Source organism: Pseudoalteromonas sp. SR45-1 (genome assembly GCF_014163655.1).
Classification (GTDB): Bacteria; Pseudomonadota; Gammaproteobacteria; order Enterobacterales; family Alteromonadaceae; genus Pseudoalteromonas; species Pseudoalteromonas distincta.
The window spans coordinates 1-115,343 of record NZ_JACJDR010000013.1 but is presented as its reverse complement, the minus strand read 5'-3'; the positions used below and the strand labels follow the sequence as shown (position 1 = coordinate 115,343).

Genomic DNA, 115,343 nt, shown 5'->3' with positions numbered 1-115,343 from the left:
GCTAAAGATATTATTTCATAGATAGTGAATAACTATTTGCATAGCTATTTATGCTTATTTTTAGGCAACTAACCGCATGAGTACAGAGGCGCACACGCTTTAATCGGCAAATATGTAATATAACAATAAGATGAGAATGAATGGTTAGTCGCAAAAAAATTAACAAAAAATTCAGATTTTTAGTCAATTTGAATAGCTAAATTGGTAAAATTACTCGATTGGAGGGTTTTTAGTTCCGTTTTAGTGAACTTAAAGTGCGAAAACCAGCTTAGAGCTTCATCAGGTTCAATAAGTTGATGTTCTTTTAAATTAAGATATTGAGAATAGCACCGTGCCTTTAGCATTACTTCTGTTAATGGCAGTAATGTATCGCCCTTATCTACCCCATTTACTAGCTGCTGCATTACCCCTTTAAACGGTAAATATTTAAAAGCCATTTTGTCTATTACCTTAGCGCTTACTTCTATCGATTTATTGCTAAGTAGAGTGGTTAAAAATAGCGGGTCGGGCTGAAGCTCTAATAAAGCGGTGTGTAAATCTTTTTGGTTTTCATTTCGGGCTAGCTGTACTTTACGTTGCCATATTTGCTCAAACGTTTTTAAGTACAAGCGCACTAATGCAATTCGCCCTACATCTAAAAGCATACCTAGGGTAAATGCATGAACGTCATTTACATTATTAATTTGTGCAATTTTTTGCGCAGCAATGGCGTTTGCCATGGCACTGTCACGTAAACGACGCTTTAATAACGAAAATGGTTCGGTGCTATGTGGCATCCAATGGCGGGCAGCAAATGTAGGAATAACTAGCTGTAAGTTATCAAGGCCAATATAACGAAGGGCGAGCGATGGCTTATCTACTTTTACAGACGTGTTTTTACTACGTTGATTACGATAGTAAGGTAAATTAACGAGCGTTACTAACTCCCTACCCAACCAGCTTATATCATTAACCAATGGCTCTAAACGCCCTACCGACGCTGACTTTACCGCTAATATATCGAGTATATTGGCAATACCATCTTCAATACCTATGGTGCTATGAATTACGCCATCTATATCTTCGAGCTGCTTATATATAGCTGTTTCAATTGTTTTGTGCAGTTGCTCACTGGCTCGAGCGCGGTACTTATGATGTGCAGTACTGCTTTGCTGGCGTTTATTCTGTGCGGCCACTTCAACCTGCAGCAAGGTACGCTGCTTCATGGGTTCGCCGTAATCTATATCTAATGTATGAATGAAACCAATTTGCTGATGCGCAAAGCTGTGCCCAAGCAATAAGTCATGAGCTCGTTGGCTTAGTATTTTGGCAGTACGCTGCTGGGCTACAAGTTCAGTCATGACATCCATTAATAAAGTATAAAATGCTATGTGTATTATAACATTAGAAGCGAGTTAAAAAGTTATCAAGCAGTTCTAAGCCTTGAGCAGTTAAAATAGCTTCGGGATGAAACTGCACACCTTCGATAGCAAGTTCATTGTGTAACAACCCCATAATTTCGTCAAACTCGCCTTGCTCAGTTTGAGTCCATGCGGTTACTTCAAGCTCTTTAGGCAGAGTTTGCGCTTTAACCACTAAAGAATGATAACGACATACCGTTAACGGATTAGCTAAGCCTTTAAACACCCCTTTATTAGTATGAACTATGGGTGATGTTTTACCGTGCATTACTTTTTTAGCACGTATTACATCTCCACCTAAAGCTTGTGCGATAGTTTGATGCCCCAAGCAAATCCCTAAAATAGGATATTGCCCTTTTAGTTGCTCAACAACATTTAGTGAAATACCCGCTTCGTTAGGGGTGCATGGCCCTGGCGATAACACGATGTGCTGCGGGTTTAACTGTTTTATTTGTGCAATGCTTAGCTCATCATTACGTTTCACTAAAACGTCTTGATCTAAACGCTGAAAATATTGCACTAAGTTGTAAGTAAACGAATCGTAGTTGTCGATCATCAACAGCATTACACAACAGACCTTATAAATTATTGACCACTACTTTACACAAGTGGTACTAAGCGCTGCATTCTACCACTATTAATTAACCAACATAAATTAGCAAAAAGCGTTAAAAATTAACTCTTTTAGCTAAAATACTTAAAAGCCTTTAGCGGGTATTGGTTTACTAACTTGAACTCTGGTTAAGAGATTTACTAACGTATTGAATCATGATGATATTTAAATTTATTTTCTCTAGCCAGAGATTCCTTGCACCTTGAGCAATAATATCGAACCCTAAGCTTTTTACGACTAGTTAATACACCTACGTAGGCTGTATACCCCAACAATAAATTATTGACCTCTAAAGTACGTGCATTTATTGATCGCACTATTAAATACTTTGGTGAAATGCCTTACTGAGCAAAATAAACAGATTGTTTGTACTACATCAAATTAGCGGCTCGATGGTTGAATTATATCTATGTAAGCCCCAGTGTATTATATGAAAGGCAGTAATTCACTTATACAACTCACTTACTTGTGAGCTCATTTATATCCTACTAAGGAGCGAATATGTTAGGCGAAGACCACTCATTAACAAATGACTTTCCAGAATACTTAAAGACCATTGCCGAGTTAAATGAAAGCGATACTGAATTTGCAAAAAAAGCAGATAAGTACGACAAGCTAGATAAAGAGATTAGAGTGTTAGAGCTCAAAGATGCGCCCATAAGCGATCAACAAATGCATCTATTAAAACACGAACGTACAGAATTAAAAGATTGGTTATACGAGCGCTTGCAGCAAGAGCAGTAATGCCACTAAAAAAAGAGCTCACTGATGAGGTGAGCTCTTTAGATCAACAATGGGTATTTTCTCTAAAACTTTACAAAGCCACCCACAGGTTTCATAAATACACTGCTTGGGCCTGCAAAGGCTTGTGCAAACTCTTCTGATAATTGACTAAATACCGTTACTTTATCCATATCAACTACGCTTAAAAATAGTGGGCCACTTTCGCCCCAACCAGCAAGATGCGCTTTAGCAGCATCTTCATCTTGGTAACGCTCGTAAATATGTACATTGCGCTTGTCATCACTTACTGTCCACTCATACACTAAAGTGCCCGCTTCACTTTTAGCCAAAGTAACTAATTGTGCCATTACCAGTAAAAACTCATCGTATTTACCTTCTTTAATTTGGCCTTGTACTGTCCAGGTAACATGCTTTTTCATTATGCTTTACCTAATTTAAGCTGTGCTAAAATACTGTCTAACGTATCTACGAGTTGTTGATTTTTAGCATTATTAAGTGCATCAACATGAGGAGGCGCAAAGCGTCCTGTATCGTTATCAAAATACAGGCCTGCGGCATCTTTAAATTCATCACTAAGCGCTGCGCGACAAAAAATATCTGCGCCAATTTTTAAATCCCCACCATCTATACCGTAAGCGTCTTTTACCATTTTGCTTCCCAGTAACGATTTAGGGTTTACCGATACAACTAATGGCCCAATATCTTTAAGCTCAAGCCCTAAATGACGTGACCACATAGTAATAGCCAATTTACTTTGTGCATAAGCCGCACTATCAGAAAGTTCAGTGTTACCTATAAGTGCATTTAAGTTAACGCTTGATTGCGCAGCTGATGACACATTAACCACTCGCGAATCATGACCAAGGACAGGTAATAATAGTTTTGTAAGAAGATATGGCGCAATCGTGTTTACAACAAAGCGAGCATCAAGGCCGTCAATTGTTGTAGCATCAACTAATTGATAAACGCCTGCATTATTAATAAGTACGTCGAGCTGGTTATTATTTTCGGCCATATCGGCTAATACATTTTTTGCCAAAGTTTGAACTTGGCTCATATCGCTTAAATCAGCAATATAAGTATGTGTACTTGCATTTGGGTATTGCTCGGTTAAAGCTACTTGTAGCGCATTGAGCTTTGCTTGGCTGCGGCCATGTAATAATACGGTGTGACCTTGTGCTAATAACATCTTTGCAGTTTCTAGCCCAATGCCATCGGTTGCGCCGGTAAGTAAAATTGTTTTGTTCATGTTGATCTCTCCTTACTTTATTTTCGCTATATTAGCACCCCGACTTACTGCTGATAATTAGGCCAATAGTTGAATCAGTTTATAGAATTAATTGATAAAGCTAAGCCTATGTTAGTTAATATAAAAGTATTCCTTTAAAAGGCAGATGAGTGTTTAAGCTGAATATTTTTTATGCTTTTATTTGAATTACTCAGCAATCATAACTATTGTTTTTAAACCACCTTAATAGTAGTATTTATCATATAAATACACTTTTCGAGAAATAACATGAAAGTTTTAGTTACTGGCGGCATGGGTTACATAGGTAGCCACACATGTATTGCATTGCATGAAGCAGGTATTACGCCTGTTATTTATGATAACTTGTCTAATGCAAGTGCGCGGGTACTTGACCAACTCGAAAAGATTACGGGTACTCGGTTTGAGTTTATTTTGGGCGACATTCAAGACGAGCAACAGTTTAAGCTCGCTCTAAAACACACTAAAGCCGAAGCTGTTTTTCACTTTGCAGCTTTAAAAGCCGTTGGCGAATCTACCGAGCAACCGCTGCGTTATTATCAAAATAACGTGTCGGGCACATTAAGCATGCTACAAAACATGCAAGATGAAGGCGTTAACCATATTATATTTAGCTCATCGGCTACAGTATACGGCGAGCCAGACTACCTCCCTATTGACGAAAAGCACCCTATACGCGCAACGAACCCTTATGGTTGGACTAAAGTCATGGTTGAACAAGCCATGCAAGACGTATGTAATGCCAACAGTCAATTTATGGGTATTGCGCTTCGTTACTTTAACCCAGTAGGTGCACACCCAAGTGGTTTATTAGGTGAAAGTCCTAATGGTATTCCTAATAACTTAATGCCATTTATTGCCCAAACTGCAGTAGGTAAACGTGACGTGGTTAATATTTTTGGTGACGACTACGACACCGAAGATGGCACAGGTGTGCGCGACTATATTCATGTTTTAGATTTAGCTAAAGGTCATGTTGCGGCATTTATGCAGCATAAAACAGATACCGCATTTCATGCTTACAACTTAGGCACAGGGCAAGGTTATTCTGTGCTTGATATGATCAACGCATTTAGCGCATCAGCCAATAAAGATATTCCGTATAAGATTGCACCGCGCCGAGCAGGTGATATTGCCTGTAACTACGCCGATGCTACAAAAGCGCAAAACACACTTAACTGGTACGCAGAACTAACACTTAGCGACATGACAAACGACACATGGCGCTGGCAAACTAATTACCCAAGTGGGTTGGAGAGTTAACATGGCTTTATTAGAAAGTACTCACAGACGTAAAAACCCGCTAACGGGTCGTTGGGTATTAGTGTCACCACATCGTAATAACCGCCCATGGTTAGGCGCAACAGAAGCCGTTAACGAAAACGTATTACCAAAACACGATGAAAGCTGCCCACTTTGCCCAAGTAATACCCGTGCAAATGGCGACAGTAACCCAGATTATAAATACACACACGTATTTAGAAATGACTTTGGTGCATTAACGCCTAATGCCAGCGAGCAATTACAAAGCTTAGAGTCAGACAGTGATTTATTTATTGCCGACGAAGCCAGTGGCGAATGCCGCGTAATTTGTTTTTCTCCAGAGCATAATAAAACACTACCAGAGCTTAGCCAAAACGCATTGCACGAAGTAGTGAAAACCTGGAAACAAAATTACACAGAGCTTGCACAGCAGTACGAATGCGTACAAGTTTTTGAAAATAAAGGCGAGATAATGGGTTGTTCGCAACCTCATCCTCACGGCCAAGTATGGGCCCACTCGCATTTATCAACCGAAATAGAAGCCGAAGATACCCAGCAGCTTGCTTATTATAAAAAGCATGGTACAGCTATGCTTGCCGATTACGCACAAAAAGAGCAAGCAGATCAAACACGTGTTGTATTTGAAAACGAACATTGGCTTGTTGTTGTGCCATTTTGGGCTGCGTGGCCGTTTGAAACAATGCTAGTAACTAAAGATAATATTCAAAACTTTAGCCAGCTAAACGATGTCCAAACCGACTCTTTGGCACAGGCACTTAAAGTATTAACCACTAAGTACGACAACGTATTTAATTGCAGCTTCCCATACTCAATGGGGTGGCACAATGCACCGGCTAACAGAGGCTCTGATGAGCAACATTGGCGTTTGCATGCCCATTTTTATCCGCCGCTACTTCGCTCTGCTACTGTTAAAAAACACATGGTAGGCTACGAAATGCTAGGCGAAAGCCAGCGCGATTTAAGCGCAGAAACCGCTGCTTCTATTTTAAAAGCAGCCAGTACAACACACTATAAAGATACAGCAGGACACACAGATGAAGCTTAACGAATTCCAACAACAATTTTTGTCACTGTATGGCGCGCCTGCTCAAGGTATTGCAGCAGCACCGGGGCGTGTAAACCTTATTGGCGAATTTACCGACTACAACGACGGTTTTGTTTTACCGTGTTCGTTAGAGTTTCGTACCCAAGTGATGTTTAAAGAGCGCGACGACAATATTATTACTGTGCATTCTTTAAATTACCCAGGCGAAAAAGACAGCTTTAGTGTTGATGAAGAAATCACTGAAGGCCAGTCGCAATGGGGTAACTACATTCGTGCTGTTACTTATGTTCTTAAAAGAGCGGGCTACACACTGCGTGGTGCCGACGTACTAATTGACAGCAACTTACCGCAAGGTAGTGGCTTGTCGTCATCGGCCGCACTAGAAGTTGCTGTAGGCGGTATGTTTAACCATATTGCACAGCTTGGTTTACCGCCAGAGCAAATTGCGCTATTTGGCCAAGAAGCCGAAAACGACTTTATGCATTGCCAATGCGGCATTATGGATCAGCTTATTTCAGCTAAAGGCGAGAACGGTCATGCACTATTAATCGACTGTGAAAACCTCGCAACCAAATCAGTTAAAGTTCCTGATGATTTAAATATTGTTATTGTTAATTCAAACTACCCGCGTAAGTTGGTTGATAGCGAATACAACCAGCGCCGCATTGACTGCGAACAAGCTGCTGTAAAAATGGGTGTAGAAACACTTCGCCAAGCCACCATGGCTGGCCTGCAAGCAGTAAAAGCGACATTAAGCGAAAACGAATATAAACGTGCACACCACGTAATTAGCGAAAACGACCGTGTAATTGCAGCAACTACTGCACTACAAAATAACGATATGGATGCACTTCGTACGCTAATGGCTGCATCGCATCAATCACTTAAACACGACTTTGAAGTAACCGTACCTGCAACCGATGGCTTAGTAGAAATTTGTAAAGAAGCGATGGGCGAGCGTGGCGCAGTTCGTATGACAGGGGGTGGTTTTGGTGGCGCAATTGTATGTTTATGTCGTGATGCGGAAGTACCACTAATTAAAGCAGCGGTAGAAAAGCATTACTTTGAACGCTTTAATTTAAATGCTGATATTTACGTATGTTCAGCGGGTTCAGGATTACAAATTACGTCTTTTTAAATAAACTTAAGGAATAAGCATGGCAAAGGTTAATTGGGGAATTATTGGGTGTGGCAATATAGCTCACACCTTTGCTACAAGCATTGCGCATTGCAGTGATGCACAGCTTATTGGCGCGGCATCAACGAGTATACAGCGCGCTAAAGAATTTGCCACACCGTACAATATTCAAGGCTATGAAAGCTATCAAGCTCTTATGCAATGCCCAAATATAGATGCTATTTATATTGCCAATACCCACGATCAACACTTTAAAACGATAGCCCAATGCTTAAAACACAATAAGCACGTGCTAAGCGAAAAACCAATCACCGTTAATGCTAAGCAGTTGCAAAGTCTCACTGAGCTTGCCAAGCAACAAAACTGCTTTTTAATGGAAGGCGTTTGGATGCGGTTTTTACCAGCCATAGTAAAATTACAACAGCTCCTAAGTGAAGGTGTTATTGGTAATGTGCACAGTGTTAATGCCAACTTTAGTTTACCTGGCAGCTTTGCCGACACTCACCGATTAATGAACCCTGTAACAGCGGGTGGCGCCCTGCTCGATTTAGGTATTTACCCTATTTCGATTGCTGATGTGGTATTTAATAAAGCCCCTGAACACATCAAATCCTTTGTACATAAAAGCACAACCGGTATTGATGAGCGAAGCACTGCTTTAGTTGATTACGGTAACGGGCAATTTGCATCTCTTGCCAGCGCATTACAACAAAGTGGCCCAACAGAAGCATGTATTAATGGTGAGCTTGGCTATATTCGAATACCTCAGTTTGTAGGTGCACAAACGCTAGAGCTACACATAAAAGACCAAGACCCTCAGTACTTTGAATACAACTTTAGTGACGATGAAAACTTTAAGTTTGAAATTGCACATGTCACGCAGTGTATATTACAAAAACAAACTCAAAGCAGCGTGTTGCCCCTCAGTACTAGCTTACGAGTTATGAACATAATGGATACCTTGCGAGCACAGTGGCAGCTGCAATACAGCAATGCCGTCGAGTCGGCTGAACTGACTAATTAAAAAATAAAAATACACAACAAGGACACACAATGACACACACACTCAAGGCGCTTTCAAAAGCTATATTACTTGCAACGTGCAGTTTATCTGCCAGTGTAGCTGTTGCTGAATCTAATAAACCAGAGCAGCTATACCCGCCAATCACTAGCGAAGTACTGCCAGAGCTTGCAGCTAAAGGTAGCTACAATGTAGGTGTGCAAACACTTGATTTAGTTAACCCTGCGCAATTTGACCCCGCTACACAAGGTCAAAAAGATCGTCCTTTAAAAGTAGAGGTGTGGTATCCGGCTGCAAATACAGCAAAAGCGCCACTTAGCAGCTACACAGATGAAACTCGCTCAGGTAAAGAGTTTACTTTGCAAGCCGATGCAATGCGTGATGTCGCCATTAATAATAAAGAGCACTACCCTGTGATAGTGCTTTCGCACGGTTATACCGGTTACCGTACAATTATGTACTACCTTGGCGAGCATTTAGCGTCGCACGGTTACATTGTGGTAGCTATTGACCATACTGACTCAACCAATGCCGATGTTGATTTTAAAAACGCACCGTTCTCTGGCTTTTTTAGCACGCTTATAAATCGCTCACGCGATCAGCAGTTTGTAATTAATTACTTTAATGAGCAAAACAACTTTGCCAGCAAGCAGATAGATAACAAAAGCGCAGGTGTAATTGGTTACTCAATGGGTGGCTATGGCGCGGTAAATACGATAGGTGGTTGTTACGCTTTTAATGAGCAAACTACGGCTATGTTTACGGGTATGAAAGACCCAGCTCAAATTAAAAAAGTACAGCAATTACTAAACAGCTGCGCTGGTGGACAATACCAAAACCCAAAAATAGACCCTCGTATAAAAGCGATGGTGGCCTTTGCACCGTGGGGCGGACAGCACGCTATATTTGATGCCAAAGCAATGGCAAATATTAAAGTACCTTCGCTTTATGTAGCCGGTAACTTAGATGACATTTCAGGCTATGAAGGCATTAAAAGTCTTTATGAACAAACAGGCAGCAAATATAAGTACATGCTTACTTACAAAAATGCACGCCATAATATTGCACCACACCCAGCCCCTGCTATTGCACAAAGCAGCAGTGAGCTAGATATAGGCCATTACTACGAGCCTTCGTGGTCTATGCGCACACTAAACGAGACCAACAAACACTTTGTACTTGCCATGATGGATTGCCACGTAAAAGGCATAGCCAGCGAGTGTAAATACTTAGATTTACCACAAAACGGCGACCAAGCTGTTGTTGATGGTAAGCCGCTGCCACAGTGGCGCGGGTTTGATAATCGCTTTTCTACCGGTATGGATTGGCAACAAGCTAAACCTCACACCAAGTAATAATAAGCTTTAAGCGGTTATTTTAATCAATAGCCGCATACGCCCTTAAAATAATGCAAAAATAAAACGCCTTTTATATAAAAGAGTTACCAGCAAATATCAGCGTGTTTATTTTTTAATCTGCTATTTTAAGAAAAAACCATTGCCATTAACTTCGGTTAAAGGCAATCTAGTCATATATAAGATAAGATAAATAACACAAATATCATGTCCAAATACATACTCTCAATTGATCAAGGAACCACAAGCTCTCGGGCCATCTTGTTTACAAAAGATGCAGACGTTTTTGGTACAGCACAACAAGAATTTTCGCAGCATTTTCCACAAAATGGTTGGGTAGAACACGACCCTAACGATATTTGGCAAACAGTGCTTAGCACTAGTCGCGAAGTGTTAACTAAAAACGATGTAAAGCCTGAAGAAATTATTGCCATTGGTATCACCAATCAGCGCGAAACCACTTTGGTATGGAACAAAAAAACAGGCAAAACAATTTATAACGCTATTGTATGGCAAGACCGTCGCACCAGTGACTATTGCGAAAGCCTAACAACTGATGAGCTTTGCCAAACAATAAGCGATAAAACAGGCTTATTACTCGACCCTTATTTTTCGGCCACTAAAGTTCGTTGGATTTTAGATAACGTTGAAGGCGCACGCGAACAAGCCCTTGCAGGCGAACTCGCCTTCGGTACGGTTGACACTTACCTACTTTGGCAGCTAACTGGCGGTAAAGAGCACCGAACCGATGCAACCAATGCATCGCGCACCATGTTATTTAATATTCATACCCAGCAGTGGGATCAAGAGCTTTTAGAGTTATTCGATATTCCAGAATCTATGCTGCCAGAAGTAATGGATTCAGCTGACGAGTTTGGTTCAACCAGCGCTGACATTTTTGGCGCGCCAATTCGTGTTTGTGGTATTGCAGGCGATCAACAAGCTGCGCTTGTAGGACACGCATGTTTTGAACAAGGCATGGCTAAAAGTACTTACGGTACTGGCTGTTTTTTAATGCTTAACACTGGCGAAAAAGCACTGACCTCAGAAAACCGCTTACTGACCACTGTTGCTTATAGATTAAACGGCAAGCCAACTTACGCCATTGAAGGCAGTATATTTATGGCTGGCGCAACTATGCAGTGGATTGTTGAAGGCTTAAAACTACTTAGCCATGCTGGCGAAAGTGAGTCGATGGTTAAAGATGTACCGCTCGATCATGGTGTATTTTTAGTGCCTTCGTTTACTGGTTTAGGCGCTCCTTATTGGGACCCTAATGCACGTGGCGCTATTTTAGGGCTAACACGCGACTCTGGTATTAGCACTATTGTTGCTGCAGCGCTGCAATCAGTTGGCTACCAGACCAAAGATTTACAAAAAGCGATGGAGCGTGATGGCCTTCGCCCAAGTGTGCTTCGTGTAGATGGCGGTATGGTAAAAAATAATTGGGTTATGACCTTTTTATCAAATATTTTAGGTGCAACAGTTGAGCGACCAACAGTGACCGAAACCACCTCTTTAGGGGTCGCTTATTTAGCAGGCTTGCAAGCAGGTGTGTACGAGTCAACTGAACAGTTATCTAAAATGTGGACATGCGACCGTCGCTTTGAGCCCACCATGAGTGCCGACGAGCGTAACGATCTATACGCAAAATGGCAGCACTGCGTAGCTCAAGTGTGCTTAACGAATAAAAACTGCCCGCAGTAAATACTAAGTGGTTAAGGCCAGTACTTTAGCCACTTTGCTTTTTTAACTTAGCTAAATGCTAGATTTAAAAGGCATGTTTTACTGCTTTAAATTGAAAATGGATTGGCGTCAAAATTAACGAATAAAAAACTGGGTTTTCTATTGTCAAATGAAAACAGCAGCTTTATGATGTTTATGTCTTATTTATATTACAAATAAAAAGGTTAGCTCGGTGGAATTAGCAGATAACGAATATGACTTACTAGTCATCGGTGGCGGTGTAAACGGCACTGGAATAGCAGCTGATGCAGCTGGCAGAGGGTTAAAAGTTCTATTGTGCGAACAATCAGACCTTGCCTGTGCAACATCTTCAAACAGTTCTAAGCTGATCCACGGCGGTCTGCGCTACCTTGAGCATTACGAATTTAGATTAGTAAAAGAAGCGCTAGCAGAGCGTGAAGTGCTACTTAAAAACGCACCTCATATTATGTGGCCGCTAACCTTTAGATTGCCGCATCAAAAACACCTCCGCCCTGCGTGGATGATTCGTATTGGCTTGTTTATGTATGACAACCTAGCAAAACGCGAAACACTAGCGGGTTCTCGAAGCATTAAATTTGGTGAAAATAGCGTTTTAGAACCCTCTATTACTAAAGGTTTTGAATACTCAGATGGCTGGGTTGATGACTCTCGCCTAGTCGTTTTAAACGCCCTAGCAGCGCAGCAAAAAGGTGCTGTTATTACCACGCAAACTAAGTGTGTACATGCTAAACGTGAGCAAGGTAAATGGCAGGTAACGCTTGAGCAGCAAAAGAGTAAAGCTAAATACACCATTTCTGCCAAAGGGATTGTTAATGCTGCGGGTCCTTGGGTTGCTAAATTATTTGACGAAGCACTAACAGAAAAATCACCACAAAATATTCGCCTTGTAAAAGGTAGCCACATTGTAGTGCCTCGTATTCACGATGAAAAACAAGCTTATATTTTACAAAATAAAGATCAGCGTATTGTGTTTGTTATTCCGTTTGAAGATGACTTCTCACTTATTGGCACAACCGATGTAGAACACAAAGGTGAAGCACAAGACGTTAAAATTAGTGATGAAGAAATTGATTACTTAATTGATATTACTAATACCTACTTTAAACAACCGATTAAACGCGAAGACATAGTACATACCTTTTCTGGTGTACGCCCATTACTTGATGACGAATCAGTTAATGCACAAGCCGTTACTCGCGATTATAAATTAGAGCTTTCGAGTGACGCCAAGCAAACACCACTATTGAGTGTGTTTGGTGGAAAAATTACTACTTATCGTAAACTTGCCGAAGCTGCGGTTAATAAGCTTGAAGATTTTTATCCGCAAATGAGCAATGCGTGGACCAAACATAGTCCGCTCCCTGGTGGTGATTTTAGCTCTGTAGAAGCACTTAAATCAGAGTTAAAAACAAAATACGAATGGCTACCTGAAATAACACTTAAACGCTTTGTACGCACTTATGGTACTCGTGCTAAACATATTTTAGGTAGTGCAACTGGGCTGAGTGATTTAGGCCAGGATTTTGGCCATGGTTTATTTGCAGCAGAAGTAGATTACTTGCTAAATGAAGAGTGGGCAGAAAACGCATACAATATTTTATGGCGCCGCAGTAAATTAGGACTACGTTTTAATGAGGCGCAAGTTGCTGCGCTTAATGATTATATTGAGCATAACCAAGCAGCTAAAAGCGCTTAATTATTCAGTTATAATAGCTTCCTGTTAACCCCTTTATAATTTAACCGTTATAAAGGGGTTTATTTTTTTGACTCTAAATTAAATAAATAATTAAAGCCACTAAGCGTCGCTGTTTTAATATCAAACTCAACACACTTCACACCTATTTGGTTAAGCGCCGTAGTAAAACACTTATTCAGCTGCTTTGTGCCAATCACCACAACTTGTGTATCACTTAATAATTGCCATTCACTAGCGTGGCGAGCTGCTCGTACATCGCTGCCAATTAATACACCCGACAAATAGGCTTTAGCTTGTACTGGCGTTAACTCCTTTGAAAGCTGGCGGGTACGCACACTAAAAATACCATGTGCCAAGTTACCGCTATCACTACCTAAAGTTAGCTCACAGCCTTGCTCAAATGCTTTAAAGTCAAACTCACCTTCTGCACAGTCGTTAGGAATTAAAACACTTTGATGACATAACAAATCATATAACTCACCGGTCATGGCTGTTTTAAAGCAAATGATTTCGCCATTGTTTATAAGCACCCATTTGGTATGTGTGCCAGGCAAACAGAGTAATATTTTACCTTGTTGATACTCTGGGTTTTGCTTTAAAAACCCTAAAATTTGCAGCTCTTCACCGCGCATTACATCAAACAAGCCATTTTGCAGCGTACACTTTGTGCCAGGTAACGCTTTAATAATATGTCCATCGCAATCAAAGCTAACAGCAGCATTAAGTAACCCTTCGGGATTAATTGGGCATTCTAAATAAGGTGTTTCGTGCCAGCCGATGCTTGAGGTGATTTGTCCTGCAATATATATAGGTAAGCTGCCATATTCTTGCTTCCACACCTCAATGGTGTCGATTAGGGTTTGCTCAAAATTTTGATTTGCTTTAACAACGCCAGGGCCATCACGTTGTGCTAATAATTTAAGTGTTGATTGCGCTCGTACTTCGCACAAATAAGCGCGTAAATGGCTCGTGCCCCAGTCAACAGCAATAAAAAGAGATGAAGTAGCCAAGCTTTAAAGCCTCCCACCGTCAATTTTAATACTTTGCCCGGTGATCATACTGCTTTCATCGGCGGCTAAAAAGAGTGCCAAATTAGCAACATCTTCAGGAGTTACTAATTTTTTAAGCGCCATGGCTTCCATCCACTTAACTTGCTCTTCTTCGGTAAACCAGCTTGCTAGTTGACGGTCGGTAGCCACCCACCCTGGTAAAATAGCGTTAACGCGAATACCAAACTCGCCGTAATCGCGAGCCAGTGCCTTAGTCATACCAATTAGGCCTGCTTTTGCGGTTACATAGCCTGCCATTTGAGGTTGCCCCATAATAGCGTTAATAGAACTAAAGTTAATGATACTGCCCGCTCCATCGCCCTTCATAAAAGACATAGCAACTTGAGAGGCAAAAAATGCAGGGTTTAAGTTTATTTGTAAGCACTGATCCCAGTCTTGCACTGTAACGTCTTCGCTTGCTTGACGGCGATCGTTCGCTACATTATTAACTAGTACGTTAATGGCACCAAAAGCGGCGCATGCATCCACAAGTGATTGCTGAAGTGCATGAGAGTCAGTTACATCAACTTGCCTATACCATAGTTTTGCATTGGGTAAATCACGAATAAGCGATTGCGCTGCCTTATCATCAATATCTATAAATGCTACTTTTGCATTTTGGTTTACAAAGGATTTAACCATTGCTCTACCAATGCCTGATGCACCGCCTGTAATAAAAATAACTTTACCAGAAAGACTATGATATTGAGCTAGGGTGTTCAAATTCAACTCTCCATACAGCGCATTTTCAATTTTATTTAAACTCTTTATAAACTTACATTTACAGTATAAAGAGCCAAACTAAGTCGTTATTGCTGTGTTAAAATATTTAGCTAATTAAAAGTTTATATCATATCCTTGAGTACATTAATATGATATATGATATATAATAAAGCAATATATCAACTCGGAATCCTGCGCAATGAAAAGCCAACCCCGTCAAAATTTAACACAACAATTAACCCACGATTTGGGTTTTGCTATTGTGCGTGGTGTTTACCCTGTAAGCGAAGGCCTGCCTTCTGAAGCCGATTTATGTATAAAGTATGATGTAAGTCGCAGCGCTACCCGCGAAGCGGTAAAAATGCTCTCTGCTAAAGGGTTAATTTCATCGCGTCCTAAGCAAGGTATTCGTGTATTACCTGAAAGTAGCTGGAACATGTTTGATACCGACGTACTACGTTGGATTTTAAGCAGTAAGCCATCACTGTCGTTATTAAAAGAGTTTACTCAAGTACGCGTAGCCCTTGAACCACAAGCGGCCGCTCTTGCAGCACTAAATGCAACTGCTGAACAACTCGCTGATATAGATAGTGCCTTAGCCCGTATGGCTGAAGCAGACGAAGGCTTAGACGACCCATTAGAAGCCGACATTGCTTTTCATACCAGCATATTAGTGGCCAGTAACAATCGCTTTTTTGTGCAGTTAACTGAGTTTATTAGTACAGCTCTTAGAGTAAGTATTCGTTATACAAACCACATTAAAGGTGTACCGGGCGCAGATGTTGCTAAGCACGCTGATATTTTAGAGACTATAAAGTCACGCGATCCTGAGCGCGCTAAAAAAGCAGTAGAAACAATTTTAGAAGAAGCACTACAGTTAATTGAATCTAAATTAGTGTAATGTTAGTTCAACATATTATATAAATATTGAGTCCATCGAATTTACTCTTTGCAGTATATTTTATGGACTTTTTTATTGCCTATAAAACTTAAATTACAGGCATTAAAAAATCCGATATCAGTCTCCTGATATCGGATTTTCAATTATTTAAATCAGCTTAATAACTCGGGTTATTAACTAAGATAAAACGCCTTTTTACAGACTAGAATTACAATCCTAATTTCTTCTCAAGATAGTGGATGTTAGTACCACCATTTTGGAAGTTTTCATCTGCAAGAATTCTCTTATGCAAAGGAGTATTAGTTTTAATTCCGTCAATTACTAGCTCGTTAAGTGCATTGCGCGCGCGGGCAATAGCTACGTCACGGTTTTCACCGTAAGTAATTAACTTACCAATCATTGAATCGTAATGTGGTGGAACCGTATAGTCAGCGTAAATATGGCTGTCCCAACGAATACCTAAGCCACCAGCAGGATGGAAACGTGTAATTTTACCCGGTGAAGGGATAAACGTTTCAGGGTCTTCAGCATTAATACGACACTCAATGGCATGACCACGAATAACAACGTCGTCTTGCGTGAATGATAATGGTTGACCCGCAGCAATTTTTAACTGCTCTTTGATTAAATCAATACCAGTAACCATTTCAGTTACAGGGTGTTCAACCTGAATACGTGTATTCATTTCGATGAAGTAAAACTCGCCGTTTTCGTATAAAAACTCAAACGTACCTGCACCGCGGTAACCGATTTCGATACATGCACGTGTACAGCGTTCACCAATAAATTTACGTGTTTCTGCAGTAATACCTGGCGCTGGTGCTTCTTCAACTACTTTTTGGTGACGACGTTGCATAGAACAATCACGTTCACCTAAATGTACTGCATTACCTTGGCCATCTGCTAATACTTGAACTTCGATATGGCGTGGGTTTTCAAGGAATTTCTCCATGTAAACCATGCTATTACCAAAGAACTGCTTAGCTTCTTGCTGTGTTAATGCAATTGAATCAATAAGTTCAGATTCGCTACGAACAACACGCATACCACGACCACCACCGCCACCAGCGGCTTTGATGATTACCGGGTAACCGATTCGTTTAGCGATTTGCATGTTACGTTCTTTATCATCTGATACCGGACCATCAGACCCTGGTACACATGGAACGCCTGCTTTACGCATTGCTGAAATAGCAGAAACTTTATCACCCATAAGGCGAATAGTGTCACCTTTTGGACCAATAAATACAAAACCACTTTGCTCAACTTGGTCGGCAAAATCAGCGTTTTCTGCAAGGAAACCGTAACCTGGATGAATCGCTACAGCGTCAGTTATTTCAGCCGCAGCAATAATGCGCGGGATATCTAAATAACTTTCAGTTGCTGATGGTCTACCAATACAGATGGTTTCATCTGCAAGCAATACATGCTTAAGATCGCGATCCGCCGTTGAATGCACAGCAACCGTTTTGATCCCAAGCTCTTTGCAGGCGCGCAATATACGAAGTGCAATTTCACCTCGGTTTGCAATGACTACTTTATCTAACATTAGAGTTGGCCTTTTAGGTTACGCTATTATTCAATGATGAATAGAGGTTGATCAAATTCTATTGGCTCGCCATTTTCAGCTAAGATAGCTCTTACTGTACCGGCTTTATCTGACTCAATTTGGTTCATCATTTTCATAGCTTCGATAATACAAAGCGTATCGCCAACTTTAACTTGCTGACCAACTTCTACATACGCTGGAGCTTCAGGAGACGCTGCTGCATAAAAAGATCCAACCATTGGTGATTTAACTTGATGGCCAGTAGGTTCTGCTGGAGCTGCTGCTTCAACTGCTACAGGAGCTGCTGCAACTGGAGCAGGGGCTGCTGGCGCTGGTGCATATTGCTGTGGAGCAAATTGCGGGTAACCAGGGCCTGCGCTCATGTTGTTACGGTTAATACGTACTGATTCTTCACCTTCAGTGATTTCTAGCTCAGCAATACCTGATTCTTCTACTAATTCGATAAGCTTCTTTATCTTGCGAATATCCATTACACGACCCGCCTGTTTGTTTGTGTGTTAATTTAAAATTAAATCGAGTTTTTCAACCGGCTCACAGCGGCATTTAATGCTGCGTGGTAACCCATTGCACCTAATCCACATATCACGCCTTGGGCCACATCAGAAAAATACGAATGATGACGAAAGGCTTCACGTGCGTGCACATTACTTAAGTGCACTTCAAAAAACGGAATATCAACACTTAGCAATGCATCACGTAATGCAACGCTTGTATGCGTAAATGCAGCAGGGTTAATTATTATGTAATCAACCGCTTGCCAAGCACTGTGTATTCGCTCAATGAGGGCTTGCTCACTATTACTTTGAAAATGTGCTAACTCAACATCTAGACTATCAGCGGCACTGGTTAGTTCGCTCATAATTTCACTTAGCGTTTGAAAACCGTATTTATCCGGTTCACGCTTGCCAAGCATGTTCAAATTTGGACCATTTATAACTAAAAGGTTAAATTTTGCAGCCATAATACGCGATATATCCTATAAGTAATGAGTTAAGCAGTTGCTAAGTAGTTTTTCGCTTTTAAGTAAGCAGAAAAAAGTAATGTAGCAACAAATTCTCACGTTAACCAACTATTATAGTGATTTCGATGTAAATAGCAGCAAAATACTGGTCCAATCTCTATTTTGGGAACGAAGAACTAGGAGGGAGTCGTAAGCCACTTGGTATATCCAAGTGGCTCTATTGCACTATTATTGTGCGCTGGCGCGCACTGTAGCAAGGTGTTTAGCAAAATCTTCTGCGTTTAAAAAGCCGGTTACACGTTGTGTAGTTAGCTCTTTACCTTGGGTGTTAAAAAACAAAATACTAGGTAAACCAAACACGGTGTACTCTTCCATTAACTCAATTGTTTTATTGTCACTGTTTGTTAAATCAACTTGAATTAGCTGATAATGGCTAAATTCACTTTGCACTTTGGCATCTGGAAACGTGTAATGCTCAAACTCTTTACACGCCACACACCAGTCAGCATATAAGTCGACCATAACCATTCGACCTTCATTACTCGCTTGCGCTACGGCTTCTTTTAGCTCAGCTAAATCCGCCACCTTTTTAAACTCATTACTTTGTGAGCTAACTTGCACAGCTTGTACTGGCCAAAAGTAGTTTTTAGTTAACGTAAACCCTGTCATAACTAATAGCGTTGCAGCAAACCATAATGCAGTTTTTAACTTGCTTTGTGTTTGGCTACTTTGCCAGTGATGTAGGTAAAGTGCCGTTGCTAATGCAAGCACACCTGCTATTAATAATATAATGTCGGCGCTTACTAGTCGCTCAAGTAATATAAGCGGCACAACGAGCATCACAAAACCAAACAAGGTTTTAACTTGCTCCATCCAACCACCTGCTTTAGGCAGCAATTTACCGCCAGATGTACCAAGTAATAAAAGTGGTAACCCCATACCTAAACTAAGCACGTATAGTGTTAAACCACCTACTAAGTAATCACCACTTTGCGCAACAAATAAGAGCGCCGCCGACAGTGGCGCAGTAGTACACGGTGATGCTATTAATCCCGACAGTACGCCCATTAAAAATACGCCAACGTAGTTGCCGCCTTTTTGATTGTTACTTACTTGAGTTAGCTTGCTCATCATACTGCTTGGCAGTTTTATTTCGTACCAACCAAACATCGACATAGCCAATAATACAAATAGTAAACTAAAGCTAACTAGTACAAATGGATGCTGTAAATACCCCTGAACTTGCCCACCAAGCGCCGCAACAACTAAACCAAGCGCTGCATAGGTAACTGCCATACCTTGTATATATACAAACGACAACGCAAACGCTTTTTTAGTTGAAAGGTTTTGCTGACCCGCAATTAAGCTCGACAAAATAGGAAACATAGGGAATACGCAGGGCGTAAAAGCAAGGCCTACACCAACAACAAAAAATATGAGTAAATTAGTTATTAAGCCCTGACTTGCTAATTGCTCAGTAAAAGTAAGCTCTTTTTCGGCATCATCCGAATTTGTTGAAGGTTCAGTAGTTGGCTCGTTGAGTGCTGCAAGTGTACTTTGCGCAGTTGCCGCTTCATCGGTGGCGCTATTTTGATCTACATTTTTAACCTGTGCGCCACTAATAACACTAAGTGGGATGCTAATTACTTCTGGTGGATAGCAAAGCCCTGCTTTTGCACAGCCTTGGTAACGAACTTTAACCACGGCGCCTTCGGTTATATTACTTAGCTTACTAATAACACTCGCGGAATTAAAAAAAACCTCTGTTTTACCAAAAAATTCATCTTCAATAATTTCGCCACGGCCAGAGTCGCCTACTTGAATGTTTGCACCTTTGGCGATAATTTCTATTTTCTTTTTATATAAATAATAGTCTGGCGCTATATCCCAACCTACAAACAAGGTACTGCCTTGCTGGTCAAAATCAAAAACAAACGCTTGGTCTACAGGTAAAAAAGTCTGTTGCGGAGGCCCAAGTAGATCACCAAGCGCATTATTAGTCGCAGCCTTTACGGGTACAGTTAATAATGTAACCAACAATAAAAAGAAAAAACGCATTAATTCAGTACCTCGTCCATCCAATTAAAATACGCCAAATTACCGGTTGAAACTTCTACAACCTGAATCTCCGGCACTTCGTAGCTATGTAGCTCTTTTATTGTTAAAAACACATCGTTCATTTTATCTGCTTTTGTTTTTATAAGTAGCTTGGCTTCAGTTGCTTCTGCTACTTCGCCCTCCCACATATAAATAGAGCCCATGTTAGGTAAAATATTTACACAAGCTGCTAGCTTTTTTTCTACCAACGCCCTTGCTAGGCTGCGTGCTTCTGCTTCGTCTTTGCAAGTCGTAAAAATCATTTTAAAATGCGTAGTCATTATGAACCTATTCTTATTGGACAGTGTCTAGCTTCATAGTATCTGATAGCCGATACAATGTGTAGACGCTTAAATATCAGTAAAATGACTATACCTATGCCCTAACCTTGAAAAGAGACCTAGTCACCCTCATTTATATTTCATCAACTCTTTTGAGTGTCATTATTTAGAGAGCGCTATGTTTAGATTTTTATTTGTGTTGTTTATCATCATCCCTATTATCGAAATCGCCTTACTGATTCAAGTAAGCGATGTGATTGGCGGATTTGCAACAATTGCACTTGTTGTTATTACCGCGATTTTAGGTGCCAAAATGGTTAAAACACAAGGTATGGGTGCGCTGCAAAACGTACAAGCGCAAATGGCGCAAGGGCAAATGCCAGCCAAAGAATTATTTACCGGAATATGCGTTGTAATTGCAGGGGTATTATTACTTACCCCTGGCATTATGACCGACGTGTTTGGGTTACTATTATTAACGCCTGCAATTCGTAACAAACTGGCCGCAGGCCTTGCTAGCCAAGCAACTGTTAGAATGAGCGCAGGTAGGCAACAAGGGCCATCGCCGTTTGCTGGGCAGCAACATGCTGAACGAGAGCAAGGGCAAATGGAACGACCAACGACTATTGATGGCGAATATGAGCGAAAAGATTAAAAATTTATCATTTTTTCTCTTGGAATTTCACACTCTACCCCCATTAATGAATGCAAATTAGAAAAGCTTTTTTCTGTACTGTTCAGAAACTGTTAGGAGAACTAAAAAACATGAACATTCGTCCTTTACAAGATCGCGTAATCGTTAAACGTCTAGAAGAAGAAACAAAATCTGCTGGCGGTATTGTATTAACTGGCTCTGCAGCTGAAAAATCAACTCGCGGAGAAGTTGTAGCCGTAGGTAATGGTCGCGTTTTAGATAACGGTGACGTGAGAGCGTTAGAAGTTAAAGCCGGTGACACTGTGTTATTTGGCTCATATGTTGAAAAAGTTGAAAAGATCGAAGGTCAAGAGTACCTGATCATGCGTGAAGATAATATTTTAGGCATTGTAGGCTAAACCTACTTTTCGTTTATAAACATTTAAGAATTTAGAGGAATTTAAAACATGGCAGCAAAAGAAGTACTTTTTGCAGGTGACGCACGCGCTAAAATGCTAACTGGCGTAAACATCCTGGCAAACGCAGTAAAAGTTACATTAGGTCCTAAAGGCCGTAACGTTGTACTAGACAAATCATTTGGCTCTCCAGTTATCACTAAAGATGGTGTTTCTGTAGCAAAAGAAATCGAACTTGAAGACAAGTTTGAAAACATGGGCGCACAAATGGTTAAAGAAGTTGCATCTAAAGCCAATGATGCAGCCGGCGATGGTACAACTACCGCTACAGTACTTGCACAGTCTATTGTTAATGAAGGCCTTAAAGCTGTTGCAGCAGGCATGAATCCAATGGATCTTAAGCGCGGCATCGACAAAGCAGTTATTGCTGCTGTTGCAGAGCTTAAAGCGTTATCTGTTCCTTGTTCTGATACTAAAGCAATTGCACAAGTAGGTACTATTTCTGCTAACTCTGATCAAGAGATTGGTAATATCATTGCTCAAGCAATGGAAAAAGTAGGCCGCAACAGTGGTGTTATTACTGTAGAAGAAGGTCAATCACTTGAAAACGAACTAGATGTTGTTGAAGGCATGCAGTTTGACCGTGGTTACTTATCTCCTTACTTTATCAACAGCCCAGAAAAAGGCACTGTTGAACTAGATAACCCATTTATTCTACTTGTAGATAAAAAAATATCTAACATCCGTGAATTATTACCAACATTAGAAGCGGTTGCTAAAGCAAGTAAACCACTACTAATCATTGCAGAAGACCTTGAAGGCGAAGCACTAGCTACATTAGTAGTTAATAACATGCGCGGTATTGTTAAAGTATCAGCTGTTAAAGCACCTGGCTTTGGCGATCGTCGTAAAGCAATGCTACAAGATATTGCTGTATTAACTGGCGGTACTGTTATTTCTGAAGAAATCGGCTTAGAGCTTGAAAAAGCAACAGTTGAAGACCTAGGTACAGCTAAGCGCGTAATTATCACTAAAGATGATACAACTATCATTGACGGTGCTGGCGAAGAAGCGGGTATTACTGGTCGTGTTTCTCAAATTAAAGCACAAATTGAAGAAGCTACATCTGACTACGATAAAGAAAAACTTCAAGAGCGCATGGCTAAACTAGCTGGCGGTGTTGCAGTAATCAAAGTAGGTGCTGCTACTGAAATCGAAATGAAAGAGAAAAAAGACCGCGTTGAAGATGCATTAAATGCAACTCGTGCAGCGGTTGAAGAAGGCGTAGTACCTGGCGGCGGTGTTGCACTTGTACGTGCTGCTAGCAAGCTAGTTGATTTAGTTGGCGACAACGAAGATCAAAACCACGGTATTAAAGTTGCACTTCGTGCGATGGAAGCACCACTTCGTCAAATCGTAACTAACGCAGGCGACGAAGCATCAGTTGTAATTAACGCAGTTAAAGGCGGCGATGGTAACTACGGTTACAACGCAGCAACTGGCGAATACAACGACATGATTGAAATGGGTATCCTAGATCCAACTAAAGTAACACGCTCTGCGCTACAGTTTGCAGGGTCTATTGCGGGTCTAATGATCACTACTGAAGCAATGGTAGCTGAAATCCCTAAAGACGAATCTGCTGGTGCACCTGATATGGGTGGCATGGGCGGAATGGGTGGTATGGGCGGAATGATGTAGTGCGACGAGAGTCGTGTAGGTCACTAACCTAGCAGGCTACACCGTAAGCAAGCGTTAACTCGCTTGCTTCCATACCTGCAAACTTAGTAGTCGACACCGGTAATCGGTATACATAAACCGATTGCCGGAATCTTCCTTCGAAGATGTCGCGCAATTGTGTTTTCTATAAGTATACAATTGGAAAAGAAAAACGGCGGCCTAGGCCTGCCGACAATAGACAACTACAAACCAGCTGACAAGTTATGCTGTCAGGAAAAAAACCGGCGACTTTCAGTCTGCCGACAAGCCATTATGGCACCCCAGTAGTTAGTCTTCCAAGATATAAAATAACATGTTTACCATATTAGTAAGGTCATTTCCTTACCTGTATTGCTACGGTTATTTCTATACGATTATCGGTTTCATTCAACGACTACTGGAAGTGATCTTCCGGTGTAAGCTGTTGAAGTTATTGTTTCAGCATATTCATTTATATGTTAGTGAGACCAACCTTACGACAGGTTGTAGCCTAGGGATAGTGCATTACTGGTAACGGTTTTGTGCGAAGCTTCCTAACAATGTATCTCTGCGAAAGCAGTATTTTAACTCGTGAGAGTAAATATAGTCTGTTAATAATAAACGGACTGAGAGCTAGGCTAAACAATAGGGTTAACGTACGTGAACTGCTAATAAACACCGTCAACCGCAATAAGCGAAATGTTATTGATACGCTTAAACCAAAAGGTGCGCGGCTGGATATTTCTTTTACATCTGGAAATACGTCGTCATACAGTCGTCGGTGGATAGGCAGAGCCTAAGTTGTTTATGTAACTTTAATGGAACTCGGTAAGCCCAAATATTTGCTTTATTCATTCGTAGTTTGAATATTTAAAGCAGGGGAGTCGCAAGGCGAACTGTTGAATATGTGGGTAAAGGAGGTTGGAAAAAGCGAATGCTAGATTGTAATGATTTAGATAGGTGCGAAATGCGCTAACTGGAAACGGTGCTTACTTCCAACTGGTCTTTAATCGTGAGATAGACGTGTAAAGCCGTCTTTAATTTGATCCTAACGGGATGAGAAACAATTCTTCCCGTTAGGGGATAGTTGTGTCTTGTTCTTGTTAGGTCATAACTAACAGGAGAAAAGCAAGATGAGTACGGCATTTGTTGTACCTGCGTTCTCCCATCAGGCGCAAAGTTGGCATACCATTAATTGGTATTCAGTTGAGCTCCAGGTGAGAGGGCTACAAGTACGGATCGCGAAGGCGACTAAGCAGCAACAGTGGCGTAGGGTGAAAGCCTTACAACGGATGTTGGTGCGCTCGTTTGCGGCTAAATGTTTAGCGGTTAAACGGGTAACTGAGAATCGAGGCAAAAGGACTGCTGGTGTCGATAGGGAGTTATGGAGTACGCCAAATTGTAAATGGCAGGCTATTTCTCGATTAAAACGGCAAGGGTATAAGCCTAAGCCATTGCGGAGGATTTATATTCCAAAGAGCAACGGTAAACGTCGCCCTTTAGGAATACCGACCATGTTAGATAGGGCTATGCAGGCGTTATACCTGTTAGCACTTGAACCAGTGTCGGAAACCACCGCAGATCGTAATAGCTATGGCTTTCGACCAATGCGCTCTACGGCTGATGCGATAGAACAATGTTTTGTCAATTTAAGTCGTAAAAGCTCGGCAGAGTGGGTGTTAGAGGGAGATATCAAGGGCTGCTTTGATAACATCAGCCATGACTGGTTACTTGCCAATGTAGTGTTGGATAAACAAGTACTTGGAAAATGGTTGAAATCGGGATTCATTGAATTCGGTAAGTTAAACCCAACGAAAGCGGGTACACCACAAGGGGGAATTATTTCTCCTGTGTTGGCTAACTTAGCACTTGATGGTTTGGAAGATGTGTTATACGCCCATTTTGGGAAGAAAAACACGAAAGCCGCCTACAAGACTAAGATCAATTATGTGAGGTACGCCGATGACTTTATTATCACAGGTATCTCGAAAGAGTTGCTTGAAAATGAAGTTAAGCCCTTAGTTGAAGCCTTTATGGCAGAACGAGGGCTTACGTTGTCACCAGAGAAAACGGTGATAACGCATATAGACGATGGGTTTGATTTTCTTGGGCAAAACTTACGTAAATACAGCAATGGTAAGATGTTAATCAAGCCTAGCCGGAAAAGCGTAAAAAATGTGCTTGGGAAAGTTCGCGAACTTGTTAAAGGTCAAAAGACGACAACAGCAGGATTGCTGATTAGTCAGTTAAATCCAATTCTTCGGGGTTGGGCTAACTACCATCGTCATATAGTGGCGAAGGAAACCTTTAATTATGTGGACTATCGAGTGTGGAAACTATTGTGGCAGTGGTGCCGACGACGACATAACAATCGTCATAAACGCTGGATTAAAGCTAAATACTTTAAATCAATGGGGCCACGAAACTGGACGTTTTCAGGTGTTATTCCTGACGATAAAATTGTCAGGTTGTTATACACCAATGATATACCGATAAAGCGACACATTAAGGTGAAAGCAGAGGCAAATCCGTATGATTTAGCATTCGAGGAATACTTTGAAAAGCGCCAAGAGCGAATTTGGAGAGACTCAATGCAAGGTAAACGAATATTGTTAATGCTTTGGCTCAGACAACAACAATGTTGTGCCATGTGCCGCCATCCAATTACCAAAACAACAGAGTGGAATATTCACCATGTTGTTGAAAAGGTAAAAGGTGGTAGTGATGAACTGAGTAACTTAGTGTTGTTGCACCCTAATTGTCATAGGCAATTGCATGTTAATGTAAGTTAAATAAAAGGGGCGCCTCTGCCCCTAATAACCAACTTACAGCAACATTAAAGCGATTTTAAACGCGATAATGACTAACACTGGGTCTATCTTGACTTTCAGCTCAATTGTCATTTATTGATTCCTTTTAGTTTGGGGTTAAAGTTTGAGTTTCGCTCACGGTTAGTTCCGCGTTCGAACTCGGCGGGGATAGAGGTTCATACACGTAGTGTTCGAACCGATTACACCCATGGCTAAGAAACAGATATGGCCTGAGTCCGCCACTTTCTCCAAAATAAGGACAATGATTGTCAAAACGAGCTGATAATAATGTTAAGGGTAGGAATAGTCAATAACTCAGTAAGTTGCTGGTCTGTATTCTGGTATGGACTTATGAAGGCTTGAGCCGTATGCGGGGAAACTCGCACGTACGGTTCTTAGGGGAGGGGTGATCAGTAATGATTGCTCCTTACCCGACATAAACATCACCGTTTAAGCACCTCGCTTATATAAAAAACCAGCTTCGGCTGGTTTTTTGCTTTTTAGAATAAAAATCATTGATATTGTTTAATTTATACCCATACCTAAGTTACGTATAACTAAGATTTATATTAAATGGATTTATTAAATAATAACGAAATATTCATCTTCTTTGTTTTTGTTGCTCTTGTGACTGGGTTATTTTCATTCGTAGTTTGGGCTATGCTCAAAATGGTCACGTGGGGTAAAAGTATGTCTAAGGGGCTTATTTATTTTTAGCATTCTTTCCGCTTATTTCTATTATACCTATCCCACCGCCTACATACGAAAATGTACAAAAAGCAAAATAAGAACAAAGAAAACGCAAAGAAGACTCAGGTGATCCACCCGATGATGAAGACGAACTCGTAAGTTAATTCATATTACGTACTGCGGGCATATACCCTGCGTAATCGTTTACTAAATATGATAAAAAGCACATTTATTTAATAGTACGGAGTGAGCTAAACATGACTAACGTTCAACAGCATATCGGCAGCATTGCATTAGTTGTTAAGGACTACGACGATGCCATTGAGTTTTATACTCAAAAGCTAAATTTTGAATTAGTTGAGGATACTAACTTAGGTGAGGGTAAACGCTGGGTGTTAATTTCACCTCCAAATTCAAATGGGGCTAATTCAAACGAAACTAATTCGTGCAGGACTAATCTACTGCTTGCTAAAGCCACAACGCCCGAACAAATGAGTGCTATTGGTAATCAAACAGGTGGTCGCGTGTTTTTATTTTTGCATACCAATGACTTTTGGCGAGATTATAATTTAATGCTTTCTAAAGGCGTTACATTTAACGAAGAACCTCGAGTAGAACCCTATGGCACCGTAGTGGTTTTTGAAGATTTATATGGTACAAAATGGGATCTACTACAGCTTAATAATTAGCAAGATAAAGTGACGCTTAAACTCACGTCACTTTATTAATTAACTCTCTTACAACTGGGAATAAATCACTGGGTAGCATTCCCCTTTGCCCGTCTCGCTCACTTGCGATATCACCGGCTTTAGCGTGCAGTGTTACACCATAGCGTGCTGCTTCATCAACAGTTAAACCTTGAGCAAGTAAGGCACCAATAATACCAGTCAGTACATCGCCACTGCCGCCAACGGCCAATGCCGGGTTGCCATCTTCACATACCCACGTTTGCTCAGCATTATCTATTAATGTTCCAGCCCCTTTTAATACACAAGTCGCGGTATAGCGCTTGGCGCAAAGGCGGGCATAATTAAAACGATCTGATTCGATTTCGCTGATGCTAACACTTAGCAGTCTAGAGGCTTCGCCGGGATGTGGCGTAAGTACGCATTGCTCTAACGTGTATGATGAAGCTTGCTTAGCGAGTAAATTAAGGGCATCTGCATCTATAACCAATGGCATTTTATTGTTTTGGCAATATTGCATTACTTCATCGAATGTTTGCTGTGCCCATTCGTCTTGCCCAAGCCCTGGGCCAATAACAACGCAGCTTGCCCACTCTAGCGCTTGATGTAAGTTATTACTGCTCACCATAAGTTCTGGTCTGCCAATGCTAATAGGCGTTATTGAGCTTTCGTGTGTATACACTCTTACCATGCCAGCACCCGTCCTAAGAGCTGCTTCACTACTTAACCTAATTGCACCTGTAGTACCTTGATTGCCACCAACACATAAAAGTTTACCGTGGCTTCCTTTGTGACTATTAATTGCCCGCGTGGCTATTCCTTTAAAGCTATTAATATTTATCAAGGTTCCTGATGATTGCGCTATACAAGTAAATGCATCGCCAATTGCTAAATCATCAAATATTAACTTACCGCTATATTGTTTACCTGCTGTCGTTGTGAGCCCTTGCTTAATACCCACAAAAGTAACGGTTGAAGTAGCTTGTACTGCGCATCCTAAAGGCTGTCCTGTATTTGCTTCAATGCCTGATGGAATATCAATGCTTATTACTGGCTTACCACTGTTATTTACAGCGTTAATTATATTCGCAAAATTATCGCGCACTGCGCTTTTAAGCCCAGTACCAAGGAGCGCATCAATAACGATATCGCACTCATTAAGAGCATCTTTTGTAAAATGAGAAACCACCCCACCCGCTTCTCTCCATAGCTGCTGCGCTTTTGCAGCATCACCTTTTAATGTTTTTTCGGGTTCAGCAGCGCATACTGTTACCTTTTTACCTGATTGCATAATAAGCCTAGCTACAACGTAACCGTCTCCAGCGTTGTTACCATGGCCAACAATGACTAATGTATGCTGTACATCAAATAACTGCCATTGCTTATATACAGCCTCTCCTGCTCGCTGCATTAGGGTAAATAAATCGCAATGACTATTTTTAGCCGCTAAAGCTTCATTATCTCTTACTTGTTGTGCGGTAAATAAGGTTTTATTAAGCATAAAGACTCCTTTAATAGGTGATACTTCACCTTATCAAATAGTTATATCTAGCGGCTAGTTCTGTTGGCAATTTTAAACTGTAATTTTATTTAAAGTCTAACTTGGTAAAACATTGCCACTTCAATTTGAACATGGCTCACTTGAGCACGTCTAACTTGAGCAAGGTGAGCTAATTAAAGTACAATGCAGTTAATTAAAGGCTTGGTTTACTTGTAATCCAAGCCTGTTTATTTTTAGGTAGAGAAAAGCATGGCACAAACTCGCGGTAACTTATTTATTTTATCAGCCCCTTCAGGTGCTGGTAAATCAAGCTTAATCAATGCGTTATTAAAAAAACACGCTGATATGAAAGTATCTGTATCACATACAACTCGCGCCCCTCGCCCAGGCGAAGAAAATGGTGTGCATTATCACTTTGCATCTACAGATGAGTTTAAAGCGCTTATTGCCAAAGATGACTTTTTTGAATGGGCCCAAGTGTTTGACAATTACTACGGCACATCAAAGCAGGCTATTGAGTCGCAACTTGATGCGGGTATTGATGTGTTTTTAGATATTGATTGGCAAGGCGCGCAACAAGTGCGCGAAATAATGCCAAGCGTGAAAACTATTTTTATACTACCTCCTTCAAAAGAAGAGTTAGAGCAACGCTTAAATAATCGTGGCCAAGATTCGGCTGAGGTTATTGCCTCTCGTATGGCAAAAGCACAATCTGAAACATCACATTATAACGAATACGACTATGTAATTGTTAATGATGACTTTGAGAGCGCGCTTGGCGACATAGAAATGATTGTAATGGCTCAGCGCTTAACCCTAAAAGCGCAAGAAGAACGCCATCAAGTTTTACTAAATAGCCTGCTTAAATAATTTAAGTCTATTTAAATCAGGCTTAGACAAGTAAAACTGATAAAAATTGAACACTGGCTATTGGCGAAAGTGGCTGCTTGCAGTAAACTACGTCTTTGATTTAAATTATTTTTGGAGTGCTGTGATGGCCCGCGTAACAGTTGAAGATGCAGTAGATGCAGTTGGTAATCGTTTTGACTTAATTTTAGTTGCGGCTCGTCGTGCCCGCCAAATTGCTGTTGGTGGTAAAACTCCACTAGTAGACCCTGAAAACGATAAGCCAACGGTAGTTGCTTTACGTGAAATTGAATTAGGTTTAGTTGATAGCTCTTCAATGGACTTAATTGACCGTGAAGAACAACAACACCAAGAAGCAGCTGAATTAGCTGCTGTTGCCGCTATTGTTGGTGGCAACCAATAATCGACCTCCCGGTCTGATTTAGCCAACGGCGCAGTATTTCTACTATAGCCGTTGGCAATCCTCTCTTTTCATCGTATATTCGTAGCTTACCTAATTTACTTCACTAGGGCTGTTTATCTTTCGAGGTTAAATTTGCAGTAGTATGTTTGGTATTTAGGCAAGGCAGAGCCTATGTAGTGTGGTTATTCCCCATAAATAGGCGATAACGCAGCATAAATGCAAAACATGCGCTGCCTAAAGGGTTCTGCCTAGGGGCACTTTACTCTTTGTTGCTCGATTTTTACTTAGCCCGCTAGGCTAAAAACCTCGCGCCACAATTAAATCGCCCCTAGATTGAACAAATTTTAATCCTGAAAGGTCAACAGGCCCTAGAACATTGGAGTGTGAATGTATCTTTTTGAAGGTCTTAAAAAGAAAATCTCAGAATACTTGCCCGCTGCTGATGTAGAGCTGGTTCAAAAATCTTACGTGGTAGCCCGAGAGGCCCATGAAGGACAAACTCGCTCGAGTGGCGAACCTTACATAACGCACCCAGTAGAAGTAACCCAAATTCTTGCAGGCATGCATCTTGACCATGAAACGCTCATGGCCGCGCTAATGCATGATGTAATTGAAGATACTGATTTTAGTCAACAAGATTTAGCCGAGATATTTGGCGAAACTGTTGCAGAGCTAGTTGAAGGTGTGAGTAAGCTCGATAAGCTTAGCTTTAAAGATAAAAAAGAATTCCAAGCTGAAAACTACCGCAAAATGATTATGGCAATGACTCAGGATATTCGAGTCATTTTAATTAAGCTTGCTGATAGAACACACAATATGCGTACTTTAGGCGCATTGCGCCCAGATAAGCGCCGCAGAATAGCGCGTGAAACACTAGAAATTTACGCACCAATTGCAAACCGCTTAGGTATTCACGATATTAAAAATGAACTTGAAGACTTAGGTTTTCAAGCTTTATATCCTATGCGTCATCGCGCACTTAAATCGGAAGTTGCTAAAGCACGCGGTAATCGCAAAGAAGTTATTACTAATATCCAACATGAAATAGAAGCACGTCTTGAAGAATCAGGCATTAAAGCAACTGTGTCAGGCCGTGAAAAACATTTATATAGTATTTATAAAAAAATGCTTAATAAAGAACTGCTATTTAACGAAGTTATGGATATTTACGCGTTTAGAATTGCAGTTGACTCTATGGATACGTGTTATCGTGTATTAGGTGTAGCTCATAGTCTTTATAAACCTATTGAAACACGCTTTAAAGATTATATTGCAGTACCAAAAACAAATGGTTACCAATCGCTTCATACTTCATTAGTTGGTCCTCACGGTATACCTGTTGAAATTCAAATTCGTACTCATGATATGGATCATATGGCCGACAAAGGTGTAGCGGCGCATTGGATGTATAAAAAAGCAGGTGATGGCGCAGGTAATACTTCGCAGCAACGTGCTCGCCAGTGGATGCAGAGCTTATTAGAGCTTCAGCAAAGTGCGGGTTCATCATTTGAATTTATTGAAAATGTAAAAACTGAGCTATTCCCAGAAGAAATTTACGTATTTACACCAGATGGGCGTATTGTTGAGCTACCAATGGGTGCTACCGCAGTCGATTTTGCTTATGCCGTGCATACAGATGTAGGCAACACCTGCGTAGGCGCTCGCGTTAATCGCAAGCCGCACCCTTTAAGTAGGCCCTTAGATACAGGGCAAACTATAGAAATAATAACAAGCTCAGGCGCTCACCCTAATGCAACATGGCTAAACTTTATTGTTACTGGTAAAGCGCGTTTGGGCGTTCGTAACTACCTTAGAAGCCAGCATCATGAAGAAGCTATGCTTTTAGGGCGCCGCTTACTTGATTCAGCATTAGGTGAAAACAAACTAGATAGCATTGCTGATGAAAATATAGCGAGAGTACTTGAGGAGCACGAACTAACAACGCTTCTTGAATTACTTGTAGAAATTGGCTCTGGTAACCTAATGAGCATGTTAATTGCCAAACGCCTGTTACAAAATGACAGTGACGACTTAACTGATATTACCAGCCAAGCCAAAGCGACCATTATTGGTACTGAGGGCATGCTAGTTAATTACTCCAAGTGTTGCCGACCTGTACCTGGCGATGCTATTACAGCTCATGTAAGCCAAGGTAAGGGCCTGACCGTTCACCGCCAAGAATGTAAAAACATCCGTGGCTGGGAAAATGAGCGCTCTAAATACTTAGTTGTAAAATGGGACGATAACCCAGAGAAAGAATATATTGCAGCTCTGAGAGTTGAAATTATTAATCATCAGGGGGCTCTGGCTAAATTAACCAATGTTGTTACTACAACCCAAGCCAATATTGTAGAAATAACCACCGATGAAAAAGAAAGTAATTTATACGTGATAGATTTAGGGGTTACCGTTAAAAACCGTATCCACGTTGCTAACATTATGCGCCGCATTCGCGTTATGCCTGATGTACAAAAAGTCTATCGTAAAAAGTAAAATAGGAAACACATGAATAAAGCATTTATCTCTACCGACAAAGCACCTGCTGCCATTGGCACTTACAGCCAAGCAGTTAAAGTAGGCACCGCTGTTTATTTATCTGGTCAAATTCCATTAGTGCCAGAAACGATGGAAATGATTTCAGAAGACTTTAGTGAGCAAACGCATCAGGTATTTAAAAATATCACTGCGGTATGTGAAGAAGCTGGCGGGCAAATTCAAGATTTAGTGAAAATAAATATTTATCTAACTGATTTATCTAACTTCGCTACTGTAAATGAAGTGATGAGCCAATACTTTAAGCAACCTTACCCAGCGAGAGCTGCATTAGGTGTTCGTGCACTTCCAAAAGGTGCACAAGTTGAAATAGATGGAATAATGGAACTTCCTTCTACCAATTAAGTATTACAGGCTATAGAGCCTCTCTATAGCCTTTTTTTTCCTCTTAGCACTTCGTTCTCTGTGACTTCTTGACTCAAATGTAAATTTCTAGCAATCTGTAGTTGTGTTTTAAAAAACAAACTTAACTTAAGTAGTAAAAAAGGATTAACTCGTGTTTAAGCTTGCCAACAATGGAAATGTTTTACTTGATGTAAAAGAACATATTCCTCCCAGCGCTGCATTTATTTTAGAGGCTCTCGAAAAGTCAGCTTTTTGCGACTGCAAAATAGATCATGACGCTATTAATGATTTTTTTAAAAACGAAAACACACAACACACTCTGGTTGTAGCAACAAAACACAATGCCACTTTAAATGTAACAATTAGCGACGATAAAATGTTGGCCATTGGCGAGCTAACCCTTGCCCAAGGCGGAAAATTATTAAGTTTAGAAGATGCAAAAAAACAACTCGTTAAAGCAGGAATTGTGCGTGGCTATAAGCAAGCATTTTTAGAGTTGCTACTGCAAAAACAGTTTGAACATACAGCGGGTTCTGTCGTTAAGGGAGTATTAGCTAAAGGCAGACTACCAAGTGATGGTTTGGCCACTAAACTAATAACAACCGTAGAGACTTTAAAAGACCGTTTAAAAACCCCCAAGCTCAAAGAAGATGGCAGCGTGGATATGCGCGACTTTGGCAAGCTTGCAAGCGTAGAGCCAGGCTCTGTGCTTATTCGCCAACAACCAGCAACCCCTGGTAAAGAAGGCTTCACCGTAATAGGTGACATACTGCCCGCAAAACCCGGAGAAAATAAACAATTAGTAGCAGGCGAAGGCACCGAAATATCAAAGCTAAATCCGCTTGAACTAGTCTCTACTATTGCAGGTGTTCCGGTTGAAATTAATAATGGTATGCGTGTCGACGATATTTTTACCATTTCAGATGTAAACGTAAAAAGCGGCCACATTGACTTTCAAGGAAGTGTTATTGTTACCCGCAATATAGACCCTGGAATGAAAGTAACAGCCAAAGGCGATATTACTATATTTGGCACTGTTGAATCAGGAGAGCTTACCGCAGGCGGAAACATCACCGTTAAACAAGGCATTATTGGCCATCAAAAAGCCGACGAACAATCACTGTCTTGTAAGCTTATTGCGCAAGGTGATATTCACGTCTCTCATTCACAGTATTGCTACCTAGAAGCAAATAATATTTTTATTGATCGCCAAACAAGCCACTGTGTAATGAAAGCTAAACGCTTACTGCAAGTTGGTCAATCCGACTTACCTAAGGGTAAAATATTTGGTGGCGAAATACTCGATGCAACGACCCTCATTGCTGGCGAAATAGGGAATGAATCAGGCGCTAAAATGATTATTAACCTAGCGGCTTCTGGCGCCGAAATAACCGCTGATACTGATAATTGCTTTAAAGACTTAGCTAAAACAGATGCACAGCTAGACACGTTGCAAGCAGCACTAGAAAAAACTGATTTAGTGAAGGATGCCGAAAAGAAAAAACTATTAATTACTAAAATTGGTGCTACTCAAAAGCATTATTGTGAGCAGGCAGAGCAATTAGAAAAACGTCTTTCAAACTTAGATCACGACTTACACGATTTACTTAACGACGCTAATTTAGCGGTAAATTCTGTTTTACATTCAGGTGTAGAGATTCATATTTTTGATAAAGTACTCAAAACAATCCGCAATTACCCTCCGTGCAACGTTAAACTTTTGAATAACAAAATTGAAATAGAGTTCAAAACAAGCTAATAACTGAGTGCTCTATTGAGCACTCAAATTTATTCACATTTAAAGTAAACCGCTTACCTCAGCATGTGTTTGCTGCGGCCATACACCCACTTGTACTTGACCAATATGCTGCTTTTGTAGCAAGAGCATAGCTAAGCGCGACTGCCCTATTCCACCGCCAATTGTTTGCGGAAATTTACTTTGCAGTAGCGCTTTATGCCAATCAAACTCTAAGCGGTCTTCATCTCCAGTTGTACTTAACTGCGCTTTTAAAACTTCAGGACTTACGCGTATACCCATTGATGAAATTTCAAAAGCGTCTTCAAGTACTGGGTTCCATACTAAAATATCACCATTTAAACCCATGTATTGCTCGCATGTCGGCGTAGACCAATCATCGTAATCTGGGGCTCTTACATCATGGATTTTGCCATCACCAAGCGCGCCACCAATACCAATTAAAAATACAGCACCATATTCTTGTGCAATGGCTTTTTCGCGTTGTTTAGCGCTAAAGTCAGGGTACATTTTACGTAGCTCTTCACTGTGCACAAACTTAATGTCTTCCGGTAAAAAAGGCGTCAAACCATAAGACTCACTTACAAAAGCTTCCGTCTCTTTTATCCCTTTATAAATAGATTGAACAGTTTGCTTTAGTGTTGCCAGCGAACGCTCTGTGGTTTCGTTAATTACTTTTTCCCAATCCCATTGATCAACATATACAGAATGAATAGGACTTAATGAATCTTCATCTGGGCGCAAAGCTTTCATTTGAGTGTAAATACCCTCACCAACACCAAAGCCATAAGTTGCGAGTGTTTTACGTTTCCACTTAGCCAATGAATGCACCACTTCGTAGCGGCTATCTGTAATCGCTTTTACATTTACAGCAACTGCGTTTTCATGGCCGCTTAAGTTATCTTGCGTGCCGTCACCTACTTTAGCCAAAATAGGGGCTTGAATCTCAACCAGCCCAAGTTGGGTTTCTAGTTGCTGTGAAAAAAATTGTTTAACTTTACTTATTTGCTGCTGTTGCTGCACATAGTGTGAACTCATAATAATTGGCCTCATTCCCAGTTATTGTTACTTGCTTAATTTATAAAAAGCGCCCTAATGAGCGCCTTTAATGAGGTTAATGTAACGATTTGATGAATTAATTCAATATCCCATAATAAAAATAGCCTTAACATATTAAAACCATCAATTAAGTGGTATAAAAATCATATATTCGATAATTTTATGAGAAAAATATAATGGAAAATTATTTAATCGATAATCTCGATAAACAGATACTTCATGCATTAATGGAAAATGCCCGTACTGCGTACGCCGAATTAGCAAAAAGATTTAATGTAAGCGCTGGGACAATTCACGTAAGAATTGAAAAAATGAAGCAAGCAGGAATCATTACAGGCACCCAATTAACGATTAATACTAAACAGCTAGGCTACGATGTGTGTTGTTTTATAGGTATTAATTTAAATAACGCACGTGATTACCCACAAACACTTATAAAGCTAGAAGCATTGGAGGAAGTGGTAGAGGCTTATTACACAACAGGTAACTACAGTATATTTATAAAGGTAATGACAAAATCTATTGATCACTTACAAGATGTGCTGATTAATAAAATACAGGCAATAGAAGCCATTCAATCAACAGAAACACTGATTTCTCTACAAAATCCAATTAGCCGTACGGTAATGCCTTAACTGCAAAAATCTCGTATAATTGCCGAAAAAAGAGGATAACCATGCAGCAAACTCGCTATCAAAGAATCGAAGACGTACTTTCGCGCCGTCAAACAGACTTAACCGTGTGCTTAGAAGACGTGCACAAACACCATAACTTATCTGCAATAGTACGAAGTGCTGATGCGGTTGGTTGTCATCACGTACATGCTGTATGGCCTGAAAAGCAAAAATGGCTAACAAATAATACCTCAGGTGGCAGTAAAAACTGGCTAGAGACGCACTTACATAGAAATATTGATGATGCAGTTACTGCAATGCGTGAACGCAATCCAGAAATACAAATATTAGCGACTCACTTATCAGAAGATGCCGTTGATTTTAGAGAAGTAGATTACACCAAGCCAACGGCTATTATTGTTGGACAAGAAAAAACAGGGATATCAGAAAAAGCCCTAGAATATGCCGATCAAAATATTATTATTCCAATGCAAGGCATGGTGCAATCACTAAATGTTTCAGTTGCTGCTGCGCTAATATTGTTTGAAGCACAGCGCCAACGCGAGCTGGCTGGTTTATATAATAGAGATATGTTGAGCGCCGAAGTTAAACATCCACTTTACTTTGAAGGCTGCCACCCTATTATCGCAAGGCAGTGTAAACAAAAAAAATTACCTTATCCTGCACTTGATGAAAACGGCGAAATAGTCGCTGACGAGCAATTTTGGCAAGCTTTAAAACATACTTGATGGACTAAAGCTCTGTAAGTACACTTAACTTATTCACAAATAATAAGATTGATATAATTTGTCTAAACCTAGCTTAAATCAATACCCAATTACAGAGCTCAAAGGGGTCGGCCCAAAAATGGCTGAGCGTTTGTTAAAGCTAGGTATTTTAACTGTGCAAGATATGCTTTTTCATTTGCCACTTCGCTATGAAGATCGCACTCGCTTATACGCGATTAATGAGTTGTCACTACATAGCCACGTGAGTGTTGAAGCAACAATTGAAACAAGCCAAATCACGTTTGGAAAAAGGCGCATGCTTGTTTGCCAAATCAATGATGGTACTGGCAGGCTAACACTACGATTTTTTAATTTTACCGCTGCACAAAAAAACGCATTTAGCGCTGGTAAAATAATACGTTGTTTTGGTGAAGTGCGCCGTGGCCGTGTTGGCTTTGAAATGAGTCATCCTGAATACAGCATCAGCGATACCTCTAACGAGCAGCCGGTAGCGACAACATTAACGCCCGTTTATTCAACAACCGAAGGCTTAAAGCAACTATCGATTAGAGCTTTAAGCGAACAGGCTATTGATTTACTAAATAAATACTCAGTAGAAGAACTACTGCCTTCACAGTGGCAGCCATCAAATATGCCGCTAAGTGACGCCTTATTATTACTGCACCGCCCACCAAATAATGTTGATGTAGCTGCATTAGAGCAAGGTACTCACCCTGCTCAACAGCGCCTTGTATTTGAGGAGTTACTTGCTCAAAACCTCAGCTTATTAAAAGTGCGAGAGCAAGGGCAACAAGTGAAAGCCGTGGCATTAAATCCGGTAAACACATTAGAAAGCCAATTTTTAGAGCAACTTCCTTTTGCACCCACAAATGCGCAAAGCCGCGTAGTTGCTGAAATTAAAGGTGACATGCAACACGCGTATCCCATGATGCGTTTAGTACAAGGCGATGTAGGCTCTGGTAAAACCCTAGTAGCAGCACTTAGTGCACTAACAGCCATTGCGCAGGGCTTTCAAGTCGCTTTAATGGCTCCTACTGAAATTTTATCAGAGCAACATGGTGTTAATTTTACAACGTGGTTTAATCAACTAGGTATAACAGTTGCTTGGCTTGGCGGTAAAACAAAAGGCAAAGAGCGCGTAGCAACACTTGAAAAAATAGCCTCTGGTGAAGCGCAAATGATTGTAGGTACTCACGCTTTATTTCAAGATGAAGTTAAGTTTAATAACTTAGTGCTTATCGTTATTGATGAACAACACCGCTTTGGTGTCCACCAGCGTTTATCACTGCGTGAAAAAGGTAAGTTTGGTGATTGTTACCCTCATCAACTAGTCATGACCGCAACACCCATTCCACGTACACTCGCCATGACCGCCTATGCCGACTTAGAAACCTCTGTGATTGACGAGCTGCCACCTGGACGTACGCCAATCACAACAGTGGCACTTCCTGATACTCGCAGAGACGATATTATTGCCCGCGTTAAATTAGCGTGTAACGAGCAAGGCCGCCAAGTTTATTGGGTGTGTACACTTATTGATGAATCTGAAGTACTGCAATGCCAAGCAGCGGAGGACAGCGCACTGCAGTTAAAAGAAGCATTACCAGAGCTAAACGTAGGCTTAGTACATGGGCGAATGAAATCAGCTGAAAAACAAGCCATTATGAGCGAGTTTAAGGCAGGTAATATACATGTTTTAGTTGCCACGACGGTTATTGAAGTTGGTGTAGATGTCCCTAATGCGAGCTTAATCATTATAGAAAACCCTGAGCGCTTAGGCTTAGCACAGCTGCATCAGTTACGTGGGCGAGTTGGCCGTGGCGCTACTGCATCGCATTGCGTGCTTTTATACCACGCACCACTGTCTCATACCGCTCAAAAGCGATTAGGTGTACTACGCGATAGTAACGATGGCTTTGTGATAGCAGAGCGCGATTTAGAAATTCGTGGCCCTGGTGAAGTACTCGGTACAAAACAAACAGGGTTAGCCGAGTTTAAAATTGCCGATCTTACCCGCGATAAGCACATCCTCAACCAAGTTAGACCGATTGCACAGCAAATGCTTAAGCAACACCCAGAGGTTGTTGACCCGCTAATTCAACGTTGGTTGGGTAATAAGCAAAATTACGCGCAAGCGTAACCACTCTATTTTCGATATTTTTGAGTTTACTAAGTTAATTTACTAAATTAGCTTACTAAGGATATAAAAAAGTCAGCTCTAAACAATATAGAGCTGACTTCTGATATCTCAATAGAGCAGCATAAAAGCGATTTTCGCCCTTTACTGCTCTTAGTTAAATTTAAGCTTTATTAAGCTCAAATATAAGCGATGTTTGCGGGAATGAAATTGGCATTTGTAAACCAAACTGCATTAGCGCTTCACCTGTAAATGTTTGACCATTTACCGCAGCAATAGAAGATGGGCGATACTCTTCAAATTTTACCGGCCACACTAAATTAAGTGTGTACTGCGCATCGGCATCTAGGCCAACAAAACGAAGCTTATTAGGCGCTGTACGCGGTGTTTCGCGAACGCTGTTATAGGCAAATAACGCTTTTGTTTTTTGCGCATCAATTAAACCAAAGTTAATTGATAAATCGTCGCTATCTAGGCGGTATAAATCGGCAGCATGAATAAACTCACGATGCTCTTTGTGTAGTGCTATTGCCGCTTTAAGTGCATTGTATTCGTGATCGGTCAGTTCACGTGGGTCCATTTCGATTCCCATGTGGCCAAACATTGATACCGCAGCACGCATTTCAATACTTACATTACGCCCTGTGATATGACAATCGCGTGGGCCTACGTGTGCACCCATAACCGACGATGGGAAAAAGAAAGAACATCCACGCTGTATTTCAAGGCGATCTAGCGCATCGTTTGAATCTGACGTCCATACACGATCTGTGTGTGCAAGTACGCCGTAATCTACACGTGCACCACCTGACGAACAGCTTTCTATTTCAAGACCAGGGTGCGCCGCTTTAATACGGTCAATTAAACGATAAAGTGCCAATGTTTGCTGATGCACAGCAGGCTTGCCATCAAAATTACCCGCATGGTTAATATCGCGGTTCATATCCCATTTAATGTACTTAATAGTTGGGTATTCAACTAAAATATCGTCAATCGCTTTGTATAGGTACTCAACAACCTCAGAGCGCGTTAAATCAAGTACTAGCTGATTTCTAAAGCTTAACTGCTCGTTATTTTCTGAGCCTAAAACCCAATCAGGATGCGCGCGGTATAAATCACTATCTGGGTTAACCATTTCTGGTTCAAACCAAATACCAAACTCCATACCTAAGCTATTAACATGATCAATGACTGGCGATAAACCATCAGGGTAAATTTTGTAATCTACTGTCCAATCACCTAAGCCTGCATTGTCGCCACGGCGGCCTTTAAACCAGCCATCATCAAGTACAAAACGCTCAATACCTAACGGCGCTACTTTGTCGGCTAGTTGCTTAAGCGTGTCTACGTCGTGATCAAAGTAAATACCTTCCCACGTGTTGTAATGCACAGGGCGCGCTTTTTCACGTTGAGCTTGGCTAAGTAAATTAGCTTTAACAAAACGATGGAAATTACGAGAAAGCGCACTAAAACCTTCACTTGAAAACGAGCCATAAATGCTCGGGCTTTGATACGTTTGACCTTTAGCAAGCGTAAGCTCACCAGGAAGTAGTAGCTCACCCATTTGTACATAACGACGACCTTCAGCTAAAAGCTCTGCACGTAGTTTATTGTTGCCGCTCCAACCTAAATGAAAGCCGTAACATTCGCCGTGTTGCTCGCCTGCATTTTCGTTATGCACTAATAAACCAGGAAACACATCGTGTGATGTTTTGCCTTTACGGTTTTCGCGTACAAAACTCCCAAGCACTAAATCAACAGATTGACGCTGGAATTCGTTTGACCAACGACCTTCAAAGCTCACTATTTTGCTTACGCTATCTGGCAATTGAAATGTTGGCGCGGCGCAAAAATTAACGCTCAGTGGTGAGTCACCTAAATTAGTTAATACAGTATGTGCACTTAGTACGTCACTGTTGTTGTCAAGCGTAATGCTGTGCACGACTTCAATACCACGAAGCTTATCTACACTTACAAACTCAACAGTCGCACTTGAAGGCTGACGCACTTCTTGAAGCTCTGGCCCAACTGACCATGCGATTGAATCATTTACTAGCTCAAGCCCTGGCGCGCCAGTAAAGCCTTCGCCTAATAAAGGAGATAGAGAAATAGGCGCTTCTTCAACCACGGCACATTTTACCTCTTGACGGGTAGCAAGCTGAGTAAGCATTGTTTCTGTTGTTTGCTCAGATAGGCGTTTACCAAAGTACAGTAACGCCGGTGTTTTGCTCTGGCAGTCGAAAATAACGGTGCTGTTTACACTGTCTAATCGATAAAATGATTTAGTGTCGGCCATGATTTTCCTATCCTCTTGTTCATTGTGTGAGTTATAAATATAACGAAAATTAGTAAGCTACACTATTTACTAAATGTATCTCTTTGCTTGAGCCACAATCTATCAGATGGTGACACTCAATAATAATAGTATATATCATACAAATTAGGTTTTGATAGTCTTTACATCGCAAATAGTCAGATAAACTCACTGGAAGTACCACTGTAATAAAAGTTATTAAACTAACCTTTACTTTAAAATTCTGTTATTGCTTTTAATATATATAAAAAATCGGCCAGAGTTGCCCCATGACCGATTTTGTCAGCTTAAACTATTTACAATCTATTTTTGTACTTGTACTTGTCCTGCGTCATCAAGTGCCGGTGTTTTACCTGCCCACTGCGCATTCAAACCAAATACCACTTTATTTACTATCAATGCAAAAGCTACACATACAATCAGTGTAATTGGCATTAAATGAATGTAATGAATGTCAGTATGTAGTGGTGAGTTTGCAAACGTAAGCATGCCGTACATTACAACACCTAAAATTACTGCTGCAATACCTGCACGTGCATCAACATTTTTAAATAATAAGCCCACTACAAAAATTGAGAATATAGGCATACTTAATAAGCCGTTTAATTGCTGTAGCAAGTTAATAATACTGTCTGCTTGCTGGTAAATTGGTACAAGTACCAGTGTTAAGCTTGTTAGTAGCAATGTTACGTAACCGCTTAGCTTTACAACCCTTGGCTCTTTATTAAAGTAAGCTTCGTGAATGTCACACACGTATAGTGCTGTAGCTGAATTTAATAAGCTGTTGTAAGTAGACAGCACTGCTGCTGCCATTGCCGCTGCGAACACACCGGTTAACCATACTGGCATTACATCACCCACAATTCGACCATAAGCAGCGTCGCCAATATCACCATAAAGTTTAAACGAAATAATACCCGGTAATACCACAATGGCAGGGACGATTAAAAAGCGAATACCCGCTGCGGCAAATATACCTTTTTGCGCTTCTTTAACATTAGGAGCAGCCATGGCTCGTTGCGTAATTGTTTGGTTAGTACCCCAGTAATACATTTGAATAAAGATCATACCGGTTAAAAGTGTTGGCCATGGAATAGGTGAATCAGCATCGCCGATGAGTGTTAAGCGCTCCTCAGGAATACCCGTAAAGTCATAATCAATCGCATTTAGTGCTAAAAACACCACTAAAACAGCCATACTCAGTACCAGTAAGCCGTTATAAGTATCAGACACTGCAACTGCACGTAGACCACCAAAAAACGCATAAATAGCACCTACAATGGCAAATGCGGTGGCAATATACATTAGCGGAATATCAACCTTAAACATGGTTTGCATAAACAGCGCACCTGAGTAAATTACCGCTGGCATGTAAATAAGTGCATTACCTAAAAAGAATAATCCCCCAATAACAGCGCGAATATGTTTGTTGTTATAGCGCTTTTCTAAAAGCTCTGTGGTCGTTGTACAGTTGTATTTATAATAAACAGGAATAAACACTTTGGCTAAAATAATTAAGCCAATAATCGCCGCAAGCTCCCACCAAACAAGCAAAGCCATTTGGTTACCATTCATACCTACAAGCTGATCAGTACTTAAATTAGTTAATGTGATTGAACCTGCAACAAACATCCAAGTAAGGCCACCGCCCGCTAAAAAATACTCTTTGGTTTGGCTTTGTCCGTTATTGCGATTTTGGCCTCGGCATTTCCAATAAGTAAGGCCACCAATTAAAGCGGTGACAAAAACAAAAACCACCAGCTGTAAAATGTTATCTGACATGTGTGTGTCTCCTACGCGTTACGCGCAATGTCTGTGTAATAAAAAAGTGCACGCTACAGCGCATGCGCATCTCGACTTAGTTCTAACTTAATTTGCTTTAAAGGCATAAGTTCGGGACGTTGGTTGTGCAGCTTTACCAATGCATTTAACTGAAACAGTGAAATAAGCATACTGTTAAGCACACTTAGGTAACCTTGCTTGTGTAAGTTTGCAACGGTATCGCTATCTAAAGTTTGCAGTTTGTCTTCATCAACGGTGCTCAAACCTTGAATAGTTTGGATTTCGCCTTGTTCAAACTGCAATACAATATCTATGTTTTTAATAAGCCCTAAGCGCGCTACTTCTTGGGTAAATTGATACGTTTGATAATCATTTTTTAAATCGCTCTCAAGTAGCTTTTGCTGTGAATTTAAAAATAAGCTTGGCTTACCTTTAGCATCAAATAGTGCCTCGCCTTGCTGCGTATTTACGGCTGAGCTTTGATCATCAATCGCAATAAAGTAGTCGCTGCTATTTGCTTCACGGGTCATTAAATAAAGAGGGTGAGTTTGTATACATACCGGTGTGTAAAGTGCCTGCCATTGGTTGTTATTAACCAATAAACTTTGACCTGCACTAAAGCTGGTTAACGCTGATACGGTATAACTACCATTTTGTGTATTACGTGCTAAAAAAATAGGTAAGTCGCAGGCTGCTTTTGCCACTTCGTTAGCTCTTAAATTAACTAAATGCTGCGTTTTTGCATATTCAACACCTGCATTAGGGTTAATTTTTAATGTTTGGTGTTTGGTGTTTACTAGTTCACTAATAGCCATAGTTACACATCCTTAAACTGGGTTAGCCGCTAACCACTGCTCAATATAAGCGCGGTGTGGCGGCAAAGTTTGCAACATCTGCTGTGTAAGCTGGCTGTTACGTTCAATTATTTGTTTGGCTTGCGCGTCTTGTGAATACAAATAAGCCTGTTTAGTAAAGTCTGGTTTGAAGCCCATACCATATAAAACGTACTGGTAGCTGGCGGCTGGGAATAACTCTAATGCGCCATGAAAATCTTGAATTAGCGGGCCACGGCTTCCCCAAAGCAGTAAATCTTCTTGCAGGGTTTGTGGAATAGTATTGGGCTGTACATGTGCTTGCCAGTAAGGTTCTGGGCGCTTGGTTAGCATGTAATGCAGCTTTAAAAAGTCGATAATACGCTGCCAGCGGTAATCCATCTGCTCGTTAAAGCGTTTAGCTACTATAGGCATTACTTGTGTATCTGCTGGCATGTGCTCTGCTACAAAGCGTGCTGAAATTTCAACAAGCATAATAGCGGTTGCTTCAAGCGGCTCTACAAACCCTGCTGACATACCCACTGCAACACAGTTTTTATGCCAAAACTTCTCACGGTAGCCCGACTCAAAGCTAATTTTACGGGCAGTTAAACCGTTTGCAGCATCGCCTAAATAGTTTCGTAAGTTTTGCTCTGCTTCATCGTCTGATAAAAATTTGCTTGAATATACATGCCCTACACCACGGCGATGCGTTAAACCTATATCCCAAATCCATCCAGCGTTTTGCGCTGTTGCTATGGTATGGCTGGCTAAGGAGTCATCGTTTTCATCGTAAGGGACTTGCATCGCCAGTGCGCTGTCGTTAAATAGCACGTGGTCCATTTTTTTAAACGGTACGTTGAGCGCTTGGCCTAATAACAATGATGAAAAACCAGTACAGTCTATAAATAAATCGGCGCTTATAATGCGGGTTTGATCTTTTAGAGTAAGCTCATTTATTGCACCATCGTCATCAAGTTTTACCTGATCAACAGTACCAATAATATGCTCTACACCAAGCTTACTTTTACAATGTTGTTTAAGCATTTCTGCAAAAGCGCCGGCATCTAAGTGATAAGCGTAATTACAGTTACCTTGATATTCACCTTGCGCTATACCTCTTGGGGCTAAGCTTGCTTCGCAAATATCATGTTGAAAATTAGTTTGCTGTGCAAAGTCTTCAACATTATCTAAATAAGGGGCTAAATCTATGCGGCCGTAGCCTAGCGGTACAGTAAATGGATGGTAGTAAAAGTCGTTGTTGCCGTGCGTCCAATTTACAAATTTACCACCTTGCTTAAAGGTAGCGTTACAGGCTTTAAATACATCAACTTCACGCAAACCTATTTGCTGAAGTGTGTTTTTCATCGTGGGCCAGGTACCTTCACCTACACCAATTGTTGGAATATCTGACGATTCAACCAACATCACTTTTAAGCCATCACCATTTTTACCTTGGTGATACGAAGCTATAATTGCAGCGCTCAACCATCCTGCTGTGCCGCCACCAATTACTGCGATTGTTTTTATTGTTTTATTCATAATGGACTACTCTTTGAGTATCTTTGATAACGTTTTATACAACAAATGCCCGGTAGGGCATTTGGATTTAATGTGGCTTCATTTTAGCCAATTAGGTTAACTAATATACATTACTGTTAAATTAACCTAATTGGTATTAGCACTAATGTACTGCAATGAAACAAGAGGCGAGAAGTTCGCCTCAAACATTAATTAAAACGATCCGCGAATACCAAACGCGTAACGTGAGCCATTATCTTCCACTGAATAAATTTGGTTAGCAAAACGACCTGTTTGTACTAACTCTTCTTCAGTGATATTGATGCCTTCTGCAAAAATAGTGAAGTTTTCGTTAATATCGTAGCTTGCACTAATATCCCACTGGCCGTACGTTTCTACGTTCACTGGTTCACCATTGAAGCCGTTATCAACTAAGCGTAAAAAGCCTTCACGGTTGTTAAATGCAACACGTGCTTGCCAGTTGTCTTGCTCATAAAACAATACTAAGTTTTGTGAATCGCCCAAACCTTCAAGTGCAAATGTTTGAGTTGTATCATCACCTACACTAATGTCGCTATTCACTACAGTCGCATTGGCAATAAAGCCAAAGCCATTTTCAAACATGTGAGTAACACCCACTTCGAAGCCTGTTACGGTTGCAGACTCACCATTTTGAGGACGGCTTACAGTGTAAACTTCTGAGCTACCAATAAGTTCGTCATCTGTTTGGTCTGTACATGTAGTACACGCAAAATCAGGACCTGAACGGTCAGACATTTCGTATGTTTCTGCACCCGTTAACGTAACAATAAAGTCGTCAACTTCTTTACTAAATACTGCAAAGCTAAATAAGTTAGCATCGTTGTAGTACCACTCGTAAGAGATATCCCAGTTTTCTGATTGAAATGGTTTAAGTGCTGGATTGCCACCACTTGCCGTTAAGTTTTGACGACGTGGCTCGTTAAAGTTTGTCGCTGGAGATAACTGAGACATAGTTGGACGAGTAATACTATCGTACGCGGCAAAACGTAAAATCATATTATCTTGTAGCTCAAGCTTAACGTTGAAAGACGGCAGTAAGTTTGAGTAGCTAGTACCTTGTTCAATATTAGTCGCAGGGCCAAATACGTTAGCAAACAATGTCGCATCTGAAGTTGGAACTACATCGCTAATAAAGCTTTGTATTGCAGCAACTTCAATATCAGTTTCTGAGTAACGAGCACCCATATTAACGGTTACTGGCATATCAGCTAAATCAAAACCAAGCGTAAAGTCCATGTATAAACTAGTGATGTCTTCGTTAATTGTGTAACGGTTATTTTGTAGCGTTGGCTCTACTGGGAAACCTTGATCGGCTAAGTAATCAAGCATTTTATCGCCATCGTAGCTATAAAATGTATCGATCAAACCAGGGAAGTAATTACTCGCTGTGTATGCTTCAAAATCAATTTCATCAAGCGGTGCTTGTGTACCGTAACCACAAAATTGACATTGGCTACCAAAAATTTGGAAGCTAGATTTTTCACGCTCTTGGCGATAAGCACCAAAGTTAATACGCTCTACTGGGCCTTTATCTGGCACGTATTCAAAATCGGCTTTTACTTCAGTGATTTCATCTTCATCGGTAAATTGATTACCAATTTCGTTGTAGTGAAGACGCGCTAGGCTTGGATCTGGCAATGAACCATTTTCAAAGCCATCATGCTGTACGGTAGGAATGCTGCCTGTACCGTCAAAAGTATAGCTGTTAATAATACCCACTACGTTAAAACGATCATTACCTGCACGGTCGTTTTCAGCTGTTGAGCGAGATACATCAAATTTTGCTTTTAGTGACTCGTTTACTTGCCAATCTACATTAATACCAAATGCTTTATTAGTTACGTCACGTGAGTTACGTGTATGTGATACAAAGTCGCTTGCAGGGTCGCCACTTGGTGCGCCTAAGCCAACTTCTTGAGAGAAAGTTAAAAGCGTACCCGTTTCAGCATCAATTGTTGCGCTGCCTACACGGTCTGGTTCGAACCAAGATGCTAAATCACGCACTGACGAATCAACTTCAAATTTTGAAATCATTCCATCAACCGTAATCGTAACATCGTCAGATGGTGCATATTGAAGTACTAAACTTGCGTTTGTACGTTCACGGTCTTGCTCATCAACTACTTGGTCCCAGTTACGTGGAATGTAGGCATTTTCAAACAATACACCATCAGTTGGGTTAGATATTGTTTGGCCACCGCGCCAACCTGCCGTTAAAATTTGGTTATTTTGAAGTTTACGTTGTTGATTAGTGATGGCAAAAAGCACACCTAGCTTGTCATCGTTAAACGTATTACTTATTAAAAATGATGTTGATGGAGATACTTCTTCAGAAAGGCTTTCGTACATACCTTTAACTGAACCTAAAATATGTAAACCACCAAAATCAAAAGGGCGTGCTGTAGTTACGTTAACCGTACCACCAATGCCGCCTTCTTGAAGCGTTGCTGTATTACTTTTATAAATATCAGCACCGGTGATTTGATCTGCCGCTAATACATCAAAATTAAATTCACGACCTGCACTGTCTGTCGCAATTTGACGACCATTAACAAGTACAGTATTAAATTGTGGACCAAAACCACGAATAGTTACCGCTTGGCCTTCACCACCACTGCGGTCAATTGCTACACCTGTAATACGTTGCAGAGACTCTGCTACATTTAAATCAGGAAATTTACCAAGATCTTCTGCTTTAATCCCGTCTGTAACAACATTAGATGCTTTTTTATCTAACATTGATGAACGTAAGCTGCTGCGGATACCCGTTACTGCGATAACTTCAACATCTTCATTTACTACTGTAGGCGTATTGCCTTCAGCGCCTTGAGCTGCAACGCTTCCGCTTGCCAATATACCAGTGATAGCAATACTGAGCGCGGTTTTCTTGTTGAACGATAACTTATTGTTAATTACCATTTTTTAAAAACTCCTGATTGTGTGTAGTCGTTGTGTCGTTGTGGTAGTGCGTATAGTTTCAAATACTATTTATATTATAAATACTTTAAACCGGCAAAAAGTGCAACCTTTTCCTTAATTATGGATAGCATTCAATTACCGTATATTTTCTTTTGGTTTTCTTTTAATTAACATTAAAGAACTGTATTCACTCAGAAAAAGCGTAAATAATAACCTGTTCGTATTTCTCTGCTGGCAATAAATTAGCCTTTGGAAAATTTTCACGATTTGGCGCATCTGGCCAATTTTGCGCTTCAAAACACAAAGCTTGCCGTGCTTTAAAAGGCGAACCAACAAAGTTTGCGGTATAAAGCTGCATGCCTGGCTGCGTACTTTTAAGGGTTAAACTAACGTTCGTGTGTGGCGAAGTTAATGTAGCCATCGTCTTTAAACTGCTGTCATCATTAAAAATATAGCAGTGATCAAAGCCATTTCCAGCTTCTAGCTGAGGATGAACGGCGCTTAAGGCCTCACCAACTTGAGCTGGCTTAGTAAAGTCAAAGCAGGTACCGCAAACTAAAGCGGCTTCATTAAGTGGAATACTAGTTGTATCAATAGGAAGGTAACGATCGGTATTAATTTGAACAAGATGCTCATTAATTGATGAGCTGCCATCAAGATTAAAGTAGCAATGGTTAGTAAAGTTAACGAGCGTTTCTTTATTGGTTAGCGCTTTAAAGTGCAGAGTAAGCTCGCCGTTTTTAGCGCTAATAGTTTGCCAAACCTGCAACTCACCGGGGAAACCTTGTTCGCCGTCGGGCGAGCAATAATAAAGCTCAACTTCACTTTCAGTTTGTTTGGTTACTTGCCAAAGTACTTTATTAAAACCTTTAACACCGCCATGTAGGCTATTAGGACCGTTATTTGCCTCTAATTGATACTGCGTACCAGATAAGCTAAAACGCCCCTTTGCAATACGATTAGCGTATCGACCTACTGTAGCGCCTAAGTAAAATGGGTTTTCAAGATAGTATTTAGGGTCATCGACGCTAAGCGTCATTTCTTGTTTTTTAAATTTAATGCTTTTTATTATTGCGCCAAACGGTAAAATTTCAGCTGTTAAATTCTCACCATCACTGAGCTGAATAACTTGTAAAGGCTGGTTACTGGCAATAGATGTCACACGCATACTCCAATCAAATTACCGAATTAACATTTCCTGTTATAACGGCGCAACAATATATAATATAAATAGTATATAATTGGAGCCTGCAACTCAATCTAAATACGTTAAAATTTCTCGACAAAAATTTATACCTCTTCGCTTAATTAAGTGATCTATTTTGAGGAAAGAAAATCGTGTTGATAACAAGGCAAAAATTTCGTTATTTAGTTGTTCTATATCAGAAATTTTTAACGCAGTTATCGTCAGATTTAATCCCTCAAATTGATTAAGTATTATTGAGGATAGGTATTACAGCTGCCATTATTTATTTACACTAATCCAGCTCAGCATGAGCTTATATAAAATATAAGCTTTGTAAGGTTAACTCCCTTGGTAAATATGCTCGTTAAGCGCCGCTTTTTCGTCAATGCTAAGCGCTTGCTTTGATTTAGCAATAAAATCGTACCTCACCATCACAGCTTTTCCTATTGCGCAGCATTTATCGTGTTGCCATGCTTCTTGCCTAAGTGTAAAAGAGCTAGTGCCTATATGCTCTACAGAGGTTTTTACGGTCACTTCGTGGCCATAAAATAATTCGCCCACAAACGACACTTCAACTTTGGCGATAATCAATTTCCAATCATGTGGATTTAAGTCCGGTGTAAAAAACTTAAAAATAGGTCCACGCGCGACTTCAAACCATACAGGGAGTACGGTATTGTTGATGTGTCCGAGTGCATCTGTTTCGCTAAAGCGCGGCATCACTTTTTCAATAAACATAAAAATCCAATAATAATTATATAAAGGTAAACCATGACGGACTTTATACGCGTTATTGATAACGCATTAAGCGATGAGTTTTGCGATGAATTTATTTCCACATTCGCGCAAAGCCCGCATGTAAGACAAGGGGTAACATCGGGCGGTGTCGACTTAAAGAAAAAAGACAGCCACGACCTACACTTAAATAATCACCCCGAATATGCACAACAATTAAAACATATACAACAAACGACTGCACAGCATGTTTTTAAGTATGTTGAAGAGCATATTTTTATGATGATTGGGGCATTTGGCTTAAAGGTTTATCATCCAAAAACAGGCGAAGTAGTCGATTTAACCCAAGAGAATTTTGAAGAAGTGGGTAAACCGCAATTACCCGTTTTAGTTCAGCAAATTTTTAGACTCGGTAACATTCAAGCGCAAAAATACGAAGTAAACAAAGGTGGCTACCCTTACTGGCACAGTGAAGTTTATCCGCAGCTACAGCACAATGAAGCTTTGCATCGCGTGTTGTTATTTATGTTTTACTTAAACGATGTAGAAGAAGGTGGTGAAACAGAGTTTTATTATCAAAACCGTAAAATCGCCCCTCAAAAAGGCACTATGGTAATAGCACCTGGCTACTTTACACATACTCATAGAGGCAATAAGCCAGTATCAAACGATAAGTATATTTTAACCTCGTGGGTATTGTTTAACCGTGCAGAACAAATATATGGTGCGCCTAAGAGTTAGCGCACCAAAATCAGTATTATTTAACCGAGCAGTTCATCAAATAAATTAAACAACTGATCTAGCTCTTCAATGGTGTTGTAGTGCATACAACCAATGCGCACTACGCCGCCTTTATCAAGCACATCTAATTGCTTGCACAACCCTTGCGCGTAAAAATTACCATCCCACACACAAATATGCTGCTTACCTAGAAATTCTGAAACGGCGCGTGGCTCAAGCCCTTCAAAAATTAAAGCAAAAGTAGGTGTACGCTCATTAAGGCGATCAAAATCATCAATACCAAATAACTTAATACGTGGATAATTAACTAAGCGCGTTAAAAAGTGTTCGCTAAGCGCCATTTCGTGCTGCTTAGTTTTAGCAAAAGCAACGCTTAACTTTTCGCGGCGTGAATGGCTATCGTCAAGTTCGCTAATCGCCGCAATGTAATCAACAGCTGCGATAAAACCAGCCATTGCTTCAAAGCTTTGCGTGCCGGTTTCCCAGCGACCTGGTGCTACGTCTTTAGCTGGCTCAACCTTGTAAGGCGTAAACCCGTCTAAATGTTCTTTTTTACCGTAAACCATACCTAAATGCGGGCCAAAAAACTTATACGCAGAGCACGCTATGAAGTCGCAATCAAGTGCTTGCACGTCAACAAGTTCGTGCGGTGCATAATGTACGGCATCAACATAAACAAGTGCACCTACAGCGTGAGCAAGCTCAACAATACGTTTAATATTATTAATTGAACCTGTGGTATTTGAAGCGTAAGTGACCGCTACAAGCTTAGTGTTGCTGTTTAATAAGCTTTCAAATTGCGCCATATCTAAGCTGCAATCAGCTTCGTTAATTAAAGCCGTATTAACTTTAACGCCTTTATCTTCTGCAGCTTGTTGCCACGACGATACATTCGAGAAGTGATCGGCATTGGTTACAATTATTTCATCGCCAGCCTGCCAGTCGCGTGAAATTGCACGGCTAAAACTAAACGTAAGGCTGGTCATGTTTGGACCAAACACAATTTGTTGTGAGCTAGGTGCATTAAGTAAGTCTGCGGCGGCTTGGCGTGCATTCGCCATCAACTCAACCGTTTTATCACTTGAAAAAAACGCGCCACCTAAGTTCGAATTATAATGACCTAAATAAGCTGTCATCGCAGTAAGCACCGATGTTGGTACCTGCGAGCCACCTGGTCCGTCTAAAAATATTGGCGATTTACCATCAACGTTCTGCATTAATGCTGGAAACTGCTCACGTAATTGCGTTATGTTCATGCCTAACTTCCTTAAGACGTTAATACAAAACAATCCAGGTAACCTGGTTTGCTAGCATCAATTTTGTTCATAGGTGTTGCGTTATGCCACACTTGACGGTCGTTTATTAATGCAAACATGCCGTCTTTTATTTCCATTTTAAAACAAGGCTCAGCTTGCTTGTTTTCGTATACAAGCAGTTCGCCACCTTCTAAGTTCTCGTGAGAAACACCGCATATACATACATGGTCAAAACCATCTTGATGCACGCCTTCTGGCGCTGCAGGTGTATCGCTATCGATGGCAAGCATACGGAACTGATGAATTTCAATATCACGCTGCTCATCAATACCGGTAAGTTGGCGAAACTCATTTACAATGCTTTTCATGCCCTCTGACTCAAGTAAACTTTGCTCTAAATTTTCGTAAGTACGCTCTACATTGCCTTGAAAAGTATTAATTGAATCATCTTGAACAAATGCTTTGGCTTGCTGTAGCTTTATTTCACCATTTTGCATTTTTACTACTGAATAACGACGTTTACGAAAGGCACCATCTGCATAAAGGTTTGCAGGAAGGTTATCAAAAGAAGGTTTAACCAAATCAATATTTGCTTGGTTAACAAAACGTAGTTGCAATAAATTCTGGTTGTTTAATGCTGTCATAAAATCTCGCCTAAAATAATGAGAATATTGATAAGGATTTTAATGCATTTTGATAGGAATTTTTGCGCGATTAATTACTTTAAAAGCAATTTAAGACTAGAGTTAATACAATAATATAAAAAAAGAAGCATGAACTATCTAATATTTGTTTTAGCCAATAAAAAACCCGCCGAAGCGGGTTTTTAAACAAACTCTAAAAGTTATACAGCTTGTTGAATAATCACGTTGTCTGCTTTTTTAGTGTAAGCAGGCATACGGTGGAAGTTTAAGTAACGGTAAGTATCTGCAGCCGTTGCATTAATCTTCGCTGCGTATTCTTGGTACTCAGCTGGAGTAGGTAGTTTACCTAAAATAGCCGCTACTGCAGCAAGTTCTGCTGAAGCTAAGAATACGTTCGCGCCATTACCTAAACGGTTAGGGAAGTTACGTGTAGAGGTAGACACAACCGTTGCTTTGTCTGCAACGCGTGCTTGGTTACCCATACATAGTGAACAACCTGGAGTTTCGATACGTGCACCTACACGACCAAAGATACCGTAGTAACCTTCGTCTGTAAGCTGATCTTTATCCATCTTAGTTGGCGGGGCAACCCAAAGCTGAGTTGGGATACGACCTTTAAAGCCATCTAGTAACTTACCTGCTGCGCGGAAGTGACCGATGTTAGTCATACAAGAACCGATGAATACTTCGTCGATTTTCTCGCCAGTAACATCAGATAATAAACGTGCATCATCTGGGTCATTTGGAGCACAAAGGATTGGCTCTTTAATGTCTGCTAAATCGATTTCAAGTACATGTTTGTACTCTGCATCAGCGTCAGCTTCCATTAGTTCTGGGTTAGCTAACCAATCTTGCATTGCAGTAATACGACGCTCAATAGTACGTACATCGCCGTAACCTTCAGAGATCATCCATTTAAGCATAACAATGTTTGATTCTAGGTATTCTGCGATAGACTCTTTAGAAAGTTTAACCGCACAACCTGCTGCAGAACGCTCTGCAGATGCATCTGATAGTTCAAACGCTTGCTCAACAGTTAGGTGTTCAACGCCTTCAATTTCTAGTACACGACCAGAGAATTCGTTAATTTTACCTTTTTTCTCAACTGTTAATAAACCTTCTTTAATACCGAAGTAAGGGATTGCATGTACAAGGTCACGTAAAGTGATACCTGGTTGCATTTCACCTTTAAAGCGAACCAAAATTGACTCAGGCATATCAAGAGGCATAACACCTGTAGCTGCTGCGAATGCTACTGCACCCGAACCTGCTGGGAATGAAATACCTAATGGGAAACGTGTATGTGAATCACCACCAGTACCTACAGTATCTGGTAATAACATACGGTTTAACCATGAGTGAATTACACCATCACCTGGGCGAAGTGACACACCGCCACGGTTCATGATGAAATCAGGAAGCGTATGGTGAGTGTTTACATCGATTGGTTTAGGGTAAGCCGACGTATGACAGAAAGACTGCATTGTTAAATCTGCAGAAAAACCTAAACATGCTAAGTCTTTAAGTTCGTCACGTGTCATAGGACCTGTTGTATCTTGCGAGCCAACAGTTGTCATTTTAGGTTCACAGTATTGGCCTGGGCGAATACCTGGAACGTTACACGCTTTACCAACCATTTTTTGCGCTAGCGTGAAGCCTTTTTCAGAAACTTCTGTCACTGTTGGTACTTTAAATACATCAGTTGGACCTAGGCCAAGTGATGTACGTGCTTTATCAGTTAAACCACGACCAATGATAAGTGGTATACGACCACCAGCACGAACTTCATCTAAAATTACATCAGATTTAAGTTCAAAAGTTGAGATTACTTTGTCAGTACCGTGGCTCTTAACAACACCTTCGTACGGGTAAATATCGATTTGCTCACCCATGTTAAGCTCATCAACATTTAATTCGATTGGTAATGCACCTGAATCTTCCATTGTATTGAAGAAGATTGGAGCAATTTTATTACCTAGACATACACCGCCAACACGCTTGTTTGGTACGAATGGGATATCATCGCCCATGAACCAAAGTACAGAGTTAGTTGCAGACTTACGAGAAGAACCAGTACCAACAACATCACCTACATATGCAAGTGGTAAGCCTTTAGTTTTTAATTCTTCAAGCTGAGAGATTGGACCTACTTCGCCTGGCTTGTCTGGTGTAATTCCATCACGTTCAATTTTTAGCATTGCTAAAGCATGAAGTGGGATATCTGGACGAGACCATGCATCTGGTGCTGGTGATAAGTCATCAGTATTTGTCTCGCCAGTTACTTTAAATACAGTAACTGAGATCTTTTCAGCAACAGCTGGCTTATTAGTAAACCATTCTGCATTTGCCCAAGACTCAATAATTTGCTTAGCGAATGTATTACCCGCTTTTGCTTTTTCTTCAACATCGTAGAACGCATCAAACATAAGTAATGTATTTGAAAGGCCTTTAACTACGATTGGTGCAAGTGTTTCGTCATCAAGTAGGTCAATCATTGGCGCGATATTGTAACCGCCCAGCATTGTACCTAATAATTCTGCCGCTTTTTCTTTAGAAACAAGTGGAGAATTAGCTTCACCTTTAGCTACAGCTGCTAAAAATCCCGCTTTAATATAAGCAGCATCATCAACACCAGCTGGTATACGCTGAATGAACAAATCTAAAATGAATTCTTCTTCACCTGCAGGTGGGTTTTTTATTAATTCAATAAGATCAGCAGTTTGCTGAGCATCTAATGGCGCTGGTACGATACCTAACGCGGCACGTTCTTCTACGTGTTTACGATATTCTTGTAGCACAATATTGCCCTCTTGGTGACGTGAAAGTATCCGGTAGCGCTTTGGGCGCAAATAAGTTACCCAATACTTATAGTATTCTAACGCGTAATTATAAAGCTTTTATGGATAGATGAAAATCCATCCAGTTGCGCAACTGATTATACCGATTATAAATACTATGAATAGTGGTTGTGGTAAAAACTATTTTCATGAATACTTATTAAGTAAGAATCATTACCATTAACTAATATTAATTTATTACAGGCATAAAAAAACCCAGCACTTGGCTGGGTTTTTATTACAAACTATTTAATTAACGTAAAACTTTAACGTTTTTGATAGTTTTGATATGCGCTTCTACACGACGGTTTTCTGCGTTTGCAGCTTTAGTGTTTGCATCATTTTTAAGACGCTCTTCACCCAAACCAACTGTAGTAATACGGTCTTCAGCAATACCATCAGCAACAAGTTGCTTAGCTACAGCATCAGCACGTTTTTTAGATAACCATTTGTTGTAAGTTGCTTTACCTACAGCAGAAGTGTGACCTTCTAATAGTACTGTTGTATCTGGGTACTCTTTTAAGAATGCAGATACTTTTTCAATATCATCTAAATATTGAGTAGATACTGCTGAAGCATTGTTAGGGAAAGTCACTAATAAACTTACTGTTACTTCTTTATCTTCATATAAAGTACAACCAGTACCATCTACAGCATCAGTCATAGGTGTGTTAGGACACTTATCATCTGCGTCAAGAATGTTATCGTTGTCGCTGTCTACAGGAGCTACAGCTACTTCAACTACTTTAGGCTCTGGAGCTGGTTTTACTGGCTCTACAGGAGCAGAGTTTTGGCCAAATAAGTAGTTAATACCAATTTTAGCACCAACATCTGTGTAACCACGGTCAAGACCTTGGTATACAGCTGTTTCAGCATTTACAAATAAGCCATCTGTAATGAAATGTTGGTAACCAACACCTGCATTTAAGAATGTGTTGTCATCAACTACGTCAATTTCTTTAATACCGAAAAGACCATAGAAAGGACCGCCGTCTAAATGGTAAAGAGCATCAATACCGTAACGCTCGCCATCAATATTGTTACGGTTGCCAGCAACTTTATCAAAAGCATTAAAATCCATGTCTGCATATTCAAGACGTGCGCTCCAGTAATCACTGAAACGGTAACCAGCTTCAACACCCCAGCCAGTTGATTCGTTTACGTCAAGACCAGCTTGGTCACGCATGTTTTTCCAAGATGCGTCATAGTAGTCGCCAAATGCGCCAATGTAGAAACCTTCTTCTTTATCAGCAGCGAATGTAGATGCGCTAGTTGCAGCCAACGCGATTGCAATTGTAAGTGATTTTAATTTCATTGTTTTCTTCCCATTTGAACAATTGTAAATTGTAGCTAATCGATACTAGCTCAATCAGTTTTATATAGACTAACTGAGCCTTTGTTAATCAATACTTAACGAAAAATAAAGTTTATTACTTTTTTCTATGCCTTGTCGCAACACACATCCACTTACTATAGGCGAAATTAAAACTTTATTGAAAAATAAATATAGTAGTTTTTTGTAAATTAGTACTTAGCAAGGAATGTAAGAGCAATTAAATTAAATGCACTTATAAATGCAAAGAAATATTGCTTGGTTTTAATTGTGCGCATAATACCACCAGAATTAGCATTCCCCTAGGTATATGCGCATGTTTGATTAAAAAATGACTCTTTTTAATCATGCGGTTATATTTAAAGTTAAGTATTAAGTACCACAAAAAGTCTGGTAGTCATTATCATTCGTCGGTGGAGAGCAAAACTCTGATAACTCTTCACTGTTAGAATATGGATTCCCAGCTATTTTTATAAAGCGCTGTAGTAACTCACTAGACCCTGTAGCGTTATATTGTGCAATTATTTCTTCGATCACATGATTACGCGGTATTACACGAGGATTTGCAGCTCTCATTACTTCATAACTATTATCGTCAGTTAAACTTACCCACTTAGCTCTCCATTCAATTAGCGACTCAGGTACGCTTTTTTCTCCTTTTAAGGATTCAGTAAGCGCATCAAAGGTATTGGTGTAGTCGAGCTGATTATCTTTTAATAGCGTTAACAACTCTGCTATTAACTCGCCGCTACTATCGCTAGATTCATTTAAACCCAGTTTTTGTGCCCACATAGCCGTAAACTCAGTATTAAACTGCTCAGCAAAAATATTAATAAATGGCGTCATTAATGAAACAGCTTGCTCGTCATCATCGCTAATAAGCGGTATTAAACTCTCAGCTAAGCGTGCGCAGTTCCAGTTAGCTATATTAGGTTGATTACCGAATGCATAGCGGCCTTGTTTGTCTATAGAGCTAAATACGGTATCAAAATCAAAGCTATTCATCATGGCACACGGGCCGTAATCAATAGTCTCTCCGCTAACTAGCGTATTATCTGTATTCATTACTCCGTGAATAAAGCCAACACGCATCCAGCTCACAACTAGCTTAACTTGGTTTTTAATCACAGCGCCTAAAAATGCTAAGTATCGCTGCGAACCTGTATCGGTTATTTCTGGGTAGTGCCGCTCTATAGCTAAATCGGCTAAATTTTTAAGCCCTTCAACATCGCCTTGCGTCGCTAAATATTGAAACGAGCCAACACGAATATGACTCGTTGCTACACGCGTAACGATAGCCCCTGCTTGTGGCGGATTACGATAAACCGTTTCACCACTACCAACAACCGCTAAGCAGCGTGTGGTTTTAACTCCCAGTGCATGCATTGCTTCGCTCATTACGTATTCACGAATAGCAGGACCAAGAGCACAACGTCCATCCCCACCTCTTGAGTAAGGAGTAGCACCAGAGCCTTTTAATTGAATATCCCATAACTGGTTTTCATCATCACTAATAGCGCCCAGTAAGTGCGCTCGTCCATCGCCTAAGCGTGGTGAAAAATGTCCAAATTGGTGCCCAGAGTAACCAAGTGCTACTGCAGGAATCGCCTGTTTTTCGTTACCGCTAAAAGTGCTGGCACGTAAATCAGCCGCAACGTTAATATTAAACTCTTTTGCTAAACTCTCGTTCCACAGCAATAACTGAGGAGAGGCGACACTTGCAGGGAAATCTTCTATCGCGAAGTTTTCTGCAACATCTGTGTATCTTGGCACTAATTTCATTGTAATTCCTATTGTTGCTGACTTATACCAACACGGTTGTCACCTACGCCATAAGCAACAATTAAGCTTAACTCTTGCATACTTAAGCCACTTTGCTCTTGCATTTCGTTAAAAAAAGCTTGGGCTGCATTTAGTGACTTTTTAGTTTGTAAGCCGCCGTCTATAATTTTATGGGCACGCAAATAATTCTCTACATCGCGTGATAGTAAAAATGTATCTTTACCAAGTGCTCGCAGCGCATAAGGCCCTGTATTTCCGCCTAAACGCGAACCATGCTTTTTTAAATACGCCCACAAACCAATAATATCGTCTGTTGGCCAATTAGCGATAAACTGGCTAAAACTGCCATGTTCCCCTGCTATTTCGTGGATCATGTAAGCATTTTCGGTAATTGTTTTTACTTTTTTATAGTTACGAACAATGCGCTCATCCGTTGCTTTTTGCTCCAGCATATCGGGTGGCATCATTAATAACTTATCAACGCTAAAATCCCAAAAAACCTCTCTAAAGCCCGGCCACTTATTATTTATGACTGACCAATAAAAGCCGCTTTGAAATACTTTTCGAGTAAATTCTTCAAGCCAATCGTCGTCACTTAACGTGCTTAGTTGTTTTTTAGATAGCGGTTTTGCAAGTAATAACTTAAGCATTTTTTCAGAGCCTTTTCGCTCTACCGCTCGCTTATAAATATCGCTAAATTTTTCCATACTAATTAAATACCTCACTACTTATATTGCTAGTGTACGAGAAAAGCACCTAATACGTAACCACCCCTCTTTTCGATGAATTAATCTGTATTTAGTCGCTTGACACCTAGACGGCTAAAATGCTTTAATCGCCGTAATTACCCTATTTAAATTGCACAGGTTTGTAAGTTTTACTCTACAAACAGGTGCAAAGGGCTAGAAGAGGTGCGTTATTCAGGTAGCGTATGTTAGGAGCGCAAACTCCAGCAAGCATACGTGAGGGGAATTAACGCCGAGAAGTAACCACTTTTGCGAGGTGTTTATTTCGGGCGACTAGGTTGAACCCTAGCGACTGTCACCAATAGCTGCTTATAAAAAGCAGCTTGTTAGTTTGGTGGAGAGCTTCTGGTCTTAAATATTAAGGCCGTGCGCCCTATTATTTTAAGCCCATTCGCTCTTCGAATTATTAGTTCGAACGACGTTAATGCGGCTCCTTCCATAAAGCTTTTTGACTCTTCGAATAATACCAATTGCATTAAATTAGTTATCGCTTAAATGATCACGTTTTTAATAAAGTTGGTACAAATTATAAGTTCGTGAGAGATGATCAACAACTTCAATTTAAACGACTACTCACTGTGGACCGCGCTCGTAACGCCATTTGATCAACACGGCGATGTTGACTACAACACGTTAACTAAGTTGGTTAGCGATCAAGAAGCGGCACATAACGGTATTTTGCTACTTGGCAGTACGGGCGAAGGTTTAGCACTAACGCTAAAAGAGCAACAAGCCATTGTTGAGCACGTATGCCAGCTAAAACCAACAGTACCACTCATGGTAGCTGTGGGCGGTAGTAACTTAAAGCAACAAATTGAGTGGGTTAACTACTGTAATACACTCCCAATTCATAGCTTTTTACTTGGCTCACCGCTTTATGCAAAGCCTGGCGCTATAGGTCAAACTCATTGGTTTGAAAGCCTACTAAATGCAAGCGCTCATCCATGTATGCTTTATAACGTACCCGGTCGAAGCGCTGTTAGCATCCCAGCGGCAACAATTCAAAACTTACAAAACAATAAAAATTTATGGGCGTTAAAAGAAGCGAGCGGCAGTATTGCTCAGTTTGAAGCTTACCGCCAAGCGGCGCCTAATTTAGCTATTTTTAGTGGCGACGATGCGCTAATGCCTTATTTTGCTCAAGCTGGCGCAAGAGGTTTGGTGTCGGTAGCTGCAAACGCATGGCCTGAACAAACTCACGAGTTTGTTAAGCGCAGTTTAAGTGGTCAACACCCTAATTTATTTGCCCAGTGGTCAAGCGCTATTAATAGCCTATTTGCTGTCGCAAACCCTATTCCCGTAAAGGTACTGATGCATTTGCAAGGCCGCTTAAGCAGCCCGCAACTTCGTCCACCTTTAACACATCTTGAGTTAACTCAAACCGATTGCATCACAACTGCAAACAACACCATTTTATCTTGGCATTAAATACAGGTTTTTATAATGAGCTGGTTAGAACTATTAAATAATTTAGAATCGGGCGCAGTACGCGCAGCATCACAAAACGAAAGCGGCCAATGGCAAGCTAACGTAGAAGTAAAGCAAGGCATTTTAGAAGCCTTTAAAAATGGCACTAATACTGAGTTTGCAGGCGGCTTTGTTGATAAACATAACCTAGCTCCGCAAGAATTTAGTACTGATGATGGCGTTCGTATGGTACCAGGTGGCTCAAGTGTTCGCCGTGGTGCTTATGTTGCTAAAGGCACGATTATTATGCCACCAGCGTATGTAAACATTGGTGCATATATCGACGAAGGCACAATGGTAGATAGCCACGCATTGGTGGGTTCTTGTGCGCAAGTAGGTAAAAACGTACATTTAAGTGCTGCAGTTCAGCTTGGTGGTGTACTTGAGCCAATTGGTGCAAGCCCAGTAGTGGTTGAAGATGACGCATTTATTGGTGCAGGCTGTATTATTGTTGAAGGCGTAGTCATTAAAAAAGGCGCAGTACTTGCCCCTGGCGTGCGTTTATCAGCAACTATTCCAGTATACGACTGCGTAAACGAGCGCCAACTAGATAAAGGCGAGCCAATCCCAGAGTACGCGATTGTAATACCGGGCTCTCGCCCTGCATCAAACGAATGGGCGCGCGAGCAAGGCCTAAGCATGTCGTGTGCGTTAATAGTTAAATACCGCGACGAGAAAAGCGATGCATCGTTATTGCTTGAAGAGGTTTTACGATAATGAGCTTTTTGAGCACGCCTATCAAAACCGCTGTAAATACTATTACACAACAACTTGATACACCTTTTTTTGTTTACGACCTAGATCAACTAAACACGCATCTTGCGCGTTTAGTTGCGCAAACCGATGTAAAGCTGTGGTACGCGGTAAAAGCAAACCCACTGTCTAAAATTATTCAAAGCTTAGACAGTGCTGGCTTTAATTTTGACGTAGCAAGTAAAGGTGAGCTTGAGCAAGTACTAGCACAAGGTATTAGCTCGCAGCGCGTGCTCAACACAGGGCCTGCAAAAAGCCCTAAACAAATAAAACACTTTATTGAGCGCGGCGTGCGTATATTCGTAGCAGAAAGCCTCAATCAAGTACGTTGGTTAAACCAACAAGCGCAACTACAAAATACGCAGTTACAAGTATTACTGCGTGTACAATTACGCTGGCCTGAAGGTGAAAAAAACCCACTGGGCGGCGACAGCCTTACGCCGTTTGGTTTGGGTTGTGATGAGTGGCAAGCACTCAATGTAACCGACTACCCTGCACTTAAGTTTGACGGCTTACATATTTTTCAGTGGGGCAACATGCTTAGCACACAAAAGCTAAGCGAATTGTGGTCACAAATGATTGCACCTCTTAGCCAACTTGCCAGCGATTTAAATATTAGCCTTAAAATTCTCGATTTAGGCGGCGGTTTAGGTATTCCTTATACACAAAACGAAGCAACACTTGATTGGGATGACTTAATTGCTGCGCTAGCTAAAATTAAAAATGATGCGGGTGTAGAAGAATTATGGATGGAACTTGGTCGCTATGCCGTTGGCGAATGCGGTCATTACGCAAACCCAGTAGTAGAGCGCAAACAAAACTACAATCAAGAACAAGTAATTTTAAGCGGCGGTATAAATCACTTATTACGCCCTGCTGTTACCAGCCAGGACTTTCCTGCTGCATTACTGCGTGAATCCAGTGCTAAAACTCAAGCGGTCACTTTATATGGCCCACTTTGTACAGCGCTTGATTGCTTGGGTGAACATAACTTACCAAGCGATTTAGATGAGCACGACTGGCTAGTGTTTAGCCAATGCGGTGCTTACGGCTTTACCGAAAGTATGCCGTATTTTTTATGCCATGAGCTAGCTGCTGAGTACACCTTGCAAAACGGTACACTTACCTGTGTTCGCCAAGCCGAAAATGCCAGCCATTATTTAAGGTAACAAGTATGAGTAATACAACACACATTAGCCAAGAGAACATTGTAGTAGGGGAAGTTGCAAACGGCTTACCACTTACAATTCCTGTGTATCGTTTAAAAGGTGATGGCACAGGGCCAAGTGTTTACATTCAGGCCAATATGCATGGCGCTGAAGTGCAAGGTAACGCAGTTATTTTTCAGCTGCTTGAGCAATTAAAACACCTTAACCTTAGTGGCGATATTACCCTTGTACCTTATGCAAATCCGATTGGCTGTAATCAAAAATCTGGCGAGTTTACCCTTGGCAGGTTCGATCCGATTACGGGCACTAATTGGAATCGCATGTATCACTACAATAAAAATTTAGTGGCACAGTTTGCACAAAATCATACTCAGTATGACGACGCTACATTAAAAAGTAACTTCAAACAGGCACTTATTGACGAAGTAGACAGCAAACTTAACGGCCCTGCTTATTTACTCAATACGGGTAAACGCATTGCGCTTAACTTACAAAAGCTCGCTCATCAGGCTGATATAGTACTCGATTTACACACAGGCCCTATTTCAAGCAAGCATCTGTACTGCCCAACCTATGCAACCGACAGCGCACGTTACTTTAATATTGAACATGTATTGCTTATTCCTAGTGATTTTGACGGCGCTATGGATGAAGCTAACTTTTGCCCATGGTGGCATTTAAGTGATGCGCTTAGCGGACAAGGTCGCGAATTATCAATAGCTGTAGAAGCATTTACTGTAGAGCTAGGCAGCCAAGAAAAAATAGACTTAAAAGAAGCATTAAACGATGCAAACAGCATTTTAAGTTACTTAAATCACAAAGGCGTATTACAAAACGCACCGCATACGCCAGTTAATATGACTCGTTATGCATGTAATTTAGATGACTACTTTGCCTATTACGCCCCTATTGGCGGCATGGTTGAATACTTAGCCCCACTTGGCGGGCACATTAAAGCCGGTGAGCCTATTGCCAATATTTTACGCATGGAGCGCTACTTAAGTGAGCAACCATTGCAAACACTTACTCTTGATTGCGATGCAATTGCTATTTTGCACTTTGCCTCAGCGAGTGTTAATCAAGGTACCGAGCTTTATAAGTTTTTTACTAACATATTTGAGCTTTAGCTCACCCTTCTCATTGCGTGAGAGTAATACCAATTGCATTAAATTAGTGATCTATTATAGCGATAAGGAAATAGCTTAATAACAAGGCTAAAATTATGGTACATAGTTGTTCTATATAAATAATTTTTAACGTAGTTAGTGAGTTATTTAATACGCTAGAATGATCATGTTTTTAACAAAATTGGTATAAATTAACTAAAGTAGTTAATTTGCATTAGAAAAGCGGCTTAGGCCGCTTTTCTTTTGATCTATATTTACTTTGTATACGTATGGACCTTGTTATGAATACAAATTCAGTAAAAGTTCACCGTTACATATGTAAAAAGACGTTATAATTAAATTAACGCATACAACAACCCAAACTCACAAGGAATTACAATGAGCTGGCGCCACTGGATAACTCTTTCTGCTTTAATTAGTACCGCTACCTTCGCACAAGAAGAAGTTGCTACAAACGAGCAAGACAACGACATCGAGCTTGTAAAACAGTGTATTTTAAATGAAGTGATTGGTGGAGATGGCAAGCAAACTCTCGATGACTTGCGTAAAAAGTGCTCATCCCTTGAAGAAGACAAACAACTTACCGCGCTTGATAAACGCCAAGCTCGTGAAGAAGTCGGTAAAAAAAATAGAAATGTAATTACGCCACATAAGCGTAACTATATTTTACCGCTTTCGTATGTATCACACCCAAACGATCGCCCTTTTGATGGTTTTGACGAATTAACAGATGATAACGATGGTGAGCCACTAGACAACCTAGAAGCAAAATACCAGCTTTCAATCAAAGTGCCTCTATATGATGATTTTTCTGATGAAGACCAAGCCATATTTTTTGGCTTTACTCTGCAATCTTACTGGCAGCTTTATAACTCAGAAATCTCTTCTCCATTTCGTGAAACCAACTACGAACCAGAAATATTTTGGATAAACTACCTCGATCCAGAAAACGTATTATGGGGCGACGAAATGGCAATCGCATTAGGTATTTCGCACCAATCAAACGGTCGAAGCCAACCAAACTCGCGTTCGTGGAACCGTATTTACGCAGACTTTATTTGGGAAAATAGGGGCTTTGTTTTTAGCTTTAAACCTTGGTATCGCATAAGCGAAGATACTAAAGAAGACATACTTGATGCTAAAGGCGACGATAATCCAGACATATACAAATACATGGGCTATTTTGAATTTAGTGGTGCATACCGTCTTAACGATCATGAATTTAGCTTCATGACGCGTAACAACTTAAATTCAGAAAACCGTGGTGCAATTCAACTCGACTGGTCATTTCCATTATGGGGTCGCGTTCGTGGTTATGCACAATACTTTAACGGTTATGGCGAAAGCTTAATTGATTACAACGCGGATGTAGAACGTATTGGTGTCGGTATATTATTAACCGATTTGCTGTAATACTTCTCTAAGTTTTACGCACAAAAAAGCCAAGCATTGCTTGGCTTTTTTGTGTTTTGAACAGCTAAACAGTTATTTTTTTACTACAAACTGCCCTTCAAATTCTGCAACCACGTTATCACCATCGTAAATAGTTACTGGCACTACGTAACTTGCTTTACCGTCGGTTTCTAAATCGCTTAACTTGCCCTTACAGGTTTGTATATCAACACAACCACGTGGGTCGGTAGTAAGCGGTTTTAAGTACTTAATGTTAGCATCGGCTAATACAATATTACCTTCAAGCCCAGCTTCTTTAAGTGCTAAGTACGTAGCGCCCCAACCTGTTAGCGTGGCCAAGCTATAAATAGAACCTGCAAACATTGTGTTATGTAGGTTTAAGTTAGCGTCTAGGTCGGCGCTGGTTGTAAATTGCCAATCGGTATAGCTTTCTACCTTAATACCCATCGCGTCACTAATTGGAATAGACTCACGCCACGTATTTTGTAGTACTTGCGTCCAATTAGGGTGACGAAACCAACCTGGCTCAGACGGTTTTTGCTTTACCATTTTAAAGTGTTGAACATCGCCATACGCTAAGTGCGCTTTTTCTTTTAATTCGTAACCGTGGCGTTTATAAAACTCAAGCGCTCGTTCGCGTGCAAACAATACAAGCTCGCCTGCGTTTTGAACCCATGCAATTTTTTCAAGCTCGTGCAGTAAGCGACTACCAATATGCTGGTTACGATTACCCTCTGCAACCGCCATATAGCGCACTTGTGCTTGCTCATGATTGTTAAAGTGCAAACGTGCTACACCTAGCACTTCGCCTTCTTTATTTTTTATAAAGCGGTGCTCAGAGTCTTGTTCCATATCGTCTTGTTCAGAGCCACGAGGCTCGCCCCAAGGCGCGCGTAATACTTGCCAACGCAATTGGTAATACGCTTGCCAATCTTCGCTACTTTGTGGGGTGCTTACCTGAAACATACATACTCCTGTTGTTATATAAGCCGTAAATAAAAGTCAAAAAAGGCTACGGCGCTATACTAATAGTATTGATTATCTACCAAACTAAAAAGCTTAAATAATTAAGTCCGTTGGTATTATTTATGGCAAATACCATACTCCATCTTAAAAAAACTGCAAATACGACTTTGGTGATGGCTGTAAAATAACGTAAAAAATAATGGCAAAGGCCATTGCGCTTTAACGTTGCTAGTTTATGCTGAGAATATGATGGAAAAAATCAATTATATAAATTCACTGACGGGTTTGCTGGGCGATCAATTTATTGAAAATAGCCACAGCATTGGTCAGTTAATCTATTGGCATAAATGCAGTGGCGATCACATTCAAGTACGTGAGCACGAGCCGTTACGCTGGTTACTGATTAACGACACTCTTCAATCTGTTATTGATTTAAATAACCCGGATTTATTACTTTTTCCACATTTATTATGCCTAGGTAAGCATTGGCAGGCTCTTAAGCCGCCACAAAAAGTGTTAGAACTAGGCCTCGGCGGCGGAGCAATTCGTAATTATTTACAATACAAATACCCTAAAGCACAAATAACATCGGTTGAAAAAAACGCCGATATTATTGATTGCTATACCCAATTTTTTTCGTCAAATAAAAATGAGCAACTGCTTTGCGCCGATGCGCAACAGATTTTAAAAAGTGCGCAAAATATTGATTGGATTATTTTAGATTTGTTTAGCCAGATAGATGCACCTCGATTTTTATTTGAAGAGGCATTTTATAAAAAAATTTACTCGGCTTTAAATAACAACGGTGTGCTATTTATTAACTTTTTATCGCAGCATGAGTCGCAATTAAAGCAACTTCAGCAGCTATTACTCGATGTATTTGGTTGTAATGTTAGCCCGCAAAAAATTACGGGCTATGTAAATCATATTGTCGTGGTAACCAAAAACTTAAACAGATAAGTTAAACGTAACGGGCCCATCGTTACACAAGCTTACTTGCATATCGGCACCAAACTCACCGGTGGCTATTGTAAGCCCCAACTCTTTAGCTTGAGCAACAAAGTACTCGTAAAGCTCATTAGCTTGGCTTGGCGTTGCCGCAGATGAAAAGCTAGGGCGCATACCCTTTTTAGTATCAGCCGCTAGCGTAAATTGCGAAACCACCAGTAACTCACCTTTAATATCTTTAAGGCTTAAGTTCATTTTGTCGTTTTCGTCAGTAAAAATACGATAATTACTTACCTTATGTAAAAGCTTATCGGCCGTTTGCGTATCGTCGTGTTTTTCAACGCCCAGCAACAACAATATACCTTGGCTAATTTCACCTACTACTTGGTTGTTAATTTCTACTTTGGCATGCTTTACGCGTTGTATTAAACCTTGCATTTAAACTGTGTCCTTTACTGCTGGTTCATCATCTTCTAGTTCAAGTTCTGGTGTTTCTGGAATATCATTTGGGCTAATACACGCAGTAAATTCAGCGCCAAGCAAAACAACGACCCACGATAAATACACCCATACAAACAAAATAGGAATGGTTGCTACTGCGCCGTAAATAACTTCGTACGAAGGAAAATGGCTAATATAAAGTGCAAACCCTTTTTTAGTCAGCTCAAATAAAAGTGCCGCAAAAAAAGCGCCAGGTATTGCCGCTCTGAACGATACACGCGTATTAGGCACTAAGGTGTAGAGCATAATAAAGCCCACCATCGAAATCCCATACGGCAATAACTTTAACAAAAACCCGCTAAACCCAGGAATACCCTGATCAGCAAACGATACCAAAGATACAATATAAGAGGTAACACCAATACTCGCTCCGAGTAATACAGGCCCTAAGCTCAAAACCATCCAGTACACAGCAAATGAGATCATCATTGGGCGTTTTTTCTTAATTCGCCAAATTCGATTTAGTGTGGCATCTACATTACGTATTAACAGCAAGGCTATTGCAGCTAAAAAGCCAATACCTACCGCCGTCATTTGATTAGCGTTACCGGCAAAGGAGCTAATATGCTCTCTAATAACATCGGTAGAGGTAGGGACAAAGTTGGTAAACAAAAAGCTCTCAATTTCCATGCGAGTAGATTCAAAGCCCGGAAAAGCTGAAAATATAGCAACACCCACCGCAATTAATGGCACTAAAGAAAGAAGGGTTACGTAAGCAAGGTAACCTGCATTAACCGTTATCTGATCGTCTATACAACGATTAAAATACTGCATCCACCAACCAGGCTGCTGGCGTATAAAGGACTTAACTTGCTGTTTGTAATGTGAGAGCTTATCATTCATACAATTGACTTGTGCTTATATAGTTTTGATTATAATAACAATCAGCGCCATAATTTACAGCACTAACGCTCGTAAACAGGAATTCAAATGAAAAAACAAACATTACTCAGTGTTTCAATGCTTGTAGTAACACTTACTTTAACTGGCTGCCAATCAGCTTATTATTCTGCGATGGAAAAAGTGGGTGTTCACAAACGCGATATTCTTATTGACCGCGTAGAAGAAACCAAAGACTCGCAACAAGAGTCACAAGAAGAATTTAAATCGGCACTAGAGCGCTTAACGACTCTAATCGATTTTAATGGTGGCGAACTACAAGACACTTATAATCAGTTAAATGACGATTACGAGTCGAGCTTAAATGCCGCTAACGAAGTGTCAACTAACATCAATAAAGTAGAAGACGTGGCAGAAGCGCTATTTGATGAGTGGAGCGATGAGTTAGAGCAATACAAAAGCGCGTCACTTAAGCGTGAAAGCAGCAAAAAGCTAACCGCGACTAAGCGTCAATTTGATCAGCTATTACGCTCAATGCGCAGCGCAGAGAGTAAAATGGAGCCAGTATTAACCTCGCTTCATGATAACGTTTTATACTTAAAGCATAACTTAAATGCACAAGCGGTATCGGCTATTAAAGGTGAATTCACTAACCTTAAGCGCGATATTCAATTGTTGATGAACGACATGAACAAATCGATTGCCGATTCAAATAAATTTATTGAACAAATGAACAGCGCTGGCTAATCATTTGTTACTTTAAAAAGCCTGCTTAGCTGCAGGCTTTTTTATGTTAAAGGGAATACTAAAAGGGATTTACAATGAAACGCTTTTTAATCGCAACAATTCTCTTATGTATATTAACGGCCTGCGGTGCACCTAATAATATTAATCGTATTACCAGCTCTGACTCAGTTGTTGTTATTAATGATAAGAACGGCCGTTATAAAAATTTATACACAGGTGAAAAAACATATCCCACTACCTGTACTGAAAACTGCTACCCAGCTCACCCAGACTTACTATGCAAAACCGGCAGCGAAAACTGCCAGTACCAAGGCCAGCAAACTAAACCACAACTTAGCACTGGCTATACCGTACGCTGGCTTGGTCACGCTAGTTTTGTTATTAACACTCCAAATGGTCAAAGTGTGCTGTTTGATCCGGTAAAAAATCAGTTTGATTCTCCAGTGGCACTTGGCTTTAAACTCGGCGGTGGCATTTATCGTAAAGCAGGCGCTTGGCCTAGTGAGCAAGAACTCGAAAATATTGATGCGGTAATGTATTCGCATATTCATTACGATCATTTTAATAAAGCCGACATACAAAGCATTGGCAATAAACCTCGCTATTTAACACCACTCGGGATGGCCGACAACTTCCCTACCGGCGGTTTTAACATTAGCGAAATGCCGTGGTACTCAACAACCAACATTGACGACTTAGTTATTAACGCCGTGCCAGCTCATCATTTTAGCGCTCGCGTATTAGTGCCCTTTATTTACGAAGATAACAATAAAGACTTATGGAATGGCTGGCTGCTTGAACAAAACGGTAGCACCTTATTTTTTGCAGGCGATACAGGCTACTCAAAACATTTTAAAGACATACAGCAAAAATATGGCGATATAGATGTATGCTTAATCCCAATCGCTTCTTACTACAGTAAAGAAAGTGGTAAATTTTATCGTTACGTTCACACCACACCAGAAGACGCGCTCAACGCAGCACAAGAGCTTAACTGCAAAGTAATGATACCGTGGGGATACGGTAACTCAAGTTGGAAAATGGGCGACCACAGCAGTCATTCAGCCTTACTTCGCTTATTGCATATGTACAATAAAATGGATTCAAAAGTGCCGCTGTATATTTTAAACGAAGGCGAAAGTATTTCACTGTAACTATTTACTTGGCTGTTTTAAGATTGTTATTACATTAAGACAAATCGACAATAAAATTGAGAGATTAATGAAGAAATTAGCACTCGCCTTAAGCTTTTTATTAAGCACGCCAGCAATGGCTATTGATGTTGAACATACATCAACTCCAATTACTATTGATGGCGTATCAGAAAGCGCATGGGATAAAGCCGCTTGGCACGACATGCCTTATCTAATGGATGGCACACTGCCATCAAACGATGCCGACTTTAAAGGGCGTTATCGTTTATTGTGGGATCAAAACTATTTATACCTACAAGCCGATATTGTGGATGATGTTCTAATAGATACACACGCAGATCCAACCTATAAATATTGGGATGACGATGCGCTTGAAGTATTTATTGATAGCGATGCATCGGGTGGTAATCATCAATTTAATCACACCGCATTGGCGTACCATATTGGCCTTGATAACCAAGCTGCCGATTACGGACCTGATAAACAAGCCCATTTGTACACCGACCACCTAGTCAGTAACTGGAAGCGCAATACCACAGCACCTTTTAACATTACGTGGGAAGTAGCAATAAAACTCTACCCTAATGATTATAAAGAAGGGGCTAAAAACACCCCACTTACACTTAGCGAAAAGCAAGTAATCGGGTTTATGTTAGCGTATTGCGATAACGATGGCAGTGACGTGCGCGAGCACTTTATGGGCTCACACGAAGTACAACCAGTAAATGGCGACAGAAACCGTGGTTTTATAGATGCCGACGTATTTGGCAAAATAACCCTACTCCCTAAAAAGTAAGTAGCTACTAATAAAATAATTGAACACGTATGTTGGGTTGAGCGAAGCGAAACCCAACGCAAAAACATCCCACCAACAAACGCGGAGGCTTTGCATTATCAATCGCTTCTACCCTGAGAGTATGTAGCATGATCGGCTTGGACTTACCCTCGTTTACTTATATCGGCCAAGCTAATGAGTGATTGCTTCACGCTTATCAAGCTGAAAAATTTTAGCTAATTTTTAAATAGACCACTAGCTATCATTGACGCCTAACAGCTTAGAAAGTGTGTTTCCCGTGAGCTGATCTACTTTCTTAGCTGTAGATACTGTTCTATTTAGCCCCTCTAAAAGTTTTAAGTACTTTTTAAAGACACCACTAGAGTTATCTTTTTCTACAGATGCTTTAATTTTTTCTTTATTTAGAACTAGTGAGCCAAGATTAAGTTCTAGTTCTGTTTCAATACCGTCAATACCTTTGATCTTGTAAGCAATCAAAGCTTGTCGTAAACTTTCGATGTTTCTTAAAAGAAGTAGCTGTAATGAAGGCTCTAGAGAAGAACCTGTAATCATATCCGACAATTCGGTTAGAGATTTTTTTATTTGCTCTAACTCCATATCTTTAAGTGCTGTTATTTTTGTGCTCCTATTTAACTTATCAGAACAAAATTGAAGGCCATAAATTGTTGGTTCATCAATTTGATTCTTACAACCTTGCCAAGGTGCTTCCAAATTAATATTAGAGAACATACGTTCTATTTTCTGAAAAGGCTTCAAATATAATAAATGGTCAACATCATCTAGCGCTTCAATCTGAGACTTAGTCTTGTATATTAGCTGAATAAGATCAGCAATCATTCTTAAGATCGTCCCAGTATCATTTTCTTGTAAACCAAAAACTTCAGCCCAAACTTTTCTAACTTTATGTTGTTCAGGTTTGCTTCGTGCTTCTTGTAATATATCAAAAAGCCTTCCGGCTGGTTCAGTTTTAACTTCCATTTTTCAGCAGACTCCAAAATCTTTAATAGCAAAAAGCCCTGTTATCGATAGAAAATTTGTATTTTGTTATCAATTTAGTTATTAAAAACAGCTTTTTAATTTCGTTAAAAACTTACCAGCATATAATAATGAAAACAATAAATATTTCATGCTGATAGCTGAACGATGAAATAAACTGATAATCTACTTTTGCTGAACCCACCAAACACAAAAAAGCCGCTGTATTTTGCAATACAGCGGCTTTTAAAATCATTATTCTAAATTAATAGATTATGACTTAGGTGCACGACCCGCACGTTTACGTTCGTTTTCTGTAAGGTGTTTCTTACGGATACGAATGTTTAGTGGAGTAACTTCAACTAGCTCGTCATCATCGATGAACTCAAGCGCTTGCTCAAGTGAGTAGTTAAGGTGCGGAGAAAGCGTTTGCGCTTCATCAGTACCAGATGCACGTACGTTAGTTAACTGCTTGCCTTTAAGGGCGTTAACTGTAAGGTCGTTATCACGGTTATGAATACCGATAACCATACCTTCGTATACTTCAACACCGTGACCGATGAATAAACGGCCGCGCTCTTGTAAGTTAAATAATGCGTTAGTAAGTGCTTTACCAGTTGCGTTTGCAATCATTACGCCGTTCTTACGAACACCGATAGCGCCACCTTTATGAGGACCATAATGATCGAACGTATGGTACATAAGACCAGAACCCGAAGTAAGCGTCATGAAATCAGTTTGGAAACCAATTAAACCACGGCTTGGGATCATGAAGTCTAAACGCATACGGCCTTTGCCATCTGGAGTCATGTTAGTAAGTTCACCTTTACGTAGGCCAACTTGTTCCATAACAGAACCTTGATGCTCTTCTTGACAGTCAATAGTCACTGTTTCAAACGGTTCTTCTAGAACGCCATCTACAGTACGTAAGATAACTTCTGGACGAGAAACTGAAAGCTCGTAACCTTCACGACGCATGTTTTCAATTAAGATACCTAGGTGTAATTCACCACGACCAGAAACACGGAAGCTATCTGGGCTTGCAGTATCTTCAACGCGAAGTGCTACGTTGTGTACTAATTCTTTGTCTAAACGCTCACGGATATTACGTGACGTTACAAACTTACCTTCTTTACCACAGAAAGGTGAGTTATTTACAGAGAATGTCATTGTTACAGTTGGCTCATCAACACTTAGTGGTGGTAATGCTTCAACGTTTCCTGGGAAACAAACTGTGTCAGAAATCTTAAGCTCACCAATACCTGTTACAGTTACGATGTTACCAGCGTAAGCTCTATCAGTTTCGATACGCTCAAGACCTAGGTAGCTTTGTACTGCACCAATTTTACCATTACGTGTAGTGCCATCAGCACTGATAATAGTAACTTGTTGGTTAGGAGCAACAGAACCACGTTTAATACGACCAATACCAACTACACCAACATAAGAGTTGTAATCTAGTTGAGAAATTTGCATTTGGAAGTCACCTTCAGGATCTGCATCCGGTGGTGATACTTCTTCAACGATCATCTTGAACATAGGTTCCATGTTGTCTGATGGTTCGTCTAAATCTAGTGTTGCCCAACCGTTGATTGCTGAAGCGTAGATTACTTTAAAGTCTAACTGTTCGTCAGTCGCGCCAAGGTTGTCGAATAAATCAAAGATTTGATCCATAACCCAATCTGGACGAGCGCCTGGCTTATCAATTTTATTGATAACGACGATTGGCTTTAAGCCTTGCGCGAATGCTTTTTGCGTAACGAAACGCGTTTGCGGCATTGGACCTTCTTGAGCATCAACAAGTAATAATACTGAGTCAGCCATCGAAAGTACGCGTTCAACTTCACCACCGAAATCGGCGTGTCCCGGGGTATCTACGATATTGATATGGTAGTCATTCCAAGAAATGGCTGTGTTTTTAGCCAAAATGGTAATACCACGTTCTTTCTCAATGTCGTTTGAGTCCATCACGCGCTCTTCGTTACCGCCGCGTGTTTCTAATGTACCTGATTGCTCAAGTAGTTTGTCAACCAGTGTTGTTTTACCATGGTCAACGTGCGCGATAATCGCTATATTTCTTAACTGTTCGATGCTCATATATTTACTCAGAGAAATTAAATTCTCATTGATCCTGCAAGATCTACGCACTCATCCACGCTTTCGCGAGATGTCCCAGCATAGGATTTAAAAGGGCGCATATTATCCCTCATTAATGACATGGATGAAAGTTTATCCAATATAAATTTCAAAACTTTCTCAATACTTTTACTAAGTATCTGTTTTATATATGACAATTATATGAATTAAATTTCAAATTTTTTTTGAAAAACAGCCTTTTTGGCTATTTTGCTGATCTTTTTGGTACTCTTTTGCATTTAGGTTATGCTATTTCCGAGCGATTAAATTAGCAGCAAATTGTGCCCTGTAAATTTTGCACCAAAAAGGAAAATTTACGCACCAACATAGTGCGTTTGTACATTCCATTTTGATGCAACGATATTTTTTTAATTTATAAACAGCTAGTTATAAAAATGGCACAAAATCAGCTTAGTAAATCCCAAAGCAATTATGCAGCAATAACAAAACCCAATAGTTGGAGGACACATGTCACAATCGGTTTTAGATTTTATTAAAGAAAATGACGTTAAGTTCATTGATTTACGCTTTACTGACACTAAGGGTAAAGAACAACATGTATCTATTCCTCATCACCAAGTTGATGAAGACTTTTTTGAAGACGGTAAAATGTTTGACGGTTCTTCAATTGCAGGCTGGAAAGGCATAAACGAATCAGACATGGTATTAATGCCAGTTGCTGACTCAATCAAACTAGACCCTTTCACTGAAGAATCAACATTAATCGTACGTTGTGACGTAGTAGAGCCTTCAACGCTTCAAGGTTATGAGCGCGACCCGCGTTCTGTTGCTAAGCGTGCTGAAGATTACATGCGCTCTACAGGTATTGCAGATACAGTTTTATTTGGCCCTGAGCCAGAGTTTTTCGTATTTGACGACGTTAAATACAAATCAGATATGTCTGGTTCTATGTACAAAATTGATTCTAAGCAAGCTGCTTGGAACTCAGATAAAGAATATGCAGATGGCAACACAGGTCACCGTCCAGGTATTAAAGGCGGTTACTTCCCAGTTGCTCCTGTTGATGACTTCCAAGATTGGCGTTCAGCTACGTGTCTAGTCCTAGAAGAAATGGGCCAAGTAGTAGAAGCACATCACCACGAAGTTGCAACAGCAGGTCAAAACGAGATTGCTACTCGCTTTAATACAATGGTATTAAAAGCGGATGAAATCCAAGAAATGAAATATGTTATCCATAACATGGCTCACTTATACGGTAAAACAGCAACGTTTATGCCTAAGCCAGTTGTTGGTGATAACGGTTCTGGTATGCATTGTCACCAATCACTTGCTAAAGATGGTGTAAACCTTTTTGCTGGTGATAAGTACGGCGGCCTTTCTGAAGATGCGCTTTACTACATTGGCGGTATCATCAAGCATGCTAAAGCAATTAACGCTTTTGCAAATGCCTCTACTAACTCGTACAAACGTTTAGTACCAGGTTTTGAAGCACCAGTTATGCTTGCATACTCTGCACGTAACCGTTCTGCATCAATCCGTATCCCAGTGGTTCCATCTGAAAAAGGTCGTCGTATTGAAGTACGCTTCCCAGATCCAACTGCTAACCCATACCTTGCTTTCTCAGCAATGCTTATGGCTGGCCTTGATGGTATCAAAAACAAAATCCACCCTGGCGATGCTATGGATAAAGATTTATATGACCTACCAGCTGAAGAAGCAGCAGAAATCCCAACTGTTGCAGCATCACTTGACGAAGCACTATCTGCACTTAGCGCAGACCGTGAATTCTTAACTCAAGGTGGCGTATTCACTGACGACTTAATCGATGCTTACATCGAACTTAAATCTAAAGAAGTTGAAAAGCTTAACATGACAACTCACCCAGTTGAGTTTGAAATGTACTACAGCTGTTAATTTAGCTGTATAAAATATGTGTGTTCTCAAGCCCGCTTTGCGGGCTTTTTTAATGGTAAAATTAATCAATCTCCACTAAAGTTAAGTTACCGACAAAAATGCAGGGCTGCAGAGTGAACAACAAGATTTTATTACTATTAATTGCTTTAGGATTAAGCAATTATGGTTACGCTGGTGAAACAAAGATATACGCTTGGAAAGATAAAAATGGCGTATTAGTGTTCTCTGACACCCCTCATAAAGGTGCTAAAGAGGTAAAGCTTACCAGCCAAGATCTTAATATGCCTGCAACAAATACTGACATTTTTGACGAGCAACCCCAGCCCCAACAAGCGGCCTTTAGTATTGCCATTTCCTCACCTGATCATAACCAGACTATTCGTGAAAATACCGGCACTGTTTATGTTACTAGCCGAATAAAACCACGCTTTGAAACTGGTTTTACTATACAACTTTTTATTGATGGCAAAGCACATGGCCCAGCCAGTGACAGTTCAACCTTTGCAATAAGAGATGTAGAACGTGGTGAGCACACACTACAATTAAAGCTTTTTAATAGTAAAAACCAAGTTATTGCTATAAGTGAGCCCTGCATATTTTTTATGCACCGAAAAGGGCTAAACCTAAGTAACTAAATTGGGGCATTACTAAACGTGCAGCAGTGTATTTTACTATATAACTTGCTTGTAAATATTCACGCACTAAAATGGTGCAGCTATGATTAATAATAAAAACTTTAGCCCTGAGCTACTCGATGCTATTTGGCAAAATCAAACAACCGCTATCATGTTGCTTGATAAAAACTTCACCGTTGTCTATGCCAATACCAGTACTAGCGAACTGCTTGGCCTTGGTAACAAGCGCCTATTAGATCAGCCTTTCGATAGTCTTTTTAATTACCATTCAATCGATTTGCAGCGTATAGAACAATACTCATTAGTTGAAGGTGTAGATTGCCAGCAGCACAGAGCTGACGTGGTTTTTAGCGATTCTCGCCATGCAAAAGTAGCCGTAAGTACACGACAAATTAAGTTTGATGGCTCACTTTATATTTTATTTGAGTGGCGCCAAACCGATGACGAAATTAAGCACGACCAAGCGTCTAATCAAATGCATCAATACCAAGCAGCCCGAAATCTAATAAGAGGCTTAGCTCACGAAATTAAAAATCCTTTAGGTGGAATTCGCGGAGCGGCGCAGTTATTGCAGTATGAGGTTGATCAACAAGAAAGAGACCAATGTGCTGAACTTATCATTGAGCAAGCTGACCGATTACGCGAATTAGTAGATAGGCTTTTAGGGCCAAATCAGCTTCCGCAAAAATCGTATGGCAATATACATCAATCACTTGAATCAGTTGCACGACTAAGTACGTTAGATAATTGTTCTAACATTAGCTTGGTTAAGGATTACGACCCAAGCATTCCTGATGTATACATTGATCAAGGTAAAATTCAGCAAGTAGTATTAAACATTGTTCGAAATGCTCAGCAGGCGCTTGTAGATGGCGGTGAAATAACAATAAAAACCCGCATTAATCATCAACATCGTCGCCCAGGTAAAGCACCTAAAAAAGCCTTGTTGATCCAAATATCTGATAACGGACCAGGTATTGATCCCAGTGTACGTGAAACACTGTTCTACCCTATGATCACCAATAAAGAAGATGGCTCAGGGTTAGGACTCTCAATAGCGCAAACGCTGATAGATCAACATGATGGCTATATAGAATGTGATAGCTGGCCTGGACATACTGAATTTAATATCTATCTGCCCTTTGCAGATTAATGTTTGGAGTTTGCATGAAAACAGTTTGGCTTGTAGATGATGATGCTTCTATTCGATTTGTACTTGAAAAAGCACTAACCCGTGCAGGGTTTAACGCAGAAAGCTTTGCTAATGCGCAAGATGTATTAAGCGCATTAAAGTTTAGTCAACCTACTGTTTTAGTTTCGGACGTACGAATGCCTGGTATGGATGGCATGGCGTTGCTTGAGCTTATAGCAGAGCAAAACCCTGGGCTGCCAGTTATTATAATGACTGCCCACTCAGATTTGGACTCTGCAGTTAATGCATTCCAAAAAGGTGCTTTTGAATACCTAGCTAAGCCGTTTGATTTAAACGAAGCAGTGGCGCTAGTCGAGAGCGCATGCAGAGCAAATTCCACTAAAAAAACTAAGCGAAAGCAAGCTCCACCAAAAAGTGCCCACATTATTGGTGAAGCACCCGCTATGCAAGAAGTGTTTAGAGCGATAGGTAAACTATCGGCCTCTAGCATGAGCGTATTAATAAATGGTGAATCTGGCACAGGTAAAGAACTTGTCGCCAGCGCCCTGCACAACCATAGCCCACGTAAAGAAAATCAATTTATTGCACTTAACATGGCGGCCATTCCAAAAGAGCTTGTTGAGTCAGAGTTATTTGGCCACGAAAAAGGCGCGTTTACGGGCGCCGATAGCGTACGTAAAGGCCGCTTTGAGCAAGCCAATGGCGGTACACTATTTTTAGATGAAATTGGTGATATGCCACTTGATGTGCAAACACGTTTATTACGCGTTCTTGCCGATGGTGAGTTTTATCGCGTTGGTGGCCATCAAAGTATAAAAGTGGACGTACGCATTATTGCAGCTACGCACCAAAACCTTGAAGATTTAGTTAAACAAGGCAAGTTTAGGGATGATTTATTTCATCGTCTTAATGTTGTGCGCCTACGTTTACCTGCTCTTCGAGAGCGTACTGAAGATATAGAAAGCTTATCGCAACACTTTTTACATAAAAGCGCTAAAGAGCTACAAGTAGAAAGTAAAGTTCTGAGCCCTAAAGCGACTGAGCAATTACGTTTATTTAATTGGCCAGGTAATGTACGCCAATTAGAAAACACGTGTCGCTGGCTAACAGTTATGGCACCGGGTGAGCTTGTAAGCGAGCAAGATTTACCGCCGGAGATTCTGGATGCTTCACCAACCCAAGAAGAAGGTGATTGGCTCGATGCATTCCAACAATGGCTTAATCAAGAGCTAAAAAAAGGCAAAGAAAATATTTGGCCTGACATTCAAGCTCAACTAGAAACTCGCTTAATAAAAACAGCCCTGGCTAATTGCTCTGGTCATAAACAAGATGCTGCTATAAAAATTGGTTGGGGACGCAACACGTTGACCCGAAAATTAAAAGAGCGCAATATTAGCTGATTAAACGCTTTTAACACATTTGGTTATTGATGAAGCTAATCGAACATATTCCATTATTCAAACAAATGGAAATTATAAACAGGCTGCACTTTTTTAAAGAATTTACGCTCAGCGAGCGCCAAGTCTTATTGGAGTCGTTCGGCCTGTTATATTTAGTAAGTCAGCATCAATTTTTATTTAAGCAATACGATAACGACAAGCGCTTGTACATTGTACTTAGCGGCGCATTATTAGTATTTAAGCATAACCATTTACTAGAACTTGGCACTATAGAGCCCGGTGAATTTATAGGTGAAGGTGCCTTTATAAATAACCGAGAGCGCAGTACCAGTGCTCGCGCTAAAACCGACACCATAGTACTTGCCATTACCCCTGAAGCACTCACCCGCTTACCTAATGTTATCCGCGAAAAAATTAAAGACCGAATTATTGAAGGTATGAGCCTGCGCATTGCCAAATTAAGCGAGCATATAGAAATCCACGGTTAGAGACTGTTTATATCCCCAAGTTGATTCTAGCTGCTACCTTTGAGTTGCACTCAACGTTTATGTATAAATATATGCAGTCGGTTACTGACACGTACTTAATAAAATGGCTAAGCACACTAAAACTATATTTTTGATAAATAGCAAATCAGCTAATTTGGCTATCTAACCAAGCATCAACACTTTTGCGAGTATATAAAACTTCTTTAAATAAACGATGACGTTCAAATTCAAGTTTTGTTTTTCTCGTGGCATCACCACTAACTAAACGGCTATGGGTATCATTGAATTTTGAAATTACAGAAAAACCGCGCTCACCTTGATCAGCTTGCTTTTTTACAGAATTAGCAAGGTGCTCTCTAACATCGTCAGCAGTTAACATACCTGAATTATCTAATCCCATTAGCTCTTTTTTCATTGCTAATCTTACGCCCATTTCCTACTCCATTTAATGAAAAATATTTATTCCGCCAAAGTTTTAGCAATTAGCAGGCCATACGTAAAATTAACTGCTGCAAAGATTACTCTTCAATTGCTTCAGTTTTTTTAAAGACAGATAAAATACATAAAAACTTTCGTCGTTATTTCCCTATTACAATTAGCTAAAGTTACTTGCTTTGGTGCAAAAGTAGCTGCAAGCCTTTATACTACAGCTTGTGCGTTACCCCACCGAGAGCAAATATGAACGAAGAATACATAGAAATAGAATTAGAAGAAGAGCCGATTGAGCTCTGTAAATTATTAAAAGTACTAAACTTAGTTGAAGGTGGCGGCCAAGCTAAAAACCTAATTACTGAAGGCTATGTGGGTGTTAACCATGAAATTTGTACAATTAAACGGAAAAAATTATACAGTGGTGATGTACTAGAGTTTGATGGTGAGTTTTTTAAACTCTCACTAAGTGAAGATGCAATCCCTGTAGAAAAACCTGCGGTACAAACTCAAGCAGAGTCAAAGCAAGTTGCACCACAACCAACAAATCAACCAGCTAAAAGTAAGCGTAAGCGAACTAAAAAACCAAAAGTAGATGATAAAACAGGTCGTCGTCCTATTTCATTTGGTTAAGCATTTAAAAGCACTCTTTTTATATAAAAAGGCCAACTTGTATAGTTGGCCTTTTTACTCTTTAATAACCTAATTAATAATAAAAACAAGGTTATAAAATGTCTGTAAACACACCTAAAAATTGGTTTAAACCCGTTGTATGGGCGGCACTCGTATGGAACTTACTTGGCGTTATTGCATTTGCTATGCACATGATGATGACACCCGAAATGATAGGTAAACTTCCGTTAGATCAACAAGCTGCCTACTCTGACATCCCTCTTTGGTCAACCATTGCATTTGCTGTAGCTGTATTTGGAAGCACTTTGGGTTGTCTGTTTTTACTTGCTAAAAACGCGCTGGCAACACCTACTTTTTTGCTATCGCTCGGCGCTATTTTAATTCAGCAATATTATAATTTTGTGGTCATAAATAGTATTGAGCTACTTGGCGCAAGTGCGGTATTTATGCCTATTTTTGTAATCATTATTGCCATCGCTTTACTTTGCTTGAGTATTAAAGGTAAGCAACAAGGTTGGTTACAGTAATTAATAAGGGTCGAAATAACTTTTGACCCTATCTCTTCTTTTAAATCATCTCTTGAAATTAAATTTTTCAGCATCATCTCTACTATAATAACTGTATAAAATTCGTTCTCTAAACGCGATTTTTTACACTGGTATGTACTTTGCAACTCGAACACTACAGAGGTCACTCTTCAAAACATTTTTATAATTCATAAAGGGGCAAATAATGAATAATAGTTTCGATACCCAACATCAGCTCACAATAAACGGTGAGCAATATCATATTCATTCTCTAAAAGGACTTGGCGACAAAGCGAAACGATTGCCCTTTTCCTTAAAAGTACTACTTGAAAACCTTCTTCGTAACGAAGATGGCGTAAATATAAAAGAACAAGACATTCAAGCCCTTCTTAATTGGGATCCTCAAGCAAAGCCTGCATCTGAAGTTGCCTTTACTCCCGCCCGTGTTGTTATGCAAGATTTTACCGGCGTACCCGCTATTGTAGATTTAGCCGCGATGCGTGACGCAATGGAAAAGCTAGGTGGAGATCCTGCAAAAATAAACCCGTTATCGCCTGCTGAACTTGTGATTGACCATTCGGTACAAGTAGATGGCTACGGAAATGATGGTGCATTTGATTTAAATGCAAAACTTGAGTACGACCGAAATAAAGAACGTTACGAATTTTTACGTTGGGGACAAACCGCTTTTGATAATTTAAAAGTAGTGCCTCCAGCAACCGGCATTGTTCACCAAGTAAACCTAGAATACTTAGCGCGCGTTGTTTTTAATGAAGAGCGCGACGGCAAAAAATTCGCTTACCCAGATACGCTTGTAGGGACTGACTCTCACACCACCATGATTAATGGCTTAGGTGTGCTTGGTTGGGGTGTAGGCGGCATTGAAGCTGAAGCAGCCATGCTTGGTCAGCCAATTAGCTTACTCATTCCACAAGTAGTAGGTATGAAGCTAAGCGGACGTTTACCTGAAGGTACTACCGCAACCGATTTAGTGTTAACAGTAACCGAAATACTGCGTAATCATGGCGTAGTGGGTAAATTTGTAGAATTTTATGGTGACGGCCTTGCCGACCTACCACTTGCCGATAGAGCAACCATAGCCAATATGGCACCAGAATACGGCGCTACGTGTGGTATTTTCCCAATTGATGATGAGACCATCAACTACCTTCGCTTAACAAACCGCGACGAAAAACACTTAAAAGTAATTGAAGATTACGCTAAGCATCAAGGCTTATGGCGTAACGATGGCGACGAAGCTAATTATACCGATACACTTGAGCTTAAATTAGATGACGTTGTACCAAGCCTTGCAGGCCCTAAACGCCCACAAGATAGAATTGCCTTAAACGAAGCTGGCAAAGTTATTGGCGATCATTTAAAAGGCTTCCAAGACGAACGTATGGCTCGTCGCGATAAAAGCGATGAAGAACAAGCTCGTATTGAGAGTGAAGGGCCGACAACAAATCCAGATGAGCCAGTTAACGAAGCGCAGTTTATGGGTGCCGCTAAGGTTAAATTTAAAGGCCAAGAGTTTGAGCTAAACGATGGCGCTTGTGTTATTGCCGCAATTACCAGCTGTACCAACACCTCTAATCCAAGTGTTATTTTAGCTGCTGGTTTGGTTGCTAAAAAAGCGAAACAGTTAGGCATTAATGTAAAACCTTGGGTTAAAACATCACTTGCTCCAGGCTCAAAAGTAGTTACCGACTACCTAGAAAAAGCAGGCCTGATGGATGACCTAGAAAGCCTAGGCTTTAACTTAGTTGGCTACGGCTGTACTACGTGTATTGGTAATTCAGGGCCACTTGCAACTGAAATATCAGACGCGATTCAAAAACATAAATTAGTAGTGAGCTCTATTTTATCGGGTAACCGTAACTTTGAAGGGCGTATTCACCAAGATGTTAAAATGAACTTTTTAGCCTCTCCTCCGCTTGTCGTAGCTTATGCCATTGCAGGTAGAACCGATATTGACGTATACAACGAACCCCTTGCTCAAGATGCTAACGGTAACGATATTTACCTTAAAAACATTTGGCCAAGCGTTAAAGAAGTAAGTGACTTAGTTAAAGAAACCGTAACTAAAGAAATGTTTGAAAAAAGCTACGCTAACGTTTACGAAGGCGATAGCCGTTGGCAGCAAATTAAAATACCGGATGGCAAACTTTACGATTGGGATGATGCATCTACCTACATTAAAAAAGCACCCTTTTTTGATGGTATGAAAGTAGAACCACCGGGCATTCCTTCTATCGAAGGTGCACGTTGTTTAGCTAAACTTGGAGATTCAGTAACCACTGACCATATTTCTCCAGCGGGTGCTATTAAAGCAGAAGCGCCAGCAGGTTTATACTTGCAAGAGAAAGGTGTAGATAAAGCGCAATTTAACTCGTACGGCTCACGCCGTGGTAATCACGAAGTAATGATGCGTGGAACGTTCGCTAATGTGCGTCTTAAAAACTTACTAGCTCCTGGTACTGAAGGTGGCGTAACACGTACTCAGCCTGGCGATACGCTAGAGAGTATTTATGATGCAGCAATGGAGTATCAAAAAAATAATACTCCACTCATTATTTTAGCGGGCAAAGAATATGGCACGGGTTCATCTCGTGACTGGGCTGCTAAAGGCTCACTTTTATTAGGCGTTAAAGCCGTTGTAGCACAAAGCTATGAACGTATTCATCGCTCTAACTTAATTGGTATGGGTGTATTACCGCTGCAATTTAAAGAGGGTGAAAGCTACGAGACACATGGGTTAACAGGGCAAGAACAATTTGATATTGATGGCCTGTACGATAAAACCGATGAAGTTACCGTTATTGCTACAAATGCCGAAGGTAAAAAAGTAACCTTGAGTGCAGACGTACGTATTGATACCCCTAAAGAGTGGGATTACTATAAACACGGCGGCATTTTACAATATGTACTGCGTAATATGCTCGACTAACAAAGACAGTAGTTAATACATTTAAAAGCCCAACTTAGTAATAAGCTGGGCTTTTTTATATGTGTTGTTTGTTGTCTTAAATCAATGCTAAGCATTTAAAGCGTGCCTACTGAGGTAACTATGTCGCAAACAATGATAATTAGGCTGCTTAAAACATCAATAATGCTTGGGTTGTGCCTTATCGTGACTGGCCATACTTTAATTGTGTCGAACTACTTTACTGTCGAGCATGGTATTAAAGGAATAATTACAGCGGCGGCATGCATTGCTGTAGGCGTGCTGCTGTCGCTTCCCACTAAAATATATTCAACAGTATTATTGATGGAAGCCGAAAAACGTTATTTAAAAAACCATAAAAGCACTCACTCTAAATAATTAAAGTGCACTTAAATTATTAATTTCTTTATTACGTTTTTCTAGTTTGTCTTTTACATTTTCGGCGTCATTAAATAGCTTTTTAACCGAATCTGGGTTCAAAATACTGATCCCCTCTGGTGCAGCCGATATTGTGTTTGGAGTTGAAGAGGTATTTAAAATAGACGTGTCTTCTGCAGCAATAACTGTAATATCTTTAGGATCGAGTTTTACTTCAATACTTTTTACATGCGGGTTAGGTGTATCAGAAAAGTGCCATTGGCCTGTTTCGTCTTGCCACTTAAAAATTTTACCACTTGAGGTAGCATTTGCAGCAATTGGTTCATCAGAAATACTGCTCGCAATCTTATCGCCAGCTTGCTTAACGCCCAACACTGCTTGGTCCAAAGTATTGCTAGATAGCGCGACCATTTTTTCTTTAATTTGCTGAGATTCACTGCTAATTGATGATGCAGAAAGCCATGTTTGACCATCGGGCTTTTTTAAATAAAACAAAGAGATGACTGCAATAGCCATAATTGATATAGCTAAGTAGGTAAAGTATTTCATAGCGTTCCTGCTTTAATTAATCCTTTAATGCCTTGAGTCTAATAAAAAATACTTAATTAGGCAATTTTTTGTACCCGAATAAAAGAAAATAAAAACGCAGCCGAAGCTGCGTTTTTATTTGCGATTTAACTACATCGTAGTGACGTTAAATACCGTCACCATCCATGTGCAGTCCGCATTCTCGGTTTAAGCCAAAAAAGCGAGTTTCTTCCTCTGTCATTCCTGGTTCTAACTTACGTGTTGTATGTACGTCACCCATCGATACATAACCTTGTTCCCATAATGGGTGGTAAGGTAAATCGTGCTTAGTCAGGTACTGATACACGTCACGGTTAGACCATTCAATAATCGGGTACACTTTAACGGTACCACGGCTTATTTCTACAAACTGTTTATCAGCACGTGTAGATGATTGATCGCGACGCAAACCACTAAACCACGTGCCCGCTTCTATCTCTTTAAGTGCGCGGGTCATCGGCTCAACTTTATTAAGCTGGTTATATTGCTTAATGCCGTCCTCGCCTTGCTCCCACAACTTACCAAACTTAGCTTCTTGCCATGCAGGGCTTAGCTGCGCTCTATACACCTTTAAGTTTAGTGATAAACGCTCACTCATTTGTTCAATAAACTGATACGTTTCAGGAAATAAATAGCCTGTATCGGTTAATACAACGGGAATATCTGGACGTTGTGAGGTCATTAAATGCAGCATTACTGCCGCTTGAATACCAAAGCTAGATGATAAAAAAGCCGTATTAGGCAAGTTATCAAGCGCCCATGCAACACGCTGTTCTGCGCTCATATTCGCTAGCAAACCATTAGCATCAGCTAACATAGCCGCTTGGCTTTGTTTATCTAGCTGTAAAATGTTTTTAAATTCACTCATGGTAAATTCCAAACCTCACCAGCGCTTTGGCGCTGGTATTTAATTAAGCGTGAAAATCGGTTACTGATACTTTTACTTCAGCAACTATGCCTTTGCGTATAACAAAGTCACCAAAACACTCACCTTCGTTACGCTCTTTTGCCCATTGCCCAATGAGCTTATCGAATGCTTCTAGGTAAACGTCTTCGCCTACGTTCTCAAGGTACAATTTAGGAATACGTGTGCCTTCTAAATTACCACCTAGGTAAACGTTGTACTTACCTGGCCCTTTACCCACTAAACCAGCTTCTGCAAGCATTGCGCGGCCACAACCGTTAGGGCAACCTACAACGCGCATAATAATGCTGTCATCTGGTATACCGTGCTTAGCAAGTAATGCTTCAGTTTTTTCTACTAGGCTTGGTAAGTAACGCTCTGCTTCGGCCATTGCAAGTGGGCACGTTGGCAGTGAAACACACGCCATAGAATTTTTACGCTGCTGCGAATCTTTGTCGTCAATCAGGCCATGGCTACGTGCAATTTCTTCAATCACGGCTTTTTGATCTGCAGGTACGCCAGCAATAATTAAGTTTTGGTTTGCCGTCATACGCATGTCACCTTGGTGAACTTCTGCGATTTTACGACAACCTGTTTTAAGCGGCTTGCCTGGGTAGTCTAAAATACGACCACTTTGAATAAATAGCGTTAAGTGGTGCTTACCATCAATGCCTTCAACCCAACCAATGCGGTCGCCACGATGAGTAAACTCAAACGGACGGCTTGGTGCAAACGTAACGCCTGAGCGTTTTTCTACTTCTGCTTTAAATACATCAACGCCAACACGGTCCAATGTGTATTTAGTTTTTGCATTTTTACGGTTTGAACGATTACCCCAATCGCGCTGCACAGATACAACATGCTCTGCAATTTTTAAGGTATCTTCGAGCGTAATAAAGCCAAAGTCATCAGCCTTACGCGGATAAGTTGCTGTATCGCCGTGCGTCATGGCAAGGCCACCGCCCACTAATACGTTAAAACCAACAAGCTTGCCGTTATCAGCAATTGCCACAAAGTTTAAGTCATTCGCATGCACATCAACTTCGTTGTTAGGTGGAATAGTTACCGTTGTTTTAAATTTACGCGGTAAGTAATTAGATCCTAAAATTGGCTCTTCTGTGGTTTCTGCTTTTTCGCCATTTAACCAAATTTCGGCATACGCTTTCGTTTTTGGTAATAAATGCTCAGAAATTTTTGCAGCCCAGTCGTAAGCTTCTTGATGTAACTCAGACTCAACTGGGTTAGTAGTACAAAGCACATTACGGTTAACGTCACCCGCTGTAGCAATAGAGTCTATACCTACGCTATCAAGCATTTGGTGCATGCCTTTAATATTAGGCTTTAGCACACCATGAAACTGAAACGTTTGACGCGTTGTTAAACGAATACTGCCGTAGCTTGTTTTATCATCTGCAAACTTATCGATTGCTAGCCACTGCTCTGGCTTAATAATACCGCCAGGCATACGTGCACGTAACATTACATTATGTAGCGGCTCTAGCTTTTGCTTAGCACGCTCACCACGTATATCGCGGTCATCTTGTTGGTACATGCCATGAAAACGAATTAGCTGAAAGTTGTCGGCAGTAAAACCACCGGTAATCTCGTCTTTTAAATCTTTTTCTATGGTGCCACGTAAAAAGTTACTTTCTCTTTTCAAACGTTCGTTATCAGAAAGTTTTACGTTTTTATCTTGTTCGCTCATTTTAAATCCTAAATTTGTTACAGTGACGGCTGTTAGCTGTTAAATAAAATAAGAAACGTGATTAATACACGTCTTTCTGATAGCGGTTTGCGCTACGCAAATCTTTTAAGTATTGCTCTGCGTCTTCGTTACTCTTACCTGTGTTTTCTTTAACGATATCAAGCAAGGCGTTGTGTACATCTTTTGCCATGCGATTTGCATCGCCACAAATATAAAAGTGAGCGCCAGCTTCTAACCATTCAAACACGTCTTTACTGTTACTGCGTAATTTGTCTTGTACGTATACTTTTTCGGCTTGGTCGCGGCTAAATGCTACATCTACTTTGTTAAGTAAACCCGATTTTAAATAACCCTGTATTTCTACTTGGTATAAAAAATCTTGAGTAAAATGTGGGTTACCAAAAAACAACCAGTTTTTGCCTTGTGCTTCACGCGAATCACGCTCTTGTAAAAATGCACGGAACGGCGCAATACCGGTACCTGGGCCAACCATGATCACAGGTGTATCATCGTTAGTAGGTAGGCGGAAATTATCGTTGTGTTCGCTAAATACTTTAACTTTACAACCTTCTTCAGCACGACGAGTTAAGTAACCAGTACAGCCACCTAAATGCTCGCTATCAAATGCATCAAACTGCACTAGACCTAGTGTTAAGTGTACTTCGTCTTCAACTTCGCTTTGGCTAGATGCAATTGAGTACAAACGAGCTTGTAGTTTACGTAAGCAATCTACTAATGTTTGCGCATCAAGCTTTGCTGGGTTTTGGCGAATCACATCATATATTTGACGAGGCTCAATGTATGCGCGCATTGCAGTTTTATCTTCAACTAGTTTAAGTAGCTCTGGCGTGCCCGTAGCAGTTGCATATTTTTCTACAAAACCAGGGTATGACTGAGTCAGCTCTAGTTTTTCAATAAGTGCATCGCGTACGCTTAGCTCTTCATCACCTACTTTTACAATGCTTGTTGCATCAATTTGAGTAAGTGTAAGTACTTCATCAACTAATACATCGTCATTTAAAAAGTACACACCTAATGAATCACCAGGCGTGTAAGTAATGTCAGAACCTTCAAGCGAAATTTCAACATGGCGTACATCTTTAGTTGAGTCGCGACCGGTAATTTTTTGAACAGTTAATAGCTCTGCTTCAAATGGATTTTGTTTTGTATATTGGCTTGCTGCAGAGGTTGGAGCGCCAAATGGCATTGATACAACTTGACCACCAGCGGCCTCTTGTTGCGCTTTTAAATCAGGTTCGAATGCGTCAATTGCGCCCGCAATCCATGTTGCAGCTTCTTCTTCATAATCTACATCTAAATCAGCACGTTGATATATGGTCTGTGCACCTAGTTTATTTAAACGCTCTTCAAAGTCTTTTGCTGTTTGGCAGAAAAACTCATAGCTAGAATCACCTAAACCAATAACGGCTATTTTTACATCGTCTAGTTTTGGTGCTTTTTTAGTTGCTAAAAATTCATAGAGTGTTTCTGCGTCTTCTGGTGGCTCACCTTCACCGTAAGTAGATACAACGATGGTTAAAAACTTTTCTTTTTTCAGGGCTGTTGGTTTGTAATCTGACATGCTAACCAATTTAACCGCTAAGCCGCGCGACTCAGCCTGCTCTTTCATTTTGCTTGCTACGCCTTTTGCGTTACCCGTTTGCGAACCATATAAAATAGTTAGCGCTGCAGCATCTCCTGCAGCCGGTACGCCAGCAGTAGGAGCACCTAATGCAGCTGAGTTAGCATTAGCGGCTAAGTAACCACTTACCCATGCTTGTTGAATTGGATTAAGCTCAGCCACTAAACCTTGCAGCTTTTGTACTTGATCTTGCGATAGCGGGCTTGCCGCAGCATTTAGTTGACCTAACAACATGAATCGATTCCCCATAACCCTGAAAATTAAACACAACACACTTTGTGTATTGTTAAAAATGAGTTTTACCTCATCCAGAGTGTATCTGTTGAGGTTTTCTAAGTATGCAGGATAACGGGCTAAGCATAGATAAAAAAAGAATAGAATCTGCTTTGATATTCCATTTAGTTATTAATTTATAAAAATACCTTCAAAAACAGTTTAAAGAGTAATTATTGCCTTTTACTGCATTTTAAATTAACAATTTTGTAACCAAACTAATGTAGGGTATATTTTACTTTCATAGTAAAAATAGGAACAATCATGTTACACGGGAAATATAAAAACAAATTAATTAGTACCGCTTTGTTACTGGGCTCATTACCTGTAATGGCCAATGTAACTAATGGCGGCTTTGAGCAATGGTCAGGTAATACACCTGATGCATGGACAACAATAGATGGCGGAATTAGCCTTTCACGATCCACCAGCACAGTTAAAAGTGGCAGTAGCTCTGCTGCTGTCAATGTAACAACAGGATCGCAAAGTAACACTGATTTACTACAACAAGTTGCTGTAGAAGCTGGTAAAACCTATAACTTTTCGGCTGATGTTTACCACACCGAAGGTAAAATTAAAGCGCGCTTATATGTAGATGGCTATCAAGGCTATTCAAATCAAGCACAAACTAACCAATGGCAAACAATTAGCCATAGCTATACAGCAAGCAGTGATAAAACAATTAGTGTTGGGCTTAGGTTTTACGATGTAAGTGGGTTTGATGGCAGCGAAACCGTATACGTAGATAACTTTTTACCAAATACTGATGGCAACGCATCAACAAGTTGCACCGACAATAGCCTTACTTTAACGCTTAACACCGATAATTACGGTAGCGAAACTAGCTGGGCCGTTAATAATAATCAAGGTAGCGCTGTTGCTAACGGCAGTGGTTACGCATCAAACACTCAGTATGATGAGCAAATATGCCTAACTGATGGTACTTACACACTTGTTATTAGCGACAGTTACGGCGATGGTATGTGTTGTTCAACAGGTAGTGGCAGTTATGCGCTTAAGCAAGGCTCTACCGCACTTGCTAGCGGTGCAAGTTTTAATAATACAGACAGCACGGCATTTACTTTAGGTAGTGGCTCTGGTGATGGCGGCGGGACCAACCCAACACCCACTGGCTACTATGTTACTGCTCAAGGGTTATCAGGTTATGCACTAAAAACTGAGCTTTATAATATTATTAAAGATCATAATGCACAGGGTTACTCGGCTATTTGGAATTTTTACGACTCATCTGCACGTGATAAATACTTTGAAAACGATAACAGCATTTTAGATATGTATAGCGAGAAACCAAACGGCTCAGATAGCTACAATTATACTGCGGTGAGTGACCAATGTGGTAACTATAGTGGAGAAGGCGGCTGTTACAACCGTGAGCATTCATTTCCTAAAAGCTGGTTTGGCGGCACTATTGAGCCAATGAACTCAGATGTGCATCATATTTACGCAACCGACGGTTATGTAAACTCAAAACGTAGTAACTTCCCATTTGGTGAAGTAGCAAGCGCTTCATTTACATCAACCAACGGAAGTAAATTAGGCTCTGCCGCAAGTTCATTAAATTACTCAGGTACTGTATTTGAGCCAATTGACGAATTTAAAGGTGACTTTGCTCGCGCTTATTTTTACATGGCAACGCGCTACGAAAATGTAATAGGCACTTGGCAAACCAAAACGACCTCAAGTAATGCAGTGCTTAATGGTTCAAGCAACCAAGTGTTTGAAAGCTGGGTTGTAGCCATGCTGCTTGACTGGCATAACAGCGATCCTGTAAGCCAAATGGAACTTGACCGTAACCAAGCAGCCTTTGAATTTCAAGGTAATCGTAACCCGTATATCGACCATCCTGAATTTGTAGAAATGATTTGGTAAAAGTTAGCAGTTAAAACATAAGCCTTTGCAATTGCAGGGGCTTTTAACCTTTAGTGTGTAATATTTTTATAAACACAATGCTTTAAGCTAATTATAAGAAACAGTTGCGATAAGTGACTTTTCAGCTCTGTTTTTCATCAACGTTAAAAGTGAATGATGAAAATCTTGAAATATCACCTCTCCCCATATTCGTGAATAAATACCAAAATTTGTATTGTCTTGCACGGTCGTTTTTAAAGTTAAAATTGTATTGCCGCTTTTATCTTCACTTAGCTGATAACCACCGTAAAGTGGAGAAAAGTATTCACCGCCAAGTTTTACGTGTTTATCGAGTGCGTCATCGGGAATAGCATCTGGGTCTATGTCAAATCTATAAAGCATCTGTTTATTTGGTTGCCAGTCCGTAATAACTTCTTTAAATATAACCCCTTTTTGCCAAGTACTTGTGCGAACAGCGCCTATACCGCTTGCATTCATACTTGCCTTTAATGGCTTTGGTACACCAATTAATTGAGTGAGTGAAAAAGGCACTTCCTGTGGTTTTATATCACTCACATTAGCTAACTGTTGCCACACAACATTGATGGGCGCGTTAATAGTTATTGAATTTGTTACTTCGTATGTTTTTGATAAATTTAAAAAATTAACTTCAATAGGTGAGAGCAATATAGGTAACAACGCGATTGATAATAAAGAACTATTCGCTTTTTTTATTTCACGCTTTCTAATAAAACCCGCAAGTAATCCACCAATGCTGGCAAAAAACATAAAAGCAGGCAAAGCCATAGCCACACAAATACTGCCTTCAAGTAAAGTAATTACACTTACAAATAAAAAAACAAAAATAGGCTGCCAAGCAATCGTGACCATTTGCCTTTTAGTTAATGTTTTTGAGCTCTTAAATTCAAAGTGAACACGAATATAACCAATTGCAACGGGCACTAAAAACATAAATGATATAGAGACTAGGCTACTTAAATTATAAGTATCAAGTAGCTCTATAAACAGCCGCATAAATATGCCGTAAAGCGTACCAAGTAAAATACCAATTGATTTAGGGGGGTTGAGTTGCATGTCTATTCTTTATTGTTATTAACAATCAGAAAGTAACAGAAGTATTATTCCACCACAAATAAAACAATATTAACGGCTCCTGCAAGCAAATAGCTTGAAATAAAACGGCTTTCACAGCCACTAAGACTAAAGGATAATAACCTGCCATTAACACTATTTCCCGCTATAAACAGTGATAAAATTCTTTAAAAATAAAAGCAAGTCATTGATTTATAGTAATTTTAAATCATTTTGTGTAGTTTTATAATTTTTAACGTAAAGCTGATTGTCAGATTAACTGTATTAAAAACAACCATGCACGACCTTTTGCCTATACATAGCAGCCTAAAAGCTGATCTACCCTGCATGTTCAATATTCATTTGCTTTAACAAAAGCCGTATTTATTTGATTAAGCAACAATGTTGCAGGAGAACGCATGCAAACTACACCACCCGGTGATGCACCATCAAACACGCACAAGAATGCTCAAAGCTACGAGCAGCTTCACAAACCGAGTTCAGAGTTTAATACTCGCGACGAGTATCTCGAACATGAATTACAGATTATGCAGCCTAAACGCTGGCGTCCTAATTTACCGTTTAGAGATTACCGATTTGAATTTGAAGACACCATTCCAGCAATGGCGGGCACTATTGGTAAAGTCGTTATGGTGGGTGCTATTGCGGCAACATTTGCAGCGCCTCTTGGATTAAGCGATGCCTTTGTTTTAGAAAACGTGCGCTACGAATTACTCATTGTTTCTATTTTTATCATCTTATTCTCAGGCTTTATTTTACCAACAGCTAACTTGGCTGGTACTCATGGCCCGCTTATTCCGTTAATTCCTATTGTTGTTGCTGCTGGCGGTCACCCTATGGCGTTTGGCTTACTCATTGGTGCCTTTGGTTTTATTTTGGCCATAACCAAAGGAGGAAGTATGCTCGCGCGCCTAACCAGTAAAGGTGTATGTGGCGGGCTACTCATTTATTTAGGCTTTATTGGTACTATTTCGCAGGTTAAAAAGCTGTTTGCCTGGGCTGAGGCCATTGATATGGCGCATATTGCGTTTATTGTTATTTTAGCCACCATTTTATTGTATGCGCTATTAGAGCACTTTAAAAAGCGCTGGTTAGCTGTGCCGTTAAGCTGCCTTATTGGTGGCGTGGTTGCCTTTGCTTTAGGTGCACCGTTTGAGTTTCATACTGCTCCCGGTTTACCAAATATGAACCCAGCTTACTGGTGGGGTGAAAACACGGGCTGGATGCTTGGCCTGCCAACACTTGAAAGCTTTGTGGTTGTACTACCATTTGCAGTGCTCGCCGTTGCTATGTGGTCACCTGATTTTTTAGGTCATCAAGTATTTCAAAAAATAAGCTATCCGCAACGTACTGAAAAAGTACAAATGAATATCGACGACACCATGCTGAGCGCATCAGTTAGACAAACATTTGGCTCACTTGCCGGTGGTGCTAACTTTACCTCATCGTGGGGAACCTACATTGTACCTGCTGCTATTGCTAAACGCCCTATTCCGGCTGGCGCCATTTTAACAGCCGTATTTTGTATTATTGCTGGTTTATGGGGTTACCCAATGGATTTAGCCATTTGGCAACCTGTGCTTTGTGTAGCGCTTATTGTAGGAGTGTTTATTCCGCTACTTGAAGCTGGCATGGAAATGACGCGCGAAGGCAAAACAACGCAATCAGCCGCTATTGTGGTGTTTGCCTCAACCTTGGTTAACCCGGCTTTTGGTTGGTCGCTTACTATGTTACTTGATAACTTAGGGCTTATTGGCTGTAAAGAACGTAGCGCTGAGCTAACTAAGATGAGCCGCTGGGTGATTCCACTTATTATGTTTGTGCTACTTACCACTGTAATGGCAATTGTAGGCATGTTACCTGGTATACCTGCGTTAATGGCTGACTTTAGACATTAAGCCTTAGGTACTGAACCTAATATTTACCCACAAAAAAGCACGGCAATTGCCGTGCTTTTCAATACGTGATTTTACTATATACAGATTAAACAATTACTGCCAAGGGCGCTTAGCTGCTAGTTGTTTTTCAAACGCATCAATCTGTGGGTTTAGTGTTTCGGTTACACCAATAAAATCTAAGCCACTTAATAGGCGCTCTTTTACGTCTTTACGAATATCAAAACTAATTGGCGCAAACTTACTGCTTGTTAATGTTTGATTTTCAAGGTCGATTTCAATGTTAATATCGTCGTGCTGCTCGCTAAGTACAAACAATTGCTCAAGCGTGTCGGCAGGTAACGCAATGGCTAACATTTGGTTATTACCACAGTTATTAAAAAAAATATCAGCAAAGCTTTCAGCTAAAATAACTTCAAAACCATATTGTTTAAGCGCCCAAGGAGCATGCTCACGAGATGAGCCACAACCAAAGTTGTCGCGCGTTAATAATATTTGCGCGCCTTGGTAGCATAGGCGATTTAAAATAAAGTCAGGGTTTGGCTCACCGTTATCTAGGTAACGCCAATCATAAAACAAGGCAGCATCAAAACCTTCGCGGCTAGTTGATGTTAAAAACTGCTTAGGAATAATTTGGTCAGTATCTACATTGTTTTTATCAAGTGGAGCCATTAAGCCACTAAAAAATACGCTCATTATGCTTCTCCTCTAATATCAACAAAGTGACCATGTATTGCAGCGGCTGCCGCCATTGCAGGACTAACTAAATGGGTACGCCCGCCACGACCTTGGCGACCTTCAAAGTTACGATTAGAAGTAGATGCACAACGCTTGCCTGCTTCTAGGCGGTCATCGTTCATCGCTAAACACATAGAACAACCTGGTTCGCGCCATTCAAAGCCTGCGGCTTTAAAAATATCGGCTAAGCCTTCGTCTTCAGCTTGTTTTTTAACTAAGCCAGAGCCCGGTACAATTAATGCCTCAATACCAGCAACAACATGCTTGCCTTCAACAATTTTTGCAGCTGCGCGTAAGTCTTCAATACGGCTATTAGTACATGAGCCAATAAATACCGTGTCTACTTTTGCGCTTGATAATTTATCGCCCGCTTTTAAGCCCATGTATTTAAGTGCGCTGCGAATGGCATCGGCTTTAATTAAATCTGGCTCTTTATCTGGATCGGGTATGCACTCATCAACACCAATTACTTGCTCTGGGCTTGTGCCCCAGGTAATTTGTGGCTGAATGTCGTCAGCATTTAGCTCAACAACTAAATCAAAGTGTGCGCCTTCGTCTGTTTTTAAGGTTTCCCAATATTCAACGGCTGCATCAAAATCTGCGCCTTTAGGTGCAAACGGACGACCTTTTAAATAATCATAAGTAATTTGGTCAGATGCAATTAAACCCGCTTTTGCACCCATTTCTATGCTCATATTACATAGCGTCATACGGGCTTCCATTGAAAGCGCTTCAATGCCTGCACCACAAAACTCTGCTACATAGCCTGTGCCACCAGCAGTACCTAACTTGCCAATTACCGCCATAATTAAATCTTTAGCCGTAACTGTTGGACGCAATACACCGTTAATTTGAATTTTTAACGATTTCGCCTTTTTTTGCTGTAGCGTTTGCGTTGCTAATACGTGCTCAACCTCAGACGTACCAATACCATGCGCTAATGCGCCAAACGCACCATGCGTAGAAGTATGGCTATCGCCACATACAATGGTTGTGCCTGGCAAAGTAATACCTTGCTCTGGGCCCATTACGTGCACAATGCCTTGGTTAATTGAGTTTAAATCGTAAAGTACAATACCAAACTCTTTACAGTTTTTATCAAGCGCCATTAATTGATTTTTAGATACTTCGCTTGCGGCATCAAGTGATCGGCTCTTAGTCGATACGTTATGATCCATCGTTGCAAAGGTTTTTTCTGGGCAACGTACAGTACGGTTTTTTTCACGTAGACCTGCAAAAGCCTGCGGAGAAGTAACTTCATGCACTAAATGGCGGTCAATATAAAGTAAGTCGGTTTGCTCATTTATGCTGGCAACGGTATGTGCTTGCCAAATTTTGTCGTATAACGTTTGGGCCACTTGCTAATTCCCTAATCTGTTTGAGTTGCAGCATAACGGTGCTGCAACTTTAATATGTTATTAAATGCGTGAAACGATAGCGGCTGCCACATCGCTTGTGCTGTAACCGGCATTTGGATATATATCTGGCGTGCCTACACCTGCTTCAACGGCTTCTGCTACGGCTTTTTCAATGGTGCGCGCAGCTTCGTCTTGCCCTAGCGAGTAACGTAACATTAATGCGGCACTTAAAATTTGTGCTATTGGGTTTGCAACGCCTTTACCTGCAATATCTGGTGCTGAACCGCCTGCTGGCTCGTACAATCCAAAACCCGATTGATTCAAGCTTGCCGAAGGTAATAAGCCCATTGAGCCTGTGATCATCGCGCACTCATCTGACAAAATATCGCCAAATAAGTTATCGCAAAGTAGTACGTCAAATTGGCTAGGCTGTTTAACTAACTGCATAGCGGCGTTATCTACGTAAATGTAATCTAGGCTTACTTCTGGGTAGTCTTTGCTTACTTCGGTGACTACTTCGCGCCATAATACGCTTGATGCAAGTACGTTTGCTTTATCAACAGAGGTAACATGGTTACTACGTAATTTTGCAGCTTCAAAAGCAAAACGAGCAATACGTTCAATTTCTTTACGCGAGTATGTTTGCGTATCAAAAGCAGCTTCTTCAGCGCCTTCGCCGCTACGGCCTTTTTCGCCAAAATAAATGCCGCCGGTTAGCTCGCGCACACATAAAATATCAAAACCTTTTTCGCTAATATCAGCGCGAAGTGGTGACGCTGCACTTAATGCAGGTAATAACTGTGCAGGGCGCAGGTTACAAAACAAACCAAAGTGCTTACGAAGCGGCAATAACGATGCGCGCTCAGGCTGCTCGTTTGGTGGTAGGTTTTCCCATTTAGGACCGCCTACCGAACCAAATAAAATAGCATCAGCGTTTTCACACGCTGCAAGTGTGCTCTCTGGTAATGCTTTACCAAATTCATCAATTGCTGCGCCACCAATTGCATAATGCTCACGGTTCAGGGTAAAACCAAACTTATTGCTCACAGCATCAAGTACTTGTTCTGCTGCTGCCATCACTTCTGGACCAATACCGTCGCCAGCTAATACGGCAACGCTGTAGTTTGTTTTACTCATCCTGCTTTCCTTTGTTGTTTTAAATCAGACACTTTTTGTGCACGATAAATTAAGTTATAAACACGGATCATGGCGCGTACCGACGCTTCAACCACATCCGCTGCAATGCCCGCACCGTGGTAAGGTCGGCCATCGTATTTAGCTATAATATTTACTTGGCCTAATGAGCTTGCACCTTGACCTGTCGCTTCTAAATTATATTCAATCATTTCAACGCTCATACCGGTTAAGCGCTCAATGGCTGCAAACGAAGCTTCAACTGGGCCATTACCTGTCGCGGCTTCTTGTTTAGCTTCGCCATCAATTCGCATTCCAATCGTAGAGCTTGCTACCGATTGTGAGTTAGAGGCTGAGTTAACAAATTCTAATTGGTATTTTTCGTCTTTGTCGTTAATTTGATTAAAGTAAATCATCGCCTCAAGGTCGTAATCGTATACTGTGCCTTTTTGGTCAGCCAACTCAATAAAGCTTTTATATAAGCCATCCATATCGTAATCAGATTTTTGATAGCCTAACTCTTCTAGGCGATGCTCAATAACATGACGACCCGAACGCGAAGTCATATTTAATTGGTTACTTGGCACACCCACGCTTTCTGGCGACATAATCTCATAAGTATTTTGCGCTTTTAATACACCGTCTTGGTGAATGCCAGAACTATGCGCAAAGGCGTTTTCGCCAACAATCGCTTTATTTGGTTGTACTGGCATATTACAAATTTTAGCCACTTGACGAGATGCGCGGTAAATTTCTTCACTTTTAATATCTGTGTATACTTTTAAATGGTCTTTGCGCATTTTCATGATCATTGCCACTTCTTCAAGCGAGCAGTTACCAGCCCGCTCACCAATGCCATTGATAGTACACTCAATTTGGCGTGCACCCGCTTGTACAGCGGCCACAGAGTTTGCTACTGCTAAACCTAAATCGTTGTGGCAATGCACACTTAAACGCGCTTTATCAATATTTGGCACGTTATTCATTAAATGGCGGATCATCGCGGCGTACTCATCTGGCGTTACAAAACCAACGGTATCTGGCAAGTTAATAGTAGAGGCACCGGCGTTAATTGCCTGTTCAACAATTTTACATAAATCCCAATGCGGCGTACGACCGGCATCTTCACACGAAAATTCAACATCATCAGTATAGTTACGCGCCAATTTAATTGATTTAACAGCCATTGCCGTTGCATCATCTAGGCTCATACGTAATTTATGTTCAAGGTGCAAAGGGCTTGTAGCAATAAAAGTATGAATACGGCTTTGCTGAGCTGTGCGAAGTGCTTCGCCACAGGCTTCAATGTCTTTAGCAACAGAGCGTGCCAAACCACAAATAATCGGGCCTTTTACTTCGGTTGCAATACGTTGCACCGAGCGAAAATCAGCAGGGCTCGAAACCGGAAAACCCACTTCCATCACATCCACATTCAAGCGGCTAATTGTATGCGCTAATTGAATTTTATCATCTTCAGTAAGGCTTGCTTTAAGTGCCTGCTCACCATCACGTAAGGTGGTATCAAAAATCCATACTTTATCTTGCTCTTGCATAACTGCCCCTCATTCCTATGTTACCCAAATTTCAATTAATCCCAGCCGCGAGATAAAAAAAACCCCGCAATTGCGGGGTTTTTAGTGTTCAACTCGATGCAAACACACTAATCCCCGCTCACTGACCATAGCAGTAAGAGGTTAAGTTTTAGTGTAATTAAACGAATAATATGCATCTTGTTTTCTTGTGTGTGTGTTCAGTGAAGCCTATTTTTAACATTACAAAGCGACGGAAGCAAGCATAAAAATTCCACAAAACAGATTTAAAAACGATTCAATTGGGTTTTTTAATTCAACCAAGACACCTATTAAGAATTAAAATAACAAATACATGACTAGTGACGCTTAAATTAATAAGCACTGCAATATACCGTGCTTATATTAACTTTTTACAATTTTTTTAAGCTATGCTTCTTTACTCGTTTCTCTTACGTAATGTCCGGCTCCACGAGTAATATAACGCAGCTGCCAAATAACGCGCTCAATTAATTCGTCGCGTTGCAATCCTTCTATATCGAGCGCTTCTGCACCCGCATTAAATACGAGCGTTACCATAGATTCCGCCTGAATATAGGCATGCATAGCGTTGCACTTAGTTTCGCTTTCTAGATAGTGAGCCAACTCTAAAATAAAATGCTTTACCTCGCGGGCTACAGCGGCTCTAAATGCTTTAGAAGTCCCAGATCGTTCTCGCAGCAACAACCTAAATTGGTTACTTGAGTTATCAATAAACTCCATAAAAGTAACCACTGAGGTATTTATAACACTGCCGCCATCGTTTGCTATTCGTCTGCGAGCTTGACGCATTAGTTGGCGAAGGGTTAAACCGGCTTCGTCTACCATGGTTAAACCTAGCTCATCCATGTCTTTAAAATGACGATAAAAAGACGTTGGGGCAATACCGGCTTCTCGTGCTACTTCGCGTAAACTTAAATTCGAAAAACTATGATCAGCACTCAGCTGATTAAATGCCGCTTGAATTAACGCCTGTCGTGTTTTTTGTTTCTGTTGTGCTCTAACACCCGACATCAACAGCTCCCTGAATTATTTTATATGAATATTTAGTGATATTAGCTCAATTGTCCAGTCTAATACTTGACGACAAGAGTTTGAAATACTATTTTAGCTTACAGTTGTACGCTGAGATTGAGAATTATGAATAAACCACCGATTATTTGGACAAACGTCCTATTTTTTAGCCTAACCTTTTTGGCGGCTGCCACACTTGTACCTTGGTACGCCATTAGCTACGGATTTACCAGCGCGCATTGGATTGCTTTTGTAGGCTGCATGTTTTATGCAGGCTTATCAATTACTGCCGGCTACCATCGATTATGGGCACATAAAACCTATAACGCACACCCTGCAGTTGAATTTATTTTTGCGCTTGGCGGTGCTTTTGCGCTGCAAAACAGTGCATTGCATTGGAGTAGCGATCACCGTATACATCACGGTCAAGTTGACGACCCAATAAAAGACCCTTACGCGGCGACCAATGGTTTTTGGTATAGCCACATTGGATGGATGTTACGTGACTACCAAGGCGATAGCTACGGTGATTATAGTAATTGTCGTGATTTACAGCGCAATAAAATAGTTATGTGGCAACACAAACATTACTTAAAGCTTGTGATTGCTATGAACGTAGGCTTGCCTCTAGCACTTGGTTTATTGGTTGGTGATGTGTGGGGGATGTTAATTCTTGCTGGTTTACTACGCTTAGTAATGAGTCAACACTTTACCTTTTTTATAAACTCAGTTGCACATATTTGGGGCTCTCGCCCATACACCGAAAAAAATACGGCACGTGATAACGGCTTTTTAGCGTTATTTACATACGGTGAGGGGTACCATAACTTCCACCATATTTTTGCAAGCGACTACCGTAACGGTATTAAATGGTTTCATTACGACCCAACAAAATGGATGATCCGCTCTTTAGCAGCTGTAGGTTTAGCCAATAAATTAAAGCGTACTCCTGTTGAACGTATCGAAAAAGCGAAGGCCGAAACGCTCATGAGCAAAACGCAAACGCGCCTTGCAAAATTGCCTTTAGCACAAGATAAGATTACATTATTACAACAAGAGTACGATTTACTGCTGAAAAAACTGCAAAATTATTGTTCACTACAAAAACAAGTGTTAGAAGTTAAAAAAAATAACATGGCAAAGCAGTGTGAACGCTCAGCATTAATGGCACAATACCATGAGTTGGAAGCCGCCTGGGAAAATCAAAAACAGGCATGGCTAGCACTTAATGCGAGGTTATTAAAAGCCTCTTTTAATTAATTTAGGAGTGGCTGTGGCCAAACAACCAGAACAAAAAAAAGTACCCGTGACATACCAATATGATGCAATAATTATTGGCACGGGTCCTGGCGGTGAAGGTACCGCCATGAACCTTTCAAAAAACGATAAAAAAGTAGCGGTTATTGAACGCCAAGAATCAGTTGGTGGCGGTTGTGTACATTGGGGAACAATTCCTTCAAAAGCGCTTCGCCACTCTGTTAGCCGCTATATTGAATACAAAGCAAATCCGTTATTTAATGTTGGTGAGCGCCCTAGCCGCTTAACATTTCCTGATATTTTACGTCACGCAAGTTCTGTTATTTCTAAGCAATCTAATTTACGTAGTAGCTTTTACGATCGTAACCGCATTCATATGTTTCAAGGTGATGCGAGCTTTGTAGATAAGCACACAATTGAAGTAAAACGAAATGATGGTTCAACTGAGCGACTGACTGCTAAAACGATTGTTATTGCAACGGGTTCACGCCCTTATCGCCCACCAGAGGTAGATTTTACGCATTCTCGTATTTACGAAAGTGACACAATACTTGGCCTTGAGCATGACCCTCATCGTGTACTGATTTATGGTGCAGGTGTAATTGGTTGTGAGTACGCGTCAATATTTAAAGGTTTAGGCGCTAAAGTTGATTTGGTTAATACACGCGATCGACTACTTGCTTTTATGGATGCAGAAATATCTGACGCACTTAGCTATCACTTTTGGAATAGCGGTATTGTTATTCGCCATAACGAAGAGTTTGACCGAATTGAGACGCGTGACGACTGCGTCATTATGCATTTAAAATCAGGCAAACGCGTAAAAGCTGACTGTATTTTATTTGCTAATGGCCGTACTGGTAACACAGATACATTAAACCTTGAAGCCATTGGTTTAAAAGCCGATAGCCGTGGCCAATTAAAAGTTAACGAAACATACCAAACAGAAATTGATAACGTTTACGCTGTAGGTGATGTAATAGGCTACCCAAGCCTTGCAAGTGCTGCGTTTGACCAAGGTCGTATAGCTGCTGATGCAATTGCATGTGGTAACTGCGATGACAGGCTGATTGTTGATATTCCGGCTGGTATTTATACCATTCCAGAAATGAGCTCAGTAGGTAAAACCGAGCAAGAGCTTACAGCCGCTAAAGTACCGTATGAAGTAGGCCGTGCTCAGTTTAAGCATTTGGCTCGCGCGCAAATTGCTGGTACTGAAGTAGGTAGTTTAAAAATATTATTCCACACCGAAACCAAAGAAGTACTTGGAGTACATTGTTTTGGCGAACGTGCCTCTGAAATTGTTCACATTGGCCAAGCTATTATGGAACAAAAAAATGGTGGCAATAATATCGACTACTTTGTAAATACCACATTTAACTACCCAACCATGGCTGAAGCCTACCGTGTTGCGGCATTAAATGGCTTAAATCGCTTATTTAAATAAGTAGTTTTAAAAGCCTTTATAAATAGGTAACAAAAAACCCGCAACTTAGCGGGTTTTTTACTTTTAAACAGTTTTAAAGCTTGTTTAAGTGACTATTACTTATGGTACTTAGCACTTAGCTCATGTACTGCATTAATGAATACGCCAGCATTTTCAGGGTCTACATCTGGTGTAATACCGTGGCCTAAGTTAAACACGTGGCCATTGCCTGTACCAAAGTCTTCTAAAATAGTGCCTACTTCTTGGCGAATACGCTCTGGTGTACCGTGTAACATAGATGGGTCCATATTACCTTGTAGAGCTACTTTATCACCCACACGGCGCTTAGCGTCGCTAATATTAATAGTCCAATCAAGACCGATTGCATCACAGCCTGTTGCTGCAATAGCTTCAATCCATTGACCACCATTTTTAGTGAACAAAGTAACCGGTACTTTACGACCGTCGTACTCACGAATTAAGCCATCTACAATTTTATGCATGTATTGTAATGAAAATTCGTTGTAATCGCGCGGGCTTAATACACCGCCCCATGAGTCAAATACCATTAGCGATTGCGCGCCAGCTTTAATTTGAGCATTTAAGTAATCAATAACTGAATCAGCTAACTTATCGAGTAATAAATGAAGTGTTTGCGGCTCTGCAAACGCCATTTTTTTGATTTTACCAAATACTTTGCTGCTACCGCCTTCAACCATATAAGTTGCTAGCGTCCAAGGTGAACCAGAAAAACCAATAAGCGGTACTTCGCCTTTAAGCTCACGACGAATAGTGCTTACTGCGTTCATTACGTAGCCAAGCTCGTCTGTAGGGTCTAACTTTGGAATTTTTTTAACATCAGCAAGAGATGAAATAGGACGTTCGAACTTAGGGCCTTCGCCAGTTTCAAAGTAAAGACCTAAACCCATCGCATCTGGAATCGTTAAAATATCACTAAATAATATAGCGGCATCTAACGGGTAGCGACGTAGTGGCTGCAGTGTTACTTCACATGCAAGCTCAGCATTACGGCACAGGCTCATAAAATCGCCCGCTTGTGCACGTGTAGCGCGATACTCTGGTAAATAGCGTCCTGCTTGGCGCATCATCCATACCGGAGTTACATCAACAGGTTGTTTTGCAAGTGCACGTAAATAACGGTCGTTTTTTAATTCGCTCATGGCGTAAATGATCCTAAGACTTGTATAAATTGTGCAAGATTGTACCACCATATTCTCCGACCCTCTATTGCTTAGGGACGAAAACAGCTTTACCTAGAGGTAGATCAATAGAATAGAGTTTTTTAATCCATTTTGACTATAAAACAAACAAAAACAAATAACATTTAAAACTTTTTATTAATATGTTTGCAACATTACAAAAACCTTGTTATTGTTTGTCCCGCGTTAACAAAAACAATAATAAAAATCTTAAAACAATAAAAATAAATGTTTTAAAATAATAACAATAAAAATCATCTCATAAAAATAAGAAAGCTTGTTATAACAAGTCACTGAAAGAAATTAGACCACCGTAACTGGTGGTTTTTTCTTGCCTAAAATAAAATCCCTCGCCTCGGTTTATATAAAAAGGTACAACCCTCAAAGTAGCTCAACTTTACTTGTTGATATACGCGCAAATTAAATATATCTTGATGTACATAAACTTATTATTTTAAATTAAAAACCAACCCAGCTAGGAGAACAGTTATGCTGACGCGTGTAGAAAAAGCTCAACAGAAATGGGGTGGTAGCCACACAGTAATTGATAAATGGCTAAACGAACGCCAAGAACTTATTGTACTTTACTGCAAAATTGCAGGCTTTACGCCGTACGAAAAGCAAGATCAAGCATTGCCAGAGCCAAAACTAATTGAATCATTTTGCCAGCTTTTAATGGATTACCTATCTGCAGGCCATTTTGAAGTATATGACGATATAGCAAAAGCATGCGAAAAAAAGGGCTTACAAAGCCAAGAGCTTGCAAACTCTATTTACCCGCGTATTTCTAGCACAACCGATGTGGCGTTAGATTTTAATGATAAGTACGCAGAAGTAGACAAAGAAGACTTATTGAAAGATTTTGATAATGACTTATCTGTTATTGGTGAGGCATTAGAAGCTCGTTTTGCACTTGAAGATGAGCTTATTGATAACTTGTTTTCTAATCACACGAATTAATACGTTACTTACGCATATTAAAAAAGGGACCTAAGGTCCCTTTTTGCATTTACACAATAAGCTTATTATTGTGCTGGTGCTTCTTCATTTTGAATTTCAAGTAATTCAACTTCAAATACAAGTGTTGAATTAGCTGGAATCTTACCTAAGTCACGGTCACCGTAAGCAAGTTCTGAAGGAATAGTGAACTTGTACTTAGAACCCACTGACATAAGTTGTAAACCTTCAGTCCAACCCGCAATTACGCGGTTAAGAGGGAAAGTTGTCGGTTCGTTACGCGCATATGAGCTATCAAACTCAGTACCGTCTAATAAAGTCCCTTTATAGTGTACTTTAACTACATCAGTTGCCACTGGCTTTTCGCCATCGCCTTCGCTAAGTACTTCGTACTGTAGACCCGACTCAGTTACTGTAACGCCTTCTTTTTTAGCGTTGTCAGCTAGGTATTTAGCGCCTGCTTCTTTACTTTTTTCAGACTCTACTTTAGCTTTTTCTTCTTGCTTAGTACGTACTGATGTATCTAGTGCAGTTAATACTTCGCGAATTTTTTCTTCGTCAATTTTTGCATTGCCAGCAAGCGCATCTTCAAAACCACGAATTAAAAGTGCTTGGTCTAGTTCAATACCAATTTCTGTTTTGTCTGCTAGGTCTTTATTTAAAAAGTTACCTACAGATGCACCAATACCGTATGCTTGTTGCTGTTCTACAGTGTCTAATTTAACTTCAGCTTGTTCTTTTTTTGCTTCTTGATTACAAGCTGTAAGCGCTAAAACTGACGCTGCAATCAATGACAATCTAATCGTCTTTTTCATTTTAAATCTCCGACACACTTTGCAGTTGTCATTTTAATGTATTATTACTAGTGAAAGATTAACGGCCCACATGATAGGCTGCTTGTTTAATGACTAAATTCCATATTGTTAGCTAAACTAAAAACATATCCAGTGATTAGACAAACAACCTAGGCATTTAACGCGTCCTAGTCTAACCTCTCAGTCACTAAGAGTTAAGGGGAAATACCTGTAATATGTCGATATTTCGTACTTTTTTAATCGTATTTAGCTGTTTTTTAGCCATCGCCTGTACCGATAAAAAACAACACGCTGTAGCAAGTTACGAACATGCTGCACAAGGTGCGTTTTCATCAACAGTTTCAAACGATGGTAAATACAGTTTGATCTCCTCTATCAACCATGGGGTCGCCCTGTGGGATAATCAACAGCAGGTGCTAAAATACCAATGGTTTCAGCAGCAGTCACAAGACAGCCTAGTGTACGCTGTTGCCATTGCTTTTGATAACAGCGTGGCTGTTACCGCCGAAAAAACCACGTTTGCTGTGTGGGATATAGCCACAGGCAAAAATAAAGGTTATTACAAAATACAAAAAGCCAGTATTCGCGATATTGCTATTAGCAATCAAGGCCGTAGTGTTTTATACGGCCGTAGCGACGGCGTTGTCGTATTTGTAAACCTAGAAACTGGGCGTCGTATTGAGTTTTTAGGTCATCAAGATAAAGTTAACACCGTTGACCTGTCACCTAACGGACGCTTTGCCTTAAGTGGCTCTAACGATTATGTTGCTTACTTTTGGGATACACGTACAGGACAAGTAATTCATCGTTTTAATCACCCAACGCGTGTTACCCAAGTGACGCTCGATCCACAAGGTCGCTATGCGTTTACGGCCGATAGTATGGCACAAGCAAATGTATGGAAGCTGACTACAGGTGATCTTGTGAGTAAACTGAAGTATATTGCGCGTCAGAAAATTTTTACTGCTGTGCGTTTTAACGAACAAGGCACTTTGCTTGCAACCGGCTCGCCAAATAAGCGCGTAGATTTGTGGCAAATACCAAGCGGTGAAAAAATTCAAACTTGGCAGGTTACCCCGCGCGAAGGCAGTAAGCCTAAATCGGCGGTGGTGCTAGATGTGACATTTACAGATAACGGAAAGTCGTTGTTAACCGAAAGCTCCAGCGGGATCGCAGAGCGATTTATTATACGAGAGAATAATGAACACAATTGAACATCGCTTAATGGAACTTGAAGCCAAAGTGGCTTTTCAAGACGAAACGATTGAAGTCTTAAATGATGAAATAAAAGTGCACCAACAGCTGTTAGCAAAAATGAAACGCCAAACCGAGCTGCTAGCAGAGAAAATTAAAGAGTCGCAGTCATCATCGTCTATGATGTCTGAAGTACCTGAGCCACCTCCACCGCATTACTAAAACCGGTAAAAATTAGGCAATAAAAAACCGGGTTAGTCGCCCGGTTTAAACACACCAATTACTTGTTCAAATTGGCGAGTAGACGCCTGAACAGCGTTATCGGGTTGCGCCATTTTATGACCACACTCAACACACTCTACTTTTTCAACATCATGTTCTCTGTATAGCATCATAGTATCCATGGCTTTGCAGTCAGGGCACGATGCACCAGCAATAAATCGCTTCTTTTGTCTCACAACATTTTTCCTGTGGTTTGAACTGCTGTCATTTTATCGTATAACTTCACTTGTTGATACGCTTGATAAGAGCATTAAGTTCTATGTTATGATAGCGCCAACTTAACAAGGGCACAGCAAAGTAACGCATTCATGATCCAAATCTCAGAAATAGAACTACTTCGTGGCGGTAAAGCCTTATTAAAAAACGCATCAGCTACGTTATTCCCAGAACACAAAGTAGGCCTTGTTGGCGCTAATGGCTGTGGAAAATCAACGTTATTTGGTTTACTAAAATCAGAACTACAACTAGATGCCGGTAACTGCAGCATTCCAAAAGATTGGTCTATCGCCTCTGTTAAGCAAGAGACACCTGCCCTTGAAATAAGCGCGATTGATTATGTACTTCAAGGCCACCCAGAATACTACGCAATGCGTATAGCACTGCGTGAGGCCGAGAAAAACAACGATGGCGACACACAAGCTAAAGTACATATTCAGCTTGAAAACATTAAAGGCTATAGCATTGAATCAACCGCAGGTGAGCTATTACACGGCTTAGGCTTTGCTAATAACCTAATAGAAAATCCAGTAAGCTCGTTCTCTGGTGGTTGGCGTATGCGTTTAAACCTTGCCCAAGCATTAATACGCGACGCCGATTTACTATTACTCGATGAGCCAACAAACCACCTTGATTTAGATGCCGTTTATTGGCTTGAACGCTTTTTGCGTGCTTATACCGGCACCCTTGTACTTATATCTCATGACCGTGAGTTTTTAGATGCGGTGGTTGATCAAATTTGGCATGTAGATAAGCAACTTATTAACGTGTACAAAGGTAACTACTCGCAGTTTGAGCGCCAAAAAGCAGAGCGCTTACTACAACAACAAGCAATGTTTGATAAGCAACAAGATCAAATTGCTCACCTTGAGCAGTTTATAACGCGCTTTAAAGCAAAAGCCAGTAAAGCTAAACAAGCACAAAGCCGTGTGAAAGCGCTTGAACGCATGGAAAAACTAGCGCCGGCACATGCCGACTCGCCGTTTAACTTTGAGTTTGCAGAGCCAAAAGCATTACCAAACCCACTAATGACAATAGATAAAGCCAAAGCGGGTTATGGTGACGTCACTATTTTAAATAATATAGAGCTAAACCTTGTACCAGGCAGCCGAATTGCTTTACTTGGTCGAAATGGCGCAGGTAAATCAACGTTAATTAAACTGCTTTCTGGTGATTTAGAGCCGCAAGCGGGCGAAGTTGTTCAGCATCACGGATTAAATATTGGTTACTTTGCGCAGCATCAACTTGAATCTCTTGATTTAAAAGCCAGTGCAATAATGCACTTACAACGCCTCGACCCAAAAGCCACTGAGCAATCACTACGTGACTTTTTAGGTGGTTTTGCCTTTATTGGCGATAAAGCCCTTGAGCCCGTAGCCCCATTTTCGGGCGGCGAAAAAGCACGTTTAGTACTTGCCATGTTGGTATACCAAAAGCCAAACTTATTACTACTTGATGAGCCTACAAACCACCTTGATTTAGAAATGCGCCATGCACTTGTTATGGCACTACAAGGCTTTGAAGGCGCTATGGTTACCGTATCACACGACCGCCATATGCTTAAAAATACTGCCGATGAGTTTTACTTAGTAGATGACGGCAAAGTAACCCAGTTTGGTTACGACTTAGATGCGTATTACCAGTGGTTACTCAATGCCAATAAAGAAGCGGTTAAAGCGCAGCAAAGCGACGAGCCTAAAGCAAATCCAGGTGTTAACCGTAAAGAGCAAAAACGCCTAGAGGCTGAGTTTAGAAAGGCCACTCAGCCACTTAAAAAGCAAATTGAAAAGCTTGAAAAGCAACTCGATAAATTCACCGCCGAGTTAAGTGAAGTGGAAGTGACCTTAGGTGATAACGAACTCTACAACGACGACAACAAAGCCAAGCTTAAAGAGTTATTAGCCAAGCAAGCAACCCTTACACCTAAACTTAACGACGTTGAAGAAGAGTTACTTATGGCACTTGAAGAAATGGAAGAAAAAGAGCAGGCATTCGCCGATGAACTTGCTCAATAGCGACCATTTTTGGCAATTTGCGTGCACTTTGTACGCAAAGCCTGATCAACAAACAACCTTGCTGGCACTACAAAACCAGCAAGGAAAAAACGTTAATTTATGCTTATTACTGCTTTATTTAGATTCATTAAATTTAAGTGTTAATACCCAACAGTTAAATGAGTTAATAGACGCAATTAGTGAGTTTGATACTCACGCATTACAACCTATGCGCGCCGCTCGTAGCTATTTAAAAGCTAACCAGAATGCGATAAGTGATTACGCCACAATACGTGCAGAGTTGCTAAGCGCTGAGCTGAAGCTTGAAAAACAACAGCAACATATGTTGATTGAAACAGTAAATCAGCTTGAATTAGTCAAACTTTCAGAGCCAAACAACATTGAGCTATATGTGAAAGCCACTTAGGATATTAGTTTTTATACCCTCCTCCACTTCTTATTTTCTTTGTGCAAAAAACCTTCAAGTAATTTACTCACAAAGAGGTTAAGAGGCGCTTCGCTTTTAGAGGAAAATAAACTAAATTATCCAGGTAAAAATATAAATATTGAGCAGTTATTTGGCTCAAGTAGTTTATTGCTCTCCCCTCATTTACTTCTCATTTTTTTCTCTTTGTGCAAAAAATCTTTAAGTACTTTATTCACAAAAAGGTTAAGAAGTACTGCGATTTTAAAGAAGATAAAAATTAGATTATCCAGGTAAAAATATAAATATTGAGCAGTTATTTGGCTCAAGTAGTTTATAGCTCTACCCTCATTTACTTCTCATTTTTTTCTCTTTGTGCAAAAAATCTTTAAGTGGTTTACTCAAAAAAGTTTAAAGCGCTACGCTTTTAGGTAAAGTGAAAAACTCTCTTAGCTCTCAGTGGTAATAACTTACCAACCCTTAAAACATGATCTAAATCAACTTAGCGTCACTCCTACAGCTGCTTAGAAAAATAACTTGATCTCGATCACGTTGCGACCTGCAAACACCGCTTATGATTAACCCATCAACAACGAGGGGAGCAACTCATGAACGTATTCTTTAGAGACTTTTTTACAGATCCAGTTTTATTTATGTCTTTTGGGTTTTTAACCATCGTTGTTTCTTTGTGTATCTTTTTTGCTTTTTTCTTTTTGAAAAAAATACATGACGCAGAAATTCCCGAACAAAATTAAGCACGACGCACTAAAGCGCCTTATTAGTTTACTAGTTAGGCGCTTTTTATTTTCTGAAGCGAAAAATTTGATACACTAGCTTTTCGTTTAATACAAAGTGCGTAGTACAAACATGATCTCTCAGTTCAAACCAGCATGGTGGATGACCAATCGTCACGTTCAGACCATAATGCCGCGTTTTTTCCGCCCATTTCACAATACGTCCTACGAACTTGAGCAACTTGATACACCTGATGGTGACTTTATTGAGCTTGCATGGTCACTTCCACATAATGAAACCGCACCACTTGCTGTTGTTTTACATGGCCTTGAGGGCAATATAAATAGCTTTTATGCCAAAGGCATGATGAAGGCATTAAAAAAACAAGGTTATGCAGTTGTGCTTATGCACTTTAGAAATTGCTCAACCGAAGTAAATCGCCTACCACGTGCTTATCACAGCGGTGACACCGCCGATTTAGCTTTTTTTATAAATCACTTAAAGCTGCAATTTCCTAAGCGCACTATGGTCGCTGTTGGTTTTTCATTGGGCGGTAATGTACTTGCCAAATACTTAGGTGAAGAACGCGAAAAATGCCCATTAAGTGCAGCAGCGGTGGTATCTGCTCCTTATGATTTGTCGTCATCGAGCGATGTTATTCGTAAAAGCTTAGGTAAAATTTACCAAAAATATCTGCTCGATCGGATGAAAAAATCAATGCAGCGAAAGCTGCCACAAATTAAGCAGCAAATTTCATTAACGCCAAAACAGTTAATGAAAATTGACGATTTATTAGAGTTTGATAATCAGTTAACAGCCCCTCTACATGGTTTTGAAAACGCACACGATTACTACCGTAAAGCCAGTGCTATGCCGTATTTGAAAGATATCGCTGTACCCACACTTATTATTCATTCCAAAGACGACCCTATGCTCTCAATTAAAGCCGTACCGAGTAGGCAAGACGTAAGTGAGCATGTTACGCTGCGCATCTCTGACAAGGGCGGGCATGTTGGTTTTATTAGCGGTAAAAATCCGTTTAAACCTATATTTTGGTTAGAAAAAGCCGTCCCTCATTATTTTAGCCAGCACGTATCAAATAAAGCGAGTAACAAGTAGTAATGATTATCCCTTTTGAACAACTCGATCAAGACACTCTTTATAACTTAATCGAAAGCTACGTATTACGCGAAGGTACCGATTATGGTGAAGTAGAGGCAAGCATCGAATCTAAAGTAAGCCAAGTAAAGCTGCAGCTTAAAAATGGCGAAGCGATGGTGTTTTTCTCAGAATTACACGAGTCTGTAACTATAATTTCAAAAGGCGAATTTAAAGCGCTGCAAAGTGAAGAGCATCAAGCACAGTCGTTTGATTAAGGCGTAGTACTTGTAACTTTTGAATTGAACGTACACAATGGCTTTTTACCCAAAGAGCCAAAACATGATAAAACTCAGCACTCTAGTGGTAGCCATATCACTAGCTTTAACTAGCCAAGCCCAAGCAGAACAAACAATAACAGCATCTGATAAGGCAATTAAACTCGCTAAAGATACCATTTTAATTGATACCCATATTGACGTACCTTATCGAATTCACGAAAGCTGGGTTGATGTAACCAAAGCAACTAGTGATGGCGATTTTGACTATCCTCGCGCTGTAAAAGGCGGTTTAAACGCCCCATTTATGTCGATTTATATTCCTGCGCATTTGGAATTTGAAGGTAAAGGAAAAAGCTACCAGCTAGCCAATCAAATGATTGATAGTATGGAAGCCATAGTCCAGCGCGCACCCGATAAGTTTGCTATTGCGAGCTCAAGTACTGATATTGAAGAGCAATTTAAACAAGGTAAGCTGTCTATAGCCATGGGTATGGAAAATGGCTCTCCAATCGAAGGTGATATGAAAAACCTTCAACACTTTTACGACCGTGGCATTCGTTACATCACGCTAGCGCACTCGCAAAGCAACCATATTTCGGATTCGTCTTACGATATACGCCGTAAATGGAAAGGCTTAAGCCCATTTGGTAAAAAGCTTGTCACTGAAATGAATAATATAGGCATGCTAATTGACGTATCGCATATTTCTGATGATGCGTTTTATCAGGTTATGGATCTTTCTAAAACACCAGTAATTGCCTCTCACTCATCACTTCGTAAATACACGCCTGGCTTTGAGCGTAATATGAATGACGATATGCTATTAGCGCTGAAAGAAAATGGCGGCGTTATTCAAATCAACTTTGGATCAAGCTTTGTTACCGCTAAAGCAGGTAGTTGGGGCAAGCAATTAAAAAGTACAAAAGAGTCAGCTAAAAAAGAAGGCACTAAGTTAAGTAAAGATTTTGATGCTGCGTACCGTGCTAAAAATCCGTATCCATTTGCAAGTCTTGAGCAAGTACTTGACCATATTGATCACGTAGTTGAGCTAATTGGTATTGATTATGTAGGTATTGGCTCTGATTATGATGGAGTTGGCGATTCATTACCTATCGGCTTAAAAGATGTATCTAGCTACCCAAATCTTGTCCAAGGTTTAATGGATAGAGATTACAGCGACAAAGATATTAAAAAGATTTTAAGTGGCAATTTATTAAGAGTTTTAAAACAAGCGCAAGAGTATGCGAAGAAACACTAAAGCTTTTATCATATATTAGTAATTGGCTAAAAGACCAAGAGCTAACTCAATATAAGCGCGGCCTAGCCGTGCTTTTTTATATTTACCAGCATAGTTATCTTCGGTGCTATTTCCCCCTCAGGCTTCGCAAAACTCAACCCAAGCTCGGCAATAATTCTATACCTAGGAGCAAATCACTTTTCTTCAGGCATTAAAAAAGGCCACCTGAGTGACCTTTTTCTAACAATTAACTTAAAAGTTAATTATTACTCTTTGACTGTTGCTACAAAGTACCTACGCCTAAGGTAAGAGCACCACCTTCATATGACACTTTTCTTCAGACATTAAAAAAGGCCACCTGAGTGACCTTTTTCTAACAATTAACTTTAAAGTTAATTATTACTCTACGATAGTTGCTACAACACCAGCACCTACAGTACGACCACCTTCACGGATAGCAAAACGAAGACCTTCATCCATCGCGATTGGTGCGATTAGAGTTACTGTCATCTTGATGTTATCACCAGGC

Annotated in this window: 98 protein-coding genes, 1 pseudogene and 1 riboswitch; of the genes and pseudogenes, 53 read left to right on the top strand and 46 right to left on the bottom strand. The window is 40.5% G+C overall.

Going from position 1 to position 115,343, the window contains the following annotated elements:
* Window positions 1–179 precede the first annotated feature (179 nt).
* Both H5089_RS14260 and H5089_RS14255 read right to left on the bottom strand, forming a co-directional pair.
* The gene (locus tag H5089_RS14260) at window positions 180–1,340 is read right to left on the bottom strand and encodes an HDOD domain-containing protein (RefSeq protein WP_182712481.1); all 1,161 of its coding nucleotides are present in this window, start codon (window positions 1,338–1,340) and stop codon (window positions 180–182) included.
* A gap of 43 nt (window positions 1,341–1,383) precedes the next feature.
* The gene (locus tag H5089_RS14255) at window positions 1,384–1,965 is read right to left on the bottom strand and encodes an aminodeoxychorismate/anthranilate synthase component II (RefSeq protein WP_024596662.1); all 582 of its coding nucleotides are present in this window, start codon (window positions 1,963–1,965) and stop codon (window positions 1,384–1,386) included.
* A gap of 549 nt (window positions 1,966–2,514) precedes the next feature.
* On the opposite strand from H5089_RS14255, the gene H5089_RS14250 reads away from it, so the two are divergent.
* On the top strand, window positions 2,515–2,757 hold the full coding sequence (locus H5089_RS14250; protein WP_182712480.1) for a YdcH family protein: 243 nt from the start codon (window positions 2,515–2,517) through the stop codon (window positions 2,755–2,757).
* A 62-nt stretch (window positions 2,758–2,819) separates the two neighbouring features.
* Here H5089_RS14250 and H5089_RS14245 read toward each other — a convergent pair whose 3' ends face one another.
* Together H5089_RS14245 and H5089_RS14240 are read right to left on the bottom strand one after the other, a co-directional pair.
* Entirely contained in the window at window positions 2,820–3,176 is a 357-nt protein-coding gene (locus tag H5089_RS14245; protein ID WP_182695908.1) for a putative quinol monooxygenase, read from the bottom strand.
* Window positions 3,176–4,006: an SDR family NAD(P)-dependent oxidoreductase gene (locus H5089_RS14240; RefSeq protein ID WP_182712479.1), complete on the bottom strand. Its 831-nt coding sequence runs from the start codon at window positions 4,004–4,006 to the stop codon at window positions 3,176–3,178. The genes H5089_RS14245 and H5089_RS14240 overlap by 1 nt, the downstream gene beginning before the upstream one ends.
* 267 nt (window positions 4,007–4,273) lie before the next feature.
* Here H5089_RS14240 and galE point away from each other — a divergent pair, with 267 nt between their 5' ends.
* The 7 genes from galE to glpD all read left to right on the top strand — a co-directional run bounded on the left by galE (window position 4,274) and on the right by glpD (window position 13,291).
* Window positions 4,274–5,287, top strand: coding sequence for a UDP-glucose 4-epimerase GalE (galE, locus tag H5089_RS14235; protein WP_149601995.1), 1,014 nt, complete (start codon window positions 4,274–4,276; stop codon window positions 5,285–5,287).
* 1 nt (window position 5,288) lies between these two features.
* Window positions 5,289–6,353 carry a UDP-glucose--hexose-1-phosphate uridylyltransferase gene (locus H5089_RS14230; protein ID WP_182674093.1) on the top strand — a complete coding sequence of 355 codons (1,065 nt, stop codon included), beginning with the start codon at window positions 5,289–5,291 and terminating at the stop codon, window positions 6,351–6,353.
* Window positions 6,343–7,491 carry a galactokinase gene (gene galK / locus H5089_RS14225; RefSeq protein WP_182692709.1) on the top strand — a complete coding sequence of 383 codons (1,149 nt, stop codon included), beginning with the start codon at window positions 6,343–6,345 and terminating at the stop codon, window positions 7,489–7,491. Before H5089_RS14230 ends, galK begins: the two co-directional genes overlap by 11 nt.
* Window positions 7,492–7,510: 19 nt before the next feature.
* Window positions 7,511–8,515, top strand: a complete 1,005-nt coding sequence (locus tag H5089_RS14220) for a Gfo/Idh/MocA family protein (protein ID WP_182695906.1) — start codon at window positions 7,511–7,513, stop codon at window positions 8,513–8,515.
* A gap of 29 nt (window positions 8,516–8,544) precedes the next feature.
* Window positions 8,545–9,867, top strand: coding sequence for a dienelactone hydrolase family protein (locus H5089_RS14215; RefSeq protein WP_182695905.1), 1,323 nt, complete (start codon window positions 8,545–8,547; stop codon window positions 9,865–9,867).
* A gap of 207 nt (window positions 9,868–10,074) precedes the next feature.
* Window positions 10,075–11,574: a glycerol kinase GlpK gene (glpK, locus tag H5089_RS14210; RefSeq protein WP_033013631.1), complete on the top strand. Its 1,500-nt coding sequence runs from the start codon at window positions 10,075–10,077 to the stop codon at window positions 11,572–11,574.
* Between the two features lie 211 nt (window positions 11,575–11,785).
* Entirely contained in the window at window positions 11,786–13,291 is a 1,506-nt protein-coding gene (glpD, locus tag H5089_RS14205; protein ID WP_182692712.1) for a glycerol-3-phosphate dehydrogenase, read from the top strand.
* Between the two features lie 59 nt (window positions 13,292–13,350).
* On the opposite strand, the gene H5089_RS14200 is transcribed toward glpD, so the two are convergent.
* Together H5089_RS14200 and H5089_RS14195 are read right to left on the bottom strand one after the other, a co-directional pair.
* Window positions 13,351–14,301 (bottom strand): 2-dehydro-3-deoxygalactonokinase, encoded by a 951-nt coding sequence (locus tag H5089_RS14200; RefSeq protein ID WP_182692713.1) that lies wholly within the window; start codon window positions 14,299–14,301, stop codon window positions 13,351–13,353.
* Window positions 14,302–14,304: 3 nt separating this feature from the next.
* Complete coding sequence (locus H5089_RS14195) at window positions 14,305–15,063, bottom strand: SDR family NAD(P)-dependent oxidoreductase (protein ID WP_002958845.1); 759 nt, start codon at window positions 15,061–15,063, stop codon at window positions 14,305–14,307.
* A 199-nt stretch (window positions 15,064–15,262) separates the two neighbouring features.
* Here H5089_RS14195 and H5089_RS14190 point away from each other — a divergent pair, with 199 nt between their 5' ends.
* Entirely contained in the window at window positions 15,263–15,964 is a 702-nt protein-coding gene (locus H5089_RS14190; protein WP_024596672.1) for a FadR/GntR family transcriptional regulator, read from the top strand.
* Between the two features lie 208 nt (window positions 15,965–16,172).
* On the opposite strand, the gene accC is transcribed toward H5089_RS14190, so the two are convergent.
* The 5 genes from accC to cutA form a co-directional block, all read right to left on the bottom strand.
* Complete coding sequence (gene accC, locus H5089_RS14185; RefSeq protein ID WP_002958843.1) at window positions 16,173–17,513, bottom strand: acetyl-CoA carboxylase biotin carboxylase subunit; 1,341 nt, start codon at window positions 17,511–17,513, stop codon at window positions 16,173–16,175.
* Between the two features lie 26 nt (window positions 17,514–17,539).
* Window positions 17,540–18,004 (bottom strand): acetyl-CoA carboxylase biotin carboxyl carrier protein, encoded by a 465-nt coding sequence (gene accB, locus H5089_RS14180; RefSeq protein WP_002958842.1) that lies wholly within the window; start codon window positions 18,002–18,004, stop codon window positions 17,540–17,542.
* A gap of 38 nt (window positions 18,005–18,042) precedes the next feature.
* Window positions 18,043–18,495, bottom strand: a complete 453-nt coding sequence (gene aroQ, locus H5089_RS14175) for a type II 3-dehydroquinate dehydratase (protein ID WP_002958841.1) — start codon at window positions 18,493–18,495, stop codon at window positions 18,043–18,045.
* Window positions 18,496–18,723: 228 nt separating this feature from the next.
* Window positions 18,724–20,553, bottom strand: a complete 1,830-nt coding sequence (locus H5089_RS14170; protein WP_182712478.1) for a protein-disulfide reductase DsbD — start codon at window positions 20,551–20,553, stop codon at window positions 18,724–18,726.
* Entirely contained in the window at window positions 20,553–20,873 is a 321-nt protein-coding gene (cutA, locus tag H5089_RS14165; protein ID WP_002958839.1) for a divalent-cation tolerance protein CutA, read from the bottom strand. Before cutA ends, H5089_RS14170 begins: the two co-directional genes overlap by 1 nt.
* A gap of 178 nt (window positions 20,874–21,051) precedes the next feature.
* Here cutA and H5089_RS14160 point away from each other — a divergent pair, with 178 nt between their 5' ends.
* The 5 genes from H5089_RS14160 to H5089_RS14140 all read left to right on the top strand — a co-directional run bounded on the left by H5089_RS14160 (window position 21,052) and on the right by H5089_RS14140 (window position 27,810).
* Entirely contained in the window at window positions 21,052–21,528 is a 477-nt protein-coding gene (locus H5089_RS14160; protein ID WP_002958838.1) for an FxsA family protein, read from the top strand.
* A 110-nt stretch (window positions 21,529–21,638) separates the two neighbouring features.
* Window positions 21,639–21,926, top strand: a complete 288-nt coding sequence (locus tag H5089_RS14155) for a co-chaperone GroES (RefSeq protein WP_002958836.1) — start codon at window positions 21,639–21,641, stop codon at window positions 21,924–21,926.
* Between the two features lie 48 nt (window positions 21,927–21,974).
* Window positions 21,975–23,624, top strand: coding sequence for a chaperonin GroEL (gene groL / locus H5089_RS14150; RefSeq protein WP_002958835.1), 1,650 nt, complete (start codon window positions 21,975–21,977; stop codon window positions 23,622–23,624).
* A 1,130-nt stretch (window positions 23,625–24,754) separates the two neighbouring features.
* Window positions 24,755–26,413, top strand: a complete 1,659-nt coding sequence (ltrA, locus tag H5089_RS14145) for a group II intron reverse transcriptase/maturase (protein ID WP_182712477.1) — start codon at window positions 24,755–24,757, stop codon at window positions 26,411–26,413.
* Window positions 26,414–27,378: 965 nt separating this feature from the next.
* On the top strand, window positions 27,379–27,810 hold the full coding sequence (locus H5089_RS14140) for a VOC family protein (RefSeq protein ID WP_182693855.1): 432 nt from the start codon (window positions 27,379–27,381) through the stop codon (window positions 27,808–27,810).
* Window positions 27,811–27,832: 22 nt separating this feature from the next.
* On the opposite strand, the gene H5089_RS14135 is transcribed toward H5089_RS14140, so the two are convergent.
* Window positions 27,833–29,308 carry an NAD(P)H-hydrate dehydratase gene (locus H5089_RS14135; RefSeq protein ID WP_182712476.1) on the bottom strand — a complete coding sequence of 492 codons (1,476 nt, stop codon included), beginning with the start codon at window positions 29,306–29,308 and terminating at the stop codon, window positions 27,833–27,835.
* A gap of 249 nt (window positions 29,309–29,557) precedes the next feature.
* Here H5089_RS14135 and gmk point away from each other — a divergent pair, with 249 nt between their 5' ends.
* From gmk to H5089_RS14110, 5 genes are all read left to right on the top strand, one after another.
* Window positions 29,558–30,178 carry a guanylate kinase gene (gene gmk, locus H5089_RS14130; protein WP_024596677.1) on the top strand — a complete coding sequence of 207 codons (621 nt, stop codon included), beginning with the start codon at window positions 29,558–29,560 and terminating at the stop codon, window positions 30,176–30,178.
* Between the two features lie 124 nt (window positions 30,179–30,302).
* Complete coding sequence (rpoZ, locus tag H5089_RS14125; protein ID WP_002958829.1) at window positions 30,303–30,578, top strand: DNA-directed RNA polymerase subunit omega; 276 nt, start codon at window positions 30,303–30,305, stop codon at window positions 30,576–30,578.
* Window positions 30,579–30,965: 387 nt separating this feature from the next.
* Entirely contained in the window at window positions 30,966–33,071 is a 2,106-nt protein-coding gene (gene spoT, locus H5089_RS14120; RefSeq protein WP_002958827.1) for a bifunctional GTP diphosphokinase/guanosine-3',5'-bis pyrophosphate 3'-pyrophosphohydrolase, read from the top strand.
* A 12-nt stretch (window positions 33,072–33,083) separates the two neighbouring features.
* Window positions 33,084–33,476 carry a RidA family protein gene (locus H5089_RS14115; RefSeq protein ID WP_002958826.1) on the top strand — a complete coding sequence of 131 codons (393 nt, stop codon included), beginning with the start codon at window positions 33,084–33,086 and terminating at the stop codon, window positions 33,474–33,476.
* A 151-nt stretch (window positions 33,477–33,627) separates the two neighbouring features.
* On the top strand, window positions 33,628–35,235 hold the full coding sequence (locus H5089_RS14110) for a DUF342 domain-containing protein (protein WP_024595833.1): 1,608 nt from the start codon (window positions 33,628–33,630) through the stop codon (window positions 35,233–35,235).
* 39 nt (window positions 35,236–35,274) lie between these two features.
* Here H5089_RS14110 and asnA read toward each other — a convergent pair whose 3' ends face one another.
* On the bottom strand, window positions 35,275–36,270 hold the full coding sequence (gene asnA / locus H5089_RS14105; protein WP_182712475.1) for an aspartate--ammonia ligase: 996 nt from the start codon (window positions 36,268–36,270) through the stop codon (window positions 35,275–35,277).
* Between the two features lie 197 nt (window positions 36,271–36,467).
* On the opposite strand from asnA, the gene asnC reads away from it, so the two are divergent.
* Genes asnC through recG form a run of 3 tightly spaced genes read left to right on the top strand, consistent with a single transcriptional unit; the run spans window position 36,468 to window position 39,794 of the window.
* Window positions 36,468–36,926 (top strand): transcriptional regulator AsnC, encoded by a 459-nt coding sequence (gene asnC / locus H5089_RS14100; RefSeq protein ID WP_024595831.1) that lies wholly within the window; start codon window positions 36,468–36,470, stop codon window positions 36,924–36,926.
* Window positions 36,927–36,967: 41 nt separating this feature from the next.
* Window positions 36,968–37,654 (top strand): tRNA (guanosine(18)-2'-O)-methyltransferase TrmH, encoded by a 687-nt coding sequence (gene trmH / locus H5089_RS14095; protein WP_007580009.1) that lies wholly within the window; start codon window positions 36,968–36,970, stop codon window positions 37,652–37,654.
* A gap of 58 nt (window positions 37,655–37,712) precedes the next feature.
* Window positions 37,713–39,794, top strand: a complete 2,082-nt coding sequence (gene recG / locus H5089_RS14090; RefSeq protein ID WP_182712474.1) for an ATP-dependent DNA helicase RecG — start codon at window positions 37,713–37,715, stop codon at window positions 39,792–39,794.
* A 160-nt stretch (window positions 39,795–39,954) separates the two neighbouring features.
* On the opposite strand, the gene H5089_RS14085 is transcribed toward recG, so the two are convergent.
* The 7 genes from H5089_RS14085 to H5089_RS14055 all read right to left on the bottom strand — a co-directional run bounded on the left by H5089_RS14085 (window position 39,955) and on the right by H5089_RS14055 (window position 51,105).
* On the bottom strand, window positions 39,955–42,087 hold the full coding sequence (locus H5089_RS14085; RefSeq protein WP_024595829.1) for an alpha-galactosidase: 2,133 nt from the start codon (window positions 42,085–42,087) through the stop codon (window positions 39,955–39,957).
* Window positions 42,088–42,408: 321 nt separating this feature from the next.
* The gene (locus tag H5089_RS14080; RefSeq protein ID WP_182712473.1) at window positions 42,409–43,887 is read right to left on the bottom strand and encodes an SLC5 family protein; all 1,479 of its coding nucleotides are present in this window, start codon (window positions 43,885–43,887) and stop codon (window positions 42,409–42,411) included.
* Between the two features lie 53 nt (window positions 43,888–43,940).
* Window positions 43,941–44,702: a SapC family protein gene (locus tag H5089_RS14075; RefSeq protein WP_182712472.1), complete on the bottom strand. Its 762-nt coding sequence runs from the start codon at window positions 44,700–44,702 to the stop codon at window positions 43,941–43,943.
* A gap of 12 nt (window positions 44,703–44,714) precedes the next feature.
* Entirely contained in the window at window positions 44,715–46,241 is a 1,527-nt protein-coding gene (locus H5089_RS14070) for a tryptophan halogenase family protein (protein WP_154903749.1), read from the bottom strand.
* A 192-nt stretch (window positions 46,242–46,433) separates the two neighbouring features.
* Window positions 46,434–49,181, bottom strand: coding sequence for a TonB-dependent receptor (locus H5089_RS14065; RefSeq protein ID WP_182692448.1), 2,748 nt, complete (start codon window positions 49,179–49,181; stop codon window positions 46,434–46,436).
* Between the two features lie 187 nt (window positions 49,182–49,368).
* A complete protein-coding gene (locus H5089_RS14060; RefSeq protein WP_182712471.1) occupies window positions 49,369–50,343 on the bottom strand; it encodes an aldose epimerase family protein in 975 nt (324 codons plus the stop codon).
* 363 nt (window positions 50,344–50,706) lie between these two features.
* The gene (locus tag H5089_RS14055) at window positions 50,707–51,105 is read right to left on the bottom strand and encodes a thioesterase family protein (RefSeq protein ID WP_002958811.1); all 399 of its coding nucleotides are present in this window, start codon (window positions 51,103–51,105) and stop codon (window positions 50,707–50,709) included.
* A 33-nt stretch (window positions 51,106–51,138) separates the two neighbouring features.
* Here H5089_RS14055 and H5089_RS14050 point away from each other — a divergent pair, with 33 nt between their 5' ends.
* Window positions 51,139–51,843 (top strand): 2OG-Fe(II) oxygenase, encoded by a 705-nt coding sequence (locus H5089_RS14050; protein ID WP_138489948.1) that lies wholly within the window; start codon window positions 51,139–51,141, stop codon window positions 51,841–51,843.
* 20 nt (window positions 51,844–51,863) lie between these two features.
* On the opposite strand, the gene H5089_RS14045 is transcribed toward H5089_RS14050, so the two are convergent.
* The 6 genes from H5089_RS14045 to H5089_RS14020 all read right to left on the bottom strand — a co-directional run bounded on the left by H5089_RS14045 (window position 51,864) and on the right by H5089_RS14020 (window position 60,402).
* Window positions 51,864–53,099, bottom strand: a complete 1,236-nt coding sequence (locus H5089_RS14045; protein ID WP_182712470.1) for a cysteine desulfurase-like protein — start codon at window positions 53,097–53,099, stop codon at window positions 51,864–51,866.
* An 11-nt stretch (window positions 53,100–53,110) separates the two neighbouring features.
* Window positions 53,111–53,743 carry a 2OG-Fe dioxygenase family protein gene (locus tag H5089_RS14040; RefSeq protein WP_002958808.1) on the bottom strand — a complete coding sequence of 211 codons (633 nt, stop codon included), beginning with the start codon at window positions 53,741–53,743 and terminating at the stop codon, window positions 53,111–53,113.
* A 200-nt stretch (window positions 53,744–53,943) separates the two neighbouring features.
* Window positions 53,944–56,541: a bifunctional aconitate hydratase 2/2-methylisocitrate dehydratase gene (acnB, locus tag H5089_RS14035; protein WP_039488618.1), complete on the bottom strand. Its 2,598-nt coding sequence runs from the start codon at window positions 56,539–56,541 to the stop codon at window positions 53,944–53,946.
* Window positions 56,542–56,833: 292 nt separating this feature from the next.
* A complete protein-coding gene (locus H5089_RS14030) occupies window positions 56,834–57,895 on the bottom strand; it encodes an OmpA family protein (RefSeq protein WP_165723671.1) in 1,062 nt (353 codons plus the stop codon).
* Window positions 57,896–58,285: 390 nt separating this feature from the next.
* A complete protein-coding gene (locus H5089_RS14025; protein ID WP_182712469.1) occupies window positions 58,286–59,695 on the bottom strand; it encodes a YdiU family protein in 1,410 nt (469 codons plus the stop codon).
* A gap of 8 nt (window positions 59,696–59,703) precedes the next feature.
* On the bottom strand, window positions 59,704–60,402 hold the full coding sequence (locus H5089_RS14020) for a DNA-3-methyladenine glycosylase I (RefSeq protein WP_182712468.1): 699 nt from the start codon (window positions 60,400–60,402) through the stop codon (window positions 59,704–59,706).
* 191 nt (window positions 60,403–60,593) lie between these two features.
* A riboswitch (Lysine riboswitch) is annotated at window positions 60,594–60,794 on the top strand.
* Window positions 60,795–60,984: 190 nt separating this feature from the next.
* On the opposite strand from H5089_RS14020, the gene dapA reads away from it, so the two are divergent.
* The 5 genes from dapA to H5089_RS13995 all read left to right on the top strand — a co-directional run bounded on the left by dapA (window position 60,985) and on the right by H5089_RS13995 (window position 66,370).
* Window positions 60,985–61,869 (top strand): 4-hydroxy-tetrahydrodipicolinate synthase, encoded by an 885-nt coding sequence (gene dapA, locus H5089_RS14015; protein ID WP_182712467.1) that lies wholly within the window; start codon window positions 60,985–60,987, stop codon window positions 61,867–61,869.
* Between the two features lie 15 nt (window positions 61,870–61,884).
* A complete protein-coding gene (locus tag H5089_RS14010) occupies window positions 61,885–62,625 on the top strand; it encodes a 2,3,4,5-tetrahydropyridine-2,6-dicarboxylate N-succinyltransferase (protein ID WP_002958799.1) in 741 nt (246 codons plus the stop codon).
* The gene (locus tag H5089_RS14005) at window positions 62,625–63,830 is read left to right on the top strand and encodes a PLP-dependent decarboxylase (RefSeq protein WP_182712466.1); all 1,206 of its coding nucleotides are present in this window, start codon (window positions 62,625–62,627) and stop codon (window positions 63,828–63,830) included. Before H5089_RS14010 ends, H5089_RS14005 begins: the two co-directional genes overlap by 1 nt.
* A 5-nt stretch (window positions 63,831–63,835) precedes the next feature.
* The gene (locus H5089_RS14000) at window positions 63,836–64,957 is read left to right on the top strand and encodes a succinylglutamate desuccinylase/aspartoacylase family protein (RefSeq protein ID WP_182712465.1); all 1,122 of its coding nucleotides are present in this window, start codon (window positions 63,836–63,838) and stop codon (window positions 64,955–64,957) included.
* A gap of 378 nt (window positions 64,958–65,335) precedes the next feature.
* Window positions 65,336–66,370 (top strand): phospholipase A, encoded by a 1,035-nt coding sequence (locus H5089_RS13995; protein ID WP_182712464.1) that lies wholly within the window; start codon window positions 65,336–65,338, stop codon window positions 66,368–66,370.
* A 72-nt stretch (window positions 66,371–66,442) separates the two neighbouring features.
* Here the strand turns inward: H5089_RS13995 and H5089_RS13990 are convergent, their stop codons facing one another.
* Window positions 66,443–67,336, bottom strand: a complete 894-nt coding sequence (locus H5089_RS13990; protein ID WP_002961136.1) for a bifunctional GNAT family N-acetyltransferase/hotdog fold thioesterase — start codon at window positions 67,334–67,336, stop codon at window positions 66,443–66,445.
* A gap of 246 nt (window positions 67,337–67,582) precedes the next feature.
* Here H5089_RS13990 and H5089_RS13985 point away from each other — a divergent pair, with 246 nt between their 5' ends.
* Window positions 67,583–68,296: a spermidine synthase gene (locus tag H5089_RS13985; RefSeq protein ID WP_024597210.1), complete on the top strand. Its 714-nt coding sequence runs from the start codon at window positions 67,583–67,585 to the stop codon at window positions 68,294–68,296.
* On the opposite strand, the gene dtd is transcribed toward H5089_RS13985, so the two are convergent.
* Window positions 68,285–68,722 (bottom strand): D-aminoacyl-tRNA deacylase, encoded by a 438-nt coding sequence (dtd, locus tag H5089_RS13980; RefSeq protein ID WP_024597209.1) that lies wholly within the window; start codon window positions 68,720–68,722, stop codon window positions 68,285–68,287. The genes H5089_RS13985 and dtd overlap by 12 nt on opposite strands.
* A complete protein-coding gene (locus H5089_RS13975) occupies window positions 68,723–69,628 on the bottom strand; it encodes a virulence factor BrkB family protein (protein ID WP_002961130.1) in 906 nt (301 codons plus the stop codon).
* Window positions 69,629–69,715: 87 nt separating this feature from the next.
* Here H5089_RS13975 and H5089_RS13970 point away from each other — a divergent pair, with 87 nt between their 5' ends.
* The 3 genes from H5089_RS13970 (at window position 69,716) to H5089_RS13960 (ending at window position 72,322) form a co-directional block, all read left to right on the top strand.
* The gene (locus H5089_RS13970) at window positions 69,716–70,372 is read left to right on the top strand and encodes a DUF2959 domain-containing protein (RefSeq protein ID WP_002961128.1); all 657 of its coding nucleotides are present in this window, start codon (window positions 69,716–69,718) and stop codon (window positions 70,370–70,372) included.
* Between the two features lie 74 nt (window positions 70,373–70,446).
* On the top strand, window positions 70,447–71,526 hold the full coding sequence (locus tag H5089_RS13965) for an MBL fold metallo-hydrolase (RefSeq protein WP_182712463.1): 1,080 nt from the start codon (window positions 70,447–70,449) through the stop codon (window positions 71,524–71,526).
* Window positions 71,527–71,593: 67 nt separating this feature from the next.
* Window positions 71,594–72,322, top strand: a complete 729-nt coding sequence (locus H5089_RS13960) for a CBM9 family sugar-binding protein (RefSeq protein ID WP_182712462.1) — start codon at window positions 71,594–71,596, stop codon at window positions 72,320–72,322.
* Between the two features lie 234 nt (window positions 72,323–72,556).
* Here the strand turns inward: H5089_RS13960 and H5089_RS13955 are convergent, their stop codons facing one another.
* Complete coding sequence (locus H5089_RS13955) at window positions 72,557–73,300, bottom strand: hypothetical protein (RefSeq protein WP_182712461.1); 744 nt, start codon at window positions 73,298–73,300, stop codon at window positions 72,557–72,559.
* 270 nt (window positions 73,301–73,570) lie between these two features.
* Window positions 73,571–75,394 (bottom strand): translational GTPase TypA, encoded by a 1,824-nt coding sequence (typA, locus tag H5089_RS13950; protein WP_002961123.1) that lies wholly within the window; start codon window positions 75,392–75,394, stop codon window positions 73,571–73,573.
* Between the two features lie 507 nt (window positions 75,395–75,901).
* Here typA and glnA point away from each other — a divergent pair.
* The 5 genes from glnA to H5089_RS13925 all read left to right on the top strand — a co-directional run bounded on the left by glnA (window position 75,902) and on the right by H5089_RS13925 (window position 80,984).
* Entirely contained in the window at window positions 75,902–77,308 is a 1,407-nt protein-coding gene (glnA, locus tag H5089_RS13945; protein ID WP_182692919.1) for a glutamate--ammonia ligase, read from the top strand.
* A 113-nt stretch (window positions 77,309–77,421) separates the two neighbouring features.
* Entirely contained in the window at window positions 77,422–77,943 is a 522-nt protein-coding gene (locus H5089_RS13940) for a DUF4124 domain-containing protein (RefSeq protein WP_182671859.1), read from the top strand.
* An 82-nt stretch (window positions 77,944–78,025) separates the two neighbouring features.
* Window positions 78,026–79,096, top strand: a complete 1,071-nt coding sequence (gene glnL / locus H5089_RS13935; protein ID WP_002961118.1) for a nitrogen regulation protein NR(II) — start codon at window positions 78,026–78,028, stop codon at window positions 79,094–79,096.
* A 14-nt stretch (window positions 79,097–79,110) separates the two neighbouring features.
* Entirely contained in the window at window positions 79,111–80,496 is a 1,386-nt protein-coding gene (gene ntrC, locus H5089_RS13930) for a nitrogen regulation protein NR(I) (RefSeq protein WP_002961117.1), read from the top strand.
* A 29-nt stretch (window positions 80,497–80,525) separates the two neighbouring features.
* On the top strand, window positions 80,526–80,984 hold the full coding sequence (locus tag H5089_RS13925; RefSeq protein WP_182674046.1) for a cyclic nucleotide-binding domain-containing protein: 459 nt from the start codon (window positions 80,526–80,528) through the stop codon (window positions 80,982–80,984).
* Between the two features lie 145 nt (window positions 80,985–81,129).
* Here H5089_RS13925 and H5089_RS13920 read toward each other — a convergent pair whose 3' ends face one another.
* Complete coding sequence (locus H5089_RS13920; RefSeq protein WP_182712460.1) at window positions 81,130–81,417, bottom strand: hypothetical protein; 288 nt, start codon at window positions 81,415–81,417, stop codon at window positions 81,130–81,132.
* Between the two features lie 245 nt (window positions 81,418–81,662).
* Here H5089_RS13920 and H5089_RS13915 point away from each other — a divergent pair, with 245 nt between their 5' ends.
* The 4 genes from H5089_RS13915 to H5089_RS13900 all read left to right on the top strand — a co-directional run bounded on the left by H5089_RS13915 (window position 81,663) and on the right by H5089_RS13900 (window position 85,898).
* Window positions 81,663–82,046, top strand: coding sequence for an RNA-binding S4 domain-containing protein (locus tag H5089_RS13915; RefSeq protein WP_154903740.1), 384 nt, complete (start codon window positions 81,663–81,665; stop codon window positions 82,044–82,046).
* Window positions 82,047–82,144: 98 nt separating this feature from the next.
* On the top strand, window positions 82,145–82,573 hold the full coding sequence (locus H5089_RS13910; protein ID WP_182712459.1) for a hypothetical protein: 429 nt from the start codon (window positions 82,145–82,147) through the stop codon (window positions 82,571–82,573).
* Between the two features lie 205 nt (window positions 82,574–82,778).
* The gene (acnA, locus tag H5089_RS13905; RefSeq protein ID WP_002961112.1) at window positions 82,779–85,523 is read left to right on the top strand and encodes an aconitate hydratase AcnA; all 2,745 of its coding nucleotides are present in this window, start codon (window positions 82,779–82,781) and stop codon (window positions 85,521–85,523) included.
* A gap of 120 nt (window positions 85,524–85,643) precedes the next feature.
* Window positions 85,644–85,898, top strand: coding sequence for a hypothetical protein (locus tag H5089_RS13900; protein ID WP_182712458.1), 255 nt, complete (start codon window positions 85,644–85,646; stop codon window positions 85,896–85,898).
* Here H5089_RS13900 and H5089_RS13895 read toward each other — a convergent pair whose 3' ends face one another.
* The 4 genes from H5089_RS13895 to H5089_RS13880 form a co-directional block, all read right to left on the bottom strand.
* Entirely contained in the window at window positions 85,899–86,447 is a 549-nt protein-coding gene (locus H5089_RS13895; RefSeq protein WP_182693504.1) for a DUF4124 domain-containing protein, read from the bottom strand.
* Window positions 86,448–86,592: 145 nt separating this feature from the next.
* Entirely contained in the window at window positions 86,593–87,333 is a 741-nt protein-coding gene (locus tag H5089_RS13890; RefSeq protein ID WP_002961106.1) for a phosphoadenylyl-sulfate reductase, read from the bottom strand.
* Window positions 87,334–87,376: 43 nt separating this feature from the next.
* Entirely contained in the window at window positions 87,377–89,074 is a 1,698-nt protein-coding gene (gene cysI / locus H5089_RS13885; RefSeq protein ID WP_182712457.1) for an assimilatory sulfite reductase (NADPH) hemoprotein subunit, read from the bottom strand.
* A 61-nt stretch (window positions 89,075–89,135) separates the two neighbouring features.
* Window positions 89,136–90,950 carry an assimilatory sulfite reductase (NADPH) flavoprotein subunit gene (locus tag H5089_RS13880; protein WP_182193759.1) on the bottom strand — a complete coding sequence of 605 codons (1,815 nt, stop codon included), beginning with the start codon at window positions 90,948–90,950 and terminating at the stop codon, window positions 89,136–89,138.
* A gap of 303 nt (window positions 90,951–91,253) precedes the next feature.
* Between H5089_RS13880 and H5089_RS13875 the strand changes: the two genes are divergently transcribed.
* A complete protein-coding gene (locus H5089_RS13875) occupies window positions 91,254–92,879 on the top strand; it encodes an endonuclease (protein ID WP_182712456.1) in 1,626 nt (541 codons plus the stop codon).
* Between the two features lie 87 nt (window positions 92,880–92,966).
* Here the strand turns inward: H5089_RS13875 and H5089_RS13870 are convergent, their stop codons facing one another.
* On the bottom strand, window positions 92,967–93,953 hold the full coding sequence (locus H5089_RS13870; RefSeq protein WP_182712455.1) for a hypothetical protein: 987 nt from the start codon (window positions 93,951–93,953) through the stop codon (window positions 92,967–92,969).
* A gap of 416 nt (window positions 93,954–94,369) precedes the next feature.
* On the opposite strand from H5089_RS13870, the gene H5089_RS13865 reads away from it, so the two are divergent.
* Entirely contained in the window at window positions 94,370–95,869 is a 1,500-nt protein-coding gene (locus H5089_RS13865) for a DUF3360 family protein (protein ID WP_039488646.1), read from the top strand.
* Window positions 95,870–95,962: 93 nt separating this feature from the next.
* Here H5089_RS13865 and leuD read toward each other — a convergent pair whose 3' ends face one another.
* The 5 genes from leuD to fabR all read right to left on the bottom strand — a co-directional run bounded on the left by leuD (window position 95,963) and on the right by fabR (window position 101,678).
* Window positions 95,963–96,562, bottom strand: coding sequence for a 3-isopropylmalate dehydratase small subunit (leuD, locus tag H5089_RS13860; protein ID WP_182712454.1), 600 nt, complete (start codon window positions 96,560–96,562; stop codon window positions 95,963–95,965).
* On the bottom strand, window positions 96,562–97,962 hold the full coding sequence (gene leuC, locus H5089_RS13855; protein ID WP_182712453.1) for a 3-isopropylmalate dehydratase large subunit: 1,401 nt from the start codon (window positions 97,960–97,962) through the stop codon (window positions 96,562–96,564). The genes leuD and leuC overlap by 1 nt, the downstream gene beginning before the upstream one ends.
* Window positions 97,963–98,022: 60 nt before the next feature.
* Window positions 98,023–99,099, bottom strand: a complete 1,077-nt coding sequence (leuB, locus tag H5089_RS13850; protein WP_002961092.1) for a 3-isopropylmalate dehydrogenase — start codon at window positions 99,097–99,099, stop codon at window positions 98,023–98,025.
* Window positions 99,096–100,649 carry a 2-isopropylmalate synthase gene (leuA, locus tag H5089_RS13845; RefSeq protein ID WP_002961090.1) on the bottom strand — a complete coding sequence of 518 codons (1,554 nt, stop codon included), beginning with the start codon at window positions 100,647–100,649 and terminating at the stop codon, window positions 99,096–99,098. The genes leuB and leuA overlap by 4 nt, the downstream gene beginning before the upstream one ends.
* Before the next feature lie 405 nt (window positions 100,650–101,054).
* Window positions 101,055–101,678 carry an HTH-type transcriptional repressor FabR gene (gene fabR / locus H5089_RS13840; protein WP_002961087.1) on the bottom strand — a complete coding sequence of 208 codons (624 nt, stop codon included), beginning with the start codon at window positions 101,676–101,678 and terminating at the stop codon, window positions 101,055–101,057.
* A 126-nt stretch (window positions 101,679–101,804) separates the two neighbouring features.
* Here fabR and H5089_RS13835 point away from each other — a divergent pair, with 126 nt between their 5' ends.
* On the top strand, window positions 101,805–102,938 hold the full coding sequence (locus tag H5089_RS13835; RefSeq protein ID WP_182712452.1) for a fatty acid desaturase: 1,134 nt from the start codon (window positions 101,805–101,807) through the stop codon (window positions 102,936–102,938).
* Window positions 102,939–102,951: 13 nt separating this feature from the next.
* Window positions 102,952–104,382 carry a Si-specific NAD(P)(+) transhydrogenase gene (gene sthA, locus H5089_RS13830; protein ID WP_007378904.1) on the top strand — a complete coding sequence of 477 codons (1,431 nt, stop codon included), beginning with the start codon at window positions 102,952–102,954 and terminating at the stop codon, window positions 104,380–104,382.
* Between the two features lie 95 nt (window positions 104,383–104,477).
* Here the strand turns inward: sthA and hemE are convergent, their stop codons facing one another.
* Complete coding sequence (gene hemE, locus H5089_RS13825) at window positions 104,478–105,542, bottom strand: uroporphyrinogen decarboxylase (protein WP_002961084.1); 1,065 nt, start codon at window positions 105,540–105,542, stop codon at window positions 104,478–104,480.
* Between the two features lie 528 nt (window positions 105,543–106,070).
* Between hemE and rsd the strand changes: the two genes are divergently transcribed.
* On the top strand, window positions 106,071–106,541 hold the full coding sequence (gene rsd / locus H5089_RS13820; RefSeq protein ID WP_138489928.1) for a sigma D regulator: 471 nt from the start codon (window positions 106,071–106,073) through the stop codon (window positions 106,539–106,541).
* 65 nt (window positions 106,542–106,606) lie between these two features.
* On the opposite strand, the gene fkpA is transcribed toward rsd, so the two are convergent.
* Window positions 106,607–107,353: an FKBP-type peptidyl-prolyl cis-trans isomerase gene (fkpA, locus tag H5089_RS13815; RefSeq protein ID WP_004335950.1), complete on the bottom strand. Its 747-nt coding sequence runs from the start codon at window positions 107,351–107,353 to the stop codon at window positions 106,607–106,609.
* Between the two features lie 215 nt (window positions 107,354–107,568).
* Between fkpA and H5089_RS13810 the strand changes: the two genes are divergently transcribed.
* Together H5089_RS13810 and H5089_RS13805 are read left to right on the top strand one after the other, a co-directional pair.
* Complete coding sequence (locus tag H5089_RS13810) at window positions 107,569–108,567, top strand: WD40 repeat domain-containing protein (RefSeq protein WP_182671845.1); 999 nt, start codon at window positions 107,569–107,571, stop codon at window positions 108,565–108,567.
* A complete protein-coding gene (locus H5089_RS13805; protein ID WP_004335946.1) occupies window positions 108,554–108,769 on the top strand; it encodes a SlyX family protein in 216 nt (71 codons plus the stop codon). Before H5089_RS13810 ends, H5089_RS13805 begins: the two co-directional genes overlap by 14 nt.
* A gap of 32 nt (window positions 108,770–108,801) precedes the next feature.
* Here H5089_RS13805 and H5089_RS13800 read toward each other — a convergent pair whose 3' ends face one another.
* Entirely contained in the window at window positions 108,802–109,005 is a 204-nt protein-coding gene (locus tag H5089_RS13800) for a YheV family putative zinc ribbon protein (RefSeq protein WP_007378899.1), read from the bottom strand.
* A 132-nt stretch (window positions 109,006–109,137) separates the two neighbouring features.
* Between H5089_RS13800 and H5089_RS13795 the strand changes: the two genes are divergently transcribed.
* From H5089_RS13795 to H5089_RS13775, 5 genes are all read left to right on the top strand, one after another.
* Complete coding sequence (locus H5089_RS13795) at window positions 109,138–111,060, top strand: ATP-binding cassette domain-containing protein (RefSeq protein WP_008165349.1); 1,923 nt, start codon at window positions 109,138–109,140, stop codon at window positions 111,058–111,060.
* Complete coding sequence (locus H5089_RS13790) at window positions 111,044–111,466, top strand: TIGR02444 family protein (RefSeq protein WP_182712451.1); 423 nt, start codon at window positions 111,044–111,046, stop codon at window positions 111,464–111,466. The genes H5089_RS13795 and H5089_RS13790 overlap by 17 nt, the downstream gene beginning before the upstream one ends.
* 864 nt (window positions 111,467–112,330) lie before the next feature.
* The gene (locus tag H5089_RS13785; RefSeq protein ID WP_024606596.1) at window positions 112,331–113,317 is read left to right on the top strand and encodes a hydrolase; all 987 of its coding nucleotides are present in this window, start codon (window positions 112,331–112,333) and stop codon (window positions 113,315–113,317) included.
* Window positions 113,318–113,319: 2 nt separating this feature from the next.
* A complete protein-coding gene (locus H5089_RS13780; protein ID WP_004335925.1) occupies window positions 113,320–113,574 on the top strand; it encodes a YheU family protein in 255 nt (84 codons plus the stop codon).
* Between the two features lie 64 nt (window positions 113,575–113,638).
* Window positions 113,639–114,835 (top strand): dipeptidase, encoded by a 1,197-nt coding sequence (locus H5089_RS13775; protein WP_182712450.1) that lies wholly within the window; start codon window positions 113,639–113,641, stop codon window positions 114,833–114,835.
* Window positions 114,836–115,213: 378 nt separating this feature from the next.
* On the opposite strand, the pseudogene H5089_RS13770 reads toward H5089_RS13775, so the two are convergent.
* A pseudogene (locus tag H5089_RS13770) lies at window positions 115,214–115,343 on the bottom strand (elongation factor Tu); the annotation flags it as partial.

What these genes read in the sequence shown, in the direction of transcription:
- H5089_RS14260 (WP_182712481.1), bottom strand. Translation starts at nt 1,340, where the DNA reads ATGACTGAACTTGTAGCCCAGCAGCGTACTGCCAAAATACTAAGCCAA.
- H5089_RS14255 (WP_024596662.1), bottom strand. Translation starts at nt 1,965, where the DNA reads ATGCTGTTGATGATCGACAACTACGATTCGTTTACTTACAACTTAGTG.
- H5089_RS14250 (WP_182712480.1), top strand. Translation starts at nt 2,515, where the DNA reads ATGTTAGGCGAAGACCACTCATTAACAAATGACTTTCCAGAATACTTA.
- H5089_RS14245 (WP_182695908.1), bottom strand. Translation starts at nt 3,176, where the DNA reads ATGAAAAAGCATGTTACCTGGACAGTACAAGGCCAAATTAAAGAAGGT.
- H5089_RS14240 (WP_182712479.1), bottom strand. Translation starts at nt 4,006, where the DNA reads ATGAACAAAACAATTTTACTTACCGGCGCAACCGATGGCATTGGGCTA.
- galE (WP_149601995.1), top strand. Translation starts at nt 4,274, where the DNA reads ATGAAAGTTTTAGTTACTGGCGGCATGGGTTACATAGGTAGCCACACA.
- H5089_RS14230 (WP_182674093.1), top strand. Translation starts at nt 5,289, where the DNA reads ATGGCTTTATTAGAAAGTACTCACAGACGTAAAAACCCGCTAACGGGT.
- galK (WP_182692709.1), top strand. Translation starts at nt 6,343, where the DNA reads ATGAAGCTTAACGAATTCCAACAACAATTTTTGTCACTGTATGGCGCG.
- H5089_RS14220 (WP_182695906.1), top strand. Translation starts at nt 7,511, where the DNA reads ATGGCAAAGGTTAATTGGGGAATTATTGGGTGTGGCAATATAGCTCAC.
- H5089_RS14215 (WP_182695905.1), top strand. Translation starts at nt 8,545, where the DNA reads ATGACACACACACTCAAGGCGCTTTCAAAAGCTATATTACTTGCAACG.
- glpK (WP_033013631.1), top strand. Translation starts at nt 10,075, where the DNA reads ATGTCCAAATACATACTCTCAATTGATCAAGGAACCACAAGCTCTCGG.
- H5089_RS14190 (WP_024596672.1), top strand. Translation starts at nt 15,263, where the DNA reads ATGAAAAGCCAACCCCGTCAAAATTTAACACAACAATTAACCCACGAT.
- accC (WP_002958843.1), bottom strand. Translation starts at nt 17,513, where the DNA reads ATGTTAGATAAAGTAGTCATTGCAAACCGAGGTGAAATTGCACTTCGT.
- accB (WP_002958842.1), bottom strand. Translation starts at nt 18,004, where the DNA reads ATGGATATTCGCAAGATAAAGAAGCTTATCGAATTAGTAGAAGAATCA.
- aroQ (WP_002958841.1), bottom strand. Translation starts at nt 18,495, where the DNA reads ATGGCTGCAAAATTTAACCTTTTAGTTATAAATGGTCCAAATTTGAAC.
- H5089_RS14170 (WP_182712478.1), bottom strand. Translation starts at nt 20,553, where the DNA reads ATGCGTTTTTTCTTTTTATTGTTGGTTACATTATTAACTGTACCCGTA.
- cutA (WP_002958839.1), bottom strand. Translation starts at nt 20,873, where the DNA reads ATGACTACGCATTTTAAAATGATTTTTACGACTTGCAAAGACGAAGCA.
- H5089_RS14160 (WP_002958838.1), top strand. Translation starts at nt 21,052, where the DNA reads ATGTTTAGATTTTTATTTGTGTTGTTTATCATCATCCCTATTATCGAA.
- H5089_RS14155 (WP_002958836.1), top strand. Translation starts at nt 21,639, where the DNA reads ATGAACATTCGTCCTTTACAAGATCGCGTAATCGTTAAACGTCTAGAA.
- groL (WP_002958835.1), top strand. Translation starts at nt 21,975, where the DNA reads ATGGCAGCAAAAGAAGTACTTTTTGCAGGTGACGCACGCGCTAAAATG.
- ltrA (WP_182712477.1), top strand. Translation starts at nt 24,755, where the DNA reads ATGAGTACGGCATTTGTTGTACCTGCGTTCTCCCATCAGGCGCAAAGT.
- H5089_RS14140 (WP_182693855.1), top strand. Translation starts at nt 27,379, where the DNA reads ATGACTAACGTTCAACAGCATATCGGCAGCATTGCATTAGTTGTTAAG.
- H5089_RS14135 (WP_182712476.1), bottom strand. Translation starts at nt 29,308, where the DNA reads ATGCTTAATAAAACCTTATTTACCGCACAACAAGTAAGAGATAATGAA.
- gmk (WP_024596677.1), top strand. Translation starts at nt 29,558, where the DNA reads ATGGCACAAACTCGCGGTAACTTATTTATTTTATCAGCCCCTTCAGGT.
- rpoZ (WP_002958829.1), top strand. Translation starts at nt 30,303, where the DNA reads ATGGCCCGCGTAACAGTTGAAGATGCAGTAGATGCAGTTGGTAATCGT.
- spoT (WP_002958827.1), top strand. Translation starts at nt 30,966, where the DNA reads ATGTATCTTTTTGAAGGTCTTAAAAAGAAAATCTCAGAATACTTGCCC.
- H5089_RS14115 (WP_002958826.1), top strand. Translation starts at nt 33,084, where the DNA reads ATGAATAAAGCATTTATCTCTACCGACAAAGCACCTGCTGCCATTGGC.
- asnA (WP_182712475.1), bottom strand. Translation starts at nt 36,270, where the DNA reads ATGAGTTCACACTATGTGCAGCAACAGCAGCAAATAAGTAAAGTTAAA.
- asnC (WP_024595831.1), top strand. Translation starts at nt 36,468, where the DNA reads ATGGAAAATTATTTAATCGATAATCTCGATAAACAGATACTTCATGCA.
- trmH (WP_007580009.1), top strand. Translation starts at nt 36,968, where the DNA reads ATGCAGCAAACTCGCTATCAAAGAATCGAAGACGTACTTTCGCGCCGT.
- H5089_RS14085 (WP_024595829.1), bottom strand. Translation starts at nt 42,087, where the DNA reads ATGGCCGACACTAAATCATTTTATCGATTAGACAGTGTAAACAGCACC.
- H5089_RS14080 (WP_182712473.1), bottom strand. Translation starts at nt 43,887, where the DNA reads ATGTCAGATAACATTTTACAGCTGGTGGTTTTTGTTTTTGTCACCGCT.
- H5089_RS14075 (WP_182712472.1), bottom strand. Translation starts at nt 44,702, where the DNA reads ATGGCTATTAGTGAACTAGTAAACACCAAACACCAAACATTAAAAATT.
- H5089_RS14070 (WP_154903749.1), bottom strand. Translation starts at nt 46,241, where the DNA reads ATGAATAAAACAATAAAAACAATCGCAGTAATTGGTGGCGGCACAGCA.
- H5089_RS14065 (WP_182692448.1), bottom strand. Translation starts at nt 49,181, where the DNA reads ATGGTAATTAACAATAAGTTATCGTTCAACAAGAAAACCGCGCTCAGT.
- H5089_RS14055 (WP_002958811.1), bottom strand. Translation starts at nt 51,105, where the DNA reads ATGTTTATTGAAAAAGTGATGCCGCGCTTTAGCGAAACAGATGCACTC.
- H5089_RS14050 (WP_138489948.1), top strand. Translation starts at nt 51,139, where the DNA reads ATGACGGACTTTATACGCGTTATTGATAACGCATTAAGCGATGAGTTT.
- H5089_RS14045 (WP_182712470.1), bottom strand. Translation starts at nt 53,099, where the DNA reads ATGAACATAACGCAATTACGTGAGCAGTTTCCAGCATTAATGCAGAAC.
- H5089_RS14040 (WP_002958808.1), bottom strand. Translation starts at nt 53,743, where the DNA reads ATGACAGCATTAAACAACCAGAATTTATTGCAACTACGTTTTGTTAAC.
- H5089_RS14030 (WP_165723671.1), bottom strand. Translation starts at nt 57,895, where the DNA reads ATGAAATTAAAATCACTTACAATTGCAATCGCGTTGGCTGCAACTAGC.
- H5089_RS14025 (WP_182712469.1), bottom strand. Translation starts at nt 59,695, where the DNA reads ATGAAATTAGTGCCAAGATACACAGATGTTGCAGAAAACTTCGCGATA.
- H5089_RS14020 (WP_182712468.1), bottom strand. Translation starts at nt 60,402, where the DNA reads ATGGAAAAATTTAGCGATATTTATAAGCGAGCGGTAGAGCGAAAAGGC.
- dapA (WP_182712467.1), top strand. Translation starts at nt 60,985, where the DNA reads ATGATCAACAACTTCAATTTAAACGACTACTCACTGTGGACCGCGCTC.
- H5089_RS14010 (WP_002958799.1), top strand. Translation starts at nt 61,885, where the DNA reads ATGAGCTGGTTAGAACTATTAAATAATTTAGAATCGGGCGCAGTACGC.
- H5089_RS14005 (WP_182712466.1), top strand. Translation starts at nt 62,625, where the DNA reads ATGAGCTTTTTGAGCACGCCTATCAAAACCGCTGTAAATACTATTACA.
- H5089_RS14000 (WP_182712465.1), top strand. Translation starts at nt 63,836, where the DNA reads ATGAGTAATACAACACACATTAGCCAAGAGAACATTGTAGTAGGGGAA.
- H5089_RS13995 (WP_182712464.1), top strand. Translation starts at nt 65,336, where the DNA reads ATGAGCTGGCGCCACTGGATAACTCTTTCTGCTTTAATTAGTACCGCT.
- H5089_RS13990 (WP_002961136.1), bottom strand. Translation starts at nt 67,336, where the DNA reads ATGTTTCAGGTAAGCACCCCACAAAGTAGCGAAGATTGGCAAGCGTAT.
- H5089_RS13985 (WP_024597210.1), top strand. Translation starts at nt 67,583, where the DNA reads ATGATGGAAAAAATCAATTATATAAATTCACTGACGGGTTTGCTGGGC.
- dtd (WP_024597209.1), bottom strand. Translation starts at nt 68,722, where the DNA reads ATGCAAGGTTTAATACAACGCGTAAAGCATGCCAAAGTAGAAATTAAC.
- H5089_RS13975 (WP_002961130.1), bottom strand. Translation starts at nt 69,628, where the DNA reads ATGAATGATAAGCTCTCACATTACAAACAGCAAGTTAAGTCCTTTATA.
- H5089_RS13970 (WP_002961128.1), top strand. Translation starts at nt 69,716, where the DNA reads ATGAAAAAACAAACATTACTCAGTGTTTCAATGCTTGTAGTAACACTT.
- H5089_RS13965 (WP_182712463.1), top strand. Translation starts at nt 70,447, where the DNA reads ATGAAACGCTTTTTAATCGCAACAATTCTCTTATGTATATTAACGGCC.
- H5089_RS13960 (WP_182712462.1), top strand. Translation starts at nt 71,594, where the DNA reads ATGAAGAAATTAGCACTCGCCTTAAGCTTTTTATTAAGCACGCCAGCA.
- H5089_RS13955 (WP_182712461.1), bottom strand. Translation starts at nt 73,300, where the DNA reads ATGGAAGTTAAAACTGAACCAGCCGGAAGGCTTTTTGATATATTACAA.
- typA (WP_002961123.1), bottom strand. Translation starts at nt 75,394, where the DNA reads ATGAGCATCGAACAGTTAAGAAATATAGCGATTATCGCGCACGTTGAC.
- glnA (WP_182692919.1), top strand. Translation starts at nt 75,902, where the DNA reads ATGTCACAATCGGTTTTAGATTTTATTAAAGAAAATGACGTTAAGTTC.
- glnL (WP_002961118.1), top strand. Translation starts at nt 78,026, where the DNA reads ATGATTAATAATAAAAACTTTAGCCCTGAGCTACTCGATGCTATTTGG.
- ntrC (WP_002961117.1), top strand. Translation starts at nt 79,111, where the DNA reads ATGAAAACAGTTTGGCTTGTAGATGATGATGCTTCTATTCGATTTGTA.
- H5089_RS13925 (WP_182674046.1), top strand. Translation starts at nt 80,526, where the DNA reads ATGAAGCTAATCGAACATATTCCATTATTCAAACAAATGGAAATTATA.
- H5089_RS13920 (WP_182712460.1), bottom strand. Translation starts at nt 81,417, where the DNA reads ATGGGCGTAAGATTAGCAATGAAAAAAGAGCTAATGGGATTAGATAAT.
- H5089_RS13915 (WP_154903740.1), top strand. Translation starts at nt 81,663, where the DNA reads ATGAACGAAGAATACATAGAAATAGAATTAGAAGAAGAGCCGATTGAG.
- H5089_RS13910 (WP_182712459.1), top strand. Translation starts at nt 82,145, where the DNA reads ATGTCTGTAAACACACCTAAAAATTGGTTTAAACCCGTTGTATGGGCG.
- acnA (WP_002961112.1), top strand. Translation starts at nt 82,779, where the DNA reads ATGAATAATAGTTTCGATACCCAACATCAGCTCACAATAAACGGTGAG.
- H5089_RS13900 (WP_182712458.1), top strand. Translation starts at nt 85,644, where the DNA reads ATGTCGCAAACAATGATAATTAGGCTGCTTAAAACATCAATAATGCTT.
- H5089_RS13895 (WP_182693504.1), bottom strand. Translation starts at nt 86,447, where the DNA reads ATGAAATACTTTACCTACTTAGCTATATCAATTATGGCTATTGCAGTC.
- H5089_RS13890 (WP_002961106.1), bottom strand. Translation starts at nt 87,333, where the DNA reads ATGAGTGAATTTAAAAACATTTTACAGCTAGATAAACAAAGCCAAGCG.
- cysI (WP_182712457.1), bottom strand. Translation starts at nt 89,074, where the DNA reads ATGAGCGAACAAGATAAAAACGTAAAACTTTCTGATAACGAACGTTTG.
- H5089_RS13880 (WP_182193759.1), bottom strand. Translation starts at nt 90,950, where the DNA reads ATGTTGTTAGGTCAACTAAATGCTGCGGCAAGCCCGCTATCGCAAGAT.
- H5089_RS13875 (WP_182712456.1), top strand. Translation starts at nt 91,254, where the DNA reads ATGTTACACGGGAAATATAAAAACAAATTAATTAGTACCGCTTTGTTA.
- H5089_RS13870 (WP_182712455.1), bottom strand. Translation starts at nt 93,953, where the DNA reads ATGCAACTCAACCCCCCTAAATCAATTGGTATTTTACTTGGTACGCTT.
- H5089_RS13865 (WP_039488646.1), top strand. Translation starts at nt 94,370, where the DNA reads ATGCAAACTACACCACCCGGTGATGCACCATCAAACACGCACAAGAAT.
- leuD (WP_182712454.1), bottom strand. Translation starts at nt 96,562, where the DNA reads ATGAGCGTATTTTTTAGTGGCTTAATGGCTCCACTTGATAAAAACAAT.
- leuB (WP_002961092.1), bottom strand. Translation starts at nt 99,099, where the DNA reads ATGAGTAAAACAAACTACAGCGTTGCCGTATTAGCTGGCGACGGTATT.
- leuA (WP_002961090.1), bottom strand. Translation starts at nt 100,649, where the DNA reads ATGCAAGAGCAAGATAAAGTATGGATTTTTGATACCACCTTACGTGAT.
- fabR (WP_002961087.1), bottom strand. Translation starts at nt 101,678, where the DNA reads ATGTCGGGTGTTAGAGCACAACAGAAACAAAAAACACGACAGGCGTTA.
- H5089_RS13835 (WP_182712452.1), top strand. Translation starts at nt 101,805, where the DNA reads ATGAATAAACCACCGATTATTTGGACAAACGTCCTATTTTTTAGCCTA.
- hemE (WP_002961084.1), bottom strand. Translation starts at nt 105,542, where the DNA reads ATGAGCGAATTAAAAAACGACCGTTATTTACGTGCACTTGCAAAACAA.
- rsd (WP_138489928.1), top strand. Translation starts at nt 106,071, where the DNA reads ATGCTGACGCGTGTAGAAAAAGCTCAACAGAAATGGGGTGGTAGCCAC.
- fkpA (WP_004335950.1), bottom strand. Translation starts at nt 107,353, where the DNA reads ATGAAAAAGACGATTAGATTGTCATTGATTGCAGCGTCAGTTTTAGCG.
- H5089_RS13810 (WP_182671845.1), top strand. Translation starts at nt 107,569, where the DNA reads ATGTCGATATTTCGTACTTTTTTAATCGTATTTAGCTGTTTTTTAGCC.
- H5089_RS13805 (WP_004335946.1), top strand. Translation starts at nt 108,554, where the DNA reads ATGAACACAATTGAACATCGCTTAATGGAACTTGAAGCCAAAGTGGCT.
- H5089_RS13795 (WP_008165349.1), top strand. Translation starts at nt 109,138, where the DNA reads ATGATCCAAATCTCAGAAATAGAACTACTTCGTGGCGGTAAAGCCTTA.
- H5089_RS13790 (WP_182712451.1), top strand. Translation starts at nt 111,044, where the DNA reads ATGAACTTGCTCAATAGCGACCATTTTTGGCAATTTGCGTGCACTTTG.
- H5089_RS13785 (WP_024606596.1), top strand. Translation starts at nt 112,331, where the DNA reads ATGATCTCTCAGTTCAAACCAGCATGGTGGATGACCAATCGTCACGTT.
- H5089_RS13780 (WP_004335925.1), top strand. Translation starts at nt 113,320, where the DNA reads ATGATTATCCCTTTTGAACAACTCGATCAAGACACTCTTTATAACTTA.
- H5089_RS13775 (WP_182712450.1), top strand. Translation starts at nt 113,639, where the DNA reads ATGATAAAACTCAGCACTCTAGTGGTAGCCATATCACTAGCTTTAACT.